The organism is Streptomyces sp. NPDC048417, assembly GCF_040651615.1.
In the GTDB taxonomy this organism is placed as follows: domain Bacteria; phylum Actinomycetota; class Actinomycetes; order Streptomycetales; family Streptomycetaceae; genus Streptomyces.
Genome location: NZ_JBEZKI010000035.1, coordinates 1 through 112,738 on the forward strand (window position 1 = coordinate 1; position 112,738 = coordinate 112,738).

At 71.6% G+C, this 112,738-nt stretch carries 91 protein-coding genes and 6 pseudogenes; 63 read left to right on the forward strand and 34 right to left on the reverse strand.

All coding sequences use genetic code 11. The features are described from left to right. The first annotated feature begins 349 nt into the window (after positions 1-349). The 8 genes and pseudogenes from kdpF (at position 350) to AB0D59_RS41170 (ending at position 7,619) form a co-directional block, all read left to right on the forward strand. Positions 350-439: a K(+)-transporting ATPase subunit F gene (gene kdpF / locus AB0D59_RS41135; protein ID WP_016434100.1), complete on the forward strand. Its 90-nt coding sequence runs from the start codon at positions 350-352 to the stop codon at positions 437-439. A 7-nt stretch (positions 440-446) separates the two neighbouring features. Beyond that, positions 447-2,126, forward strand: a complete 1,680-nt coding sequence (gene kdpA / locus AB0D59_RS41140) for a potassium-transporting ATPase subunit KdpA (protein WP_362576399.1) — start codon at positions 447-449, stop codon at positions 2,124-2,126. A gap of 29 nt (positions 2,127-2,155) precedes the next feature. Next, positions 2,156-4,246, forward strand: a complete 2,091-nt coding sequence (gene kdpB, locus AB0D59_RS41145) for a potassium-transporting ATPase subunit KdpB (RefSeq protein ID WP_362576475.1) — start codon at positions 2,156-2,158, stop codon at positions 4,244-4,246. Positions 4,247-4,270: 24 nt separating this feature from the next. Beyond that, on the forward strand, positions 4,271-4,939 hold the full coding sequence (locus AB0D59_RS41150; RefSeq protein WP_362576400.1) for a potassium-transporting ATPase subunit C: 669 nt from the start codon (positions 4,271-4,273) through the stop codon (positions 4,937-4,939). Further along, positions 4,939-5,622, forward strand: coding sequence for a response regulator transcription factor (locus AB0D59_RS41155; protein ID WP_362576401.1), 684 nt, complete (start codon positions 4,939-4,941; stop codon positions 5,620-5,622). The genes AB0D59_RS41150 and AB0D59_RS41155 overlap by 1 nt, the downstream gene beginning before the upstream one ends. Before the next feature lie 64 nt (positions 5,623-5,686). Beyond that, positions 5,687-6,195 (forward strand): annotated as a pseudogene (locus AB0D59_RS41160) (histidine kinase); the annotation flags it as partial. A 45-nt stretch (positions 6,196-6,240) separates the two neighbouring features. Beyond that, the gene (locus AB0D59_RS41165; RefSeq protein ID WP_362576476.1) at positions 6,241-6,771 is read left to right on the forward strand and encodes a universal stress protein; all 531 of its coding nucleotides are present in this window, start codon (positions 6,241-6,243) and stop codon (positions 6,769-6,771) included. Further along, on the forward strand, positions 6,750-7,619 hold the full coding sequence (locus AB0D59_RS41170; protein ID WP_362576402.1) for an ATP-binding protein: 870 nt from the start codon (positions 6,750-6,752) through the stop codon (positions 7,617-7,619). Before AB0D59_RS41165 ends, AB0D59_RS41170 begins: the two co-directional genes overlap by 22 nt. A 4-nt stretch (positions 7,620-7,623) precedes the next feature. On the opposite strand, the gene AB0D59_RS41175 is transcribed toward AB0D59_RS41170, so the two are convergent. Next, a complete protein-coding gene (locus AB0D59_RS41175; protein WP_362576403.1) occupies positions 7,624-8,163 on the reverse strand; it encodes a universal stress protein in 540 nt (179 codons plus the stop codon). Positions 8,164-8,422: 259 nt separating this feature from the next. Between AB0D59_RS41175 and AB0D59_RS41180 the strand changes: the two are divergent. The 9 genes and pseudogenes from AB0D59_RS41180 to AB0D59_RS41220 form a co-directional block, all read left to right on the forward strand. After that, positions 8,423-9,135 (forward strand): annotated as a pseudogene (locus AB0D59_RS41180) (diaminopimelate decarboxylase); the annotation flags it as partial. An 82-nt stretch (positions 9,136-9,217) separates the two neighbouring features. Further along, positions 9,218-10,294, forward strand: coding sequence for a potassium-transporting ATPase subunit KdpA (locus tag AB0D59_RS41185; protein WP_362576404.1), 1,077 nt, complete (start codon positions 9,218-9,220; stop codon positions 10,292-10,294). Continuing rightward, positions 10,270-10,338 (forward strand): annotated as a pseudogene (locus AB0D59_RS41190) (hypothetical protein); the annotation flags it as partial. The gene AB0D59_RS41185 and the pseudogene AB0D59_RS41190, both read left to right, overlap by 25 nt. A gap of 70 nt (positions 10,339-10,408) precedes the next feature. Next, complete coding sequence (locus AB0D59_RS41195; protein ID WP_362576477.1) at positions 10,409-12,814, forward strand: amino acid permease; 2,406 nt, start codon at positions 10,409-10,411, stop codon at positions 12,812-12,814. Between the two features lie 102 nt (positions 12,815-12,916). Then, complete coding sequence (locus AB0D59_RS41200) at positions 12,917-14,431, forward strand: glycoside hydrolase family 43 protein (RefSeq protein ID WP_362576405.1); 1,515 nt, start codon at positions 12,917-12,919, stop codon at positions 14,429-14,431. A 175-nt stretch (positions 14,432-14,606) separates the two neighbouring features. Further along, positions 14,607-15,902, forward strand: a complete 1,296-nt coding sequence (locus AB0D59_RS41205; RefSeq protein ID WP_362576406.1) for an extracellular solute-binding protein — start codon at positions 14,607-14,609, stop codon at positions 15,900-15,902. Positions 15,903-15,910: 8 nt separating this feature from the next. After that, positions 15,911-16,906, forward strand: coding sequence for a sugar ABC transporter permease (locus tag AB0D59_RS41210; RefSeq protein ID WP_362576407.1), 996 nt, complete (start codon positions 15,911-15,913; stop codon positions 16,904-16,906). Then, positions 16,903-17,736, forward strand: a complete 834-nt coding sequence (locus tag AB0D59_RS41215) for a carbohydrate ABC transporter permease (protein WP_362576408.1) — start codon at positions 16,903-16,905, stop codon at positions 17,734-17,736. The genes AB0D59_RS41210 and AB0D59_RS41215 overlap by 4 nt, the downstream gene beginning before the upstream one ends. 31 nt (positions 17,737-17,767) lie before the next feature. Further along, on the forward strand, positions 17,768-18,820 hold the full coding sequence (locus AB0D59_RS41220) for an endo-1,4-beta-xylanase (protein ID WP_362576409.1): 1,053 nt from the start codon (positions 17,768-17,770) through the stop codon (positions 18,818-18,820). A gap of 108 nt (positions 18,821-18,928) precedes the next feature. On the opposite strand, the gene AB0D59_RS41225 is transcribed toward AB0D59_RS41220, so the two are convergent. The 3 genes from AB0D59_RS41225 to AB0D59_RS41235 all read right to left on the reverse strand — a co-directional run bounded on the left by AB0D59_RS41225 (position 18,929) and on the right by AB0D59_RS41235 (position 20,777). Continuing rightward, complete coding sequence (locus AB0D59_RS41225) at positions 18,929-19,135, reverse strand: DUF5999 family protein (protein WP_046727224.1); 207 nt, start codon at positions 19,133-19,135, stop codon at positions 18,929-18,931. A 245-nt stretch (positions 19,136-19,380) separates the two neighbouring features. Further along, positions 19,381-20,156, reverse strand: a protein-coding gene (locus AB0D59_RS41230; protein ID WP_362576410.1) for an IS5 family transposase whose coding sequence is annotated in 2 segments (ribosomal slippage) — positions 19,381-19,832 and positions 19,832-20,156 — 777 coding nt in all. Because the reading frame shifts where the segments join, the coding sequence is not laid out codon by codon here. 36 nt (positions 20,157-20,192) lie between these two features. Further along, positions 20,193-20,777, reverse strand: a complete 585-nt coding sequence (locus AB0D59_RS41235; protein WP_362576411.1) for a hypothetical protein — start codon at positions 20,775-20,777, stop codon at positions 20,193-20,195. A gap of 558 nt (positions 20,778-21,335) precedes the next feature. On the opposite strand from AB0D59_RS41235, the gene AB0D59_RS41240 reads away from it, so the two are divergent. Together AB0D59_RS41240 and AB0D59_RS41245 are read left to right on the forward strand one after the other, a co-directional pair. After that, on the forward strand, positions 21,336-22,856 hold the full coding sequence (locus AB0D59_RS41240; protein ID WP_362576412.1) for a glutamate--cysteine ligase: 1,521 nt from the start codon (positions 21,336-21,338) through the stop codon (positions 22,854-22,856). A 714-nt stretch (positions 22,857-23,570) separates the two neighbouring features. Next, positions 23,571-24,371 carry a type II CAAX endopeptidase family protein gene (locus AB0D59_RS41245; protein WP_362576413.1) on the forward strand — a complete coding sequence of 267 codons (801 nt, stop codon included), beginning with the start codon at positions 23,571-23,573 and terminating at the stop codon, positions 24,369-24,371. On the opposite strand, the gene AB0D59_RS41250 is transcribed toward AB0D59_RS41245, so the two are convergent. From AB0D59_RS41250 to AB0D59_RS41260, 3 genes are all read right to left on the reverse strand, one after another. Then, a complete protein-coding gene (locus tag AB0D59_RS41250) occupies positions 24,361-25,173 on the reverse strand; it encodes a PhzF family phenazine biosynthesis isomerase (RefSeq protein ID WP_362576414.1) in 813 nt (270 codons plus the stop codon). The genes AB0D59_RS41245 and AB0D59_RS41250 overlap by 11 nt on opposite strands. Positions 25,174-25,678: 505 nt before the next feature. Beyond that, positions 25,679-27,127: an argininosuccinate synthase gene (argG, locus tag AB0D59_RS41255; RefSeq protein ID WP_362576415.1), complete on the reverse strand. Its 1,449-nt coding sequence runs from the start codon at positions 27,125-27,127 to the stop codon at positions 25,679-25,681. 304 nt (positions 27,128-27,431) lie between these two features. Further along, the gene (locus AB0D59_RS41260; RefSeq protein WP_362576416.1) at positions 27,432-28,328 is read right to left on the reverse strand and encodes an aminoglycoside phosphotransferase family protein; all 897 of its coding nucleotides are present in this window, start codon (positions 28,326-28,328) and stop codon (positions 27,432-27,434) included. 617 nt (positions 28,329-28,945) lie between these two features. On the opposite strand from AB0D59_RS41260, the gene AB0D59_RS41265 reads away from it, so the two are divergent. Next, positions 28,946-29,542: a PadR family transcriptional regulator gene (locus AB0D59_RS41265; RefSeq protein WP_360493184.1), complete on the forward strand. Its 597-nt coding sequence runs from the start codon at positions 28,946-28,948 to the stop codon at positions 29,540-29,542. Positions 29,543-29,617: 75 nt separating this feature from the next. Here AB0D59_RS41265 and AB0D59_RS41270 read toward each other — a convergent pair whose 3' ends face one another. Together AB0D59_RS41270 and AB0D59_RS41275 are read right to left on the reverse strand one after the other, a co-directional pair. After that, positions 29,618-30,046, reverse strand: a complete 429-nt coding sequence (locus AB0D59_RS41270; protein ID WP_362576417.1) for an SRPBCC family protein — start codon at positions 30,044-30,046, stop codon at positions 29,618-29,620. 115 nt (positions 30,047-30,161) lie between these two features. Beyond that, a complete protein-coding gene (locus AB0D59_RS41275) occupies positions 30,162-30,356 on the reverse strand; it encodes a hypothetical protein (RefSeq protein WP_362576418.1) in 195 nt (64 codons plus the stop codon). Positions 30,357-30,556: 200 nt separating this feature from the next. Between AB0D59_RS41275 and AB0D59_RS41280 the strand changes: the two genes are divergently transcribed. Together AB0D59_RS41280 and AB0D59_RS41285 are read left to right on the forward strand one after the other, a co-directional pair. Then, on the forward strand, positions 30,557-31,132 hold the full coding sequence (locus AB0D59_RS41280; protein ID WP_362576419.1) for a Clp protease N-terminal domain-containing protein: 576 nt from the start codon (positions 30,557-30,559) through the stop codon (positions 31,130-31,132). A gap of 46 nt (positions 31,133-31,178) precedes the next feature. Continuing rightward, positions 31,179-32,156 carry an EamA family transporter gene (locus AB0D59_RS41285; protein ID WP_362576420.1) on the forward strand — a complete coding sequence of 326 codons (978 nt, stop codon included), beginning with the start codon at positions 31,179-31,181 and terminating at the stop codon, positions 32,154-32,156. A gap of 105 nt (positions 32,157-32,261) precedes the next feature. On the opposite strand, the gene AB0D59_RS41290 is transcribed toward AB0D59_RS41285, so the two are convergent. After that, a complete protein-coding gene (locus AB0D59_RS41290; protein WP_362576478.1) occupies positions 32,262-32,939 on the reverse strand; it encodes a pyridoxamine 5'-phosphate oxidase family protein in 678 nt (225 codons plus the stop codon). Between the two features lie 57 nt (positions 32,940-32,996). Here AB0D59_RS41290 and AB0D59_RS41295 point away from each other — a divergent pair, with 57 nt between their 5' ends. Both AB0D59_RS41295 and AB0D59_RS41300 read left to right on the forward strand, forming a co-directional pair. Beyond that, entirely contained in the window at positions 32,997-34,331 is a 1,335-nt protein-coding gene (locus AB0D59_RS41295) for an aminotransferase class I/II-fold pyridoxal phosphate-dependent enzyme (protein WP_362576421.1), read from the forward strand. 105 nt (positions 34,332-34,436) lie between these two features. Next, positions 34,437-35,339: a LysR family transcriptional regulator gene (locus AB0D59_RS41300; RefSeq protein ID WP_362576422.1), complete on the forward strand. Its 903-nt coding sequence runs from the start codon at positions 34,437-34,439 to the stop codon at positions 35,337-35,339. Between the two features lie 51 nt (positions 35,340-35,390). Here the strand turns inward: AB0D59_RS41300 and AB0D59_RS41305 are convergent, their stop codons facing one another. After that, positions 35,391-36,476 carry a helix-turn-helix domain-containing protein gene (locus tag AB0D59_RS41305; RefSeq protein ID WP_362576423.1) on the reverse strand — a complete coding sequence of 362 codons (1,086 nt, stop codon included), beginning with the start codon at positions 36,474-36,476 and terminating at the stop codon, positions 35,391-35,393. A gap of 99 nt (positions 36,477-36,575) precedes the next feature. On the opposite strand from AB0D59_RS41305, the gene AB0D59_RS41310 reads away from it, so the two are divergent. After that, on the forward strand, positions 36,576-37,778 hold the full coding sequence (locus AB0D59_RS41310; RefSeq protein WP_362576424.1) for an MFS transporter: 1,203 nt from the start codon (positions 36,576-36,578) through the stop codon (positions 37,776-37,778). A gap of 12 nt (positions 37,779-37,790) precedes the next feature. Here the strand turns inward: AB0D59_RS41310 and AB0D59_RS41315 are convergent, their stop codons facing one another. After that, entirely contained in the window at positions 37,791-38,255 is a 465-nt protein-coding gene (locus AB0D59_RS41315) for a pyridoxamine 5'-phosphate oxidase family protein (protein ID WP_362576425.1), read from the reverse strand. 78 nt (positions 38,256-38,333) lie between these two features. On the opposite strand from AB0D59_RS41315, the gene AB0D59_RS41320 reads away from it, so the two are divergent. Next, positions 38,334-38,978: a cysteine hydrolase gene (locus AB0D59_RS41320; protein WP_362576426.1), complete on the forward strand. Its 645-nt coding sequence runs from the start codon at positions 38,334-38,336 to the stop codon at positions 38,976-38,978. An 8-nt stretch (positions 38,979-38,986) separates the two neighbouring features. Here AB0D59_RS41320 and AB0D59_RS41325 read toward each other — a convergent pair whose 3' ends face one another. Then, complete coding sequence (locus AB0D59_RS41325) at positions 38,987-39,490, reverse strand: Rieske (2Fe-2S) protein (RefSeq protein WP_362576427.1); 504 nt, start codon at positions 39,488-39,490, stop codon at positions 38,987-38,989. Positions 39,491-39,956: 466 nt separating this feature from the next. On the opposite strand from AB0D59_RS41325, the gene AB0D59_RS41330 reads away from it, so the two are divergent. Continuing rightward, complete coding sequence (locus AB0D59_RS41330) at positions 39,957-41,498, forward strand: amidohydrolase (RefSeq protein WP_362576428.1); 1,542 nt, start codon at positions 39,957-39,959, stop codon at positions 41,496-41,498. 120 nt (positions 41,499-41,618) lie between these two features. Here AB0D59_RS41330 and AB0D59_RS41335 read toward each other — a convergent pair. After that, a pseudogene (locus tag AB0D59_RS41335) lies at positions 41,619-41,945 on the reverse strand (L-lysine 6-monooxygenase); the annotation flags it as partial. A gap of 114 nt (positions 41,946-42,059) precedes the next feature. Here AB0D59_RS41335 and AB0D59_RS41340 point away from each other — a divergent pair. Beyond that, positions 42,060-42,965, forward strand: a complete 906-nt coding sequence (locus AB0D59_RS41340; protein ID WP_362576479.1) for an MbtH family NRPS accessory protein — start codon at positions 42,060-42,062, stop codon at positions 42,963-42,965. Here the strand turns inward: AB0D59_RS41340 and AB0D59_RS41345 are convergent. The 4 genes and pseudogenes from AB0D59_RS41345 to AB0D59_RS41360 form a co-directional block, all read right to left on the reverse strand. After that, a pseudogene (locus AB0D59_RS41345) lies at positions 42,881-43,180 on the reverse strand (iron-siderophore ABC transporter substrate-binding protein); the annotation flags it as partial. The gene AB0D59_RS41340 and the pseudogene AB0D59_RS41345 sit on opposite strands and share 85 nt — an antisense overlap. A 76-nt stretch (positions 43,181-43,256) precedes the next feature. Next, positions 43,257-44,270 (reverse strand): methyltransferase, encoded by a 1,014-nt coding sequence (locus AB0D59_RS41350; protein WP_362576429.1) that lies wholly within the window; start codon positions 44,268-44,270, stop codon positions 43,257-43,259. 44 nt (positions 44,271-44,314) lie between these two features. Then, positions 44,315-45,529, reverse strand: coding sequence for an MFS transporter (locus tag AB0D59_RS41355; RefSeq protein WP_362576430.1), 1,215 nt, complete (start codon positions 45,527-45,529; stop codon positions 44,315-44,317). 44 nt (positions 45,530-45,573) lie between these two features. After that, positions 45,574-46,488, reverse strand: a complete 915-nt coding sequence (locus tag AB0D59_RS41360; protein WP_362576431.1) for a dipeptide epimerase — start codon at positions 46,486-46,488, stop codon at positions 45,574-45,576. 539 nt (positions 46,489-47,027) lie between these two features. Here AB0D59_RS41360 and AB0D59_RS41365 point away from each other — a divergent pair. From AB0D59_RS41365 to AB0D59_RS41400, 8 genes are all read left to right on the forward strand, one after another. Continuing rightward, entirely contained in the window at positions 47,028-50,981 is a 3,954-nt protein-coding gene (locus tag AB0D59_RS41365) for an amino acid adenylation domain-containing protein (protein ID WP_362576432.1), read from the forward strand. Between the two features lie 137 nt (positions 50,982-51,118). Further along, a complete protein-coding gene (locus tag AB0D59_RS41370; protein WP_362576433.1) occupies positions 51,119-51,979 on the forward strand; it encodes a fatty acid desaturase in 861 nt (286 codons plus the stop codon). Positions 51,980-51,996: 17 nt separating this feature from the next. Next, positions 51,997-52,644, forward strand: coding sequence for a GNAT family N-acetyltransferase (locus AB0D59_RS41375; RefSeq protein WP_362576434.1), 648 nt, complete (start codon positions 51,997-51,999; stop codon positions 52,642-52,644). Between the two features lie 3 nt (positions 52,645-52,647). Next, the gene (locus AB0D59_RS41380) at positions 52,648-54,351 is read left to right on the forward strand and encodes an aminotransferase class III-fold pyridoxal phosphate-dependent enzyme (RefSeq protein WP_362576435.1); all 1,704 of its coding nucleotides are present in this window, start codon (positions 52,648-52,650) and stop codon (positions 54,349-54,351) included. Next, on the forward strand, positions 54,348-55,856 hold the full coding sequence (locus AB0D59_RS41385; protein WP_362576436.1) for an AMP-binding protein: 1,509 nt from the start codon (positions 54,348-54,350) through the stop codon (positions 55,854-55,856). The genes AB0D59_RS41380 and AB0D59_RS41385 overlap by 4 nt, the downstream gene beginning before the upstream one ends. Next, positions 55,853-56,839 carry an amidohydrolase family protein gene (locus tag AB0D59_RS41390; RefSeq protein WP_362576437.1) on the forward strand — a complete coding sequence of 329 codons (987 nt, stop codon included), beginning with the start codon at positions 55,853-55,855 and terminating at the stop codon, positions 56,837-56,839. Before AB0D59_RS41385 ends, AB0D59_RS41390 begins: the two co-directional genes overlap by 4 nt. Next, positions 56,829-57,089, forward strand: coding sequence for an acyl carrier protein (locus AB0D59_RS41395; RefSeq protein WP_351734061.1), 261 nt, complete (start codon positions 56,829-56,831; stop codon positions 57,087-57,089). The genes AB0D59_RS41390 and AB0D59_RS41395 overlap by 11 nt, the downstream gene beginning before the upstream one ends. Positions 57,090-57,095: 6 nt before the next feature. Then, positions 57,096-58,052, forward strand: coding sequence for an amidohydrolase family protein (locus AB0D59_RS41400; RefSeq protein ID WP_362576438.1), 957 nt, complete (start codon positions 57,096-57,098; stop codon positions 58,050-58,052). 5 nt (positions 58,053-58,057) lie between these two features. Here AB0D59_RS41400 and AB0D59_RS41405 read toward each other — a convergent pair whose 3' ends face one another. After that, complete coding sequence (locus tag AB0D59_RS41405; protein WP_362576439.1) at positions 58,058-58,873, reverse strand: phenylalanine 4-monooxygenase; 816 nt, start codon at positions 58,871-58,873, stop codon at positions 58,058-58,060. Between the two features lie 181 nt (positions 58,874-59,054). Here AB0D59_RS41405 and AB0D59_RS41410 point away from each other — a divergent pair, with 181 nt between their 5' ends. Together AB0D59_RS41410 and AB0D59_RS41415 are read left to right on the forward strand one after the other, a co-directional pair. After that, complete coding sequence (locus AB0D59_RS41410) at positions 59,055-60,326, forward strand: cytochrome P450 (RefSeq protein WP_362576440.1); 1,272 nt, start codon at positions 59,055-59,057, stop codon at positions 60,324-60,326. Next, entirely contained in the window at positions 60,326-61,057 is a 732-nt protein-coding gene (locus AB0D59_RS41415) for a serine/threonine protein kinase (RefSeq protein ID WP_362576441.1), read from the forward strand. The genes AB0D59_RS41410 and AB0D59_RS41415 overlap by 1 nt, the downstream gene beginning before the upstream one ends. Before the next feature lie 70 nt (positions 61,058-61,127). Here the strand turns inward: AB0D59_RS41415 and AB0D59_RS41420 are convergent, their stop codons facing one another. Beyond that, a complete protein-coding gene (locus tag AB0D59_RS41420; protein WP_362576442.1) occupies positions 61,128-62,105 on the reverse strand; it encodes an aldo/keto reductase in 978 nt (325 codons plus the stop codon). Between the two features lie 572 nt (positions 62,106-62,677). Here AB0D59_RS41420 and AB0D59_RS41425 point away from each other — a divergent pair. The 7 genes from AB0D59_RS41425 to AB0D59_RS41455 all read left to right on the forward strand — a co-directional run bounded on the left by AB0D59_RS41425 (position 62,678) and on the right by AB0D59_RS41455 (position 69,075). Continuing rightward, complete coding sequence (locus AB0D59_RS41425) at positions 62,678-63,454, forward strand: HipA family kinase (RefSeq protein ID WP_362576443.1); 777 nt, start codon at positions 62,678-62,680, stop codon at positions 63,452-63,454. A 29-nt stretch (positions 63,455-63,483) separates the two neighbouring features. After that, positions 63,484-63,900 (forward strand): DUF3037 domain-containing protein, encoded by a 417-nt coding sequence (locus tag AB0D59_RS41430; protein WP_362576480.1) that lies wholly within the window; start codon positions 63,484-63,486, stop codon positions 63,898-63,900. A 151-nt stretch (positions 63,901-64,051) separates the two neighbouring features. Continuing rightward, entirely contained in the window at positions 64,052-64,813 is a 762-nt protein-coding gene (gene fabG, locus AB0D59_RS41435) for a 3-oxoacyl-ACP reductase FabG (protein WP_351706229.1), read from the forward strand. Positions 64,814-64,855: 42 nt separating this feature from the next. Next, a complete protein-coding gene (locus AB0D59_RS41440; protein ID WP_362576444.1) occupies positions 64,856-65,617 on the forward strand; it encodes an SDR family oxidoreductase in 762 nt (253 codons plus the stop codon). 232 nt (positions 65,618-65,849) lie between these two features. Beyond that, positions 65,850-67,427, forward strand: a complete 1,578-nt coding sequence (locus AB0D59_RS41445) for an ABC transporter substrate-binding protein (protein ID WP_362576445.1) — start codon at positions 65,850-65,852, stop codon at positions 67,425-67,427. Between the two features lie 92 nt (positions 67,428-67,519). Beyond that, the gene (gene ung, locus AB0D59_RS41450) at positions 67,520-68,206 is read left to right on the forward strand and encodes a uracil-DNA glycosylase (protein ID WP_362576481.1); all 687 of its coding nucleotides are present in this window, start codon (positions 67,520-67,522) and stop codon (positions 68,204-68,206) included. 365 nt (positions 68,207-68,571) lie between these two features. Next, the gene (locus tag AB0D59_RS41455) at positions 68,572-69,075 is read left to right on the forward strand and encodes a hypothetical protein (protein ID WP_362576446.1); all 504 of its coding nucleotides are present in this window, start codon (positions 68,572-68,574) and stop codon (positions 69,073-69,075) included. Between the two features lie 239 nt (positions 69,076-69,314). On the opposite strand, the gene AB0D59_RS41460 is transcribed toward AB0D59_RS41455, so the two are convergent. Both AB0D59_RS41460 and AB0D59_RS41465 read right to left on the reverse strand, forming a co-directional pair. Next, complete coding sequence (locus AB0D59_RS41460) at positions 69,315-69,788, reverse strand: hypothetical protein (protein WP_362576447.1); 474 nt, start codon at positions 69,786-69,788, stop codon at positions 69,315-69,317. 112 nt (positions 69,789-69,900) lie between these two features. After that, positions 69,901-70,413 (reverse strand): DinB family protein, encoded by a 513-nt coding sequence (locus tag AB0D59_RS41465; protein ID WP_362576448.1) that lies wholly within the window; start codon positions 70,411-70,413, stop codon positions 69,901-69,903. A gap of 95 nt (positions 70,414-70,508) precedes the next feature. On the opposite strand from AB0D59_RS41465, the gene AB0D59_RS41470 reads away from it, so the two are divergent. Continuing rightward, complete coding sequence (locus AB0D59_RS41470; RefSeq protein ID WP_362576449.1) at positions 70,509-71,420, forward strand: Gfo/Idh/MocA family oxidoreductase; 912 nt, start codon at positions 70,509-70,511, stop codon at positions 71,418-71,420. Here the strand turns inward: AB0D59_RS41470 and lnt are convergent. The 3 genes from lnt to AB0D59_RS41485 form a co-directional block, all read right to left on the reverse strand. Further along, a complete protein-coding gene (lnt, locus tag AB0D59_RS41475) occupies positions 71,338-72,912 on the reverse strand; it encodes an apolipoprotein N-acyltransferase (RefSeq protein WP_362576450.1) in 1,575 nt (524 codons plus the stop codon). The two genes, AB0D59_RS41470 and lnt, sit on opposite strands and share 83 nt — an antisense overlap. 76 nt (positions 72,913-72,988) lie before the next feature. Further along, positions 72,989-73,474 carry a nuclear transport factor 2 family protein gene (locus AB0D59_RS41480; RefSeq protein ID WP_362576451.1) on the reverse strand — a complete coding sequence of 162 codons (486 nt, stop codon included), beginning with the start codon at positions 73,472-73,474 and terminating at the stop codon, positions 72,989-72,991. A gap of 285 nt (positions 73,475-73,759) precedes the next feature. After that, complete coding sequence (locus AB0D59_RS41485; RefSeq protein WP_362576452.1) at positions 73,760-74,740, reverse strand: pyridoxal-phosphate dependent enzyme; 981 nt, start codon at positions 74,738-74,740, stop codon at positions 73,760-73,762. Positions 74,741-74,920: 180 nt separating this feature from the next. Here AB0D59_RS41485 and AB0D59_RS41490 point away from each other — a divergent pair, with 180 nt between their 5' ends. Continuing rightward, positions 74,921-75,661 carry an SDR family oxidoreductase gene (locus tag AB0D59_RS41490; RefSeq protein WP_362576453.1) on the forward strand — a complete coding sequence of 247 codons (741 nt, stop codon included), beginning with the start codon at positions 74,921-74,923 and terminating at the stop codon, positions 75,659-75,661. A 14-nt stretch (positions 75,662-75,675) separates the two neighbouring features. Here AB0D59_RS41490 and AB0D59_RS41495 read toward each other — a convergent pair whose 3' ends face one another. Next, on the reverse strand, positions 75,676-75,855 hold the full coding sequence (locus AB0D59_RS41495; RefSeq protein WP_046727191.1) for a hypothetical protein: 180 nt from the start codon (positions 75,853-75,855) through the stop codon (positions 75,676-75,678). A 485-nt stretch (positions 75,856-76,340) separates the two neighbouring features. Further along, positions 76,341-77,168, reverse strand: coding sequence for a helix-turn-helix transcriptional regulator (locus tag AB0D59_RS41500; protein WP_362576454.1), 828 nt, complete (start codon positions 77,166-77,168; stop codon positions 76,341-76,343). A 134-nt stretch (positions 77,169-77,302) separates the two neighbouring features. Here AB0D59_RS41500 and AB0D59_RS41505 point away from each other — a divergent pair, with 134 nt between their 5' ends. Further along, the gene (locus AB0D59_RS41505; protein WP_362576455.1) at positions 77,303-78,010 is read left to right on the forward strand and encodes an alpha/beta hydrolase; all 708 of its coding nucleotides are present in this window, start codon (positions 77,303-77,305) and stop codon (positions 78,008-78,010) included. A gap of 54 nt (positions 78,011-78,064) precedes the next feature. Beyond that, positions 78,065-78,430: a DUF4440 domain-containing protein gene (locus AB0D59_RS41510; RefSeq protein WP_362576456.1), complete on the forward strand. Its 366-nt coding sequence runs from the start codon at positions 78,065-78,067 to the stop codon at positions 78,428-78,430. Between the two features lie 52 nt (positions 78,431-78,482). Here the strand turns inward: AB0D59_RS41510 and AB0D59_RS41515 are convergent, their stop codons facing one another. Continuing rightward, the gene (locus AB0D59_RS41515) at positions 78,483-79,358 is read right to left on the reverse strand and encodes an undecaprenyl-diphosphate phosphatase (protein ID WP_362576457.1); all 876 of its coding nucleotides are present in this window, start codon (positions 79,356-79,358) and stop codon (positions 78,483-78,485) included. Between the two features lie 283 nt (positions 79,359-79,641). On the opposite strand from AB0D59_RS41515, the gene AB0D59_RS41520 reads away from it, so the two are divergent. The 4 genes and pseudogenes from AB0D59_RS41520 to AB0D59_RS41535 all read left to right on the forward strand — a co-directional run bounded on the left by AB0D59_RS41520 (position 79,642) and on the right by AB0D59_RS41535 (position 83,678). Continuing rightward, a complete protein-coding gene (locus AB0D59_RS41520) occupies positions 79,642-80,808 on the forward strand; it encodes a Gfo/Idh/MocA family oxidoreductase (RefSeq protein ID WP_362576458.1) in 1,167 nt (388 codons plus the stop codon). Beyond that, positions 80,805-81,734, forward strand: a complete 930-nt coding sequence (locus tag AB0D59_RS41525) for a PmoA family protein (RefSeq protein ID WP_362576459.1) — start codon at positions 80,805-80,807, stop codon at positions 81,732-81,734. The genes AB0D59_RS41520 and AB0D59_RS41525 overlap by 4 nt, the downstream gene beginning before the upstream one ends. An 86-nt stretch (positions 81,735-81,820) precedes the next feature. Further along, positions 81,821-82,478: pseudogene (locus tag AB0D59_RS41530) on the forward strand (cupin). Positions 82,479-82,505: 27 nt separating this feature from the next. Next, positions 82,506-83,678, forward strand: a complete 1,173-nt coding sequence (locus AB0D59_RS41535) for a thiolase family protein (RefSeq protein WP_362576460.1) — start codon at positions 82,506-82,508, stop codon at positions 83,676-83,678. A 109-nt stretch (positions 83,679-83,787) separates the two neighbouring features. On the opposite strand, the gene AB0D59_RS41540 is transcribed toward AB0D59_RS41535, so the two are convergent. Then, positions 83,788-84,549, reverse strand: a complete 762-nt coding sequence (locus tag AB0D59_RS41540; protein ID WP_362576461.1) for a VTT domain-containing protein — start codon at positions 84,547-84,549, stop codon at positions 83,788-83,790. A gap of 333 nt (positions 84,550-84,882) precedes the next feature. On the opposite strand from AB0D59_RS41540, the gene tuf reads away from it, so the two are divergent. Both tuf and AB0D59_RS41550 read left to right on the forward strand, forming a co-directional pair. Further along, entirely contained in the window at positions 84,883-86,061 is a 1,179-nt protein-coding gene (gene tuf / locus AB0D59_RS41545; RefSeq protein WP_362576462.1) for an elongation factor Tu, read from the forward strand. A 116-nt stretch (positions 86,062-86,177) separates the two neighbouring features. After that, a complete protein-coding gene (locus AB0D59_RS41550) occupies positions 86,178-87,023 on the forward strand; it encodes a fused MFS/spermidine synthase (RefSeq protein WP_362576463.1) in 846 nt (281 codons plus the stop codon). On the opposite strand, the gene AB0D59_RS41555 is transcribed toward AB0D59_RS41550, so the two are convergent. After that, positions 86,985-88,295 carry an MFS transporter gene (locus AB0D59_RS41555; RefSeq protein WP_362576464.1) on the reverse strand — a complete coding sequence of 437 codons (1,311 nt, stop codon included), beginning with the start codon at positions 88,293-88,295 and terminating at the stop codon, positions 86,985-86,987. The genes AB0D59_RS41550 and AB0D59_RS41555 overlap by 39 nt on opposite strands. 70 nt (positions 88,296-88,365) lie before the next feature. Continuing rightward, the gene (locus AB0D59_RS41560) at positions 88,366-89,370 is read right to left on the reverse strand and encodes a hypothetical protein (RefSeq protein ID WP_362576465.1); all 1,005 of its coding nucleotides are present in this window, start codon (positions 89,368-89,370) and stop codon (positions 88,366-88,368) included. A 156-nt stretch (positions 89,371-89,526) separates the two neighbouring features. On the opposite strand from AB0D59_RS41560, the gene AB0D59_RS41565 reads away from it, so the two are divergent. Further along, positions 89,527-89,964, forward strand: a complete 438-nt coding sequence (locus AB0D59_RS41565) for a DUF4442 domain-containing protein (protein ID WP_362576482.1) — start codon at positions 89,527-89,529, stop codon at positions 89,962-89,964. 1 nt (position 89,965) lies between these two features. Here AB0D59_RS41565 and AB0D59_RS41570 read toward each other — a convergent pair whose 3' ends face one another. From AB0D59_RS41570 to galU, 3 genes are all read right to left on the reverse strand, one after another. Continuing rightward, positions 89,966-90,796: an alpha/beta hydrolase gene (locus AB0D59_RS41570; protein ID WP_362576466.1), complete on the reverse strand. Its 831-nt coding sequence runs from the start codon at positions 90,794-90,796 to the stop codon at positions 89,966-89,968. A 134-nt stretch (positions 90,797-90,930) separates the two neighbouring features. Then, positions 90,931-91,779 (reverse strand): alpha/beta hydrolase, encoded by an 849-nt coding sequence (locus AB0D59_RS41575; protein ID WP_362576467.1) that lies wholly within the window; start codon positions 91,777-91,779, stop codon positions 90,931-90,933. A 523-nt stretch (positions 91,780-92,302) separates the two neighbouring features. Beyond that, positions 92,303-93,253 carry a UTP--glucose-1-phosphate uridylyltransferase GalU gene (gene galU / locus AB0D59_RS41580; RefSeq protein ID WP_362576468.1) on the reverse strand — a complete coding sequence of 317 codons (951 nt, stop codon included), beginning with the start codon at positions 93,251-93,253 and terminating at the stop codon, positions 92,303-92,305. 414 nt (positions 93,254-93,667) lie between these two features. Between galU and AB0D59_RS41585 the strand changes: the two genes are divergently transcribed. The 7 genes from AB0D59_RS41585 (at position 93,668) to AB0D59_RS41615 (ending at position 112,681) form a co-directional block, all read left to right on the forward strand. Further along, positions 93,668-95,485 carry an RICIN domain-containing protein gene (locus AB0D59_RS41585; RefSeq protein ID WP_362576469.1) on the forward strand — a complete coding sequence of 606 codons (1,818 nt, stop codon included), beginning with the start codon at positions 93,668-93,670 and terminating at the stop codon, positions 95,483-95,485. Positions 95,486-95,782: 297 nt separating this feature from the next. After that, on the forward strand, positions 95,783-98,257 hold the full coding sequence (locus AB0D59_RS41590; RefSeq protein WP_362576470.1) for a glycoside hydrolase family 3 N-terminal domain-containing protein: 2,475 nt from the start codon (positions 95,783-95,785) through the stop codon (positions 98,255-98,257). A gap of 547 nt (positions 98,258-98,804) precedes the next feature. Further along, positions 98,805-105,761, forward strand: a complete 6,957-nt coding sequence (locus AB0D59_RS41595) for an SDR family NAD(P)-dependent oxidoreductase (protein ID WP_362576471.1) — start codon at positions 98,805-98,807, stop codon at positions 105,759-105,761. A gap of 1 nt (position 105,762) precedes the next feature. Further along, entirely contained in the window at positions 105,763-110,352 is a 4,590-nt protein-coding gene (locus tag AB0D59_RS41600; RefSeq protein ID WP_362576472.1) for a beta-ketoacyl synthase N-terminal-like domain-containing protein, read from the forward strand. Continuing rightward, positions 110,349-110,666, forward strand: coding sequence for an acyl carrier protein (locus AB0D59_RS41605; RefSeq protein WP_351706099.1), 318 nt, complete (start codon positions 110,349-110,351; stop codon positions 110,664-110,666). The genes AB0D59_RS41600 and AB0D59_RS41605 overlap by 4 nt, the downstream gene beginning before the upstream one ends. 3 nt (positions 110,667-110,669) lie before the next feature. Continuing rightward, positions 110,670-111,485, forward strand: coding sequence for an alpha/beta fold hydrolase (locus tag AB0D59_RS41610; protein WP_362576473.1), 816 nt, complete (start codon positions 110,670-110,672; stop codon positions 111,483-111,485). Next, positions 111,482-112,681, forward strand: a complete 1,200-nt coding sequence (locus tag AB0D59_RS41615) for a glycosyltransferase (protein WP_362576474.1) — start codon at positions 111,482-111,484, stop codon at positions 112,679-112,681. The genes AB0D59_RS41610 and AB0D59_RS41615 overlap by 4 nt, the downstream gene beginning before the upstream one ends. Positions 112,682-112,738: the final 57 nt, after the last annotated feature.

Here is a 112,738-nt window from a genome sequence, read left to right on the forward strand (position 1 = left end):
ACACCACCCCCCAGGTCATCCGTTCGACAGGGGGACACAGTCATGCCGGGCCCGGAGGCCAGCGGCCCTCTTGCAGGACCGCGGAAAACATAACGGGGGCAGCGGCCGAACGGCGCTGTCCGGTCGCGGGTTGGTCGAGGCTGCGTAAGAGTCCCGTCAAAGGCGTGAACACCGCCGTAAGGGACCCGTCAACGGCGGCTGAATCCGGCCAGAAAGACGCTTTCCTCTAACCGTCCGAGTCCTTTCCGAACCCCATCCAGGAGTTCACGATGGCCGATCTGGCCTTCGTCGTCACCGTGCTCGCGGGTTTCGCGCTGGTGGCCCTCGTCGCCAAGGGGGTGACCAAGCTGTGACCGCCGAGAACATCGTCGGCCTCGTCGTGGCCGTCGCCCTGCTGGGCTATCTCGTCCTCGCCCTGATCTTCCCGGAGAGGTTCTGAGACAGTCATGGGTCCCGTAACCGCGGCCGTGCTCCAGCTCGCCGCGCTCATAGGCGCGCTGGCGCTCTGCTACATCCCCTTCGGCAACTACATGGCCAAGGTCTACTCCTCCGACAAGCACTGGCGCGTCGAGAAGTGGGTCTACAAGGGCATCGGTGCCAACCCCGACACCGAGATGCGCTGGCCCGCCTATCTGCGCGGTGTCCTCGCCTTCTCCCTGGTCGGCGTCCTCTTCCTCTACCTGCTGCAGCGGCTCCAGGGCATCCTGCCCGGCTCGCTCGGCTTCTCCTCGGTCAACCCGGCCCAGTCGTTCAACACGGCCGTCTCCTTCGTGACCAACACGAACTGGCAGTCGTACTACGGCGAGCAGACCATGGGTCACGTCGTGCAGACCGCCGGTCTGGCCGTGCAGAACTTCGTCTCCGCGGCCGTCGGCATCGCGGTGGCGGTGGCTCTGGTGCGCGGTTTCGCCCGGTCGCGTACTGGGGAGATCGGCAACTTCTGGTCCGACCTGGTGCGGGGTGTCATCCGCATCCTCGTGCCGTTCTCCGTGCTCGCCGCGATCATCCTGGTCGCCTGCGGTGCCATCCAGAACTTCTCCGGCATCCACGAGGTCGGCCAGTTTTTGAATGGGCACAGCATGGGCGGCTCGCAGCAGTGGAACGGTGGCGCGGTCGCCTCCCAGGAGGCCATCAAGGAGCTGGGCACGAACGGCGGCGGTTACTTCAACGCCAACTCCGCCCACCCGTTCGAGAACCCGACGCCCTTCACCAACCTCTTCGAGATCTTCCTGATCCTGCTGATCCCGTTCTCCCTGACCCGCACCTTCGGCGTCATGGTCGGCTCGGTGAAGCAGGGCTACGCGATCCTCGCGACGATGTTCACCATCTGGCTGGGCTTCGTGGCCCTGATGATGTGGACCGAGTTCGCCCACCACGGCCCGGCGCTCCAGATCGCGGGCGGCGCCTACGAGGGCAAGGAGGTCCGCTTCGGCGTCGGCTCCTCGTCGATCTTCGCGGTGTCGACCACCCTGACCTCGACCGGCGCGGTGGACTCCTTCCACTCCTCGTTCACCGGCCTGGGCGGCGGTATCACCCTGCTCAGCATGATGCTGGGCGAGATCGCTCCCGGTGGTACCGGCTCCGGCCTCTACGGCATCCTGATCATGGCGATCATCGCGGTGTTCATCGCCGGTCTGATGGTCGGCCGCACACCCGAGTACCTGGGCAAGAAGATCGGCCCCCGCGAGATCAAGCTGTCGGCGATCTACATCCTGATCACCCCGGCGCTGGCGCTCGTGTTCGCCGCGATCTCCATGGCCCTGCCGACCCCGCCGCACTCCATGCTCAACCCGGGCGCGCACGGCTTCTCCGAAGTGCTGTACGCCTTCACCTCGGCGGCCAACAACAACGGCTCGGCCTTCGCCGGCCTGAACGCGAACACCGACTGGTTCAACACCATGACCGGACTCGCGATGCTGTTCGGCCGCTTCCTGCCGATGGTGTTCGTGCTGGCGCTGGCCGGCTCGCTCGCCGAGCAGCGGCCCGTCCCGGCCACGGCCGGCACCCTGCGGACCGAGAAGCCGCTCTTCACCGGCCTGCTCGTCGGCGCGATCCTGATCATCACCGGTCTGACCTACTTCCCGGCCCTGGCGCTGGGCCCGCTGGCCGAGGGGCTGGCGTCGTGAAAACGCGAACGGAAGCCCACGAGGACACCATGTCCACACCCACCCTTGCGCCCCACCAGGACGCGCCGACCGGGCACAAGGCCGCCGAAGGCCGCGTCGGCGCGGGCCTGTTCGACCCCAAGCAGCTGATCAGGTCCCTCCCCGAGGCCTGCCGCAAGCTCGACCCGCGGGTCATGATCAAGTCCCCCGTGATGTTCGTGGTGTGGGTCGGCTCGATCCTGACCACGGTCTTCTCCTTCAAGGACCCGGGCGACTGGTTCGGCTGGACCATCAGCGCCTGGCTGTGGCTGACCGTGATCTTCGCCAACCTCGCGGAGGCGGTCGCCGAGGGCCGGGGCAAGGCCCAGGCGGACACCCTGCGCAAGGCGAAGACCGACACCATCGCCCGCCGACTGGTCGGAGACACCGAGGAGCAGGTGCCCGGCACCGAGCTGAAGATCGGTGACCTGGTGGTCTGCGAGGCCGGCGACATCATCCCCGGTGACGGTGACGTCATCGAGGGTGTCGCGTCGGTCGACGAGTCGGCGATCACCGGTGAGTCGGCTCCGGTCATCCGCGAGTCCGGCGGTGACCGGTCCGCCGTCACGGGCGGTACCAAGGTGCTGTCCGACCGGATCGTCATCAAGATCACGACGAAGCCGGGCGAGACCTTCATCGACCGGATGATCAGCCTCGTCGAGGGCGCGGCCCGGCAGAAGACGCCGAACGAGATCGCGCTGAACATCCTGCTCGCCTCGCTGACGATCGTCTTCCTGCTGGCCGTCGCCACCCTCCCGCCCTTCGCGGACTACGCGGGCACCCATCTGACGATGGTCGTGCTGGTCGCCCTCCTTGTCTGCCTCATCCCGACCACCATCGGCGCGCTGCTCTCCGCGATCGGCATCGCCGGCATGGACCGGCTGGTGCAGCGCAACGTGCTCGCCATGTCGGGCCGTGCGGTCGAGGCCGCCGGTGACGTCTCCACCCTGCTGCTGGACAAGACCGGCACCATCACCCTCGGCAACCGCCAGGCCTCCGAGTTCCTGCCGGTACGCGGGGCCACCGAAGCCGAGGTCGCCGACGCCGCCCAGCTGTCGTCGCTGTCCGACGAGACCCCTGAGGGCCGCTCCATCGTCGTCCTGGCGAAGGAGAAGTACGGGCTGCGCGAGCGGCACCAGGGCGAGTTGGCGCACGCCGAGTGGATCGCCTTCACCGCCCAGACCCGGATGTCGGGTGTGGACGTCGACGGCAGGAAGATCCGCAAGGGCGCGGCCGGTTCGGTCATCGCCTGGGTCCGCGAGCAGGGCGGCACCGTCGCCGAGGACGCCGACACCCTCGCAGACCGCATCTCCGAGGCCGGTGGCACTCCGCTCCTGGTCGCGGTCGAGGACGCCGAGGGCGCCCGGATCCTGGGTGTCATCCACCTCAAGGACGTCGTCAAGGACGGCATGCGCGAGCGGTTCGAGGAACTGCGCCGCATGGGCATCAAGACCGTCATGATCACGGGTGACAATCCGCTGACCGCCAAGGCGATCGCCGAGGAGGCGGGCGTCGACGACTTCCTCGCCGAGGCCACCCCCGAGGACAAGATGGCCCTCATCAAGCGGGAGCAGGCGGGCGGCAAGCTGGTCGCGATGACCGGTGACGGCACCAACGACGCCCCGGCGCTGGCCCAGGCGGACGTCGGCGTGGCGATGAACACGGGTACGTCGGCCGCCAAGGAGGCCGGCAACATGGTCGACCTCGACTCCAACCCGACCAAGCTCATCGAGATCGTCGAGATCGGCAAGCAGTTGCTGATCACGCGCGGTGCGCTGACCACGTTCTCCATCGCCAACGACGTCGCGAAGTACTTCGCGATCATCCCGGCCATGTTCGCCGTGGTCTACCCGGGCCTGGACAAGCTCAACATCATGCACCTGTCCTCGCCCAGCTCCGCGATCCTGTCCGCGGTCATCTTCAACGCGCTGATCATCATCGCGCTGGTGCCGCTCTCGCTGCGGGGCGTCCAGTACAAGCCGGTCAGCGCCGACAAGATGCTCCGCCGCAACCTCGGGATCTACGGCCTCGGCGGTCTGATCGCGCCCTTCGTCGGTATCAAGATCATCGACCTGATCATCTCCCTCATCCCCGGGCTGTAATTTCTTGAAAGCGTGCTGAAGGCCATGAACAACTCCGTAAGCAACACCGCCCGGTTGCTCTGGGCGGCCCTGCGCGCCCTGCTCGTGCTGACCTTGGTGACGGGCGTCGTCTACCCGCTCGTCGTCACCGGCATCGCCCAGGCCGCGTTCAGCGACAAGGCGAACGGCTCCGAGGTCAAGGCGGACGGCAAGGTCGTCGGCTCGTCCCTGATCGGGCAGTCGTACAACCTGCCGCTGAAGAAGGGCCAGGAGACCCCGGACGCGGCCCTGCAGTGGTTCCAGGGGCGCCCGGCCAACGGGCTCGGCAGCAACAGCGTCAACACCCGGTACAAGCTGCTTCTTTCGGGTGCGACCAACCTCGCCGCCGACAACAAGGTCCTGATCCAGCAGGTGAAGGACGCCAAGGCCGCGGTCGTCAAGGACAACTCGGTGCCCGGCCACACGGTCACGCCCTCCCAGGTGCCGGCCGACGCCGTCACCTCCTCGGGCTCCGGCCTGGACCCGGACATCTCCCCGGTCTACGCCGAGCTCCAGGTCCACCGGGTCGCGGCGAAGAACCACCTCTCCGTCGCGCAGGTGGAGAAGCTGGTGAAGGACCACACCGACGGCCGCACCCTCGGCTTCATCGGTGAGCCCCGGGTGAACGTCCTCGGACTCAACATCGCGCTGAAGGAACTGATCAAGGGCAGCTGATGACCCGAGTGCTGGTCGTGGAAGACGACCCACGGCTCGTACGGGCACTCGTGATCAACATGCAGGCACGCCAGTACGGAGTGGACGCGGCGCCCGACGGCGCCACGGCCCTCCGGCTGGCGGCCGCGCGTCAGCCGGACGTGGTGATGCTCGACCTCGGACTGCCCGACATGGACGGGGTCGACGTCATCAAGGCGCTGCGCGGCTGGACCCGTGTACCGATCCTGGTGCTGTCGGCGCGACAGGCCTCCGACGAGAAGGTCGCCGCGCTGGACGCGGGCGCCGACGACTACATCACCAAGCCGTTCAGCATGGACGAACTGCTCGCCCGGCTGCGGGCGGCCGTCCGCCGTACCGAGGAGGTCCCGCTCGCCCCCGAGACCACCCTGGTGGAGACGCCCGACTTCACCATCGACCTGCTCGCCAAGAAAGCCGTACGGGCCGGCCACGACGTACGGCTCACCCCCACCGAGTGGCATCTGCTGGAGATCCTGGTCACCAACCCCGGCCGGCTCGTCACGCAGAAGCACCTGCTGCAGGAGGTGTGGGGTGTCTCGCAGAGCAACAAGACCAACTATCTGCGGGTGTACATGGCGCAGCTCCGCCGCAAACTGGAGGCGGACCCCGCGCACCCCCGGTACCTGATCACCGAGCCCGGCATGGGCTACCGCTTCGAAGGATGACATGGCACGCGGCAGGCTTCGGATCTCCCTCGGTGCGGCACCCGGCGTGGGCAAGACCTACGCCATGCTCTCCGAGGCCCACCGCAGGATCGAACGGGGCACCGACTGTGTCGTCGCGTTCGTCGAGCACCACGACCGGCCGCGCACCGAGGTGATGCTGCACGGCCTGGAGGTGATCCCGCGCAGGGAACTGGAGTACCGGGGCGCGGTGTTCACGGAGATGGACGTGGACGCCGTCCTCGCGCGCCGCCCCCGGGTCGCCCTGGTCGACGAACTCCCGCACACCAACATCCCGGGCTCCCGCAACGCCAAGCGCTGAAGGACGTGGAGGAGCTGCTGGCCGCCGGGATCGACGTGGTCTCGACGGTCAACATCCAGCACCTGGAGTCGCTGGGCGACGTCGTCGAGGCCATCACCGGGGTACGGCAGCAGGAGACCGTCCCCGACGAAGTCGTGCGCCGCGCCGATCAGATCGAGCTGGTCGACATGTCCCCGCAGGCGCTGCGCCGCCGGATGGCGCACGGCAACATCTACCAGCCGGACAAGGTCGACGCGGCGCTGTCGAACTACTTCCGGCCCGGCAACCTCACCGCCCTGCGCGAACTCGCCCTGCTCTGGGTGGCGGACCGGGTCGACGAGTACCTGAACGAGTACCGCAGCGAGCACCGGGTCTCCACCATCTGGGGCTCGCGGGAGCGCATCGTCGTCGGCCTCACCGGCGGGCCCGAGGGGCGCACCCTCATCCGGCGGGCCGCACGGCTGGCCGAGAAGGGCGCCGGCGGCGAGGTGCTGGCCGTCTACATATCGCGCAGCGACGGCCTCACCTCCGCTTCCCCGAAGGAACTCGCCGTCCAGCGCACTCTCGTCGAGGACCTCGGAGGCACCTTCCACCACGTCGTCGGCGTAGACGTCCCGGTCGCCCTGCTCGACTTCGCGCGCGGGGTCAACGCCACCCAGATCGTCCTCGGCGTCTCCCGGCGCCGCAGCTGGCAGTACGTCCTCGGGCCGGGTATCGGCGCCACGGTCGCCCGGGAGTCGGGGCCCGATCTCGACGTCCACCTCATCACGCACGACGAGGCCGGCAAGGGGCGGCTGCCGCTGGCGCGCCGGAGAACGCCGACGTCGACATGCCGGTCGGCGACCACATGACGCTCGCCCTGTCCGGACGGGTGCTGCCGGCCATCGACCGGCGCGTGCTGGCCGCGTTCGCGGCCCAGGCGGCCGTCGTGCTCGACCGGCAGCGGCTCCAGCAGGAGGCCGACCAGGCGAAGGAGCTGGCGGAGGGCAACCGGATCCGTACCGCGCTGCTGGCCGCCGTCAGCCACGATCTGCGCACCCCGCTGGCCGGCATCAAGGCCTCGGTGTCGTCGCTGCGTTCGGACGACGTGGAGTGGTCCGAGCAGGACCGGGCGGAGCTCCTGGAGGCGATAGAGGCGGGTGCCGACCGGCTGGATCTCCTGGTGGGCAACCTGCTCGACATGTCCCGCCTGCAGACCGGCACCGTCACGCCCATCGTCCGCGAGGCCGACCTGGACGAGGTGGTGCCGATGGCACTCGGCGGGGTCCCCGAGGACAGCGTCGAGCTGGACATCCCGGAGACGCTGCCCATGGTCCACGTCGACAAGGGGCTGCTGGAGCGGGTCGTCGCCAACGTGGTCGAGAACGCGGTGAAGTACAGCCCGGCGGACACCCCCGTCCTGGTGAAGGCCAGTTCCATCGCCGACCGGGTGGAGGTCCGGGTGGTGGACCGCGGGCTCGGCGTCCCGGACGAGGCCAAGGAGCGCATCTTCGAGCCGTTCCAGCGCTACGGCGACTCTCCGCGCGGCGCCGGTGTCGGTCTGGGCCTGGCCGTGGCCCGGGGCTTCACCGAGGCGATGGGCGGCACGCTCGCGGCCGAGGACACGCCGGGCGGGGGGCTCACGATGGTGCTGAGCCTGCCGTTGGCGCCGGGGCGCAGACCGGAGCGGCCGGATCTCTCGGCCGCGGTGACGTCGTAACGCCTCACGAGGACAACTGCCGTATGTTCAGCGGCAGATGCCAGGTGTTGCGGCGGTGTGCGGACGTCAGTGCGTCCTCCAGCGGGGACGGCGGCACCGCGAGGACCGGGCAGTGCGCGTGGGTCAGGCAGTAGCGGGTGACGCGGCCCGCGAAGGGCCGGTGCCAGCCGCGCCGGCCCGCCCCGACGACCAGGATGTCGTCGTCCCGGTCGGCCGTCTCCACCAGGGCCAGGCCGGGGGTGGCGCGGACGACGAGACCGTGCAGCGGGACGCCGGCCGGCGTCACCTCGCCGAAGACCTCACCGAGCACGACGAGCAGCCGCTCCCGGGCCAGCCGCTGCCACTCCTCGACCAGCGCCGGCGGGGTGGGGGAGCGATGCGCCGCCAGCTCACCGCCCGGCGGCTCCCAGGCCAGCACCGGCCACAGCTCGGCTTCCCGCCGTCGGGCTTCCGCCGCCGCGCGGCGCAGGGCCGTGACGCTGCCCAGCGAACCGCTCACACCGACGACGACCCGACCGGATGTGCAGGTGTCGTAACCGGACATGTATCCACCGTACTTCCGCAGCGCCCCCGGGCGTGTCCCGGGAACGGACCGCCTCCGTGACACTCCCCGACGCCGCGCGCGAGCCAGCCCCGCAGCCGCTTCTTGGCACGCCTCTGACGCCCGCGACCAGCGTCGACGGCCCCTCCGTCAGCGTCCCGTCAACGTCACCGCGATCACCGTCAGCGTCCCGTCATGAGGCATCGGAGGACCGCCGGGGACGGGCATAGCTTCTTGGGTGAGCCCCGCTCAGCCTCTCGGCGCGGTCACCACCGGGTTCCCGTCGGAGCGGATCGTGCTGCACGGCAACGCCAAGTCCCCGCGCGATCTGGAGTCCGCGCTGCGGCTGGGCGTGGGGCGGATCGTGATCGACAGCCCCTCGGAGATCGCCCGGCTCGCCGCCGCCGTCGGACCCGGCGGGCATCAGAAGGTCATGGTCCGGGTGGTGCCCGGGATCAGCGCGGGCGGCCACGAGAAGATCCGCACCGGCACGGACGACCAGAAGTTCGGGCTGTCCTCCCCCACTCTCGGCTTCGCTCGAGCGGGAGGTGCCCCCAGCGACGGCTACGCCCAGCACGCCATCGCCCGGATACTGGACCAGCCGCAGCTCGAACTCACCGGACTCCACTGCCACCTGGGCTCCCAGATCACCAGCGTCAAGCCGTATCTCGCCGCCGTTCCCCGGGTGGTCGGCCTCATGGCCCGCCTGCACGAGCAGCACAACTGGTGCTGCCCGAGCTGGACCTCGGCGGCGGCCACGGCATCGCCTACCGGCCCGGCGAGGAGGCCCTCGACCTCACCGCCCTGGCCCGCAAGGTACGCGCCGAGCTGACGGACGCGTGCGCCGCGGCCGGGCTGCCGGTACCGCGCCTGATCATCGAGCCGGGCCGGGCGATCGTGGGTCCGGCCGGAATCGCCGTGTACCGGGTCCTCGCCGTCAAGAAGACCGGTGACCACACGTTCGTCGCCGTCGACGTCCTCGGCGAACCCGCCGTGAACGTCGTCCAGTTGAACGCGGCCCTCGACCGCACGCATCCCGAGAGGGGGGCCTGATCCCGTGTACGGCTGGCTCCAGGCCACCCTGATCCTCGCCGTCGTCGTGGGCGTGCACGTCCCGCTCGGCGACTACCTGGCCCGCGCCCTCGACGGCGGCCGGCACCACCGCGCCGAACGGGCCCTCTACAAGGTCTGCGGCGTCGACCCGGACCGCGAACAGGACTGGCGGCACTACCTGTTCGCCCTCCTCGCCTTCAGCCTGATGAGCATCGCCGCGCTGTTCGCCCTGTTCACCCTCCAGGGCGGGCTGCCCTGGTCCACCGGGCACCCGGGCATGCCCTGGCGGCTCGCCCCGCACACCGCGGTCAGCTTCACCACCAACACCGGCTGGCAGAACTACGCGGGCGAGTCCACCACCGGCCACCTCGCGGTCATGGCGGGCCTGGGCGTGCAGGCGTTCGCCTCGGCGGCCGTCGGCATCTGCGCCGCGCTGGCCCTGATCCGCGGCCTGGTCCGCCGGGACACCGACCGGCTGGGCAACTTCTGGGTGGACCTGATCCGTACGATCTTCCGGGTCGTGCTGCCCCTGTCGATCGTCTCCGGGATCATCCTGATCGCGCTCGGTCTCCCGCAGAACCTCCTGAGCCCGCACACCGTCACCACCGTCGCGGGCGGCCAGCAGACCGTCCTCGGCGGTCCGGTCGGCTCCTGGGAGCCGCTCAAGCTGATGTCGGGCGACGGCGGCGGCATCTTCAACGCCAACAGCGCGCACCCCTTCGAGAACCCGTCCGCGCTCACCAACGCGATCGAGATCGTGCTCATGCTGCTGATCCCGACCGCCTTCATCCGCGCCTACGGCCGCATGATCGGCTCCCTGCGGCAGAGCTGGACGCTGCTCACGGTCGTCGGCATCCTCCTCGGCCTGCTGCTGGCGGCCGGCAGCCTCGCCCAGAGCGCCCACACCGGCACGGTGACCGAGGCCGTCGGCGGACCGTACGAGGGCACCGAGACCCGCTTCGGAGTCCCCGGCTCGACCCTCTTCGGTATCGCCGCGCCACCGGCTCCGCCGACGGCGCGGCGAACGCGTCGTACGACAGCTTCTCCAGCCTCGGCGGCGGGGCGCTGCTGTCGGCCATGATGCTGGGCGAGATCGCGCCCGGCGGCACCGGCAGCGGACTGTACGGCCTGATCATGGCGGTGCTGATCGCCGTCTTCGTCGGCGGGCTGATGGTCGGCCGGACCCCCCGAGTACCTGCGCAAGCGGATCGGGTTCCCGGAGATGCGGCACGTCGTGCTGTACGCGCTGGTCGCCCCGACCGCCGTCCTCGGCCGCGCCGCCCTCGCGGTCGCGCTCGGCGGCGGGCAGTCGTCCATGGGCAACCCGGGGCCGCACGGCCTGACGGAACTGGTGTACGCCTACACCTCCAACGTCAACAGCAACGGCAGCGCGATGGCCGGCTTCAACGGCGCCACCGACTTCCACAACCTGCTCATGACGGCGGCGATGCTCGTCGGCCGCTATGTGCCCATGGTGTTCCTGCTGGCCCTGGCCGGCCGGCTGGCCCGCCAGCGGCCCGGCGTGGTCACCGTCGGCACTCTCCAGGCCCGCGGCGTCAACTTCGTCGCCCTGGCCACCGGGGCCGCGCTCATCCTGGCGTTGCTCGACTTCCTGCCCGCGCTCTCCCTCGGCCCGCTGGCGGAGGGGCTCCTCTGGAGACCCCCGGGCGGGCCGGCCATCCTCACTCACGCCGGCCGGCCCGTCCGGGCCCTTCACGGGGCGGGCCGGCCGGGCACAGAGGACACTGTTGCCGACCGTCCCACCGGCCGTGATGGGGTCCCGATGGCGTATGGCCTGGCACGTCGTGAACTGAGACCGAGGGTTCCGCTGCGCCCGGGCGAGGGCGGCAAACACGGTCTGACCAGTCTGCAGGGGCTGGCCGCGCTCTCCCTGGACGCACTCAGCTCGGTGGCGTACGGCCCCGAGGCGATCGTGCTGGCCCTGGTGGTCGCCGGTACCGGGGCGCTCACCGCCACCCTGCCCATCACCCTCGCGATCACCTTTCTGCTCGCCACGCTCGTCGTCTCCTACGGCCAGGTCATCGCCGTTCACCCGGACGGCGGTGGCGCCTACGCCGTCGCCAAGGCGGACCTCGGCGGCACCGCGAGCCTGCTCGCCGCCGCCAGCCTGGTCGTCGACTACGTCCTCACCGTCGCCGTCAGCCTCGCCGCCGGCGCCGACGCGCTCGCCTCGGCCTTCCCGTCCCTGGGCCACGACAAGCTGCTCGTCTGCCTGATCGGCCTGGCCCTGCTGACGGCCGTGAACCTGCGGGGCATCGCCGAGAGCGCCCGGGTGCTGATGCTGCCGACGCTGCTGTTCATCGTGGCGATCCTCGGGGTGATCCTGCTCGGCCTGCTGCGCTCGCACCCGGTCGCCGTCGTCGGCACCGACCAGCCCGTGCACGCGACCGAGGCGCTGGGCGCGCTGGTGATCCTCAAGGCGTTCTCGTCCGGTTGCTCGGCCCTGACCGGGGTGGAGGCCATCGCCAACGCCGTACCGACCTTCCGGCCCCCCAGCGTCAAGCGGGCCCAGCGCACCGAGCTGATGCTCGGCGGACTGCTCGGGATCATGCTGATCGGCCTGGCGATCCTCATCCACCGCGACCATGTGGCCCCGCGCGGCGGGGTGACCGTCCTCGCCCAGCTCACCGCGGGCGCCTACGGGACCGGCTGGCCCTACTACGTCACCAACCTCGTCGTCACCCTGGTCCTGGGCCTGGCCGCCAACACCAGCTTCGGCGGGCTGCCGGTGCTGATGAGCCTGCTCGCCCGCGACCACCGGCTGCCCCACCTCTTCGGCCTGCGCGCCGAACGCCCGGTCTACCGCTACGGCGTGGTGGCCCTCGCCCTGCTGGCCGCGCTGCTGCTGATCGCCGCCGACGCCGACACCCATCGGCTGCTGCCGCTCTTCGCCATCGGCGTCTTCATCGGCTTCACCCTCAGCCAGCTCGGCCTGGTCCGGCACTGGGCGACCCGGCGGCCGCCCGGCTGGAAACGCCGGGCGCTGATCAACGGCACCGGCGCCCTGCTCACCACCGTCGCCGGGGTCATCCTGTTGCTCACCAAGTTCCTCGGCGGCGCCTGGGTGGTCGTGCTCGCCGTGCCGCTGCTGATGCTGCTGTTCGCCCACATCCAGCGCTACTACACCGCCGTGGGCCAGGAACTGGGCCTCGGCCGCACCCCGCAGCCCCCACCCCGGCACACCGGCAGCCTGGTGATCGTGCCGATCGGCGAGGTCAGCAAACTCGCCCGGCACGCTCTCGGCGCCGCCCTCGCCCTCGGCGACGAGGTGGTCGCCGTCGCGGTGCACGCCGACCCGGTCAGGTCCCGTGCCCTGGAGGAGGCCTGGGAGCGGTGGAACCCCGGAGTGCGTCTCGACATCGTCAACAGTCCGCACCACTCGCTGGTGCAGCCGATCGTCGACTACGTGCAGCGGGCGGCGGAGGGCGGCCGTCAGGTCGCCGTCCTCATCCCCGAGGTGGAGCCGAAACACCGCCGCTACGAGATCCTCCAGAACCAGCGCGGCCTGCTCCTCGCCACCGTCCTGCGGGCCCGCACCGATGTCGTGGTCTGCCTGCTCCCGTACCGCCTGAAGCTGTAGCACATCCGCCTTGTCGGGCCCGGGACAGCCCCTTACAGTGCGCCTCGTAATGTTCGCCGAGCTCGCCGAAACTTTCGGCGTCGGCTGCGGAAGGGCACGCACATGCGAACGTACGGCAACCCGGTCATCCCCGGCTTCCACCCCGACCCGAGCGTGTGCCGGCTGGGGGAGGACTACTACCTGGTCTGTTCCAGCTTCGAGTACTTCCCCGGCGTCCCGCTCTTCCACAGCCGGGACCTGGTGCACTGGCGGCAGCTCGGCAACGTGCTGGACCGGCCGGGCCAGTTGACACTGCCGGACGAAACGCCGGCCTCCGGCGGCGTGTACGCCCCGACGATCCGGCACCACGACGGCCTCTTCCACGTCGTCACCACCAACGTCAGTGCGGGCGGCAACCTCCTGGTCACCGCCGAGCACCCCGAGGGGCCCTGGTCCGACCCGGTGTGGATCGACGTCCCCGGCATCGACCCCGACCTCGCCTGGGACGAGAACGGCGACTGCTGGTGCGCGGTGGCGGGGGTGACGGTGGCCCGGATCGACACCCGGACCGGGAAGGTGCTGGAGGGGCCGCTGCCGATGTGGTCCGGGACCGGGCTGCGCGATCCCGAGGCGCCGCACCTGTACCGGGTAGGAGAGTGGTGGTACCTGCTGGTCGCCGAGGGCGGCACCGCGCTCGGGCACGGGGTGTCCGTGGCCCGCGCCCGCTCACCGCGCGGGCCCTGGGAGCCCGCGCCGGGCAATCCGCTGGTCTCCCACCGGGGCACCCGGGAGCCGGTCCAGTGCACCGGCCACGCCGACCTGGTCCAGGCCGCCGACGGCAGTTGGTGGGCGGTGCTGCTCGGCACCCGCCCGCGCGGCTGGTTCCCGGAGTTCCACGTCCTCGGCCGCGAGACCTTCCTGGCGCCGGTGGAGTGGGCGGACGGCTGGCCGCGCATGGGGCGGGTGCGGGAGCGGGAGCAGTCTCCGGCGGTCTGGCGTCCTCTCGAACAGCCGTCCGTGCGGGACGACTTCACGGCCACCGCCCTCGCGCCGCACTGGATCTCCCCGCGCAGCCGGCCGGACGCCTGCTGGTCGCTGGCCGAACGGCCCGGGTGGCTGACGCTCACGGCCACCGGGGACAGCCTCGACCGGGCCGGGCACACCTTCGTCGGCCGCCGCCAGCAGCATCCGGACTGCCGTGCCGCCGCGCTGCTCGACCCGGGCACGGCACGCGCGGGTCTCTCGGTCCGCATCGACGAGGCCCACCACTACGACCTGGAGGTGAGCGGGGGAGCGGTGCGCGTGGTCGCCCGGATCGGGCCGCTGCGGCAGACGATCTCCGAACAGCCCGTGCCACCGGGCCCGGTGACCCTCGTCGTCGAGACCGGCACGACCCGGGTGCCGCCGCCCACCGCCACCGTGCCCGGGCGGAACGGGACGACCGGGGTCCGTCCCGCCGGGCCCGATGCGGTGACCCTTTCGATCGAAACATCCGGCGGTGTCGTTCGGCTGGCCGAACTCGACGGGCGGTATCTCTCCACGCAGGTGGCGGGCGGGTTCACCGGCCGGGTCATCGGTATGTACGTCACCGAGGGCCGGGCCGCCTTCGACTGGTTCGAGTACGCGCCCATCAGCTGATGCGCGACACCTTGACGCTCCTGATCCGCCTTTCTAGAGTCGCGGTTCGGAACGTTCGGGGAAATTGTCGAATGTTTCGAACTCTTCAGACGCTGAGCCCCTCGAAAGCTTCGAAGCCCCGAAGAACCATCGAACCAGGACGGCGTCGGTCGTCCCGTACCCCAAGGAGCGCATCATGGGCGACCCGGCACTGTCCCGACGCGGTTTCCTGGCGGCCACCGCGGCCGCCGGACTGGGCATGACCGCCCTCAGCGGCTGCGGCGGCGACTCGGACGGAGGCTCGTCGGGGGGGACCACCACCATCGAGTGGTGGAACATCTCCACGACCAACCCGACCAAGGGCGTGTGGGCCGCCCTCGCCAAGAAGTTCGAGGCGCAGAACCCCAAGGTCAAGATAAAGATCGTGCAGTTGGAGAACGACGCCTACAAGTCGAAGATGACGGCCCTGATCGCCTCCGGGAAGCTCCCGGACATTTTCCACACCTGGGGCGGCGGAGTCCTCCAGCAGCAGGTCGACGCCGGGCTCGTCAAGGACCTCACCGACCCCACCAAGGCCTGGGCCGAAGGGCTGCTCCCGGTCGCCAAGGAGCCGTACCTCCTGGGCGGCAAGACGTACGGCATCCCCTTCGACATCGGCATGGTCGGCTTCTGGTACAACAAGGCGCTCTTCAAGGAGGCCGGGGTCAGTACACCCCCCACCACCTGGAGCGCCTTCCTCGACGTCGTGAAGAAGCTGAAGGCCGCCGGTGTCACCCCGCTCGCGCTGGCCGGCAAGGAGAGCTGGACCGGCATGTACTACTGGGCGTACCTGGCGATGCGCACCGCCGGGATCGCGGCCCTCAAGAAGGCCGACGACGACAAGGACTTCACCGGCGACGGGTTCGTGCAGGCCGGACAGCATCTGAAGGACCTGGTCGCCCTGGAGCCGTTCCAGAAGGGCTTCCTGGGCGCCGCCTACTCCAGCCCGACCGGGCAGGCCGCCACCGTCGGCAACGGCAAGGCCGCGATGGAGCTGATGGGCCAGTGGGCCCCGGTCGTCGAGGCCGACGCCGGCAAGGGAGTCGGCGCGAACCTGGGCTTCTTCCCGTTCCCGGCCGTGGAGGGCGGCAAGGGCACCATCACCGAGGTGTTCGGAGGCGGCGGCGGACACGCGCTACGCGCCGACGCCCCGCAGGCGGCCGTCGACTTCCTGAAGTTCTTCGCCTCCGAGACCACGGACGCCGAACTGGTGAAGAAGACCGGCGTGCTGCCCGTAGTCCCCGCCGCCGAGAGCGCGCTGACCGACGCCAACCTGAAACTCGTACAGGCCCAGTTGAAGGCCGCCACCGGCTTCCAGCTCTACCTCGACCAGGCCTACGCGCCCGCCGTCGGCCAGCAGGTCAACGACAGCGTCGCCGGTCTGATCGCCGGGTCCAAGTCGCCCGCGGACGTCACCCAGGCGATCACCAAGACCGCGAAGGAAGAGCAGTAGGCCGGCCGATGACCTCGACCTACCTGTCCGACATGCGGTCCGGACCGGACGCCCCGCCCCAGCCGCCCCCGCCCTCCGGCCGGACCCGCTCCCGGCGCCGGCTGCTGCACTGGCTCACCGCGATGGGCTTCCAACTGCCCGCCCTGGTCCTGTTCGGCGTGCTCGTCCTGCTGCCGATCCTGTTCGCGATCTACGCCTCGTTCTTCCGCTGGGGCGGCTTCGGCATGCCGTCCGACTACACCGGCACCGACAACTTCACCCGGCTCTTCCAGGACGACGTCTTCCTCGGCGACCTGTGGCGCTGTCTGTTCCTGGTGCTGCTCTCGCTGGCGCTGCAACTGCCGTTCGCGCTGGCCATGGCGGTCCTGCTCAACCAGAGGATCCGCGGCCGGGCCGTCTACCGGATGCTGTTCTTCGCGCCGTACGTGCTGTCCGAGGCGATCACCGGTGTGCTGTTCGGCATGATCTTCGCGCCCGGCCAGGGGCTCGCCGACCATGTGCTCGGCGCCATCGGGCTCGACGGCCTCGGCGGGGAGTGGTTCTCCGACCCCTCCACCGTGATGGCCACCCTCTTCCTGGTCATGACCTGGAAGTACTTCGGCTTCCACATGATGCTCTACCTGGCCGGACTCCAGTCCATCCCGGCCGAGTTGACCGAGGCGGCGACCGTCGACGGCGCGAACCCCTGGCAGCGCTTCCGCCACGTCACCCTGCCACTGCTCGCCCCGACCCTGCGCATCAGCGTCTTCCTGTCGGTCATCGGCTCCATCCAGCTCTTCGACCTGGTCTGGGTGATCACCGCGGGCGGCCCCGACCACCACTCCGAGACCATGGCCGTGACCATGTTCCAGTACGGCTTCAAGCGCTACCAGGTCGGCTACGCCAGCGCGATCAGCGTGGTCATGTTCGCCATCAGCCTCGTCTTCGCCCTCGCCTACCAGCGGTTCGTGCTCCGCCGCGACCTGGCGGGCGCCACCACGAACATGAGGGGAGACGGCGCATGAGCGGCCGTAGCACGACCGGACGGAACCTGCCCCTGCACCTGGTCCTCGTCGTGGTCGGCGCGATGATGGTCGTACCCCTGCTGTACGCCGTGCTGTCCGGGTTCAAGTCGACCGACGAGCTGTCCCGCAACCCGGTCGGGCTGCCCGGCTCCTGGATCGTCTCCAACTACACCGACATCCTCGGCTCCGGCGCGTTCTGGCGGCTCGTCGGCAACAGCACGCTGATCGCGGTGGGCACGACCGTGCTGGTGGTCGCGGTGTCGGCGCTCGCGGCCTTCTCCTTCGCGCGGTTCGCCTTCCGGGGCCGTGAGGTGCTGTTCACGGTGTTCACGATGGGGCTGATGTTCCCGTTCGCGGTGGCGGCGCTGCCGCTGTTCCTGCTGCTGCGCTCGATGCACCTGCTGGACAACCCGCTGGGCGTGATCCTCCCGCAGGCCGCGTTCGGGCTGCCGATGACCATCATCATCCTGCGCGGCTTCTTCCGGGGGATCCCCGGCGAGCTGGAGGAGGCGGCCACCCTGGACGGCTGCGGGCCCTTCGCCTTCTTCTGGCGGATCCTGCTGCCCATGGCCCGGCCCGCGCTCGGCACGGTCTCCGTGCTCGCGGTGGTCACCAGCTGGAACAACTTCCTGCTGCCGCTGCTGGTCTTCACCGACTCCACGTGGTGGACCATCCCCATCGGCGTGCAGCAGTTCCAGGGCCAGTACTCCGCGGACACCGCCCGGGTCTTCGCCTATCTGGTCCTCGCCATGGTCCCGGCCCTGGCCTTCTACTCGGTCGCCGAGCGGCAACTCGTCGGCGGCCTCACCGCAGGCGCCACCAAGGGCTGAATCCGCACTCCCCAACGATCGGAGTCGCACGATGTCCCGCACACGTCTCAGACTCGCCGGTGCCCTCGCGGCCGTGCTCGTGGCGGCGGGGGTGGCCACCGGCCCCGCCGCCCAGGCCCACGGCCGGCCGCCCACCCTCGCCGAACTGGCCCAGCGCCACGGCCGCTACTTCGGCAGCGCCACCGACAACCCCGAACTCACCGACACCGCCTACACCAAGCTGCTCGGCAGCGAGTTCGACATGATCACACCCGGCAACGGCATGAAGTGGTACGCCACCGAGCCGCAACAGGGCGTCTTCGACTGGACGAACGGCGACCAGATCGTCGACCTGGCCCGCAGGAACCACCAGCGCATCCGCGCCCACACCCTGGTCTGGCACAGCCAGCTGCCCGACTGGCTCACCTCCCGCGAGTGGACGGCCACCGAACTGCGGGCGGTACTGAAGAAGCACATCCAGACCGAGGTACGGCACTACCGGGGCAAGGTCTACTCCTGGGACGTTGTCAACGAGGCCTTCAACGAGGACGGCAGCTACCGCGAGACCCTCTGGTACAAGACGCTCGGCCCCGGCTACATCGCCGACGCGCTGCGCTGGGCCCACCAGGCCGACCCGCACGCCAGGCTCTACCTCAACGACTACAACATCGAGGCCACCGGCCCGAAGAGCGACGCCTACTACGCGCTCGCCCAGGAGCTGAAGGCGGCGCACGTGCCGCTGAACGGCATCGGCTTCCAGGCCCACCTCGCCCTCCAGTACGGCTATCCGGCGACCCTGGAGGAGAACCTCCGCCGCTTCTCCCGGCTGGGCCTGGACACCGCGCTCACCGAGGTGGACGTCCGGATGCAACTGCCCGCCACCGAGGGGAAGCTGGCCGAGCAGGCGACCTGGTACGCGGACCTGACCAAGGCGTGCCTCGCGGTACGGCGGTGCGTGGGCGTGACGATCTGGGACTACACGGACAAGTACTCGTGGATCCCGGCGTTCTTCCCGGGCGAAGGCGCGGCCCTGCCCTGGGACGAGCAACTCGCTCCCAAACCGGCCTACTTCGCACTGCGCCAAGCGCTCGGCTACAGGGGGTAGTCACCCCTGGACGCACGTCGGGGCCGGTGCGCACCATGTGTGTGCGTCCGGCCCCTGTTGGTCACCGGGCGGAGCGGCGGGGCCGCCCGGGGGTGGTGCGGTGTTCTGTCAGGCGGCGGTCATCACGCTGCCGGCACCGAGCGGGCGGTGCGGTGCGATGATCTGGCCGTCGGGCAGAAGCTCACCGGTGTCCTCGAAGAGCAGGACGCCGTTGCACAGCAGGCTCCATCCCTGCTCCGGGTGGTGCGCCGTCAGGCGGGCGGACTCCCGGTCGGCGGATTCTGCTGTCGGGCACGGTGGCTGGTGCTGGCACATGAGTGGGGTCTCTCGCTCTGTGGTGGTCATCTCGGTCCCCCGTGGTGTTGAGTCGGTCGGAAACCAGTGTTGCCCTCCGGGCGATGTTCCGCAGGGATTTAGCCGCACCGCTTCTCACAGGTTGGAGACGCGTCACTCGCGCGGACGGTTCATCTCGACCGGGAGGCCAATTCGGATGGTTTCGCATGGCCGGATGGGGCTAGTCAGGTCGACGGAGAAGCGTTGCCGGGCTCTTAGAGGTCGTCTCATCTGGTGTGTCCGCCGTAGCAGATGAGGCTGCAGGCGATGGCGGTGAAGGCCAGGAAGTGCTCGGCCTTCCGTTCGTAGCGGCGGTGCACACGGCGGCAGCCGCCCAGCCAGGACATCGTGCGCTCGATCGTCCAGCGATGCCGGCCCAGCCGGGTGGAGGACTCGATGCCCTTGCGGGCGATGCGGTGCCGGATGCCTCGCTTGGGTAGCCATCGGCGCAGGTGGTCGTAGTCGTAGCCCTTGTCCGCGTGGAGCTTGGCGGGCCGTCGCCTGCGCGGGCCGCGACGGGAGCGGATGGGCGGGATGCCGCGCACGAGCGGCTCGAGCGCCTGGCTGTCATGCAGATTCGCGCCGGAGATCCCGATCGAGAGGGATAGACCGGTCCGCTCGGTGATCAAGTGGATCTTCGAGCCCTTCTTGCCCCGGTCTACCGGATTCGGACCTGTCAGGTCCCCCCTTTCAGGGCCCGCATGTTCGCCGAGTCGATGGCGCACCGCGACCAGTCCAACTCACCGCGCGCACCCAACTCGTCGACGATGAGGCGGTGCAGCTTCGCCCAGACCCGGGCGGCGGTCCACTCGGTGAAGCGCCGGTGCGCGGTCGGCCCCGACGGGCCGAGGACCGGCGGCAACTGCCGCCAGGTGCAGCCCGTCGTGGCCAGGAAGATGATCGCGGCCAGCACCTCGCGATCCCCGTACCGGCGCCGACCGCCGCCCTGCGGCCGCGATGGAGCAGGTGGGACCACCCGCTGAAACAGCTCCCACCCCGTCACTCGTTCAAGGGTGACGGGGTACGGCGCGTGACGGTCTCAGGCGGGTGTGATGAGCAGGGGTGCCGGTGTGATCCGGCGGGTCAGCAGGGGCAGCAACTCGGCCACCGGGTGCGGCCGGTGCGCCGCGATGCCGGGCGGGGCCGGGGCGAGCGGGATGAGCAGGTCGGTGGCGGCGGGGTGACCCTCGGCGCCGTCCGCGGTGCGGTCGCCGTGCAGCCACAGGGTGAGCATGTAGAGGCCGGGCAGGGACAACAGGCGCGGCTGGTACGACTGTTGCAGGGCCTCGGCCTGGTGCAGGGCCCGCTCCGTGGAGGAGATGTAGGGCCCCTCGAAGAAGTGCGAGAAGGCCCAGCCGTCCGGGGTGAGCATCGTCTCGGCCGCGGCCACCGCGCGGTCGCCGCAGCGGATCAGGAAGCGCCAGCCGGCCAGCCGGGTTGCGGACATGCCCTCCGGGGCGATCCGGTCCAGGACGTGCACGGGCAGGGGGAGTTCGGGGGTCGCGGGTCCCTGGGCGGTGCGCAGGGAGGGGGTACGGGCCTCGCGGACCGCGGTGGGAGAACCGAGGGCGGTGAGGACGGAACGCAGGGCGGGCGCGGGCGCAGGAGGGAATTGCAGCGGCATGGTGGGTCGCCTCTCGTTCGACAGGCGCGGCGGCGCGAGGGCAGGGGCGGACGGCACTGTCAGCTCACAGGGGGGTCAGAGAGGCGGGGGCCCGGCTCGGTGAAGAGAGGTGCGGGCGTTGTCTGCCGCACGTCATTCAGAGGGCAGGAACCAGACCGTGGGCGCCAGCCTTCTGCCTTGTTCGCGGAGTTTATACGACGCCTGTTCAGACGGTGTTTCACCGGGTCGTTTCACAGAAGTGAACAAGGCGCAATTCAGCCGTTGATACGTGCGGAATCCTCCCGATTTCCGGCCCACCGCGCCCGCGCTGACCTCGGAATACGGGGTTCTCGCGGTCGGCCGAATGTCGTCGGCGTTTTTCACGAGGACATCGGGGAACCCGAAGTTGCATGATGCCCCATGCCCCGTGAATGTGCCGCAGGACACATTCCAACAGACTAGCGGCTACCGGTGCCGCGCGCGACGTTATCGATCGCTTCCGGTGGGCATCATCCCACCTGGACCCGGGACCACCGGCGGCCGGAACCCCGGTCCGCCCATTCGAGGAGGGACGCTTCGATGGGGGAGAAGGTCGTGGCGGGCCGGTTCGACCTGTCCGATCGCCAGCGCTACCGTGAAAAGCTCCGCGACTGTCTGTCGGGGCTGGAGCGACTGCTGGTGGAGAAGCGGTTCGACCGCCCCAAGAACCTCATGGGCGTCGAGATCGAATTGAATCTCGCCGGTGCGGACGGCATGCCGAGAATGTTGAACGGACAGGTTCTTGAACGTATCGCGAGCCGAGATTTCCAAACAGAACTCGCCATGTTCAATCTGGAAGTGAACATAGCTCCACACCGCCTCGGCGGCCGGGTATTCGACCGGCTCGACGAAGAACTCCGGACGTCGCTGGCGTACGCCGACCGCAAGGCGGGCGAGGTGGACGCCGGGATCGTGATGGTCGGCATTCTGCCCACGCTGGAGCGGGACGACCTGGTCTCCGCGAACCTCTCCGAGGTCGACCGGTACACCCTGCTCAACGACCAGATCGTGGCCGCCCGGGGTGAGGACTTCGTGCTCGACATCGAGGGCGTCGAGCACCTCAGGTGCACGTCGAAGTCGATCGCCCCGGAGGCCGCCTGTACCTCCGTCCAGCTGCACCTCCAGGTCACCCCGGCCCGTTTCGCCGACGTGTGGAACGCGGCGCAGGCGGCCTGCGCCGCGCAGATCGCCGTGGGCGCGAACTCCCCCTTCCTCTTCGGCCGCGAACTGTGGCGGGAGTCCCGGCCCCCGCTGTTCCTCCAGGCCACGGACACCCGGCCGCCGGAGCTCCAGGCACAGGGCGTACGGCCGCGCATCTGGTTCGGCGAGCGCTGGATCAGCTCCGCCTACGAGCTCTTCGACGAGAACCTGCGCTACTTCCCGGCGCTGCTGCCGATCTGCGACGAGGAGGACCCGCTGGCCGTGCTGGACGCGGGCGGGGTGCCGAAGCTCGCGGAACTCGTCCTGCACAACGGGACGGTGTACCGCTGGAACCGGCCGGTGTACGGCGTCGCCGACGGTGTCCCGCACCTGCGCGTCGAGAACCGTGTCCTGCCGGCCGGGCCGACCATCACCGACGTCATCGCCAACGCGGCGTTCTACTACGGCCTCGTCCGCGCACTCGCGGAGGAGTCACGACCGGTGTGGACGCGGCTGCCGTTCGCCGCGGCCGAGGCGAACTTCGACGCGGCGTGCCGTCATGGCATAGACGCGCGGCTGGTGTGGCCGAGGAGGGGCCGGTACGGCGGCGGTACGACCGAGGTGGACGCGGTCATCCTGGTCCGCGACGAGCTGCTGCCGCTGGCGGCGGCGGGACTGGACGCGTGGGGGGTGGAAGCCGCCGACCGGGACTTCTATCTGGGCGTGATCGAGGAACGCTGCCGGCGGCGGGTGAACGGGGCGTCCTGGCAGGCGGCGACGTTCCACCGGGCGCTGGAGCGGGGACTGCCGCGGGACGAGGCGCTGGCCGCGATGACGCGGCGCTATGCGGAGCTCATGAACGAAGGGGAGCCGGTGCACACGTGGCCGGTGGGGTTATTGGAGCCGGTGCTGATGGGGTGAGCGGCGAGCGGGAGCGCCGTGGGGTGTTGCCGTGCGTGGTGTGGTGGGGTGTTGCCGTGCGTGGTGCGGCGGGCGTCGCCGTGCGTGGTGCGGCGGGGTGTCGCGGTGCGTGGTGCGGTGGGGTGTTGCCGTGCGTGGTGCGGCGGGCGTCGCCGTGCGTGGTGCGGCGGAGTGTCGCGGTGCGTGGTGCGGCGGAGTGTCGCGGTGCGTGGTGCGGCGGAGTGTCGCGGTGCGTGGTGCGGCGGAGTGTCGCGGTGCGTGGTGCGGCGGGGTGCTGGGCGCGGCGCCGTCGGGGCTGGTCGCGCGGTTCCCCGCGCTCCTGACCACGTTGGCGCGAACTCTCTTCCGCCGCGACGGTACGGCGGTGCCGTGGTAGCCGGCGGGGTCGGTCCGTATCGGTTGCTGCTGCCGCTCCTGCCGTTCCCGCCGCTCCTGCCGTTCCCGCCGCCCCTGCTGCTCCCGCCGCCACGATCGCCTGCGGGATGACCGTGCGGACCGGGCCGTCGCCAGGGCGATCGTGCGGCGGTGGGCCCGGGGACGGGGGTCGGCCGCGCTCGCCCGGTGTTGATCGGGCAAGCTGTGACGTCCCATGACAGTGGTGCTCTTCCTGTCCTCCCGACAGCCCGGCGCGCACGGTCTTCCTTCGTGACTGCTTTCCAGGCAGTGGCGGGGTGAGGATGGGCATGGGGCGGGATTGCTCAACTGGAGGCAGGAGTGCAGGTGGAGGCGGAGCAGGTGGCCGATTCATACCCACTGGAGCGGCCCTCGCGGCGCATGCTCAGGGACGAGACGCTGCTCGTTCTGGGGCTTTCGCTCGGTGCGAGTGGAGTATCCGCCCTGATCAGCTTCATCGGATCGGTCACCAAACCGGGCGGGCTGAAGGACCAGGCGGCGACCCTCAACGCGTCCGCCGCGCCGGGCCGCCCATGGCTGGATCTCGCCTGGCAGCTGTTCGGCATCGCGAGCGCGCTCGTCCCCGTTCTCCTGGTCGCCCATCTCCTGCTGCGCGAGGGCGCGAGCCTGCGCACGCTCGGCTTCGACCGCACCCGCCCCTGGCCCGACCTCGGGCGCGGGGCGGGGATCGCGGCGGTGATCGGCAGCACCGGAATCGCCTTCTACCTGGCCGCACGCGGCCTCGGCTTCAACCTCACGGTGGTGCCCGAGGCGCTGCCGGACGTGTGGTGGAAGTACCCCGTGCTGATCCTCTCCGCGGTGCAGAACGCGATCCTCGAAGAGGTCATCGTCGTCGGCTACCTGCTGCGCCGGCTGGACCAGTTGGGGTGGAGCGCGGGCACGGCTCTGGTGGCCAGTTCCGTACTGCGCGGGTCGTACCACCTCTACCAGGGGATCGGCGGCTTCGTCGGCAACATGGTGATGGGCGTGGTCTTCGTCTACCTGTACCGGCGGTGGGGCCGGGTCGGCCCCCTGGTGGTGGCGCATTCCCTGCTCGACATCGGCGCCTTCGTCGGCTACGCGCTGCTGGCGGGCAAGGTGGGCTGGCTGCCTACGGCGTGAGCAGCTCCCCGTCGATCACGGTGACGGCCCGTCCGGTGAGCAGGGTGCGGTCGCCGCGCAGCGAGGTGCGGACGAAGCCGGTACGGCGGGAGGCCTGGAGCCCGGTCAGATCGGGCCTGCCGAGCCGGGCGGACCAGTGCGGCGCGAGGGCGGTGTGCGCACTGCCGGTCACCGGGTCCTCGTCGATGCCGACGTTCGGGAAGAAGCAGCGGGAGACGTAGTCGTAGCCCCGGGCGGGGTCCGCGGCGCGGGCGGTGGCGATGATTCCGCGCGCGGAGTAGGCGCCGAGGGCCCTGAGGTCGGGGGAGAGGCCGAGCACGGTCTTCTCGTCGGCGAGTTCGACAAGCAGGTCGCCCACGTTCGGCCCGGTGTCGAAGGCGGCGACGGGTTCGGCGCCGAGCGCGTCGGTGACACCGGCGGGGGTGTCGACGCGGGTGAGCGGGGCGGTGGGGAAGTCGAGGGTGATCGCCCCGTCCGTGCCGGGCGTCGCGGTCAGCACTCCGCTGCGGGTGGCGAACCGCACGGGACCCGCCTGCACCCCTGTCGTCACGATCACGTGGGCGGTGGCGAGCGTGGCATGCCCGCACATCGCGACCTCCGTGACCGGGGTGAACCACCGCAACGCCCAGTCGGCGTCAGCGCCCTCGGGCAGGGGGTGCGCGAACGCGGTCTCGGCGTGGTTCACCTCCATGGCGACGTTCTGCATCCACCCGTCATCGGGAAAGCCGTCCAGCAGCACGACCCCGGCCGGGTTCCCGGCGAAAGCCCGCTCGGCAAAGGCATCGACGATTCGAATCCGCATGGACCAGACGTTAGGGCTTCCACGAGACGACCGCCCAAGGCCAATCCGGCCCCGCTGGACCGTTTTCCCTCCACTGGCCCCCACACCACCGACGACCATGCACACCCCGCAAGGGCCACGGGCAACTGAGCTGGTGACAGCGACGGCGCGCCGCTCAGGGGCGCGGGGAACTGCGCGAGCAACGGCGACGGCGCCGCACCGGTTGTCCGAACGCGAGCCACGACGGCGCGCTCGTCAGGGGCGCGGGGCAACTGCGCGGGTGACAGCGACGGCGCGCCGCTCAGGGGCGCGGGGAACTGCGCGAGCGACGGCGACGGCGCCGCACCGATTGTCCGAACGCGAGCCACGACGGCGCGCTCCTCAGGGGCGCGGGGAACTGCGCGAAACCGTGCAACGGCGCCGCACCGGCCACGCGGCCCTCCGGTTCCACGGCGCCCGTGCCCGCCGTCGCCCCCGCCGGAAAAGGGGCCGACCCGCGACGAGTCGGCCCCCCTGAGCGGAACGCTCAGTCCGTGCCCAGTTCCATCGCCGCCCGGTCCAGCAGTTCGTCGGCGTCCGGCGCGGCCTCCCCGCGGGACGCGATCGCCTCGGCGCCACCCTCCGGCATGCTGCCGATCAGGCCCGTCGCCGCGGCCTGCGCCGCACCGATCGCCGGGTTGGCGGAGCCGATCAGGCCGAGGCCCGCGTACTGCTCCAGCTTCGCGCGGGAGTCGGCGATGTCGAGGTTGCGCATGGTCAGCTGGCCGATCCGGTCCACCGGACCGAACGCCGCGTCCTCGGTCCGCTCCATCGACAGCTTGTCGGGGTGGTAGCTGAACGCCGGACCCGTCGTGTCGAGGATCGAGTAGTCCTCGCCGCGCCGCAGCCGCAGCGTCACCTCACCGGTGACGGCCGCGCCGACCCACCGCTGGAGCGACTCGCGGATCATCAGCGCCTGCGGGTCCAGCCACCGGCCCTCGTACATCAGCCGGCCCAGCCGCCGACCCTCGTTGTGGTACTGCGCGACCGTGTCCTCGTTGTGGATCGCGTTGACCAGCCGCTCGTACGCGGCGTGCAGCAGCGCCATGCCCGGCGCCTCGTAGATCCCGCGGCTCTTTGCCTCGATGATCCGGTTCTCGATCTGGTCGGACATGCCGAGGCCGTGCCGGCCGCCGATCGCGTTGGCCTCCATGACCAGCTCGACGGCGGTCTCGAACTCCTTGCCGTTGATCGTCACGGGACGGCCCTGGTCGAAGCCGACGGTCACGTCCTCGGGGAGGATCTCGACCTCGGGGTCCCAGAATCGCACGCCCATGATCGGGTCGACGGTCTCGATGCCGTTGTCCAGGTGCTCCAGGGTCTTCGCCTCGTGCGTGGCGCCCCAGATGTTGGCGTCGGTGGAGTACGCCTTCTCGGTGCTGTCCCGGTACGGCAGCCCGTGCGCGAGCAGCCACTCGGACATCTCCTTGCGGCCGCCGAGCTCGGTGACGAAGTCCGCGTCCAGCCAGGGCTTGTAGATCCGCAGGTGCGGGTTGGCGAGCAGGCCGTACCGGTAGAACCGCTCGATGTCGTTGCCCTTGAAGGTCGAGCCGTCGCCCCAGATCTGGACGTCGTCCTCCAGCATGGCCCGCACCAGCAGCGTGCCGGTGACGGCGCGGCCCAGCGGGGTGGTGTTGAAGTACGCCCGCCCGCCCGAGCGGATGTGGAACGCACCGCAGGTCAGTGCGGCCAGGCCCTCCTCGACCAGCGCCGCCCGGCAGTCGACCAGGCGCGCGATCTCGGCACCGTAGGTCTGGGCGCGGCCGGGCACCGAGGCGATGTCGGGCTCGTCGTACTGGCCGATGTCGGCGGTGTACGTGCACGGGACGGCGCCCTTGTCGCGCATCCACGCGACCGCGACCGAGGTGTCGAGCCCGCCGGAGAAGGCGATGCCGACGCGCTCGCCGGCGGGAAGGGAGGTGAGGACCTTGGACATAGGAAGAGTATGCATCACAACGCATGGTCATGCAAAGCCCCAGTTCGCGGCCCAGGTGTCCTCTCTCAACGAAGTCCGTCGCCCGTACTCGGCTGACCTGCGTGGACTGGATGCGGTGAGACACGTGGACTGGGTTCGTCGAGACGGACTCACCGGGTGGGGACTGGTCGCGTGTGTCAAATTGTCCCGTGTCAGGTGATCCGGCCTGATTCGCTCGTCGTCTCAGGCGATCTGTTCCGGTTGGTGACGCTGTCGGTGGGGCGGCGAGCGATCGTCTCTGTCGCGGCCTGTGACCGGGGTGACATCACTCCATCGACTCCAGAATGCGGTCGAGTGTCCGGCGCCCCATTCTGCTCATCGTCGGATTGGTCTCGACGTAGTACCAGACAAGACCCATCGCCTGTTCGAACGCCCATGCCTTGCCGCGCTCCCACTCCAGATCGTCACAGCCCAGTGTCCGCCGGAGCACTTCCCGCGGGCCTGGCTGCAAAAGGTGCCAGGCACTGACCAGATCCAGCGCGGGGTCGGCCGGGCCGAAGCCGCCGGTGTCGAGTACGCCGCTGAGCCGGTCTCCCGCGACCAGTACATTGCCGGGGATCAAGTCACTATGGCTCATCACGTCGGCACCCGTGCGCGGCAACTCCCGAAGGTGGCTCCACGCCTGGCGCAGCCGGGGCACGTCGAGCAGCTCCTTACTCTCCTCGAAGCACGTCGCCATCCAATCGTCGTGGTGAGCGAGAACGCCGCCGCGACCCTCGCCGCTGAAGAGCCGCCCCCGCGTCGCGGCCTCCCGGAGTGCCGCGATGAAGGCCGCAAGGTCCTCGGCAAAAGCGTCCGACCCACTCGGGTCGGCGTCCGAGGCGACCGTTCCCGGCAGCCATGTCTGGACCGACCACGGCATGGGGTAACCCGCTCCAGGCTTTCCCAGGGCGACGGGTTCCGGGGCGGGGAACCGAGACACCTGCGCCAACTCCGCGCTCGCCTGGGCTTCCTGATGCAGAAACGTCAGCGTCTCGGCGGCATCGGCCAGACGCAGTGGGAAACGCGCCGAGAGGTCGTTCCCGATGCGGAAGATGGCGTTGACCGTCCCGGTCGACGGCAGGAGTCGGATCGCCTTGCCGCTCCACTGAGGGAACTGTTCCTGGACCAAAGCCGCAACGGTTTCGGTGGTCACGTCCACTTGGTCATCGTGCATGGTCATCTCTCGCGCGCTCTTCCACTAGTCCGACTCGAAACGCCGGAAGCAGGCCGGATCAACTGAGGCGACAGCCAGTATTCATGCGCCAGGGTTCGGATCAACTGAGATTTCCGGCTCCGACGAAAGGGCCGGTTGCGGGCGACGACGGTGTCGCGGCGGGTGCAGGGCGCGCCATGGACGGCGTGCCGGCGGCCGCCCTGGAGCGCAGGGGCTGGAAGCGGATGCCGCATCGCGTGTCGATCAGCGCTCGTTGCAGGTCGGCAGTTGCAGGTCGGCAAGGGGGCGTCCCGCCGCCCAGTGTCAGCCCGGGAAGTGCCGCTCACTCCGCGACCAGCGGAACGTACGTACCGGAGCGACCTCCTCGAACCGACTGGTCACACGTCCCGCAACGGACGCCGACGACGCCCGTGCACTGCAGCCATGTACGACAACTCGATGCACGGCCCCGCCCGATCGACCCCAGCCGGTACAGCCATCCAGCACCCCCAGAAAACGACTCATGGGGTGACACGGGACCAAGGGGATGACCGGAAGAGGGTTGCCATGCGAACACTCCCGATATATCGTTGAGGCATCGCGAACGATACGCGACAGATCAACGATGGAATGGAGTGATTGCCATGCGTTCCCACGGACACGAGCGTGGACATGGACAGCGACAGGGACGCCGTGCGGCGTTCGGGCCCTTCGGTCCGGGCGGCCCCGGCTTCGGCCCCGGCGGGCCCGGTTTCGGACCGGGGCACTGGGGGCCGCGAGGGCGCGGCGGTCCCAGGGGGAGGGCGCGGCGCGGTGACGTGCGGGCCTCGATCCTGGCCCTGCTGAAGGACCGCCCGATGCACGGCTACGAGATGATCCAGGAGATCGCCGAGCGCAGCGGCGGTGCGTGGAAGCCCAGCCCCGGCTCGGTCTACCCCACCCTCCAGCTGCTGGAGGACGAGGGTCTGATCACCAGCGAGAGCGAGGGCGGCAAGAAGCTGTTCTCCCTCACCGACAGCGGCCGTACGGCCGCCGACGAGGGCCCGGACGCCCCTTGGGAAGAGGCTTCCCGCGGGGTCGACTTCGAAGCGCTCGGCGAGATCCGGCAGGCCGGCTTCGGCCTGATGGAGGCCTTCGGGCAGGTCTGGAAGACCGGCACCAAGGAGCAGCGCGAGAAGGCGCTGGCCGTCATCAACGAGACCCGCAAGAAGCTGTACCTCATCCTCGCCGATGAGGACTGACCCTCGTGGTCACGGCGAACAGGGCGCCCCGTGGAGTGATCCGCGGGGCGCCCTTCCGGCTGCCCGGGGCTGGGCTCAGGCCACCAGCCCGGCCAGCTTGCGCAGCGACTCGTTCAGCGCGGCCGTCGCCGAGTCCTTGAGCTTGCCCGCCATCAGTGACACGGCCGCGCCCGTGAACTCGCCGTCGATCCGCACCCCCGTCGCGTCCCCGTCCGGGGTCAGCGTGTAGCGGGTCGCGACGGTCACCGCCATCGGGCCCTTGCCGCGGATCGCCAGCACCCGCGCCGGCTCCAGCTCCTCGATGGTCCACTCGACCTCCGCCGGGAAGCCCATCAGCTTCATGTTCTCCTGGAAGGTCCCGCCCACCGTCAGGTTCTCCGGGCCGCCCTTGGGGAAACTGGTGTGGGTCGCGTTCCACTGCCCGTACGCCGACCAGTCGGTGAGCTGTGCCCACACCTTCTCGGCCGGTGCCTGGATGCGTGACTCCGCGCTGACTTCGGCCATGCGACCACCCCTTCGTATCGGGCTACGGTGTCGCGGAACGTAGCCGCAGGGCCTCGAACATTCAATACTGATGAACCGTCAGGAAATGTGCGGATCCCCGGTCGCGCCCGGAGCCTCAGACCACCCGCCGTATCTCCGCCGCGTCGAACAGGTCCCAGGCCCGCGGGAAGGCGCTTTCGTCGTGGCAGTGCCACGCGTCCCAGAACAGGTCCGCGAGCAGCGCGTCCTCCGGCGCGTACACCCGGTACACGTACTGCCTGCCGTCGACCGCAGGCAGCGCGACCAGCCAGCAACCGCACCCGCTCTCCATAACGACGAGAGACGTACGACCGGTGCGCGGCGGTTGCGCATGGGGCGCACGGCAAGACGGCGCGCGCCCCGTGCGGGGGAATCGGCCTGATCTCATCCGTAAGGAGGAGATTCCGGCCGTCGCCGTCCACTCTGCGTGGGACGCGAAGATGCTTCCCCTCGGCGATGACTCAAGCGCTTGCGGTTGATGAGGTAGGGGATGTGCAACCCCGTATTCCCCGCCAGTCCGTCCAGGACCAGGGCGGCATCCACACGGACGACGATGCCGGGCTCGGCGCCGAGCTGGCAGCGGTGGTCGCCGGTGCCCGCCGGAGGGCGGTGCGGGACGGGGACCGCCAGGTCGACACCGCCCATCTGCTGCACTCGCTGATCGAGCACGACCCCGAGGTCCGCGCCGTCATCGGCGACGCCCCGCAACTCGCCCGGCTGCTCGGCTATCTCGTGCAGCGCAGCATCGGCTACGGGCTGCGCTGGCAGAGCGGGGTCGAGGACTCCGGCGCGCTGCCGGCCGTTGCGCAGGCCGGGGCGAAGGGGGACGGGGCCTGGTCGCCGGTGGCCGCGGCCGCCCTGGAGTACGCCCGTAGCCGCGCCCGGCGCCGCACCGCCGACCGGGCCGAGGGCACCGATCTGCTGGCGGGCCTCGTCGTGGATCCGGAGTCCCGGGCCGTGGAGGTGCTGGAGCGGGCCGGAGTGGCCGCCCGTGCCCTGGCCGTGCGGGTCGACGGGGATGGCGGAGTGTGGGACGCCGAGACGGAAAGCCGCACGTCCAGCCGTTGAGACAGGGGTCAAAGGGCGTGACGCTCATGTCGTCCCCTGGCATCATGTGCCGGTGCGTATCACTGACAGCAGCCATGGCAGGGGCCTCGGGCTCTCCCTCGCCCTCGGATCGGCACTCGCCTTCGGCGGCTCCGGCGTCGCGGCCAAGCCGCTGATCGAGGCCGGGCTCGACCCGCTGCACGTGGTGTGGCTGCGGGTGGCGGGCGCCGCCCTGGTGATGCTGCCGCTCGCCGTCCGCCACCGTGACCTGCCGCGCCGCCGGCCCGCGCTGCTCGCCGGGTTCGGCCTGCTCGCCGTCGCCGGTGTCCAGGCCTGCTACTTCGCCGCGATCTCCCGCATACCCGTGGGGGTGGCGCTGCTCGTGGAGTACCTCGCCCCCGCGCTGGTGCTCGGCTGGGTCCGATTCGTACAGCGCCGGCCGGTCACCCGCGCTGCCGCGCTCGGCGTCGCCCTCGCGGCCGGCGGTCTCGCGTGCGTCGTCGAGGTGTGGGCGGGGCTGAGCTTCGACGCGCTGGGGCTGACGCTGGCACTGGCGGCGGCGTGCTGTCAGGTGGGGTACTTCGTGCTCGCCGATCACGGTGGCGGAGACGGCGTGGATCCCCTGGGGGTCATCGCGTACGGGCTGCTGGTGGGGGCCGCTGTGCTGACGGTCGTGGCGCGGCCGTGGGCGATGGACTGGTCGGTGCTGGCCGGCTCCGCGCGGATGAACGGGACGACGGTGCCGGCGTTCGCCCTGCTGGCGTGGATCGTGCTGGTCGCGACGGTCATCGCCTACGTCACCGGTGTGCTGTCGGTGCGGCGGCTGTCTCCGCAGGTCGCGGGGGTGGTGGCCTGTCTCGAGGCGGTCGTGGCGACCGTGCTGGCCTGGGTACTGCTGGGGGAGCGGCTGGCGGCGCCGCAGGTACTGGGCGGGGCCGTTGTGCTGCTGGGCGCGTTCATCGCGCAGTCCTCGACGCCGGCGAAGGAGTCGGTGGTGGACCGGAGCGTGGTGGAGGGGCGGGTCGCCTCGACGTCCGCGGGATGACCGTCCGCCGGCGGGTGCGGGTGCGGGGGCTCCGTGGGCGGTGTCGCCTCGCCACGGCCCCGCGCACCCACCGAAGGGGCGCGCAGGCCCTTGCCGGAACGTGCGTCAGGCGTGCTTGAGGTACGACGGAACCGGTACGTCCGCCGCCAGGTCGCCGTTGGCGATCGGCGTGCCGTACCCCTTTCGCAGCGGCACCACGCCCGCCCAGTACGGCAGGTCCAGGTCCTCGGGCTCGTCGTTGGCGGCACCCGTGCGGGTCTTGGCCGAGACCTCGTCCAGGTCCAGGCGGATCACCGCCGTCGCGGCCAGTTCCTTCCGGTCGGCCGGGCGGGAGTCGGCGGAGCGGCCCGGCACCACGTGGTCGACCAGGGCGTCCAGCGCGAGACGCTTCTCCTCGGGGTCGGTGACCTGGTGGGCGACGCCGTGCACCACGACCGAGCGGTAGTTGATCGAGTGGTGGAAGGCGGAGCGGGCCAGCACCAGGCCGTCCACATGGGTGACCGTCACGCACACCGGGAGCCCGGGGTCGGCCTGTCCGGTCATCCGCAGCGGGCGCGAGCCCGTCGAGCCGTGCACGTACAGCACCTCGCCGACCCGGGCGAACAGCGTCGGCAGCACCACCGGCGCGCCGTCGCGCACGAAGCCGAGGTGGCAGACATAGCCCTCGTCGAGGATCGAGTGCACCACTTCCCTGTCGTACGACGCCCGCTCGGCGGAGCGTGTCGGGACGGTGCGGTCGGACGGGGTGTAGGCGGCGGGCTGCGTCGGTACGGTCCCCTGCACGGCGGGCTCAGCGGTCTCCATTGCGCATCTCCATTGCACTAGTGCATAATCTACTTTGTGCTAGGAGAATATCGGATCGAAGGCCGGGGCGCAGCGGAGATTGCGGCCAGCGTCGAGCGCGCGGTGGGTACGGGAGAGCTGGAGCCGGGCCAACTGCTGCCGCCGATGCGGGAGTTGGCGGGACGGCTCGGGGTGAACCCCAATACGGTCGCGGCCGCGTACCGCACCCTGCGCGAGCGCGGGGTCATCGAGACCGCCGGCCGGCGGGGCAGCCGTATCCGCTCCAAGCCGGCCACCACCGGACGGGACCGGATCCGGGTCGACGTCCCGCCCGGCGTGCGCGACCTGTCCTCCGGCAACCCCGACCCCGCGCTGCTCCCCGCCCTCGCCCCGGCCCTGACGGCCCTGGCCGCCGACGAGGGCGAGCGTGACCCGGTCCTCTACGGCGCCGACCCCGTCGAGCAGGAGCTGGAGCGGATCTCGCGCGCCGAACTCACCGCCGACGGCGTGCCCGACGGGCCGTTCACCGTCACCTCCGGCTCCCTCGACGCCGTCGAGCGGGTCCTGCTGGCCCACCTCAAGCCGGGCGACCCGGTCGCCGTCGAGGACCCCGGATGGGGCCGCACCCTCGATCTCGTCCCCGCACTGGGGCTGCGCACCGTCCCGGTGGCCGTCGACGACGACGGACCGAGCGCCGACAGCCTGCGCCGGGCGCTGGAGTCCGGGGCGCGCGCCCTGATCGTCACCGCCAGGGCGCACAACCCCACCGGTGCCGCGGTGAGCGCCGCACGCGCGCGTGCGCTGCGTGCCGTGCTGCGCGACCACCCGCACACCGTGCTGATCGAGGACGACCATGGCCACGGCATCGTCGACCTGCCCCTGCACCCCCTGGTGGGCACCACCCGGCACTGGGCCTTCGTGCGCTCGGCCGCCAAGGCCTACGGCCCGGACCTGCGGCTGGCCGTCATGACCGGCGACGAGCTCACCATCGACCGGGTGCGGGGCCGGCAGCGGCTGGGGCCGGGCTGGGTGAGCCGCCTGCTCCAGCGCACGGTGGTCCGGATGCGGACGGACGGGGCGGTGCACGGCCCGCAGGTGGCGGCGGCCTACCGGGCCCGCCGTGAGCTGCTGATCGACGCGCTCGCGGACCACGGCATCGAGGCGCACGGCCGCAGCGGCATGAACGTCTGGGTCCCGGTCCCGGACGAGACGGGCGCGGTGTCCCGTCTGCTGCGCGAGGGGTGGGCGGTGTCCCCCGGGGCGCGGTACCGCCTGGCCTCACCGTCCGGCATCCGGATCACGGTCTCGACATTGACCCCCGAGGAGACCGGCCCGCTGGCGGCGGCCGTCGCGGCGGCGGTCGCACCGGCGAAGGGCGGCATCCAGGCCTAGGCGGGACCGGGCCCCCACCGCGGCTGAGGTCGTGTCGCGGATACTGGCACCTGACGTCGTAGCACAAGGGAGATTTCCCGGTGAGTACCTCTTAGGATCACTTACATGTTGAATCTGGAGCGCCTGCGCACCCTCGATGCCCTCGCCCGGCACGGCTCGGTGAGCGGGGCCGCCGAGGCCCTGCACGTCACCACGTCGGCGGTGTCGCAGCAGATGGGCAAGCTGGAACGGGAGGTGGACCAGCGGCTCCTCGCCAAGAACGGCCGGGGGGTGCGGCTCACCGACGCCGGCCGGCTGCTCGCCGAGCACGCGGCCCGGATCCTCTCCCAGGTGGAGCTGGCCCAGTCCGACCTGGAGGCGCACCGGGGGCAGGTCGTCGGCGAGCTCGCAGTGGCGGCGTTCCCGACGGCCGCCCGCGGCCTGTTCCCGATCGCGCTGGCCGCCCTGCGCGCCCAGCACCCGGCGCTGCGCGTGCGCTCCACCGAACTGGAACCGGAGAACGGCGTCGCCGGGGTGGTACGCGGCGACCTCGACCTCGCCGTCGTCCTGGACTGGTACAACAAGCCGATGCCACTGCCCGACGGGCTGGTCAAGGCGCCGCTGCTGGACGACCCCGCCGATGTGGCCCTGCCGGTCGCGCACCGGCTGGCCGGGCGCGACGAGGTGGACCTGGGGGAGTTCGCCGACGACGAGTGGATCACCTGGGGCGAGGGCGAGTTCTGCCACGAGTGGCTGATGTTCACGCTGCGATCCCGCGGCATCGAACCGCTCATCGGCCACCGCGCGGCCGAGACCCACACCCAACTCAACCTGGTGGCCGCCGGGCTGGGGGTCTGCATCGCCCCGCTGCTGGGCCGCCATCCGGTGCCGGAGGGCGTCCTCATGGTGCCGCTGAAGCAGCGGGCGCGCCGCCATGTGTACGCCGTCTGGCGGGCCGATGCCGACCGCCGCCCCTCGATCCGCGCGGCGGTACGGGCCCTGCGGGGCGCGGCCGAGGCGATCTCCTGAACCGCCCCGCGCCGAACCCCGACCGACCGTGAGGGGGCGGAGCGCGGCCGTTCAGCGCAGTACGGCCGCCAGCAGGTCGGTGCCCAGCGCCGTCAGGTCGGGCAGGCTGAGGGTGTAGCGGACGTAACGGCCGTGGCGCCGGGCGGTGAGCAGGCCCGCGCGGCGCAGGACGGCGAGGTGGCGGGAGACTTCGGGCGGCGAGAGTTCCCAGGCGTGGGCCAGCTCTCGGGTGGTGTGCGGGCCACGGGCCAGCGTGCGCAGCAGCCGCAGCCGTACCGGATGCGCGAGTGCCTCCAGCCGTAGCGTGACCGTCTCCAGCGGCACCGGCTCCGACGGGCCGGGCTCGGCCACGGGGTACTGCACCACCGGCTGCCACCCCGGTGTGTGGACCGCCACCAGGTGGGGGTGGCCGAAGACGGTCGGGATGAAGGTGACTCCGGTGCCGTGGGCGGCGGTCGACTTGTCCTGCAGCTTGTCCACGATGATGCGGTCGCCGTCCGGTGCCAGGGTGACCGCGCCGGAGACCGAGGCGAGGGCCGCGCCGAGACCCTGGTGCTTCAACACGTCGTTCTTCAGCCGCAGATCGGCGGCGAGCCGCACCGCGATAGCCGTCCAGGCGGCGTCGAAGAACGCCTCGGCACATTGTGCGAGGGTGTCGCGCAACCGGGCCCGCACCGCGGCCGGATCCGCGAGCAGCCGTTCCGCGAAGGCCTCCTGGGACGCGCCGCGGGCCTGCGCCAGATCCAGGGCCCGCTGCCGCGCGGCCGGGTCGGCGAGCGGCGACCGGGCGGCGAAGTGCACCCGGCTGCTGCCGCACGTGGTGACGAGCGCGGCGGTCACATACCGTTCGTCGTCGATCCGGTCCACGTCGTCCAACTCCTCGGCGAGGGTGGGCCGGGGCCGGGCGGGGATCAGGAAGTCCGCCTGCGAGGACCGCCAGAGGAAGTCCGCCTCCCGGAGCCGCTCGGCCAGCTCCGGCCGCAGCCCGGCCCAGACGTCCGCGGCCCAGCCGGCCAGCTGCGGATGATGCCCGGGTTCGGCCAGCACATGCAGCATCGCGGTCAGCTCGGCCAGCGGCGAGGCGGCGAACCGCAGCCGCTCGGCCGGCGGCCCGCTGATGTCGATGCGAAGCGTCATCCGGTCATCATCCCCGGCCGGACGGTGGACGACGACGCCGGTTGACGGTATCCGTCAACCGGCGTGCCGCGCACGGCGGGCGAACGCAGCTTGGGCCCCATGACCACCACCACCGGCATCCGGCCCCGCACCCTCGTCCGGGCCTCCGGAGGCCCCCGCTATGCCTTTGCCCTCGCCGTGGACGCGCTCGGCACCGGCCTGTTGCGGCCCTTTCTGCTGCTCTACGGGATGACGGTGCTGCGGCTGTCCGCGCCCGTCACCGGCGCCGCCATGACCGTCGGCATCGTCGCGGGCCTGGTGTGCGTGCCCGCGGTGGGCCGCTGGCTGGACCGGGGCGCCCGGAGCACGGCCGTGGCGGCGTCGATGCTGGTGCGGGTGGCGGGCGTGGTCCTGCTGCTGGCGGCCCCGGCGGGACACGTCTCCTCGTTCGTGGCGGCGGCGCTCTTCCTCGGCATCGGCAACCAGGCCTGGCCCGCCGCCCACGCCGCCCTCGTGGCCACGGTCGCCCACGGCCGGGAACGCGACGCGGCCCTGGCAGCCGGCCGTGCCCTGCGCAACGCCGGTATGGGCGTCGGCGCACTCGTCGCCACCGCCTGCCTGGCGGGCGGCAGCAGCGCGTTCCGGGCACTGGCGGCCGGCACCGGGCTCGCCTACTGCGCCGCCGCGGCCCTGGCCTGGTCGGTCCGCATCCACGCGCACCCGGCCGCCACCCCGACGGAGGACGGGGCCGGCCGGCCCGCACCCCGGATGCGCGCACTTCTGATCGCCAACGTGGTCTACGTCTTCTGCCTCAACGTCCCCGAAGTCGCGCTCCCGCTGGTCCTGGTGACGCAGCTGCACGCGTCCCCGGTGTGGTCGGCCGTGATCTTCGTGGCCAACACGGTGCTGGTGGTCGTCCTCCAGGTACCGGTCACCGTGCTGATGTCCCGGTTCTCCCGGCGGACCGCGCTCGCCCTGGCCGGCCTGCTGCTCACCGCGTCCTACCTCGGCTTCCTCGCGGTCACCGGGGCGGGACCCGGCTGGGGCGCCCCGGCCCTCGCCGCGGTGTCCGTGGTCTGCACCCTCGGCGAGATCGGCTACGCCGGCAGCGCCACCGCCCTCGTGACCCATCTCGCCCCGGCCCAGGTCCTGGGCCGGTCCCTGGCCCGCTTCCAGCTCTCCACGGGGTTCGGCCTCGCGGTCTCCCCGGCGGTCATCACCACGCTCGCGGCGCGTGGCCCGGCCGCCCTCTGGGGCACCCTGGCCGCGGCCACCCTGGCCGCGGCCACCCTGCTGTCCGCCGCGGCCGTCGCCACCGAGTAGGTGCGATCCTCCTCAGCTCCCCAGCTTGCGGAAGTCCCAGGAGGCGGTCTTCGTCGGGGTCAGCCGGGCCCAGGCGTGCCTGCCGTCGTGCGGCATCTCGTCCAGGCCGAAGTTCTTGCGGGCGAACAGGGTCTCGACGTAGTCGAGTTCGGCGACCAGCTCACCGGTGCGCGGCACCTCGCCCACGAACTCGACGGTCCCTCTCAGCTCCACGCCGCGCAACTGGTCGTACTCCTCACCGGAGTCGACCACGACCGCCACCCGCGGATCGCGGCTCAGGTCCTTCCAGCGCTGGCTGCGCACCACCGAGTACAGCCACAGCGACTTGCCGTCCCAGGCGAACCACAGGGCGCTGACATGCGGGGCGCCGGACGCCGACACGGTCGCGACCCGGCAGGTGCGCTGTGTGGTGAGGAACTCGTCCAGCTCACCGGGCGTCATCATGATCTTCCGGCCCCGGCGCTGCGTGTCGGTCATGCGGCCCCCTCTTCTTCCGTTCCCGCGCAATGCTGGTTAGTCTCGCCCGCCCCGCACCAAGGCGGAAGGGGGCGTCACATGCCGTCGTACGAACGGCTCGCGGAGCTCATCGATCCCGTGAGCACCGTCCTGCTCACCGTGGAGTGCCAGCAGGGCGTGGTCGGCCCGCACAGCGCGCTGCCCGAACTCGCCCAAGAGGCCCGGGCGTCGGGCGCCCTTGCCAATATCGCCCGGCTGGTCGCCGCCGCGCACGACACCGGCGTCCAGGTGATCCACGCGCTCGCCGAACGCCGCCCCGACGGCCGGGGGGCGAACCGCAACGCCCGCCTGTTCCGTGCCGCCGAACGGCTGCCCGTCCAGCAGCTCTCCGGTACCGCGGCGGTCCGCGTCGCACCCCCCATCGAGGTCTCGGAGGAGGACCTGGTGGTACGGCGGCTGCACGGCCTGTCGCCGATCCAGGGGACCGACGTCGACCCGCTGCTGCGCAACCTCGGCTGCCGCACCCTGATCGTCACCGGGGTCTCGGCCAACGTGGCCGTCCCCAACGCCGTGTTCGACGCGGTGAACCGGGGCTACACGGCCGTCGTCCCGGTCGACGCCATCGCGGGAGTGCCCTCCGAGTACACCCCCGCGATGGTCCGCAACACCCTCGCGTTGGTCGCTACGGTCGCGACCACGGACGAGGTGCTCGGCTGCCTCAAGAACCCGCGCGGGCGGGCCTGAGCCGAGGGTCAGGCCAGTGTGATCTGGTCACCGGAGACGGTGATGTTCGCGGCCGTCAGACCCGTCGTCGCCGGGCCCTTCTTCACGCTGCCGTCGGCGATGGCGAACTCACTGCCGTGGCAGGGACAGACGATCGCGCCGTTGGCGATGCTCGACACCGCGCAGCCCGCGTGCGGGCACTTCGTCGAGAACGCCTTGTAGGTGCCCGACGCCGGCTGGGTGACGACCACGGCCTGGTCCTTGTAGATCGTGCCGCCGCCCTCGGGTATGTCCGAGGTCTTGGCGAGCGCGGAGCCACCGGCCGCCGCCGTGGAGGTGTCGGTCGAGCCGCCGCCCGAGCCGTTGCTGTCCTGGGTGGTGGAGCCACCGCCCGTGTTGTTCGTGGTCGAGCTCGAGTTGTCGTCGGACGACCCGCAGGCGGTCAGCGCGGCGGCGAGCCCCGCCGCTCCGGCAGCCGCCATGATCGTGCGGCGGGCCGGTTTGGCAGAGGGGTTGAGCGATGCGCTGGTCATGTGAGGGATTCCCTTCCGCGGAGCTTCTCGTTGATCCGTCCAGGGGTACGGTCTTCGGGCACCACCTGTTCAGACGGCATCCCGATAGTGACCACCTCGACATGAGCCCCCGGTAAAACGTCGCTGTCGGTTCCCTGTCGGCGTCCGCGGCCGACGGTCGATTCGGGACGAGACGGGCCGTGTCGCCCCCAGGGAGAGCGGTAGATGCCGAGATGCCGGCGGGCCGCGGCCCGCCGGGTGATGAGAGGGCGGTCCGATTCCGGGAAGTCTGTCCGTCGCTCGGCGAAGACCGGATGCGATCAAATGGATAAGGTAACCCTAAGTTTGTATGGCTGTCGCTGTTGAGTGGCGGCGTCGCGTGCCTTCGCCGGGGGATCATGCCCTGATGGCCCACCGCCGGTCCCGGCGGGCGGCCACGTCCGCGGCGTCACGGCTGAAGCCGGCCGCCGCCGCAGAGGGAGGCTCGATGACGGACTTCGCAGGCGCATCGCGCGGGCCGGTGGCGGAGACACCGTCCCGGGGAACGACGGTGACACTCGCCCGGGTTCGGCTGGGGGCGGGCGGACCGCTCGTCCGCGTGCGGGTGGCGGACGGCAGGGTCACCCATGTGGTCGCGGAGCAGGAGAGGCCGGAGTCCGCCGGACTCGTCGCGGGTGACCGGGTCCTCGACCTGGACGGGCGGGTACTCCTGCCCGGACTGTGGGACGCCCACGTCCATCTCGCCGAGTGGGCCAGCGCGCGCCGCAGGCTCGATCTGTCCGGCACCGCCTCCGCGCCGGAGGTGGCCGACCGGGTCCGCGACCACGGCCGTGCGGCCCCCGGCGGATCGGTGCTGTTCGGGTACGGCTTCCGGGACGGGCTCTGGAGCGACGCCCCGCACAAGGAACTGCTCGACGCGGCCCTGCCGGATCGTCCGGTCGCCCTGGTCAGTGCCGATCTGCACGCCGTGTGGCTGAACTCCGCCTGCCTGGCCCTGGCCGGCCGGGGCGACCACCCGACCGGGCTGGTCCGGGAGCACGAGGGACACGTGGTCCTCTCGGCCCTTCCCGAGGCACCGGCCGAGACGGTGGACGGCTGGGTCGCCGACGCCTGCCGGGCCGCCGCCGCACGCGGGATCACCGGTGTCATCGACTTCCAGTTCGGCGACACGGTGGGCGCCTGGGAGCGGCGCTCGGCGCAGTCCCCGCCGGCCGTACGGGTGGCCGCGGCCGTCTACCCGAGCCACCTGGACGCGGCCCTGGCGCGCGGACTGCGTACCGGGTCCCGGATCGGCGCGCACGGGGACCTGGTGCGCATCGGCCCGCTCAAGCTCTTCACGGACGGCTCGCTCAACACCCGCACCGCGCTGTGCCGCGACCCCTACCCCGGCCTCGAGGGCACGGACGGCGCCCACGGCATCGAGCAGACGCCACCGGACGAGTTGGTGCGGTTGATGCGCCGGGCCGCCGCCCACGGCATCGAACCCGCGGTGCACGCCATCGGCGACCGCGCCAACACCGTGGCCCTGGACGCCTTCGAGGCCGTGCGCTGCCGTGGCCGGATCGAACACGCCCAGCTGTTGAGCCCCGAAGACCTGCCGCGCTTCGCGGAGTTGGACGTCGTCGCGGGGGTGCAGCCCCGGCATGCCACGGACGACCGGGACGTGGCCGACCGGTACTGGGCCGGCCGCACCGAACGCGCCTTCGCCTACGCCGACCTGCTGGCCGCCGGGGCGCGGCTGGAGTTCGGCTCGGACGCCCCCGTCTCACCGCTCGACCCCTGGCTCGCCGTCGCGTCGGCCGTCAGCCGCACCGACGACGGCCGCCCCGCCTGGCACCCGGAACAGCGCCTGCCGATACGGGACGCGCTGGCCGCGGCGGCGCGCGGGCGCCGGCTCATCAGGGTCGGGGACCCCGCCGACCTGGTGGTCGTCGACGCGGATCCGCTGACGGCGGATCCGGACACGCTGCGCGCGATGCCGGTGCACGCCACGATGACGGACGGCCGCTGGACCCACGGGCCGTACTGAGTCCGCTCTGTGTCGCCGACGCCGCTCTGTGTTGCCGACCGCGTTCGACGACCGGTCACGGGAAGCCCCGTGGCCCGGACGGGACCGTACCGTCCGGGCCACGGGAGTGCGGGGGCGAGGTCAGGCCGCCGTCAGCCGGTCGGCCAGCACGGACCGGTGGATCTCCTCCGCCCGGACCGCGACGGTCGACAGCAGTGTGCTGGTGAGCCCGTGGGTGTGCTCGGTGCCGCCCTGGAGGTAGATGCCCGCGGTGACGTCCGGCACCGTCTCGACGCGGTGGTCCCGGCCCACTCTAATCTCGTCCCCGTCGTCCTTGAGGCGCAGTTTGGCCGCGTCGCCGAGGAGCGCCGCCAGGTCCCGGGGCCGGTAGCCGGTGGCGAGCACCAGCACGTCGGCGGGCAGCACCCGCCGCTCGCCGGTGGGCAGGAACTCGACGGCGACGCCGAGTCCGCCGTCGGCGACTGGCGGGCCCGTACCCTGGGCGCGGAGCGCGCAGGCGGCCCGGTCCTGGTCGACCTGGAGGGCCACGGCCGGGAGGAGGAAATCGCGGGCGACGCCGACCTGTCCCGTACGGTCGGCTGGTTCACCAGCGTGGTCCCGGTACGGCTCGACCCGGGCGAGGCCGGCCCGGACGCCCTCGCGGGCGGGGCCGCGCTGGACGGGGCGGTGGCCCGGATCCGGGAGCACCTCACCGACCTCCCCACGGCCGGTATCGGGCACGGCCTGCTGCGTCACCTCAACCCGGTGACCGGTCCGCTCCTCGCTGAACTCGGCGACCCGCAGATCGAGTTCAACTACATGGGCCGCTTCGACCGGCCGGCCGCCGCTGACTGGTCCTACGCCGCAGAGGAGTCCGCCGCCGACCTCGACGCCGACCCGGGCATGCCGATGTCCCGCGCGCTCACTCTCAACGCCCTCGCCGAGGACCGCCCCGAGGGGCCGGAACTCAGCGCCCACTGGGCGTACGCGGCCGAACTCCTCACCGAGGACGCGGTACGGGCGCTGGCCGAGACCTGGTTCCGCGCGCTGGAGGCGCTGGTAGTCCGCGCGGACGAACCGAACGGACCGACCGAACCCACCGAACAGACCGAAAGGCAGGGACCCGCTGACATGAGCAACCCGTTCGAGAACCCAGACGGCCTCTACTCCGTCCTCGTCAACGACGAGGGCCGGCACAGCCTGTGGCCCGACTTCGTGGACGTCCCGGCGGGCTCGACGGTCGTCCACGGCCCGGCGGGCCGCCAGGAGTGCCTGGACCCCATCGAGACCCGCTGGACGGACCTGCGGCCGAGGAGCCTCGTCGACGGATCCCGACAGACTGCGAGAAAGACGGAAAGGGGGGTGGGGGCCGGTCCCGGCCCCACCCCCCTTTCCGTTGCGCGCTACGACGCCGGGTTCTCGACCTTCGTGGCGGCCTTGCCGTCCACGGCCGCGGCCAGCTGCGGCACCAGGCGGTCCAGGACGTAGGGGATGCTCAGCGCGGTCGACAGGGACACCGCGTTGCCGTAGTCGCTGCTCTCCTTGATGTAGACCTCACGGCCCTGCTTCACCACGTTCAGATCGCCGTGGATCGGGTCACTGTGCGGCTTGGTGACCGACGTGGTGGTGTCCGGCGCGATCCGTACGGCCACGTCCTGGTCGAGCAGGTGGTAGCGCTCCTTGCTGATCTGGGCGCCGAACTGCTGGGCGTCGGTCTTCGGCGCGGCAGCCGCCCGCGTCACCCGGTTCAGGACGGCCGCGCCGTGCGATCCGCACCGGTCATTTGCGGGTCGCCTCGATGACGTTCATTCCGGGCGGTCCCTCGACGACCCCGTCGAGCACCCAGTCGGCCCGTTCCAGGAGTTCTCGATAGTCGGTGAGGGTGCGTTCGCGGGCGCCAGGGTAGAGGGCCATCATCACCAGGTCGGACCAGCTCTGCGCCGGCCGCGGCAGGCCGTCCTCCGGCAGCAGGTCCTCAAAGATCCGCAGGCGGGTCCCTGCGGGGGCCGTCCGTCTGATCGCGCCGAGTATCCCGGCCACGGCGTCGTCGTCCCAGTCGTGCAGCACTCGGGAGAGCAGATACATGTCGGCCGGCGGCGGCGTGTCGAACAGGTTCCCGCTCTGCACCGTGCACCGGGCGAGGACGCCCTGTTCCTCCAGGAACGCCTCGGCGTGCTCGCGCACCAGCGGCTGGTCCACCAGGATCCCGCGTGCTCCCGGCTCCTCCTGGAGCACGGCCGCGATCAGCGCGCCGAACCCGCCCCCGATGTCGGCGACAGTTTCGCCGACAGGCCAGTCCAGCAGGGGCACACACGGCAGGGACAGCAGCCGGGCCTGCTCCGCCATGGCCTCGCCGAACACCTGCTGCTCTCGCGGGCGGGTCGTCAGATGGTCCCAGAACCCGGTGCCGAGCACGGACTCGGTGGCCGGCCTGCCTGTCCTGATCGTCTCGGTCAGACCGTGCGCGACGTCCAGTATTCCGAACGTCGCGAAGGTCGCCCGCAACGACATCGGATGCCGGCCGCACAGCAGTCGGCCGCGCCGTGTCAGCCCCACTTCGTCGTTCTCGGGCGTGTAGGTGAACAGCGCGTGCCCGGCCAGTAGCCGTACCACCCGCCGCAGCGCGTCCTCGTCGGCGCCGACCTCGGCCGCGAGGGGCCCGACACGGCGTGGCGAGTCCGCCAACAGGTCGGGGACTCCGAGGCGGGCGACGGCACAGACGCAGTGGACGGCGATCCCCTGCTGGTAGAGGTCAAAAAGCGCAGCGACCTCGGACACTGACTCGTCCGTCATCTCTTCGGCTCCCGCCGCTCGTCCGTCGTCGAATCGGCTCCTGGCTAACCACTGAGCATGTCCGTCGTCGGCTGCCCAGGGCTGCTGGGTGACTCCGTCGCGCTCTTCTCGGGCAGCAGCCGTTCGCTCATCAGCACGACGAAGGCCGCCAGGTTCAGCAGTCCGCCGAGCAGGAAGAGGCCGCCGGGCCCGAGGGTCGGCAGGACCAGTCCGCCGACGAAGGCGCCGACGGCGATTCCGACGTTGTACGCGGCCGAGTTCATGGCCAGGCCGATCTCGGTCCTGCCGGGGGCGACGATCAGGATGCGGCTCTGGGTGGCCGTGAAGACCGGAGCGGCGGAGAGGCCGAACAGGGCCATCATGGCGACGACCACCGCCTGTGTGGAACTGAACTGGTACATCGCGGTCAGTGCGACCGCCTGGAGCGCCACCGGCAGTGCCACGCCGACCGCGGGCATCCGGTCGACGAGGGCGCCGAGCCCCAGGACGCCGGCGACGCCCGCCGCTCCGAACACCATCAGCAGCACGCTGACCGTGTCAGTGCTGAAACCGGCGTCCTTGGTGAGGAACTCGGTGACGTAGGTGAAGGCGGCGAAGGCGCCCGTGACAGACAGCGCGGTGGTCCCCAGCACCAGGGCGAACCGGCGGCCGTCGGGCTGGGAGGCGTACGCCGAGTGTCCCTCTTCAGGGCGTGAGGTGGGCAGCAGCAGGGCGATGGTGACCAGCGACAGCAGGCCGAGACCGCTGAGCACCAGGAACGGCGTCTGCCAGTCGGTCTGCTGGCCCAGCCAGGTGCCCGTCGGTACCCCGAGCACCGTGGCGAGCGACCCGCCGACGGCCGTGACGACGACGACCCGGCCCCGTACCCGTTGCGGGAACAGACCCACCGCGACCGGCATCATCACCGCCCAGAACACGGCCTGGGCGAGGGCGATGCACACCCTCGAGGCCAGCAGGATCCAGTACGACGACGTGGCCACCGAGGCCCAGGTCGCGAGCACGAACACGGCGAGGACGACGGAGAGCAGCTGGCGCCGCGGGGTTCGGCGGGTCAGCTGGGCGAGCGGCACCGACATGAGCGCCACCGCCAGCCCGTAGCCGGTGACCAGGTATCCCACCGACGACACCGACACGTCGAAGTCGGACGCGACGAGCCCGAGCAGTCCGATCGGCAGGCTTTCGGTCGTGTTGAACACGAAGGCGGCCAACGACAGGGCGGCGACGACAGCGGCTCGCCGCCGCATGTCGAACTGAACCATACAGATGTCCCATCTCGATCCGCGGAAGAGCGGAAGGTGTGCGTTCAGCCCCAGAGTTCCGGTGCGGGCGGGCTCAGCCAGCCGTTCACACAGGGAATCGAGGGCTCGGTGTCCTCGGTCAGGATGAGATGGCCCGCGATGTCCCGGAACTCGGCGAAACCGGCCACCTGGAATGCCGCGGCCGTCGCCAGCGAACTCGCGGCGAAGCAGCCCACCATGAGGCGCAGACCGCGCTCGCGTGCCTGCTCGACGATCCGCAGCGCCGCTGTGAGGCCGCCGCACTTGTCGAGCTTGATGTTGATGCCGTCGTAGAGCTCGGCGATGCGGGGCAGGTCCTCCTCGCCGTAGAACGACTCGTCGGCGATGATCGGCACCGCGTGGGTCAGCCCGCGCAGTCCCTCCTCGTTGTCCGCGTGGACCGGCTGCTCCACCATGCGCACGTCGTGGCGGGCCAGCACTGGAAGCATCTCCTCGAGCCGACCCACGGTCCAAGCGCAGTTGACGTCGACCACCAACTGGGCGTCCGGTCGCAGCCGGCGGGTGACCTCCAGCCGTTCGATGTCGTTGTCCGACCCCAGCTTCAGTTTCAGGACACGACAGTCGGTGCTGTCCCGCAGTTCCTGCTCGAACTGCGGCGCGTCCGCCAGCGAGATGGTGACCATGTCCTCCAGCGGAACGGGCTCGGACAGACCGAGCAGGCGCCAGACGCCGGTGCCGCTCCGCTTGGCCTCGAGGTCCCACAGGGCGGCGTCGACCGCGTTCCTGGCCGGGCCGGCCGGCAGCAGCTTGAGCAGGTCCTCGCGGGTGACGCCCGCCTCGATCACCGACCGCACGGACTCCAGTTGTTCGGCCGTCGCCGCCTTCGGGTCGGCATGCGGGCTCTCGAAGAGCGTGGCCTCGCCCCGGCCCGAAAAGGAACCGTCCGACAGAGCCACCCGGATCAGAGGTGCAGAGACCACGTGATGCGCCCGCGCAAAGCTGTACGGCAGATTGAAGGGAATTTCAAGAAAAGTAACGTCCAGTTTCACGACCGCCCCAATTGTCCGGAGAATTGGAGATAGCTTTACCGGATCGCGCTGTCCGTGAACAGTCGTCCTCGAGTGGCGACCAACAGAAAGTGGACGCTACACGATCTCCCCGGGCGTCTGGAACCCGACTGATCAAGCATGGCCGAAAAGCGGCGAGGTCAGAATTCAGCCAAGGTGGCCGGTCAGTGCCCCCTTCGTCGTCCTGGCGCCAGAAAAATGCGCTCTTGACTCTGCGCTCGGAGTGCAGCAAAAATGCTGAAGTGCATCCAGGTCCGTGTGTGGCACAAGTTTGCCTGGGCAGGATCCTGAAGATGCTTTCGATCTCCGCCCACCGGCCGGATTGATCACTCCGATCCGTAAAGCGCATCCGCTCCTTTCATTCAAGATCACCCTCTGTTTTTCAGGGGGAGGTTCGGCGCACGAATTTATTTGTGCCGTCATGCCGGAAGAGCATCTCGGAAGGACGAGTGTTGTCTGTTCACAGCAGGGAAATTTGGCCGTTGCTCGGCGCGCAGCAGGGCATTTGGTTCGCTCAGTCGGCCGATCCTGCCTCCACCGCCTACAGCATCAGCGACTGCCTCGACATCCACGGCCCGGTGGATCCGGACCTCGTGCGGGCGGCGCACAGTCGGGTCGAGCAGGAGGCCCAGGCCCTGCGACTGCGGTTCGCCGCCGGTGACGAGGGTCCTGTCCAGTATCTCGACGAGTCGGCGAGCTCTGCGCTGCACTACCTGGACGTCAGCGCAGAGCAGGATCCGGTCGCCGCCGCCGAGACCTGGATGGCCGCGGACGGCACCAGGCCGGTGCGGCTGCCGGACGATCCCCTGTGCACGACCGCCCTGTTCCGCACCGCCCCCGACCACCACATCCTCTACCGCCGGGTCCACCACCTCCTGCTCGACGGCTGGAGCCTGGCGCTGCTCCACAACCGGACCGCGGCCGTCTACACCGCGCTCGCCCGGAACCGGCCGGTGGACGACACGCCTTTCCTGCCGTGGCGCACCCTGCTGGAGGACGAGACGGAGTACCGCTCCTTGCCACGCCTCGGCAGGGACCGTACGTACTGGGTGGAACGGCTTCGCGGCCACCAGGACCCCGTCCGGCTGACGCACGCGCCGGCCGCGGCCTCCCGGCCGGCCCACCGCCGCCGGGCGGCCGTCGCGCCGCGGACGCTGGGCCGCCTGCGGGAAGTGGCGGAAACCCTGGGCGTCGCCCGCCAGGATCTGCTGCTGGCGGTCACCGCGGCCTACACGGTCCGGATGACCGCCGCGCGCGAGATCGTCCTCGGGGTGCCTCTGACCGCGCGCCTGGGCAGGAACCAGCGCGACGTCCCCGGTATGACCACCAACGGCCTGCCGATCCCGCTCGCCGTGGACCCGGACGGGTCCCTCGCCGAGCTCGCCCACCGCACCCAGGCGGCCGTCCGGGAGGCCGGTCTGCACAGCCGGTACCGCAGCGAGGACCTGATCCGCGAGCTCGGTCTGATCGGCACCCGGCGCTCCCTGTGGGGGCCGGTGGTCAACATCATGGACTTCCCCTACGACCTGGGGTTCGACGGACATCCCGCGACGGTGCGCAACGTCTCCCGCACCGCGGTGGACGACCTCTCCGTGACGTTCTTCCGGACCTCGTCTCAGGACCGGATGGAGCTGCTCGTGGACGCCCATCCGGACCGTTACGGCCCCGCGGAGGTCGAAGCTCACCTGGAGCGCCTGCTGTTCCTGCTCGACTCGGCCGCCCGCGCGGACTGGCACGGCACACCCCTGTCCGAGCTGCCCCTGACGAGCCCCGCGGAGAGAGAACGGGTGCTGGCCTGGGCCCGTGGGCCGGAGTGCCCCATCGCGGACGTCTCCGTGCACGGCATGGTCGAGAAGTGGGCGGCGCGCACCCCGCAGGCCCCCGCCCTGGAATTCGAGGACAGGGTTCTGAGCTTCGCCGAGGTCAACGGACGGGCCAACCGGCTGGCCCGCAGGCTGGCCGCCGCGGGGGTGGGCGCCGGGCACCGGGTGGCGTTCGCGCTCACCCGGTCGGCGGACCTGCACGTGGCGGCCCTGGGCGTGCTCAAGACCGGCGCGGCCTTCGTACCACTGGACCCGTCCTATCCGCTGCCCCGCCTGGCCTTCATGGTGGACGACGCCAAACCGACCCTGGTGCTGCTGCACTCGGCGACGGCCCACCTCGGTCCCGCGCTCGGCACCGAGTACCTCAGGCTGGACGACCCCGAGGTGGTCCGAGAGCTGCGGGAGCTGCCGGACCACGACCTCACCGAGGACGAGACCGGCGGCTTCCGCCCCGACCAGCCGGCCTACGTCATCTACACGTCCGGTTCGACCGGTGTGCCCAAGGGCGTGGTGGTCCCCCACCGGGGAGTCGTCAACCTGACCGCGGCCTACGTCGACCGGCTGGATGCGGGACCGGGGACACGGACGCTCCAGTTCGTCTCGTCCAGCTTCGACGCGTTCGTCGGGGAGATGACCCAGTCGCTGTTCAACGGGGGCACGCTGGTGGGCGCCCCCGCGGAGCGGCTGGTGCCGGGCCCCGAACTGACCGCGCTGATCGGCGAGAAGCACATCAACGACCTCGTCCTGCCGCCCTCGGCGCTGGAGGTGATGGCGCCCGAGGACATGCCGCCCGGGGTCATCGTGTCGGTGGTCGGAGAGGCGTGCAAGCCCACCGTCGTGGAGCGCTGGGCCCCCGTCTGCCGGCTGTTCAACGGTTACGGCCCGACGGAGACGACTGTCGCCACCGCGATGAGCGAGCAGTTGGAGCCGGCACCGCCGGCCGGAATCCCGCCGATCGGCCGCCCGCTGCGCAACGTGCGCACCTACGTCCTCGACGCCCGGCTGGAGCCGGTGCCGACCGGGGCGGTGGGCCAGCTCTACGTGGCGGGGGCCGGGGTCACCGCCGGTTATCTGGGCCGCGACGACCTGACCGCCGAGCGGTTCCTGGAGGACGCTTTCGGCCCGCCGGGAGCGCGCATGTACCGCACCGGCGACCTGGCGCGGTGGACCGCCGACGGGGAGCTGGTCTTCGTCGGCCGGGACGACGATCAGGTCAAGGTGCGGGGTTTCCGGATCGAACTGGGCGAGGTCGAGACGGCCCTCGCCCGCTGTCCCGGGGTGGCCCAGGCCGCCGCCGCGGTGCACGACGGGGAGCAGGGCGACCGCCGGCTGGTCGGATACGTCGTCGCCGAACCCGGCGCCCGCCCGGACCCGGCGGGTCTGCGGCAGCGGCTGGCCGACGAGCTGCCCGCCCACCTGACACCGCATCTGGTGACCGTGGTCGACGCCCTGCCCCGCACGCTGAGCGGAAAGCTGGACCGCAAGGCCCTGCCCGCCCCCGTCGTCCCGTCGGCGGCGGCGGCGCGCCGCCGGATGCCGCGGACCGCCACGGAGGAGATCCTGGCCGGGCTGTTCGCCGAGACGCTGGGACTGCCCCAGGTCGGGATCGACGACAGCTTCTTCGACCTGGGCGGCCACTCCCTGTCGGCGACACGGCTGCGGGGCCGGGTGCGGCGGAGGCTGGGTGCGCAGGTGTCCGTTCGCGACCTGTTCGAGGCGCCGTCGGTGGCCGGCCTCGCCCGCCGCCTGCAGAAACGCTCCAAACCGGACGACGAGGTACTGGTGCCGCTGCGCCCGGCCGGGGACGAGCCGCCGCTCTTCTGTGTCCACCCGGCCAGCGGCCAGTGCTGGGGTTATCTGCGGCTCGCGGGATACCTCCCGCCGGACCTGCCCCTGTACGGACTCCAGGCACGGGCGGCCGAGCATCCGGCGCACCGAGCAGCACGGGTCGAGGAGATGGCCGCCGAGTACGTCGCAGCCGTCCGCACGGTCCAGCCGCACGGCCCGTACCGGTTGCTGGGCTGGTCCTTCGGTGGCCTGGTCGCGCACGCCATGGCGACGCTGCTCCAGTCACGGGGCGAGGAGGTCGAGTTGCTCGCGCTGCTCGACTGCTATCCCCGAACGGACACCCACATGAACGAGCCGCTGACGGAGGACGGGGCGCTGCGGGCGCTGCTCCGCTACTTCGACGTCACGGCGCTCGCCCCGCCGGACGGTCGGCTGACACCCAGGCTGGTCACCGAGGCTCTCCAGACGCACGGGGGACAGCTGCAGCACTTCGAGGAGAGCGACACGGCGTCGATGATGCGCATGTTCCAGCACACCAGCGAGCTCGCCTGCGATTTCACCCCCGGAACGTTCGACGGCGACGCGCTGTTCTTCGCCGCGGCACTCGACCGGCCCGCCGGCGCCCCCGTGCCGGACGCGTGGCGGTCCCATGTGAGCGGGCGGCTGGTGGCCCATGCCCTCGAGTCCCGGCACGACGACCTGCTCCACCCGGCCCCGCTGGAGCGGATCGCCACCGTGATCGACAACGCGCTCCGGCCGGACGACGCGCCCCGGCACCAGTCCCTGGAGGAATGATGAGGTCCGGCAACTTCCAACCCCCGGCCACGGGTACGGCGGCCGGGGCCCAGACGCCGGTGCCAGAGCCGGCGACACCATCGGCCGGGGACGGCAGGGAGGATCTGCGGGCCTCGCTGAAACGCTTACGCGTCGAGGTGAACGGCAGGCTGTTCTCCCTCAAACTCGCTCTGTGCGCCGTACTGACGGCGGCCGGGATCACGGCGGCGCTGCAACAGCCGTTGTGGCTGCGGTGCGCGGGCATCGTGCTCACCGGGTGCATGTTCGCCCACGCCGCCGAACTCCAGCACCAGACGCTGCACGGCCTGGGGTTCCGCGGACACCGGGCCAACACGGTCGCGGGGATGGCGCTGGGCGTGCCGATGCTCATCTCGTTCGCCGCGTACCGGGTCACGCATCTGCGCCACCACCGGTATCTCGGCACCCCGCTGAACCGGGAGTTCTTCGACTACGGCGACCAGTACGGCGCCGAGGAGGACCGCAACCGGCTGCGTACCGCGCTCAACTGGCTCGTGCGGTTCTCGATGCTGCACCACTACGCGCTGTTCCTGCGCAACCTGTTCAAGTCGTTGCGCGGCCGGGACTTCGAGGGCGAGACCGCCACCACCTCGCGCCGTATCCGCCGTGACCATCTCGTCGCCCTGGCCGCGCTCGTGGCGATGACCGTGCTGTCGTTCGCGCTGGACCGGCCGGTCGTCGTCCTGGTGTGGGCTCTGCCGCTCGTCCTCGTCGCGGCACCGGTGCACGCCGCGATCGAACTGCCCGAGCACTACGGGTGCGAGACGCTCGACGAGGATGCCTTCGCGAACACCAGGACCATCCGGTCGAACCGGTTCATGTACTGGTTCACCAACGGCAACAACTTCCACGTCGAGCACCATCTGCTGCCCAACCTGCCGATCGAGCGGCTTCCGGAGGCTCACGTCCTGGTGCGCGACCGGCTGCGGTACTTCCACTCCGGCTACGGCCACTTCTTCTACCGACTGCTGCGCAAGTGACCCGGAAGGCATCGGCAATGGGATCCCTCTCCCTCAGGCACGTACGGTCGGCCGCCGACCGGACGGCGGTACTGCGGCTGCGCGACTCCGTCTATGTCCACGACCAGGGACGTCTCGTCGACGCCGCGGACACCGCCGAGACGTTCGACCGGTTCGACGACCGGGCGGAATACATCCTCGGCTGCCTGGACGCGGAGCCGGTCGGCACCATCAAGGTGGTCCCGGACACGGCCGCCGGGCTGCCCTGCGACGACGTCGTGGACCTGGCCGAGATCCGTCCGGGGCACCGGCTGGTGGAGTTCGGGCACCTCATGACCCTGCCCGAGGTGCGCCACCACCGCATCGGCATGGCGCTCATGCGTGAGGCGCTGGTCCACAGCGTGCGCGAGCACCGGGTGACACGTGTCCTCGGGGACTTCTTCGCGGACGACTCCGGCGGCCTGCGGTCGTTCTACACGCAGCTCGGGTTCGTGCCGGTGGGCAGGCCCTACCCGGACACCCGCTTCCGGGGGGCTCCGCTGAGCGTGGTCGGCATGCTCGACATCGACCACGCGGTGCGGCTGGCCAGAACCCCCGAGGGACGCGCCGTGCAAGGGCTGCAGTACTTCTTCGGGGACTACGACACCTACGCAGGCGGCCTTCCGGCCCCCGCGGCAGGGAGGTGAGCCGTGCGGACACGGCGTCAGGAACTGGCGGAGGCGAAGGCCGCCCACAACCATCCGGCCTATTCGAAGATGTCGTTCGTCATGGGCTGCGGCATTCAGGGGCCCGGCCGCGGCAGCCATGTGACGGACGAACGGGGACGGTCCTTCCTCGCGCTCTTCGACCAGTACGGCAACCAGTCGTTCGGCTATGCGCACGAGCGGATCGTCGCGGCCGTCCGCGAGCAGCTGGACAGCTCGGTGCTGAACAGCACCAAGATCATGTTCGAGGAGGTGTCGATCCGCCTCGCCGAGCGCCTCTCCGAGCTCACGGACGGCGCCCTGCCCTACGCCTACTTCGCCAACGGGGGCGGCGAGAGCATCGACAACGCCCTGAAGCTGGCCCGGGCCGCCACCGGCAGGGCGAACATCGTCAGCGCCCACGGCTGCTTCCACGGCAAGACCTTCGCGACCCTCGCCGCGTCCGGCCGTCCCGAGCACCGCGCGGTGTTCGGCCCGTTTCCCGAGGCGTTCACACAGGTGCCCTTCGGTGACATCGAGGCGCTGGCAGGCGCTGTCGACGGCGGCACGGCCGCCGTACTGCTGGAGCCGGTCCAGGCGGAGGCCGGAGTGATCGTGCCGCCGCCGGACTACCTGGTGCGGGTGCGCGAGGTGTGTGACCGGGCCGGCGCCCTGCTGATCTTCGACGAGATGCAGACCGCCTTCGGCCGGTGCGGCACCTTCTTCGCCCATCAGCGGTTCGGGGTGACACCGGACCTGCTGTGCATCGGGAAGGCGTTCGGCGGGGGGATCCTGGCGCTGTCCGCCGTACTCGGCACCGCGGCGGTGTGGGAGGTCCTGAAGACCCTGCCGTCGTCCTTCGGCTCCAGCCTGGGCGGTAACCCCCTGGCGTGCCGGGTGGGGCTGGAATCCATCGCCGTCGCCTCGGCGCCCGAGTTCCTCACCGGGGTCGAGGACGCCGGGCGGGTGATCGGCGAGACGCTCGCCGCCGCGGCGGCGAACCACCCCGACCTGATCGTGGAGCACCGGGGCATCGGGATGATGCACGGCCTGGAGCTGCGGGACGAATCCCTGGTCGGACTGGTCCTCGGCCGGCTTCTCGCCGAGGGCGTGACCTCGACGTACTCGCTCTACAACACCAGGGTGCTGCGGGTGCAGCCACCGATGGTGATCTCGCCGGACGAACTCCGTCATGGTCTCGACGTCCTGCTGGGCGTGCTCGCCGAGGTGAGCGACCACCGGGGCGCGACCGGGCCGGCGGCCACGGCGGCCGGATCGCCACTGGTGCGCGAGGTCCAACTGCCCGGAGTGCGCCCCAAGGAGGCGCTGGAGGCGCTGTGGGCCGCCCCCCGGCTGCTGGACCCGTTCGCCGCGCACCCCGACGCGAAGGCCGCGGCGGCGTCCGGCCGGCACACCGACCCGGACTTCGCAGGGATGCTCGGCGAGGACCGCGTCGTCTGGGCGGACGAGACCGAGATCCGTCCCGACGGGGTGCTGCTGCGGGCCGAGCCCTGCTGGCTGTGGGACCGGCTCCAGCGCTCGGCAGTGGTACGGCCGCTCGCGGACGAGACGGGGTCGGTCGTGGAGATACGCGTCGACTGGGACACCGGCAGCGGCGCCTACGAGGACATGGTCGCCGGCCGGATCGGCTTTCTCGCCGCCCGGCGGCTTTCGGAACTCATCGCGCATGCGGAGGAACAGTGGGCATGAACCTCGCCGGACTCGCCGAACGGTACAGCGGCAACACGTCCGCCGTGGTGGTCGAGATCGACACCGCGGGCCGACGTCGTACGCTCACCCACGCCGAGCTGTACGAACTGGCCGTCACCCGGGCCGATCAGCTGCGCGCCGCCGGTGTGCTGCCCGGCCATGTGGTCGGGATCCGGGCGCACAACAGTCTGGACTGGGCCGCCTGGGATCTCGCGGTCCTCCTGTGCGGCGCCGTCCTGGAGGCGTTCCCCGACGACACCGCGCTCGACGACGTCGAGGAGTTCACGGCACGTCACGGACTGGCCCTGCTGATCACGGACGACGACGCGGCCGGTAGCCGGCCGTATGTGATCGGGCCGTCCGACGCGCCGGACGAGAAGGCGGTGCCGGTCACCGCCCGGCACGAGGAGGCCGAGGACCTGCACAGCCTCGTCTACTCCTCCGGGACCTCGGGACGGCTCAAGGGCCTGCGGATCAGCCGCAAGGGCACCGAGTACGTCATCGGCCGTTTCGTGGACGCCTTCTCCGTCACGGCCGAGGACCGGCACCTGATCTTCCTGCCGCTGTCGAACTACCAGCAGCGGCTGTCGCTGTACTGCTGCCTGTGGACCGGGGCCGACCTCGTACTGACGCCCTTCCAGCGGGTGTTCGCCGCGATCGCCGCCGAGCGGCCGACGTTCCTGATCGGCCCGCCGGTGTTCTACGACACGGCCCTGGGGCTGTACCGCAAGTCCGGCGGCGGCGCGTCGCTCGGGGACTTCCTGGGCGGGCGGATCCGCTTCCTGATCACCGGCATGGCCCCGATCCGGCGCGAGACGCTGGAGGCGTTCCGGGACGGCGGCGTGCGGCTGCTGGAGGCGTACGGCATGACCGAGTCCGGCATGATCGCCTGGAACACGGAGCATGCCCACCGGATCGGCAGCGTCGGCAGGCTCATCGACCCGGATGCCGTGACCCTGCTGTCCGACGGGGAGCTGATCATCCGTCGGCCGGCCCCGCTGAGCACGGGATACTTCGATACCGGCGGCGAGGCCGCCGACCAGACCTTCCGCTCCGACGGCTCCATCGTGACGGGTGACTACGGGAGGCTGGACGAGGACGGTTTCCTGACGCTCCTCGGCCGCAAGAAGGACGTCATCGCGCTGGGCAGCGGGCGCAAGGTGCACCCCGCGGAGATCGAGGCGTTCTTCGCCGGCGTGGAGGGGATCGCGGAGCTGCTCGTCGTCCCCACTGCGCAGTCCCAGCGGCTGGGGGCCATCGTCACCCCGTCGCCGGACGGACCGGAGACCCAGGAGGCCGTCCGCCGGCGGATCCACGAGGTCAATCAGACGCTGGAGCCCTACCAGCGGGTGATGTCGGTCGTGTTCAGCGCCCAGCCGCTGCGTTCGGACCCACGGTTCATGACCGGCAACATGAAGGTCAGCCGGCAGCGCGCCGCGGACTTCTTCACCGAGGCGCTGGCCGGGCAGAGCCCGCCGAGGGCGGCCGGCGGGCGCCCGGCATGACGGCGGCGAGCGCGGCTGGCGGGCCGCGGCACCTGTTCCTGGACGCGCAGGTGCAGTTGGGCAGTGAGCTGGCGATCCCCCGCGCCTTCATCGAGTACCAGGCGGACAACGCCCATCACCGCATGGCCGCCCATGGCCACGCGGTACGGCGTGACCGCGTCCGCGAGCGGGTGTTCGCCCTCTACCAGGACGACGACGCGGACCGGCTGGTCGCGGAGATGGACGAGGCGGGGATCGCCCTCGCCTTCATGGTGGCCCCCGACTTCTCGCACGTGGCGGACTGCGCGCTGTCCCCTCCGGAGCTCGCCCAACTGCATCACCGGGTGAGCCGGCGGCACCCGGGCCGGTTCAGGGTGTTCTGGGGGGTGGATCCGCGGGCGGGGCAGGACGGCCTCGACCTCTTCGAGCGGTGCGTCACGGAGTACGGCTTCGCGGGCCTCAAGCTCTATCCGCTGTGCGGGTACTCGCCCAGCGACCGGCGGCTGTACCCGTACTTCGAGATCTGCGCCCGCTACCGGCTGCCGGTGATCAGCCACACCGGGCCGGGCTGGGGTCCGCTCGACTTCACGTTCGGCCGGCCCCTGCTGATCGACGAGGCCGCCCGGGACTTCCCGTCGGTGGACTTCGTCCTCGGGCACGGCGGCGTCACGCACGTCGACGAGGCGTCGTACCTGTGCGCGCACCGGCCCAACGTGCACATGGACATCAGCCAGTTCCACTCCGTGCTCAGCGCGGACGGCTGGCAGCGGCACCTGAACCGGCTGTTCCGGCAGGGACTCGAACACAAGATCCTCTTCGGCACGTGCTGGCCCTCCTATCGGATGTCGGACTCGCTGGGCGGTCTCGTCAAGGAGTTCGCGGAGGGCACCGCCGTCTTCGACGGCGTGCGGCGGACGAGCAGAGAACTGATCACGAGCGGCAACGGCCTGCGCCTGCTGGCGAAGGCCTCGGGAGACGGACCGGGAGACGGACATGGACGCTGAAGCCAAGCCCCTCGACAAGAACCTGGAGCAGGACCTGATCGAGTGGGTCGTGAACTGGAACGAGGGAGAGCTGGACGGGGACGTCGACGCGGACACCGACCTGAGCTCGACGGGCCTGCTGGACTCGATGGCCCTGGTCGGACTCGTGGCGTACCTGGAGGACCGCACGGGCGCCACGTTCGACTTCGCCTCCTTCGACCCGGTCGAGGGCACGTCGATCCGCCGCCTGGTGCGGCACTGCGTGGGCTGAGGATCAGTGCTCTACGACGGCCACTGCCATGTGGCGTCCACACGGTTCATCCCCCGGCGGTTCCTGGAGGACGTCGCTCGCAACGTCCACCGCAGGCTGGAGGCGAGGGGCGAGGCTCCCTCCTTGGCGCGGATCGTCGAGGGGTACGTCACGCAGCATCAGGACCACCTGGCCGACGGGCTGGTGGCCGAGATGGACATGGCGGGTGTGGACCGGGCCGTCCTCCTGGTCCCCGACTTCGGCCTACGGATGGAGACGCCGCTGACCTGGGAGGAGATGGCCCGGGAGCACCACGCGATCCGACTGCGCCATCCCGGCCGGTTCCGGGTCTTCATGGGGGCGGACCCGCGCCGGGGCCCCGAGGGGGTACGGGGCTTCGCGCGCGTCATCGACGAGTACGGCTTCGAGGGGCTCAAGCTGTACCCGCCCTGCGGTTACTCGCCCTCGGACGAGCGCCTGTACCCGTACTACGAGATCTGCGCCGAGCGGCGGCTGCCGGTGCTCGTGCACACCGGACCCACCGCGGGCAGTCTCGACTTCGCCCCCGCTCACCCGCTGCTGATCGACCGGGCGGCCCGGCTCTTCCCCGGAGTGGACTTCATCCTGGGGCACGCGGGTCTCACGCACGTTGACGTGGCCGGCGCCCTGGCCGCGCACCGTCCGAACGTGTACCTCGACATCGGCGGCTTCGCGAGCACCCCGACGATCGACGACTGGCCGGGTCATCTGAACCGGCTGTTCCGGCTGGGCGTCAACCACAAGATCGTCTTTGGTACCGACTGGCCGCTCGGCCGGATGGCGGGCGGGCTGAAGCGTCTGGTGGCCGAGGTCCTGGAGGGCGAGAGAGTGTTCGCGGGGGTGCCCGCGCGCGAGCGCGAGCTGATCCTCCACGGCAATCTGCGGCGGCTGCTGCCGCCCGAAAGCCGGCCCCGACCGGCCCCGCCCGGGGACGGCCGAGGGTGACCCGCTCAGGTGGACGGCACCGCTTCCCGATCCTCCACGGTGGTCAGGAAATCTCCGAGGAAGTCTTCCAGGTGCGCGAAGGAGTCCGCGCAGAAGAGAACCGGCTGGAATTTCTCGACCTGGTATTCCTGCCCGATCATGGCCGGCAGGTCCAGTGGCTTGATCTCGGCATTGTGGAAGTGTTCCATCTCGCCGGGCGAGGACAAGAGACTGGCGCCGCAGCCCCTGATCTTCCCGTCCTCCCGCACAAGGCCGTATTCCACCGTGAACCAGAAAACCCGCGACACCTCCTTCACCGCCGCCTGGCCGGTGAGCCGCCGCACCGCCCGTCCAAAGAGCTCGTACATCTCGGCCCAGCGCCGGTCGCACAGGTGGGTACCATGGCCGACTATCTCGTGGATCATGTCCGGTTCCGGCGAAAAGCGCGGAAAGGAGGAATGCCGGATGTACTGCGTGGCCAGAAATAGACGGCTCGCCAGGGACCCGTAGAACTCCCTGATCCCGACCAGCCCCGCGGCCGGCGCGAACACGAATCCGGTCTCCCGCCTGAGCACCTCGGACACCTCGCCGAGCTGGGGAATCCGCTCGCTGGGCAGGGCCAGCCGGTCGGCCGCCGCCAGATACTCCCGGCACGCGTAACGCTCGTGCCGGATGGCGAGATCGGCATTGATCAGCCGCCAGATGCCCTGCTCCTCCTCGGTGTATCCGACCACCGGAACCGGTTGCCCGAGGCGGTAGGACAGCGCCTGCTTCGCTATTCGGGCACGGTGTTCCCGGTATTTTTGGTCATGATACCCGGGATGATCCGGAGAGAACTCCACCCATACTTTTCCTTGCTCCTCCCTGACCAACGGAGAATACAGAGTCGCCCGGTCAGCCATCGCCCCTACCGCCCCTCCACGGACCAGATAATTCTGTCTTCGAGAGATGATACGCATTCAACGAGTCCATGCCATCCTCGAAAAATTCAGGTCGGGTACGACGACATATTCAGGAGACACCGTGACAGAGTCCGTGACACATCCCGCTCAGGTGGGGGACATCGGCCGCAGTCCCGTGTGGGAGGTGAGCCGCGCACCCGACGACCTGGCCGATCCGCACTTCTACACCGACGGCCGCCATCTGGAGATCTGGCGCGCGGCACGCCGTGTCCATCCCGTCGCCTGGACCGAATCGGGCCAGGGTGGTGTCTGGTCGGTGACCACCCACGGGGAGGGACTGCGGGTGCTGAAACAGCCCGCGGTGTTCAGGTCCGGCCTGGGCATGCGTCTGGGCAGTGACCCCGCCGCGGTCCGGGCGGCCTCGGACCGGATGCTCGTGGTGTCGGACGGAGAACGCCACCGGGCCCTGCGCTCCGCGCACTCCTCCTGGTTCACGCCCAGGGCGGTCGCCGCGCTCAGGCCCATGCTGCAACGGCGTCTGGACGCCGCCCTGCGGGAGCTCCTGGCCCGCGGCACCCCCTTCGACGCGGTCGCCGAACTGGCCGTACGGATCCCCACCTGGGTGCTTTTCGACATGATGGGCGTCGCGGGCGAGGACTGGGAGGAACTGGCCCGGATGACGGACCGGGCGTTCGACGACAGCGACGGCGATCCGGCCGCGAGGGCCGCCCGCACCGAGGCGCACACCGAGATCTTCGGCTACTTCGCGGACCTGCTCGACCAGCGCCGCGAGTGCCCCGGCCAGGACATCGTGACCTCGCTGATACAGGCACGTCCCGGAGGCAGGCCCCTGAGCGACGAGGACGTCATCCTCAACTGCGACGGGCTGATGAACGGCGGGCTGGAGACCACCCCCCACGCCGTCTCGGGAGCCCTGCTGGCCCTCGCGCAGCATCCACGGGCCTGGGAGAGGCTCAAGGAACGACCGGATCTCGTCGACAGCGCGGCCGAGGAAATCCTCCGCTGGACCTCGCCCCCCACCCACGCCATGCGGATCGCCACCGAGGACACCGACCTGGGCCCCGCTCGGATCCGCCGCGGCGACAGGGTCGTGATCTGGTTCCCGTCCTGCAACCGGGACGAGAGCGTCTTCGACGACCCGGACACGTTCCTGATCGACAGGAGCCCCAATCCGCACATCAGCTTCGGGGCCGGCCCCCATCACTGCATCGGCTCGGCACTCGCCCGGCTGGAGGTGCGCTGTGTGCTGGAGGCACTGCTGCGCCGGGTCCGCACCATCGAGGTGGCCGGCGAACCCGTCCGGCGGGCGTCGAACTTCCTGCACGGGCTGGCGCATCTGGAGGTGCGTCTGACACCGGAGGACCGGGCGTAGTGGCGGGCCTCCTCGTCGAGTTGGCCGATCCGGCCGGCGGCACGTCCTGCACGGTCGACGTGGAGAGCGGTCAGGAGGTCACCTTCGGCAGCGGTTCCGTCGGTGAACCGGTGGACATCCTGCTCGACGACTCCGCCACCGAGCCGCTCGCCGGGCGCATCCGGGCCACCGCGGACTACTGGCTCGTCACCAACCTGAGCCAGGTGTTCAGTTACGTGGTGCAAAACGACGACGACCAGGGAGAATACGTACGCGTGCCGCCTCGTCGGCTGAACATGCCGATCCCCTTCACCCGGGCGAGGCTCGCACTGCCCTCGGCCGGGGGGCTGTCCTCACTGACGGTCACCGCCCAGCCGCCCGCCTACGTCGGCGAGCCGGCCGACCCGGACGACCAGAAGCCGGCCGCGTTCTCGCTGGACGAGCGGGCCAAGTACTTTCTTGTCCTGGTCGCCCTGTGCGAACCGCGACTGCGCGGCGCGTCGACGCCCACGATCCCCAGCACCCCCGAGATCGTGAGGCGGTTGCGGAAGCAGCGGACGTGGAGGGGCATCACGGGGTCCGCCGTCAACTTCCACATCGACTACCTTGCCCGGCGCAAGCTGCGGGTCCGGGACGAGGAGATCCCGGGGACAGGCGTACGGGTGAACTGGCAACGTGAGGCGGTGGTGTCGACGGCACTCAGATTCGGACTGGTGACGAAGGAGCATCTGGCGCTGCTGGGGCCACGCTGACCCACCCGCGCCCCGGTATCGAGAAGCGCCACCGGTGCCCGGCGACCTGATCCGGACGGCAGGCCCGGATTCACCAGGCGTAGGCTTCCGGGGCAGCGCCGCCGGGGCCCGGGAACAGGGCGTCGAGTTCCGCCAGTTGCTCGCCGGTCAGCTTCAGCCGCGTGGCCGACAACGACTGCTCGAGCTGGGCGAGGGTCCGCGGACCGGTGATCGGAGCCGTCACAGCGGGCTGGTGCAGCAGCCAGGCCAGGGCTACTCGCGAGGGGTCCTGGCCCAGGTCGGCGCACCACTTCTTGTACGCCGCCAGCTTGTCCCGGTGCCGCTCCAGCGACCTGCGGGTCTTCGGCTCCGCGGCGCGGCCGACGGCCTTGCCCTCGTGTCCGTGGCTGACGGCGAGGAGTCCGCCTTGCAGCGGGCTGTAAGGAAGAAAGCCGATCCCGTGCGCCTCGCAGGCGGGTAGCACCTCCAACTCGACCGTGCGCTCCAGGAGGCTGTAGGGCGACTGCTCGCTGACCAGCCCCAGGAGGTTGCGGCTCCGGGCCTCCTGCTGGGCGGTCACCAGGTGCCAGGCGGCGTGGTTGGACGAGCCGACGTACAGCACCTTGCCCTGTGCGACGAGGATCTCCAGGGCCTGCCAGATCTCCTCCCAGGAGGTGCTCCGATCGACGTGGTGCAGTTGGAGCAGGTCGATACGGTCGGTGCGCAGCCGCCGCAACGACTCCTCGCAGGCCTGCCGAATGTGCAGCGCGGACAGCCGGTTGGTGTTGGGCCCGCGGCCCATCGGGCCGTACATCTTCGTGGCCAGCACGACCTTGTCCCGCCGGGAGGGATCCTGCTCGAACCACCGGCCGATGATCTGCTCGGTGATCCCCTCCCCGAGCTTCCATCCGTAGATGTCGGCCGTGTCGAACAGGGTGACGCCCGCCTCCAGTGCCCGGTCCATGATCTGGTAGGCGTCCGCTTCCGGAGTCACCGGGCCGAAGTTCATCGTCCCCAGTCCCAGTCGGCTCACCATCAGGCCCGCGCGTCCGAGGTTCGTGTACTTCACTGGCACTCCCGCTTCTCACTACTCCACCGCGACGATGCGCCGGTCGGCGTGCACAACACTGTCTGCTGGTCAAGGGAGCGATGAACAAACGGCCATCAGGCTATCCAGGCGTCCCATCCAGCACCAGAGTGGATATTCAGCCGACATGCGGCCGTCCGCCGCCCCCCTCGGGCACGTCGCTCTGAAGGCTCGGAAGAGCGGCGTCATCCCCCCGCGCCGAGCGGGCGAACACCCTGGCAAAGGGAGGCGGCCCCCAAGGACGGCTTCCACGGGCTGCGGCACACCCGTGCCTCGATCACGTTGGAGGCCGGGGAGTCCGTCATGACGTCGGCGCGGTGGCTCGGGCACTCCTCGCCTGCGATCACCCTCGGTTACTATGCTCACTTCATGCCGGAGGCCGGAAGCAAGGGGCGCACCGCCATCGACGGACTGCCTGGGGAGCGGAGAGATCGGGACGCCGGTCGAAACTCCCCGGATTCTTCCCAGGCCCGTTGACGGTTGATTTCCGCTGCTGCCTTCCTCCCGGCTCGACCGTGGGACTGCAAGGCTGAAGAGATGGGTGGCCTGGGGAAATGCTGCAAGAGGTCACCGTGACCCGCTACATCACGCCCCTGCGTGAGGGTGGCTCGCTGCCGGGGCTCGTCGAGGCCGACGACTTCGGGACGTACGTCATGAAGTTCACCGGCGCGGGGCAGGGCCGAAAGACGCTGGTCGCCGAGGTCGTCTGCGGTGAACTCGCCCGCCGGCTCGGGTTCCGGATGCCCCGTCTGGTCACCGTCGAACTGGACCCGGTGCTGGGGCTCGGCGAACCCGAGCAGCAGGTGCAGGACCTGCTGCGGGGCAGCGGCGGCACCAACCTCGGCATGGACTTCCTCTCCGGCGCCCTCGGCTTCGACCCGCTCGCCTTCACGGTGAGCCCCGAGGAGGCCGGGCGGATCGTCTGGTTCGACGCGCTGATCAACAACGTCGACCGCTCCTGGCGCAACCCCAACCTGCTGACGTACCGCGGCGACCTGTGGCTCATCGACCACGGCGCCACCATGATCTGGCAGCACAACTGGCCCGCCGCCGAGGCCTCCGCCGCCCGCCCCTACGACGCCGCCGACCACGCGCTGAGCGGATTCGCCCCCGATGTCCGGGCGGCCGCAGCCGAGTTGGCGCCCCGGGTCACCGAGGACCTGCTCGCCGAGGTCACCGCCGAGATCCCCGACGTCTGGCTCGCCGACGAGCCCGGCTTCGACACCCCCGACGACCTGCGGCGGACCTACGCCCGGCCGCTGCTCGCCCGGGCCGCCGTCATCCATGAGCGCATCACCGGCGTCGAGCCCCGCACCCAGGGAGCCAAGTGAGCCAGACCCATATCCAGGTGGCCGGACATGTGACCGAGCGCCACATCACCCGGGACGGCCAGGGCGGCGACCGGGACGTCTTCGAGTACGCCCTGCTGCGTGTCGTACCCCGCGTGGAGCGCGGCGAGTGCATCAACGCGGGCGTGATCGTCTACTGCCGGGCCAAGGCCTACGTCGGCGCCCGCACCCATCTCGACGAGGCCCGGCTGCTGGCCCTTGACCCGGACGCGGACGTGGCCGGGGTGCGGGCCGCGCTCGGGGCGGTCGAGGGCGTCTGCGCGGGCGGGGAGGCGGCGGGGCAGGCGGCCGGCGACGACCCGGGGCGGCGCTTCCGCTGGCTCGTGGCGCCCCGCTCGACGGTCGTGCAGCCCGGCCCCGTGCACACCGGTCTCACCCTCGATCCGGCGGCCGAGACCGAGCGGTTGCTGGACCTCCTGGTGAGGTAATGGATCACACCCGCGTGGTGTGACGTTGACACCGCGTGCCAGGGCTTCTAGCGTCACGTCTACTGAAGGTACTAAGCGGTCGCTCACCGCAGGGCGGGCTCCGTGAGCGGGCTCACTCGATCAGTTCTCTCAAGGGCGAGGAGACACAGGAATGTCCACCACAGAGCAGCGGGTCGCGGTCGTCACCGGTGCCGCACGCGGGATCGGCGCCGCCACCGCCGTACGGCTGGCCGCCGAGGGCCGCGCGGTCGCCGTGATCGACCTCGACGAGGCCGCCTGCAAGGACACCGTGGAGAAGATCACCGCGGCCGGCGGCAAGGCGATCGCGGTCGGCGCCGACGTCTCCGACGAGGCCCAGGTCGCCGCCGCGATCACGCGGGTCGTCGAGGAGCTGGGCGCCCCGACCATCCTGGTCAACAACGCCGGCGTGCTCCGCGACAACCTGCTGTTCAAGATGTCCGCGTCCGACTGGGACACGGTCCTGAACGTGCACCTGCGCGGCTCCTTCCTGATGACCAAGGCCGTCCAGCAGCACATGGTCGAGGCCGGCTGGGGCCGAGTCGTCAACCTGTCCTCCTCCTCGGCGCTCGGCAACCGCGGCCAGGCCAACTACTCCGCCGCCAAGGCCGGTCTGCAGGGCTTCACCAAGACCCTCGCCATCGAGCTCGGCAAGTTCGGCATCACCGCCAACGCCGTCGCCCCCGGCTTCATCGCCACCGAGATGACCAAGGCCACCGCCGAGCGCGTGAAGATGGGCTTCGAGGAGTTCAAGGCCGCCGCCGCCACCCAGATCCCGGTGCAGCGTGTCGGTGAGCCCGAGGACATCGCCAACGCCATCGCCTTCTTCACGAACGAGGCGGCCGGCTTCGTCTCCGGCCAGGTGCTGTACGTGGCCGGCGGACCGCTGGACTAGCGGGCACCAAGGACTTACCAGGGACTATCGAGGATCATCGACATGACTGAACTGCCCGAGCTGTCCGGCAAGGTCGCCATCATCACCGGCGCCAGCCGCGGCATCGGCTACGGCGTCGCCGAGGCGCTGATCGCCCGCGGCGACCGGGTCGCCATCACCGGCCGCAACGAGGACGCCCTCAAGGAGGCCGTCGAGAGCCTCGGCTCCGAGCGGGTCATCGGCATCGCCGGCAAGGCCCACGACCTGGCCCACCAGAGCGAGGTCGTCGAGCGCACCATGGAGGTCTTCGGCCGCGTCGACTTCCTGGTCAACAACGCTGGCACCAACCCGGTCTTCGGCCCGATCGCCGACGTCGACCTGGACGTGGCCCGCAAGGTGTTCGAGACCAACGTGGTCTCGGCCCTCGGCTTCGCCCAGAAGACCTGGCACGCCTGGCAGAAGGACAACGGCGGCGCCATCGTCAACATCGCCTCCGTCGCCGGTCTGTCGGCCTCGCCGTTCATCGGTGCGTACGGCATCAGCAAGGCCGCGATGATCAACCTGACCCAGCAGCTGGCGCACGAGTTCGCGCCGGGCGTCCGGGTCAACGCGATCGCCCCCGCGGTCGTCAAGACCAAGTTCGCCGAGGCCCTGTACGAGGGCCGGGAGGCGGAGGCCGCCGCGGGCTACCCGCTCAAGCGGCTCGGCGTGCCCTCCGACATCGGCGGCGCGGCCGCGTTCCTGACCTCGGAGCAGTCCGACTGGGTCACCGGCCAGACCCTCGTGGTCGACGGCGGCATCTTCCTCAACGCCGGCGTGGCCTGACGGCACCACAGATCGTCCGGACCGCCTATGGGCGTCGTTTTCGTCACAGACATTTCGTCCCAGGAACGACGGAAACGACGCCCGGACGGCCGTACAAGATCCGCACAGCTGAATGACAACGTCGTCATAGCACATTCGATCAACGCCCGTGTTTCCGGGGCGGTTCAAGGAGGACAACGCTGCGGTATGGTCTGCCGCCGACCCCTGGTATGGCGGATCGAGGAGCGAGCGCGTGTTCAACCGGAACCGAGGTCTTCGAAGAGTGGCCGCTGTCGCGTCCGTATCCCTGGTGGCCGGCTGCGGTGTGTTCGGCGGCAGCGGTACGGATGACAGCGGGCCGATCGTCGTCGGGACCACCAGCGCCCCCAGCACCCTCGATCCCGCGGGGTCCTGGGACGGCTCCTGGGAGCTGTTCCGGAACATCTACCAGACCCTGCTCGCCTACCCCAACGGCGCCACCACCCCGCAGCCCGACGCCGCCGAGAACTGCGCCTTCACGGACTCCGGCAACCGCACCTACCGCTGCGAACTGCGCTCCGGCCTGAAGTTCGCCGACGGCGACCCGCTCGACGCGGAGGCCGTCAAGTACTCCATCGACCGGATCCGGACCATCAACGCGCCCAGCGGACCCGCCGGACTGCTCGGCAGCCTCGACCGGGTGCAGGCGCTCGGCGACCGCGAGGTGGTCTTCCACCTCAACAAGACCGACGCCACCTTCCCGTTCGTGCTCGCCACCCCGGCCATGTCGATCGTCGACCCCGACGACTATCCCGCGAGGTCGCTGCGCAAGGACGACTCGGTGTACGGCTCCGGGCCGTACACCCTCAAGTCCTACGACGACGACAAGCGGGCCGAACTCGTCCGCAACGACCGCTACCAGGGCTTCGCCGACCGGCAGAACGACGCGGTGACCATCCGCTACTTCCAGGACTCGGCCACCATGGTCAAGGCCCTGCGGTCCGGGGACATCGACGTCACCTACCGTGGCCTCGCCGCCTCCGACATCGTCGCCCTTCAGGCGCACACCGACACCGACCTGCAACTGGTCGACGGCACCGGCACCGACATCAGCTACCTGGTGTTCAACCCCGCCGACCCGTGGGCCAAGCAGCCCGCCGTGCGCAAGGCGGTGGCCCAGATCGTCGACCGCTCCGCGATCGCCCACAAGGTCTACAAGGGCACCGTCGACCCGCTCTACTCCATGGTCCCGGCGGGACTCACCGGCCACACCACCGGCTTCTTCGACGACTACGGCGACCCCAGCACCTCCAAGGCCCGCAAGATCCTCGCCGACGCCGGCGTCACCCAGAAGGTCCCGCTCACCCTCTGGTACACCACGGACCGGTACGGTTCCGAGACCGCCCGGATGTTCCAGGAACTCAAGCAACAGCTGGACGACTCCGGGCTCTTCACCATCACCTTGAGAAGCCGGCCCTGGAAGACCTATGTCGTCGGTTACCAGAAGGGCGAGTACCCGGTGTTCGGGCGCGGCTGGTTCCCGGACTTCCCCGACGCGGACAACTTCATCGCCCCGTTCGTCGGCGAGCAGAACGCGCTCGGGACGCCGTACCCGTCCCCCGTGATCACCGGCAAGCTGCTGCCCCAGTCGCGCACCGAGAGCGACCGCGGCGAGGTCGTCAAGCAGTTCGAGGAGGCCCAGCAGATCCTCGTCAACGACGCCCGGCTGGTCCCGCTGTGGCAGGGGCGGCAGTACGTCGCGGCCAGCGACGACATCTCCGGCGGCGAGCAGGCGCTCGACCCGTCGACGATCATGATGATGTGGGAGCTGCACCGCAAGACCAGCTGGTGACCCGGTGTGCGAGGGCGATTGTCAGTGGCCGCCTGTAGGTTCTTGGGCATCAGCAGGAACTGCAAGTGACCGTACATCGTGAGGACGTTGACGTGACCGACATCGCCATGCTGCCCGAGTCCTGGCGTGGGGTTCTGGGCGACGAACTGCAGCAGCCCTACTTCAAGGAGCTGACCGAGTTCGTCGAGGAGGAGCGGGCGAACGGCCCTGTCTACCCGCCGCGCGAGGAGGTCTTCGCCGCGCTGGACGCCACGCCGTACGACCAGGTCAAGGTGCTGGTCCTCGGCCAGGACCCGTACCACGGCGAGGGCCAGGGCCACGGTCTGTGCTTCTCCGTCCGCCCCGGCGTGAAGACCCCGCCGTCCCTGCGGAACATCTACAAGGAGATGAAGGAGGAGCTGGGCTGGGAGGAGACGCCGGACAACGGCTACCTGATGCCGTGGGCCCAGCAGGGCGTGCTGCTGCTCAACGCGGTGCTCACGGTCCGTGCCGGTGAGGCCAACTCCCACAAGAACAAGGGCTGGGAGAAGTTCACGGACGCGGTGATCCGCGCGGTCGCCGAGCGGCCCGACCCGGCGGTCTTCGTCCTCTGGGGCGGGTATGCGCAGAAGAAGGTCCGGCTGATCGACGAGACCCGGCACGTGGTGGTCCAGGGCGCCCACCCGTCCCCCCTGTCCGCGAAGAAGTTCTTCGGCTCCCGCCCGTTCACCCAGATCAACGAGGCGGTCGCGGAGCAGGGCCACCAGCCGATCGACTGGCGCATCCCGAACCTGGGCTGAGCGCGCGGGGCGGGGCTGCCGGGCCCACGGGGGGTGTCGGCTGACGGGGGCATCGGATCGATGGGGCATCGCATCGGATCGACGGGGGGCGGGGCGGCCGGGGCGGTCCCACGCGGTGCGGGTGGTGGGTGGGGGTGGTCGCCCGTGGGGCGGGCTGGTGGGCGCGGCGGTCTTGCGCGCTGAGTGAACGGCGGTCCGGTCCGGCGCGGGACGCCGGGGGGCGGTGGTCCCGTGTGGTGTGGGTCGCTCGGGCGGGGAGCCGGCGGTGCCTGGGAACACGCTGGTTTCGGGGTGGGTCGGATGGCGCTGAGGGGCCCCGGGGGCGGTTAGCGTCGTCGGAGACAGCGGAGAGCTCGGAGGACGTGGTGGCGGAGCGACAGGAACGCACGGCACCCGATGCCGTGCTCACACGGATCGGGCAGGTCGTGATGCTGCACCACGCCGGGGACCGTGAGGAGGCCCGTCGCCGGCTGCTCGACCTGTGGGCGGAGCTCGGCGAACACGGCGAGCCGTTGCACCGCTGCACCCTGGCCCACTATCTGGCCGACACCCAGGACGACCCGTCCGACGAACTCGCCTGGGATCTGAGGGCGTTGTCGGCGGCGGACGAGGCGGAGGGAGCCGAGGGGCTGCGCGGTTTCTACCCCTCGCTGCATCTGAACCTCGCCGCCGACTACGTCAAGCTCGGCCGCACCGAGGCCGCCCGCACCCATCTGCGCCGGGCCCGCGGCGCGGCCGCCGCCGCCCTCGGCGACGACGGGTACGGCGACGGAGTGCGGGCCGCGATCAGTCGCCTGGAGCTGCGGCTGGGGGAGGACGACACGCCGGACGGCGACTCCTGGGGCCCACCACGGCAGCGGCCGAACTAGCGCCGCGACAGGCATCGGTCGCCCCGTCGCGACGCCCGACAGGCCCTCTCGCCGCACCGGCCGAAAGCTCGAGTACATCCCGTACGAGGGCTTCCGTCCGGCACTCCCCCAGCCTCCGGCCGGGGGGGGACCCCCAGAGAACGCGCCGGACGCCGCTCCTGCACGGGCAGACGTCGCCTGCCGCGGCACTGGCGACGGTCCGGTCGGTCACCGTGCACCGCACCCTGGCCGGCGCCTCCTCAACGCCCGTACGTCTGCTCGCAGATCCGCGCCTGCGGGCTGTCCGTGCGCCAGCCGCCGTACTGCCTGCCGAGGGCGCACACGTCCGGGGCCTTCGGCGCGGGCCCGGGGAGCTCGGGGATGTCGGTCCCCGGGCCGCGGGTCCGCTGCGGGTGCGGGTGGGGATGCGGGGCGGCCCCGCGCGGGGCGGGGGTCCGGTGGTGGGCCGGGGGAGGGGGCGCCGGGGCGTGGGCGGCGGTCGGCGTGGCCCGGTGGGCCGGGCGGGACGGGCCGACCATCTCCAAGGCCTCCTTGACCGGCGCCTGCACCACCCGGGGCTCGGCGGTCCCGTCCGGGCGGGGCACCGACGGCTGCGAGGGCGCCGTACCGGGCGGCGGGCCGGGCGCCGCCGGACGCTGGACCGTCACGCAGCCGGAGAGGGCCGAGACGGTCACGGAGACCAGAAGCGCTGCGGTGGTGGTCGTTCGATGCACCCGGGCAACTCTGCTGGGTCCGCACGGAGGTTGACACCGCCGACGGGAGTTTGGTGCCCCGCACGGGTGATCTCGTGCCCCGTACGGGGGACCGGCGGGTGCGAGGCTGACGTCAGTCGCCGGTCGCGCCGTCGATACGCTCCCGGATCAGGTCGGCGTGGCCGTTGTGCCGGGCGTACTCCTCGATCATGTGGCTGTGGATCCAGCGCAGGCTGATCTGCTTCCCGGTGCGGCGGTGGCGGCCCTTGGAGAGGTCGTCCAGGCTGAAGTCGGCCGCGTTGCGCCGGGCGGCCTGGATCTCGGCCTGCCAGCTCGCGTACGCCTCCTGCCAGGTGTCCGCCTCGCCGAAGTGGAACTCGCCGTCCGGTTCCTCCTCGCTCCAGTAGAGCGGGGGCGCCGCCTCGTCGGCGAGAATCCTGCGGTACCAGGACCGCTCCACGTCGGCCATGTGCCGCACCAGCCCCATGAGGGACAGCGGGGACGGCTCCACGGAGGCGATGGCGAGCTGGGCGTCGGTCAGGCCCGCGCACTTCATCGCGAGGGTCTGCCGGTGGAACTCCAACCAGCCCTCCAGCATGGCGCGTTCGCCGGCGTCGGAGGCGGGAATACGGCGTTCGGTCGTCATGCCCGGCATCCTCGCCCACGGAGCCCGATCCCACCACGGAATATCGGCCCGTATGCTTCCGGACAGGTACGTAGGCAACCGCGAGGGGAGCGTCAGTGAAGGTCGGCTGCATCGGACTCGGCGACATCGCGCGGAAGGCGTATCTGCCGGTGCTGGGCGCGCAGCCGGGCCTCGAACTCCATCTCCAGACCCGCACCCCGGCCACCCTCACCGACGTCGCCGACAGCCTCCGGCTGCCCGCCGACCGTCGGCACGCGACCCTCGACGACCTCCTCGCCCAGGATCTCGACGCCGCCTTCGTGCACGCGCCCACGGTCGCCCACCCCGAGATCGTCACCCGGCTCCTGGAGGCGGGCGTACCGACGTACGTCGACAAGCCCCTCGCCTACCGCTTCGCCGACTCCGAGCGCCTTGTGGCGCTCGCCGAGGCGCGGAACGTGTCGCTGTTCGTCGGCTTCAACCGGCGCCACGCCCCCGGTTACGTCCAGTGCGCCGACCACCCGCGCGAGCTGATCCTGATGCAGAAGAACCGCGTCGGGCTGCCCGAGGAACCCCGCGCGATGATCCTCGACGACTTCATCCATGTCGTCGACACCCTCCGCTTCCTCGCCCCCGGCCCGGTCGACGACATCACCGTCCGCGCCCGCGTCGCCGAGGGCCTGCTGCACCACGTGGTCCTGCAACTGTCCGGGGACGGCTTCACCGCGCTCGGCGTGATGAACCGGCTCAGCGGCTCGGCGGAGGAGATCCTGGAGGTCTCCGGGCAGGACACCAAGCGACAGGTCCTCAACCTCGCCGAGGTGATCGACCACAAGGGGCAGCCGACGGTCCGGCGGCGCGGCGACTGGGTGCCGGTCGCCCGGCAGCGCGGCATCGAACAGGCCGTGCTCGCCTTCCTCGACGCCGTCCGCGCCGGCAAGGTGCTCAGCGCCCGGGACGCACTGGCGACTCATGAGCTGTGCGAGCAGGTGGTACGAGAGGTTCGGCGGCACTCCGGCGCAGCCTGACCGCCCGCAGCCCCTCGCTCAGACAGAAGCCGGCCAGCACCAGCAGCGCGCCGTCCACCGTCCAGTCCCCGTACCGCACGAACGGTGTGACACCGCGGGCGATCGGCACCTCGTACACCTGTGCCCTGCTGGCGTCCGTGCCCAGCCACGGACCCAGCCGCTGCCCGTCCGGGCCGTACACCGCGGAGACGCCGGTCAGCGTGGCGTGGACCATGGTGCGGCCGGTCTCGGCGGCCCGCAGAGCGGCCAGCGAGGCGTGCTGTTCGGGGGCCCAGCTGTGCTGGAACGACGAGGTCGAGGTCTGGCCTATCAGCACCTCGGCGCCGTCCTGGGCGAGATGCCGGCTCATGTCGGGGAAGGCGGTCTCGAAGCAGACCATGGGGCCGATCCGCAGCCCGTGGCCGACGTTCATCACCACCTGCTCGGTGCCGCGGCGCCGGTCCTCGCCGGCCGCCTTGCCGACCGAGGTGGCCCAGCCGAGCAGGGAACGGGCCGGTATGTACTCGCCGAACGGGACCAGCCGCATCTTGTCGTACCGGTCCCCGGTCGGGCCGTCCGCGCCCACCAGGAGGGAACTCTTGTAGATGCCGGGTCGGTCGGAGCGCCGGGCGTCCACGTTGACCAGGATGTCCGCGCCGGTCTCCCGGGAGAGGGCGGCGATCCGCCGGGCGAGGTCGGGCCGGTCACCGAGGTCGTACCCGACGCTGCTCTCGCCCCATACGATCAGGTCGGGGCGCTGCCCGGCCAGTTGCCGGGTCAGCTGCTCCTCGCGGGCGAAGCGCCGGTCACCGCTGTCGGTGCCGTCGACGATACCGGGCTGTACGACGGCGATACGGACATGGCCGTCGACGTCCGGGCGCGGTGACCACGCCCAGGCGGCGGAGGTCGCGGCGGCCGTGGCCACCAGCGAGGCCACCGCGGGCACCCGCGCCTCGCGCACGCAGACGAGCACGGTCAGCGCCACATTGACGGCCACGACCAGGAAACTCAGCAGCCACACACCGCCCACGGAGGCCAGCCGCAGCGCGGGCGTCACCTGCCACTGGGTGGCGCCGAGCATGCCCCACGGCCCGCCCAGCCCCTGCCAGGACCGCACCAGTTCCACCATCAGCCAGCCCGACGGCAGCACCAGCACCGCGGTCGCGGCCCGCCCCGGCGACGGCGTCCCGCCCAGCAGTCGGCGCGTCAGCAGGCCCCAGGGCGCCCAGAGCACACTCAGCAGGCCGGCGATCAGGAAGATGAAGACGTGCAGGCTCGGCAGCAGCCAGTGGTGCACGGCGACCATGAACCCGAACCCGCCGCTCCAGCCGTCGTAAGCCGCCCGCCGCCCGGTCGGCGCCGAGCGCGCCAGGAGCAGCCAGGGGACCAGGGCGACGTAAGCGAACCACCACAGCGACGGTGCCGGAAAGGCCAGTACGGGCAGCGCGCCCGCGAACGCCGCCGCGCAGGAACGCCGCCACGGGGAGGTGAGCCAGCGCTCGACGGTCCTCATGCATCGCCTCCTGCCTGCGGGTCCTTCCAGTGTGCGGGACCGGCGGGGAGCTCCGACAGGGGGCAGGGGCGCGGGGTCAGTCCGGTACGGCCGTCGCGCGCTGGTCGCTCATCCTGCGCCACTTCTCCTCGACGACCACCTGGCGCAGCCGCCAGCCGTCCCGGGTGCGCAGGAACGCGAAGGCGTAGCGGCCGCCGCACACGAAGTCCGGGGCGGTGGAGGCGCCGTCGGCGCCGGCGAACCGCATGGGGTTGATGTAGTCGGCCTGGAGGTGGGCGGTGTCCCCGGCGTCGTGCTCCAGGATCCCGAACCGCACCTGACGGTTGACGATCAGGTGCTGCCGCATCGAGAACAGGGTCAGGCTCTCCGAGAGCCATCCGGCCACCTGTCCGGCATCCCCCTCGATCCCGCCGGCCGACCGGTAGTCGGCCCGCCCGTCCGCGGTGAACAGTCTCCGGTACGCCGTCCAGTCACCGTCGTCGACGGCCACCGCGTAGTCGGTGACCAGTCCGTCCACGGCCAGCCGGTCCATCACGGTCGCGAGCTCCACGCGCTGCGTCATCGGCTCAGTGTTGGGTACGGGGCGAGCACAGCCAAGAGGTGTGGGCGATATGCGGGTGATATTCGGTGATGTTCGAACCGAACCGGTCCCGATCTCGGTCACATGTGCGGCCGGTGGGCCCAACAAGAACGTGAGTTCGGCGAAATCCTCGGACGTCCTTGGGGAGGACACGAGGACGGCCTCACGTGGGAGATCGTCGGCCCGTATGCCGGGGCATTGAGGCCGGTGAGGTTGTGGCGCCCGGAAGCCTCGTCCGGCCGCGTCAGGTCTGCGATTCGGTCGTTGTCAAGACCTGCGGCCGGGAGTCGCGCCGACCCAGTGGTGATAGGCGTCCACGTCGACGTTGCTGCCGCACACGATGGTGACCACGTGTCGGCCGGCGAAGCGGTCGCGGTCTTCGAGGATCGCTGCGATGCCGAGCGCGGCCGACGGTTCGACGACGAGGCCGGCGTGGTCGAGGAGCATCCGCATACCGGCGGTGATGGACGCCTCCTGGACCAGGACGGCGTCGTCGGCGACCAGGAGGAGATCGTCCAGGACGGCCGGGACGGGACGCCGGCCGGCGACGCCGTCGGCGATGGTGTCGGCCGAGTCGGTGGTGACGACGCGCCGCCCCCGCCACGAGAGGGTCATCGCCGGTGCGCCCAGCGGCTGGACGCAGATCACCTCGACCTCGGGTGCCAGTGCCTTCACGACATGGCCCACGCCGGTGGCCAGCGCGCCGCCGCCGAGAGCGATCAGGACGGTGTCGAACGACGGCACGGTGTCCACCAGTTCCAGGCCGATGGTCGCCGCGCCCTCGCACGTCTCGATGTCCAGGCTGTCTTCGAGCAGCCGGATGCCGTCGTACCGCGCGATGGCCGCCGCCCGCTCGCGAGCCATCTCGTGGTCGCCGTCCACCAGTTCCAGCCTGGCGCCCAACGCGCGGATGCGGTCGAGCTTGGCCACAGTCGCACAGCGGGACGCCACGACAGTCACCCCGAGCCCCCGGCCGCGACCGGACCAGGCGAGGGCCAGGCCAAGATTGCCCGCACTGGCGCACACCACGTCTCGCGAGCCGTTCTCGGCGAGCAGGCTCGCGACCACTTCGGTACCGCGGGCCTTGAAACTGCGCACCGGGTTCGCCGTTTCGAGCTTGATGCTCACCGTGCACCCGAGGCCGGGCTCCAGCGCCTCGCAGCGGTACAGCGGGGTGTCGAGGAAAACCGGGTCGATCAGCCGGCGGGCCGCCCGGATCCGAGCAGTGTCGAGGCGCGTCTTCTGCACGACGCAGCAGCGTAGTGCGCGTGACAGTTCACGTCCTGTGAAGCAACGGGGCAGTTCGGCTGCCGGAGCTTGGGAACGTTCGATCTGTCGGGACGGGTTCGCGCGGGGGCCGCGGAGTGCCTGCCTGCCCCACCGGGTTCAGTCGTAAGATCATCGCTCGGTCGGTCTCAGGAGGCTCGTATGGCACGTCCCGTCACGGTCGTCACCGGTGGGAGCCGCGGTATCGGCGCGGCGACCTGCCTGCGGCTCGCGGCCGACGGGCATGATCTCGTGATCGGCTACGTCCGGGACGCGGGCGCCGCCGAGACGGTCGCGGAGGGGGTGCGTGCGGGCGGGGCGCGTTGTGTTGTCGTAGCGGTGGACACGGCGGTGGAGGCGGATGTCGAGCGGCTGTTCGACACGGCGGAACGGGAACTGGGTGCCGTCACCGGGCTGGTCAACAACGCCGCCGTGACCGGGCCGCTGGGACGGCTCACGGACGTGGACAGCGCCGATCTGCGGCGGGTCGTCGAGGTCAATCTGCTGGGTACGCTGCTGTGTTCACGGCGGGCCGCCCGGCTGATGGCGGAGCGCGGGAACGGCGCGATCGTGAACGTGTCCTCGGCGGCGGCCACGCTCGGCAGCCCTGGCGAGTACGTGCACTACGCCGCGACCAAGGCGGCCGTCGACGCCCTGACCGTGGGCCTCGCCAAGGAGCTCGGACCGGACGGGGTGCGGGTCAACGCGGTCGCGCCCGGAGCCGTCGACACCGACATGCACGCGGCGATGGGCGACCCAGGACGGGCCCAACGGATCGGCGCCGCAGTGCCGTTGGGGCGGGCCGGCCGGCCGGAGGAGATCGCCGCCGCCATCGCCTGGCTGCTGTCGCCGGAGGCCTCCTACACGACGGGCGCGGTGCTGCGGGTCTCCGGCGGGCGCTGAAACCCGGCGCCGGGTCAGGCCGCCTCGATGATCCGCCCGCGGATCGCCTCGGCCCACTCGACCACCAACAGCTCGTACTCCGACCGCTCCTGGGCCGACAGGGTTCCGCCCGCACGCAGCCACAGCGCCCGGATGTGCTCGTTGACCTCGGCAGCAGACCGCGCGGAACCAGGGGTTCGGGAATCGGGGGACATACCGAACAGCGTAGGGGCAAGAACTGACCGTGCGCTACCAGGCGGCTACGCAGACCGTATGGGGTTGGTCACGGGCGATACGGCGGGCGGGGCGCCGAGCCTTGGCATTTGCCGGGTGGGTGGTCGCGACACGGATACGGCGGTACGCCCCTGCCCTGGCCTTCGCCCTCACCGGAGCCGGTACGACGCCCCCAAAGCCCGGTAAGAATACGGGCGTTGGGGGTTGGCCGAGATAAGCCGCCCAACCGCGCCCGCACCAGGAACGACCGCCCCCGCGCTCACGCCGTAGTAATTCCCCAGCAGCGCTCACCCCGTCGCCCCATGCCGGAGGGACGTTCGGACCGTCGTCCTCTGTCCGGGGGAGGCGCACACCGTCGTCTTCCGCCCGGGGGGCTGCACCGCCATCTCCCGGGGCCCGGGGCGCTCACGCCCCCATCCCCAAAGGCCTGGGGCGCTCACACCTCCATCCCCGGGGCCCGGGGCGCTCACACCATGGTCGTCGCGGAAGCAAGCAACGCCAGCTTCTCGGCGCTGTCCGTGTCCGGGGCCGGGTGGTAGATGACGAGGGTCTGGCCGGTCGTGCCGGTGACGGTCAGGCGTTCGCGGTTCAGGCGCAGGCGGCCGACCTGGGGGTGGTCGATGTGTTTGGCCGCGCCCTCGCAGGCGGCCACGTCGTGGCGGGCCCAGAGTCGGCTGAAGTGGGGGCTCGCGAGGGAGAGTTCACCGATGAGGTCGATGACGCGCGGGTCGTCCGCCTCCGTCCCGACGGACCGGCGGAAACCGGCGATCATGCCGGCGCCCGCGTTCGCCCAGTCCGGGTGGAGGGCCTGCTCGGCGGGGTCGAGGAAGGTGTCCCGCAGCCGGTTGGCGCCGACCGTGAGACGCGGTGACAGCGCGGTCGCCAAGGCGTTCACGGCGAGCACGTCGAAGTAGCGGCCCTCGACGAGCGCGGGCAGCGGAAGGGCGGCGACCAGCTGGGCGATGCCGGGCGGGACCGTCTCCTTGCGTCGGCGCCGCCGCCGGCGGCGGCGGGGCTCTGCGGCGCCGAGGCTCAGCAGATAGGCCGTCGCGGCCTCGTCGAGGCGCAGCACCCGGGCGAGGGACTCCAGGACCTGTACGGAGGGGTTGCGGTCGCGGCCCTGTTCCAGGCGCAGGTAGTAGTCGGCGCTGATCCCGGCCAGCATCGCCACCTCCTCCCGGCGCAGGCCCGGCACCCGCCGTACCCCGAGCACGGGGATGCCGACCTGCTCGGGTGTGACGAGCTCGCGGCGGGCACGTACGTACGCGCCCAGCAGGTTCGGTTCGTCGGTCATCCCGCCACCGTAACGCGGGCCCTCGCGCCCCTGCCTGGTCCTGTCACCCCCAGGATCAGCGGGGCTCTGCCCCGGCCGGTGCCGGCGCGGAAGCATGATCGGCGACCGTCATGACCACAGTGAGGAGCGAGACAATGTCGACGTATCTGCTGGTGCACGGCGCCTGGCACAGCGGAGAGTGCTGGGAGCGGGTCGTCCCGCCCCTGACGGCGGCGGGGCACCGGGTGTTCGCGCCGTCGCTGACCGGACACGGCGAGAAAGCGCATCTGCTCGGCCCCGATGTCGGACTCGACACCCACGTCGACGACGTCGTGGGGCTGATCACGGACGAGGGCCTCACCGATGTCGTACTCGTCGGACACAGCTACGCGGGGCTGGTCGTCTCGTCCGTCGCCAACCAGGTCCCCGACCGTGTCGGGCACCTGGTGTATCTCGACGCGATGGTCCCGCGGGACGGCGAGAGCGCCGCCGACGTCCAGCCCGTGAGCCGGGTCCTGATCGAGCGCGCCCTGTCCTCCGACAGCGGCTGGCGGGTCCCGGCGCTGCCCGAACTGCCGCCGCCGCATGGCCTGTTCGGGGTGACCGAGCCGGCGGACCTGGCCTGGCTGCGCGGGATGCTGACCGACGAGTCGGTGCGTTGCCTCCAGCAGCCGGTGGGGCTGGACAACCCGGCCGTGCACACGATCCCCCGGACCCACATCCACTGCGTCGCCGACGTACCGGAAGGCATAGTCCGCCGCCCGGTCCCCGCGACGGAGCAGGTGTGGCGACTGCCCACCGGCCACGACTGCATGATCACCATGCCGGCGGAGCTCGCGGAACTCCTGCTCAAGCTCGGCTGATCCCGAGGGCGATATTCGCTGTGCCGGGGAGGTGCGAGGCCGTAGCCTGCCCGGATGACGGACCAGCACGAGCGCGCGGTACAGGCGGCCATCGACGGGGAGCTGCGGCTTCGCGACCCCGAGGTGCGCGCCTCCCCGGAGCTCGTCCTGGAGCTTCTCGACCCGGAGTTCACCGAGATCGGGGCGTCCGGCCGCCGCTGGGACGCGGTGTCGATCCTCACGGTGACCAGCGGAGGTTCGGTGTCCGCGGAGTCGCCGGTCCAGGTGAGCGAGATGTCCGGGACCCTGCTCGCACCCGGCGTCGTCCACCTGACGTACTTCGCGGACAACCAGGGGCGCCGGGTCCGGCGCAGTTCCCTGTGGCGGCTGACGGAGACCGGCTGGCGTTTGTACTTCCACCAGGGCACTCCGGCCGCCTGACGTACCGCCTGACGTATCGCCTGACGTACCGCCTGACGTACCGGCCGAGGGACTAGCCGGCCGACTCCGCCGCGTGCGGGCTCAGCACGTCCGCCGAGACCAGGGCGATGATCACGATGCCGAGGGCGATGCGGTACCAGACGAACGGCATGAAGCTCTTGTTGGAGATCCACTTCATGAACCAGGCGATGACCGCATAGCCGGACGCGAAGGCGATCACGGTCGCGAACAGGGTCGGGCCCCACGCCACGTGGCCCTCGCTCACCGAGTCCTTGACCTCGAAGGCGCCGGAGGCCAGTACTGCCGGGATGGCGAGCAGGAAGGAGTAGCGGGCCGCCGCCTCGCGCTTGTAGCCCATGAACAGGCCGCCGCTGATGGTGGCGCCGGAGCGGGAGACGCCCGGGATCAGGGCGCACGCCTGGCAGAGGCCGTAGATCAGGCCGTCCTTCACGCTCAGGTTCTCCAGCGTCTTGCGCTGCTGCGGCGCCCGGTGCCGGCCGCCCGTCTCGTCGCGGGCGGCCAGCCGGTCGGCGACGCCGATGACGATGCCGACGACGATGAGCATGGTCGCCGTGATGCGCAGATCGCGGAACGGACCCTCGATCTGGTCCTTGAGCGTCACACCCAGCAGGCCGATCGGGATCGAGCCGACGATCACCAGCCAGCCCATCTTGGCGTCGTGGTCGCGTCGCATCGCCTTGTCGAACAGCGACCGGAACCAGGCCGAGACGATCCGCCCGATGTCCTTGCGGAAGTAGATCAGCACCGCGGTCTCCGTGCCGATCTGGGTGATCGCCGTGAAGGCCGCGCCCGGGTCCTTCCAGCCGGAGAAGGCCGCGGTCAGCCGCAGATGCGCACTGGAGGAGACGGGCAGGAACTCGGTCAGCCCCTGGACGAGTCCGAGGATCAGCGATTCAAACCAAGACATGAAGGTACGGCGTCCCAGGGGTGAGAGAGGGGCTGGCGGGCGCGCGGGCGCGCGTGATCACGCGTGTGCAACGGCAGCGTAGCGGGCCGCGGTGACAGTGCGGACACAGGGGTTCGGCGGGTGGACAGGAGCGAGGAGGGTGTTGACCGGCCTGGGTACCGCCGCTTACGTTTCCCCAGGAGAAAGCGCTTGCTCCCGCACATCGGGGTGCGTGTGCGGCGCACGTCGGGCGACGGTTCGCGCCCATAGCCGATCCCCACCCCGAGGAGTGCTGATCACGTCCATGCCCCGCACGCCCCTGCCACCCCCTTCTGGCGCTCCCTTCACCGGCCGCCGCATCCGGGCCGCCGTCGTCGGCGCCGGCGCCATCGGGCGCGGTTCCCATCTGCCCGCGCTCGCCCGGCTGGCCGCGGAGGGCGAGACCGAGGTGGTCGCCGCCGTCGACATCGATGCCACCGCCGTCGAGGCGTTCCGCGCCGAGGCCGGCATCCCGCACGCCTACACCGACCTGGACCGGATGCTCGCCGAGCAACGCCCCGACCTGGTCACCATCGGCACCCCGCCGACCCTGCACCGGGACCAGACGGTGGCGGCGCTGCGGGCCGGCGCCTGGGTGTGGTGCGAGAAGCCGCCGGTGCCGTCCCTCGCCGACTTCGACGCGGTCGAGGCGGAGGAGGGCACCGACGGCGGGCCGTACGCCTCGATCGTCTTCCAGCACCGGTTCGGCTCCGCCTCCACCCATGTGCGTCGGCTGCTGGCCGAGGGGGCGCTGGGGCGTCCGCTGGTCGCCCACTGCCAGACCACCTGGTACCGGGACACCGCTTACTACGCCGTGCCCTGGCGCGGCCGCTGGGCCACCGAGGGCGGCGGCCCGGCGATGGGCCACGGCATCCACCAGATGGACCTCCTGCTCGACCTGCTCGGGCCGTGGAGCGAGGTGCGGGGCATGGCAGGCCGACTGGTGCACGACGTGGAGACCGAGGACGTCTCCACCGCTCTGGTCCGGTTCGCAGGCGGCGCCCTGGCGACCGTCGTCAACAGCGTGCTCAGCCCCGACGAGGTCAGCCGTATCCGCATCGACTGCGAGCGCGCGACCGTCGAACTGACCCACCTGTACGGCCACTCCAACGCGAACTGGCACATCACCCCGGCCCCGGGCGTCCCCGCCGACGAGGCGGCGGCCTGGCAGGACTTCGGCCCGGACGTGCCCAGCTCGCACCTGGCCCAGCTGCGCGAGCTGATCGCCAGCATGCGCGCGGGAGAGCGGCCGCGCAGCAGCGGCGCCGACGGGCGCACCAGCCTGGAGCTGATCACCGCGCTGTACAAGTCGGCGTTCACCGACACCACCGTACGTGCGGGCGAGATCGGTCCCGGTGATCCTTATTACACGGCCCTGCACGGAGGCGCCCCGGGCTGGGCGCCGGTCGAGCGCGAGGAGGTGTCCGCGTGAGCGGTGAGCTGCGGATCACGCACACCCACGGCGACCGGATCAGTGTGACCGAGCCGGTCACCGGGGTGCAGCTCTTCGCGTACGTCTACCGGCCCGAGGCGGCCTGGGAGGCACCCAAGCCCTATCTGCACCCGATCCGCACCCTCGCCGGGGACGTCGTCACCGACTACCGACCCAACGACCACCGCTGGCACAAGGGCCTTTCCCTGACCGCCTCGCATCTGTCCGGCGCGAACCTGTGGGGCGGCAACTCCTACGTCCACGGCGAGGGTTACCTCGTCCTTCCGGAGCGCGTCGGCTCGATGCGGCACGTCGGCTTCGACGAACTGTCGTCGGCGGACGGCCGGCTGGTCGTCGCGGAGCGGCTGACCTGGCATCCGTACGAGGGGACGCTGTGGGCGCGGGAGCGGCGGCGCATCGAGGTCCATGACGTCGACCCCGAATCCGGTGCCTGGGCGCTGACCTGGTCCAGTGCCGTCACCAACGTCCGTGACGAGCCGCTCCGGTTCGGCAGCCCGACCACCGCGGGACGCGAACAGGCGGGCTACACCGGCCTGTTCTGGCGTGGTCCGCGCGCCTTCCGGGACGGCCGGATCATCGGCCCCGAGGGCGAAGGCCCGGAGCTGATGGGCTCCCAGTCGTCCTGGCTGGCCCTGTCCGGCGAGCACGACGGCGCCGACGGCTACGCCACCGTCGTCTTCGAACACGCCCCGGAGAACGACCACTCGGGTACGAGCGGCACCCACCCGGCGCACTGGTTCGTGCGCAACGACCCGTTCGCCGGCATCGCCCCTTCCTGGGCCTTCCACGACGAACTCGAACTGGCCCCGGGCGACACCCTCCGGCGCCGCTACCGGGTCGTGATCGCGAACGGCGCCTGGGAGCGCGCGGACATCGCCAAGTACCTGGAGGCACATCCGTGGTGAGCGGTGGGGCGCCCGGGTTCGCGGGGCTGCCGGGTGGGGTCGCGGTCTCGCGCCTGCGCGTGCACGACTGACCCGCCGCCGACGGTGTGCGCGGCGGAACTCCCCATCCGTACCTGGTCTGTTCGGAGGGTTACGTCGTCACCGGCGGCCGGGGTGCGGTACCGACGCTCACCACCTCCCGGTACCAGGTCACGCCGCTCACGGCCGGCACGGTCGCGGGTTCACGCCGGGCACCGTCCACGCCTCGTCAACGAGGACGACCTGCGCATCACCGTCCTGATGCGGAACAGCGGCCTCCCGGGTGACGGGGGGCGGGGAGGACGCGGTGCTGACGCTGCCGCCGCGCTACCCGACCGACCCGGAGGCGTAGGCCTCGGTGACCGCCGTCCCGGCGGACGCGCCGGAGGCCGAGCGGGAGCGGGACGCCCGCACCCGCCGTGACCTCACCCCGGAGGGCTGTCGCGCCCTCCGCGAGGCCACCGGCCCGGAGCCGCCGCCCGCCTTCCACCGGGCCGCCGCCCTTGTGCGGCCCCGGCTCGCCGACTGGCGGGCCCGCTGCGAGCGCGGCGCGCGGGCGGCAACCGATGCCACCGTCCGGGCGGCCACCGATGCCACGGGGAGCGGCTGGACCGCCTCGAGCGGGGCGATGCGGGCCACCTCGCCGACGCCGTCGTACAGGTAGAGATGGTTGGATTTTCCTACTCACAGAGTTATGGTGAGTTCGGTTTTCCTACTCACCGGTAATCGAGACTGGCAATCGAGGTCCCCACGATGCGTGACGCAGTCATCGTCGAAGCCGTACGCACCCCCGTCGGGAAGGGCAAGCCGAACGGCGCCCTGGCGCACGTCCACCCCGTCGAACTCCTCGCCCACACCCTGCGCACCCTCGTCGAGCGCTCCGGCGTCGACCCGGCCCTCATCGACGACGTGATCGGCGGTACCGTCGACCAGGTCGGCGAGCAGGCCATGAACACCACCCGGTACGCGGTGCTCTCGGCGGGCTTTCCGGAGACCGTCCCCGCGACCACCGTGGACCGCCAGTGCGGCTCCTCCCAGCAGGCCGTGCACTTCGCGGCGCAGGGGGTCATGTCGGGTGCCTACGACATCGTCGTGGCCTGCGGCGTCGAGTCGATGAGCCGGGTGCCGATGTGGTCCAACGTGCCGCCCGGCAAGGACCCCTTCGGTCCCGGCGTCGCCGCCCGCTACCCGGAGGGCCTGGTCCCGCAGGGCATCAGCGCCGAGCTGATCGCGGCGAAGTGGTCGATCAGCCGGGCGGAGATGGACGCCTTCGCGGTCTCCTCGCACCAGAAGGCCGCGGCCGCATGGGAGGCGGGGCTGTTCGACGCCGAGGTGGCGGCCCTGGAGGGGGTCGGGCGGGACGAGTCCGTGCGACCCGGCACCACCGCCGAGATCCTCGCGGGGCTCAAGCCCGCCTACTACGACCCCGGGTTCGCCGAGCGCTTCCCGGGGATCGACTGGAGCGTCACGGCGGGCAACGCCAGCCCGGTCAACGACGGTGCCTCCGCCGTGCTGATCATGGCCGGCGAGACCGCCGAGCGGCTCGGGCTGCGGCCGCTGGCCCGCCTGCACGCGTTCGCCGTGACCGGCTCCGACCCGCTGCTGATGCTGACCGGTGTGATCCCGGCGACGGAGAAGGTGCTGCGCAGGGCCGGGCTGGACCTCGGCGACATCGACCTCTTCGAGGTGAACGAGGCGTTCTCCAGCGTGGTGCTGGCCTGGCGTCAGGAGACCGGGGCCGATCTGGCCAAGGTCAACGTGCACGGTGGGGCCATCGCGCTGGGGCATCCGCTGGGGGCGAGCGGGACCCGGCTGACCACGACACTGGTGCATGCCATGCGGGAACGCGGCGCTCGCTTCGGCCTGCAGACCATGTGCGAGGCGGGTGGGCTGGCGAACGCGATGATTCTGGAAGCGGTGCGGTAGGAACCGGGCGCCTTCCGGGGCGGGGTACTGCGCCGTCTCGCGGCTGCCGCCCCGCCGTGGCTTGTCGCGCACTTCCCCGCGCCCCTTCGGGGCGCGTTGCCGCCGGGGCCTATTTCGCCCGCAGGTGGTGGCGCTTGCGCCAGGCCAGCACCGCGCCCGCCACCGCCGGGACCACGATCGCCGCCACCGAGATCAGGAAGACCGGTGACGTCGGTGTCGAGGCCCGGGCGCCTGCCACGACGTACGCGGCGACGTTCGGGATCGAGCCCAGCCCCGTCGCCAGCAGGAACGGCGCGTAGCGCATACGGGAGACGGACGCCGCGTAGTTCGCGGCCCAGAACGGCACACCGGGGAACAGCCGTACCGCCAGCATCGAGCGGAAGCCGTGCTTGCTGAACTGGTTGTCCGCCGCCTTCAGCAGCCGGCCGCGCAGCAGCGGGCGCAGCGCGTCCTGGCCGAGCATCCGGCCGAGCGCGAAGGAGAGCCAGGCCCCGAGCAGGGTGCCCGCCATGGCCGCGCCCATGCCCAGCGCCGAGCCGAACAGCGCGCCGGCCGCGAGGTTCAGGAACGGCCGCGGCACGAACGCCACCGTGATCAGGCCGTACGCCACAGCGAAGATCACCACCGCGGTGGTGCCCTCGACCTGGGGCGGCCAGCCCTGCGTCATCAGCTTCTGCGGCTCGAAGAGCAGCACCGACAACGCGGCCGCCGCCAGCAGGGCGACGAGCAGGGACAGCCGGGACCACGGCGACAGCAGCAGTCTTGTGCAGCGCGCGGTGAAGCTCACCGGACCGGACACGACAATGGTCAGCTCCTCGGCGGCGGCCGGGGGTACGGCCGTGGCGGTGCCAGAGCGGTTGGCATCGAGCATTCGGTGACACTAGCCGAAGCAGATGTGTGATCGCCGTATGGTTCCTGTCCATTGGGCGAAACCGGCGCCACGGAAAACCGTTCGACGTGCGGCGACGGATCGGCAATGATCTGCGTCATGTTCCGGTACGCCTTCCTCCTCGCAGCATCCGCAGCCGCGGATGCGCCGAAGGCTGCCGTGCCCGTTCTCGTGGCCGCTGCCGACGGCGCCCGAAGCTGACCCTCCCCGGATCGTCCGGCGGACCCCGCAGGGGGAGGGTCGGCGGTTCTCCGGGGTCCCCGCGTCCCGCCCTGACGAGACGCTTCACCGCAGTTCAGGCTTCGAGGTAGAGCCATGCCCAAGACGGCATACGTCCGCACCAAACCGCATCTCAACATCGGCACGATGGGCCACGTCGACCACGGCAAGACCACCCTGACCGCCGCCATCACCAAGGTCCTCGCCGAGCGCGGCACCGGCAGCACCACCCAATACGTTTCGTTCGACCGCATCGACCGGGCCCCGGAGGAGGCCGCCCGCGGCATCACCATCAACATCGCGCACGTCGAGTACGAGACCGACACCCGGCATTACGCCCACGTGGACATGCCGGGCCATGCCGACTACGTCAAGAACATGGTCACCGGGGCCGCGCAGCTCGACGGCGCGATCCTCGTGGTCTCCGCGCTCGACGGGATCATGCCGCAGACCGCCGAACACGTGCTGCTCGCCCGGCAGGTGGGAGTCGACCACATCGTGGTCGCGCTCAACAAGGCCGACGCGGGTGACGAGGAACTCACCGACCTCGTGGAGCTGGAGGTCCGTGAACTGCTCACCGCGCAGGGGTACGGCGGCGACTCGGTGCCCGTCGTCCGGGTCTCCGGGCTCAAGGCACTGGAGGGGGACCCGCGGTGGACGGCGTCCATCGAGGCGCTGCTCGACGCGGTGGACACGTACGTGCCGATGCCGGAGCGGTATCTGGACGCGCCGTTCCTGCTGCCGGTGGAGAACGTGCTCACCATCACCGGGCGCGGGACCGTGGTGACCGGTGCCGTGGAGCGGGGGACCGTGCGGGTCGGCGACCGGATCGAGGTGCTCGGCGCGGACCTCGAGACCGTCGTCACCGGCCTGGAGACCTTCGGGAAGCCGATGGACGAGGCGCAGGCCGGGGACAACGTGGCGCTGCTGTTGCGGGGAGTGCCCCGGGACGCGGTGCGGCGCGGGCATGTGGTGGCGGCGCCGGGGAGTGTGGTGCCGGCGCGGCGGTTCGCGGCGCGGGTGTATGTGCTGTCGGGGCGCGAAGGGGGTCGTACGACCCCTGTCTCGACGGGATACCGCCCGCAGTTCTACATCCGTACGGCGGATGTGGTCGGGGACGTCGACCTCGGTGAGGCGGCGGTCGCCCGGCCCGGGGACACGGTGGAGATGACCGTGGAGCTGGGGCGGGAGGTGCCGCTGGAGGCGGGCCTCGGGTTCGCCATCCGGGAGGGTGGCCGGACGGTGGGGGCGGGGACCGTGACCTCGGTGGAGTGAGGTCGCGGTGCGTGGGGGACCGCGGGCCGGTGGGGGCCGGTCGCGCCCACGCGGCGGAGCCGCGTACCGGCAAGGCCCCGCGCCGCGGGTAGGCATGGGCATCGCACAATGGAGAGGTGAACGAAGCCATACCCGTCGTCCGGGTCACCGATCACGGCACCGCCAAGCTCATGCCCGACGTCGACCGGGACCGGGCCTGGCTGCTGACCGTCGACGGGGCGCCCCAGTCGTACGTCGATCTCGACGCGCCGACGCATCTGGAGTTCGAGTACGCCCGGCGGCTGGGGTACGTGCTGGACGCGGTGGCGGAGACCGGGGCGCCCCTGGACGTGCTGCATCTCGGCGGGGGCGCCCTCACGCTGCCCCGGTACGTGGCGGCGACCCGGCCGGGGTCCCGGCAGGACGTCGTGGACGCCGACCGGGGGCTGCTGGACCTGGTCACCGAGCATCTGCCGCTGCCGGACCACACCGGGATCGCCCTGCACGCCGCCGACGCCCGGGGCTGGCTGGAGGGTGCTCCCGGAGACTCGGCCGACGTGTTGATCGCCGATGTCTTCGGGGGGTCCCGGATCCCCGCGCATCTGACCTCGCTGGGCTATGCCCGGGAGACCGAGCGGGTGCTGCGGGACGACGGGGTCTACCTGGCCAATCTCGCGGACTCCGCCCCCTTCGACTTCCTGCGCTCCCAACTCGCCACGTTCGCCGCCGTGTTCGAGGAGCTGACGGTCATCGCCGAGCCGGGGGTGCTGCGCGGTCGGCGGTTCGGGAACGCGGTGCTCATCGCCTCGCACCGGCCTGTCGACACCGCCGTGCTGGCCCGGCGCACGGCCGCCGACGTCTTTCCGGCGCGAGTCGAACACGGGCCCGCGCTGCGGCGGTTCGTCGGCGGGGCCGGGCCGGTCGGGGACGCGGACGCGGTGCCGTCACCCGAGCCCCCCGGCGGAACGTTCGGCATCGGGTGACGCCGGCGTCGGCTGTGCGGTGACCGGGACCGTGCGGCGGGTGAGGTGGCGGACGTCCGGCACCAGGAGGACCGCCGCCGTGACGGCGACGACCAGGCCCGCGCAGCCCCACAGCGCCGGACTCCGGCCGAAAGCGTCCTCCGCCGGGCCCGCCAGCGCGGTCGCCAGCGGCAGCAGGGAGACGGAGCCGAACCAGTCGTACGCCGAGACCCGGGAGAGCTTGTCCTCGGGTATCTCCTGGTGCAGCACGGTCATCCAGGAGACGCCGAAGACCTCGACCATCGTCCCGGACACGAACATCACCATGTAGAGGATCCCCACCGGGACGGGCACCGCCAGCGCCGCCGAGGGCAGGGCCAGCGGGAAGATGCAGAGGGTGCCGACGAACAGCGGCCGGCGGGGTTTCCAGCGGGTCATCAGCAGGGCGCCGGCCACCGTGCCCGCGCCGAAGGCGCCCAGCGCCAGGCCCCATGGGCCCGGTCCGCCCAGGCTGTCGCGGGCGACGAGCGGGCCGTAGACCGCGTCGGCGGCGCCCACCACCGCGTTCGCGATCGAGAACTGGACGACGATGCCCCACAGCCAGGGGCGCCCTTTGACCTCCTGCCAGCCCTCCCGGAGGTCGGCCAGCAGCCCCTCGCCAGGGGCGCGCGGCGGGATATGGCTGACGTCGAGGAACGAGCGCAGCAGGCCGGCGACGGCGAACGCGGCCGCGTCCACCGCCAGCACCCAGCCGGGGCCCACCGCCGCCACCAGCGCGCCGCCGAGCGCCGCGCCGCCCAGGGCCGCGCCCTGCATCGCGATCCGGAACACGGCGAAGGCGCGGCCCGCCTGCTCCCCGCTGACCGAGGACATCAGCATGCCCTCGGCCGCCGGGCTGAAGAACGCCTGGCCGGTGCCGCCCAGCGCGGTGAGCAGCATCATCTGCCACAGCCGGGGGTCACCCGCGAGCACCAGGACGGCGAAGGTGCCCTGGGAGAGGAAGTTGAGGCAGTTGGCCGCGACCATCACCCGGTGGCGGGGGAACCGGTCCGCCACCGCGCCGCCGATGAGCAGGAACAGCACCAGCGGAAGGGTCCGGGCGGCGGCCACCAGGCCGACGTCCCCGCCGTCGCCACCCGCGTCCAGGACCGCGAACGCGGCGGCGATCAGCGAGCCGCCCGCGCCCAGGCTCGTCACGACCGCCGCCGCGGTCAGCAGACTGTAGTTGCGGCCCGCCCAGCCGGGTCTGCGCAGGCGGGTGGGGGTGTCGGGGGCGTCGGAGGTGGAGGTCACCGCCTGACTATCCCTGCCGTCGGTCCGGCTTGCCAAACCGTTCGGTGGGCTTCAGGCCCCCCTGATCACATCAGCCGGCGGTCGGGGTGCCGTGCAGCCGGACCGTGCTGAGGATCTTCATGATCGTCGCGGTGGGGATCTCGCCGTGGACGCCCTTGGCGCCGTAGAAGTCCCAGGACACCAGGTCGCCGGCCGAGTTCTCGAAGCCGAACGTGATCGCCTTGCCGTCGCTCGCGCACTTGCCCTTCTGCGGGGTGTTCGCCGAACGCGCCCAGGCGTAGGCGCCCTTGAGGCCGGACGCGGTGGTGTAGGCGGTGGCCTTCTTGTCGTAGCCGATGCTCTTCTTGTCCGGCTGCGTGTAGCCGCCGTACACCCACCAGGGGACCTCCCGGACGGCCGCGTCACCGCCGCTCTTCGCGCCGCTCTCGCCCTTGGTGCCGACCGCCGCGAGGGACGTGTCCTCGGTCCTGCCGTCCTTGTCGTCGTCGCTCGTGCACCACTTCGACTTGTACTGGGCGGCCCCCGACATGGTGACGATCGGCTTGGCGTCCTTGTCCTCGAAGCCGATGGACGTACCGGGGGTCAGCACCTCCCAGTCGGCCGGCACGTCGAAGGCCGTGCCCCACTTGGGGTTCACGACGGTCTTCCAGCCGGCGACCGTCGGCTTCTCGGTCTCGTCGCCGCGCGGGTTGTCGTCCGTCGAGGCGGACGCGGAGACGGTCGGCGAGGGTGTCGGCGACCGGGTCGCCCGCTGGTCCTTGCCGTTGTCCGCCTTGTCGTCCTTGTCGCCGCCGAGCACCAGGAACCCGGTCACCCCGGCCGCCACGACGACGGCCGTGGCCGCGAGGATCGCGACCAGTTTCGTCCGGTTGCCGCCGCCTCCGCCCTGCGGTGCCTGCGGCCCGCCGGCCGGTCCCGGCGGACCCCACTGCGGCTGCTGCCCGTACCCGCCCGGCTGCGGATACTGCTGGTATCCGGGCTGCTGGTACGGGTTCGGCTGCTGGTAACCCGGTTGCTGATACGGGTTGTTCTGCGGGTACTGCTCGCCCCCTGGCGGCTGCTGTTCTGGCCACATGGCTCGTAACCCTAGTGCCGCCCGGGACGCCGTACATCCCTGGCGCCGGCGAACGCCACGCCGCCGGCTGGCCGCCACGATGACGACGATCTGCGCACCGGCACTGTTCAGACTCGGCTACTCGTGAGTAACATGGCCGTCATGAGCACAGACCAGATGTCGATCGGCGAGATGCTCGCCGCCACGGTCCCGATGGTGCGGACCCTCAACCTGGAGTACCTGGAGACCACTCCGGAGCGGGCCGTGCTGTCCCTGCCGGACCAGGGCGACTTCCACAACCACATCGGCGGGCCGCACGCGGGCGCGATGTTCACCCTCGCCGAGTCGGCGAGCGGCGCGATCGTCCTCGCCGCCTTCGGCGACCAGCTCTCCCGGGCCGTGCCGCTCGCCGTGAGCGCCGAGATCGCCTACAAGAAGGTGGCTCTCGGACCGGTCAAGGCGACCGCGACCCTGGGCCGCCCGATCGCCGACGTCGTCGCCGAACTCGACGAGGGCAAGCGCCCCGAGTTCCCGGTCGCCGTCGCCATCCAGCGCGAGGACGGCGCGGTAACCGGCGAGATGACCGTGATCTGGACCCTGCGCCCCAACGGCTGAGCTACTCCTCGATGAAGGCGAGGAGGTCGGGGTTGAGGACGTCCGGGTGCGTCGACAACATGCCGTGCGGGTAGCCGTCGTAGCTCTTGAGCCGGCCGTTCTTGAGCAGCTCGGCGGACTTCGGGCCGGCGTCGGCGTACGGCACGACCTGGTCGCCCGTGCCGTGCATGACGAGCACCGGGACCTCGATCTTCTTGAGGTCCTCGGTGAAGTCGGTCTCGGAGAAGGCCTTGATGCACTCGTAGTGCGCGTTGGCGGCGCCTGTCATGCCCTGGAGCCACCAACGGTCGATCAGCGCCTGCGACTTCTCGACCCCGGGCTGGTCGAAGTTGTAGAACGGCCCCGACGGCACGTCGATGTAGAACTGGGCGCGGTTGGCGGCCAGCGCGGCGCGGAACCCGTCGAACACCTCGATGGGCAGGCCCTCGGGGTTGCTCTCCTTCTTGACCATGACCGGGGGGACGGCCGCGACGAGGACCGCCTTGGAGACCCGCCCCGGCTTGGCCCGCGCGACGTAGCGAGCGACCTCGCCGCCGCCGGTGGAGTGGCCGATGTGCACCGCGTCCTTCAGGTCGAGGGCGTCGGTCAGCGCGATGACGTCGGCCGCGTAGGTGTCCATGTCGTGGCCGGTGGCGGTCTGGCTCGAACGGCCGTGGCCGCGCCGGTCATGGGCGATGACGCGGTACCCCTTGGACAGGAAGTACAGCAACTGGTTGTCCCAGTCGTCGGAGCTCAGCGGCCATCCGTGGTGGAAGACAAGGGGCTTGCCGTCGCGGGGGCCCCAGTCCTTGTAGAAGATGATCGTGCCGTCGGATGTGGTGACCGTGCTCATTGCTCATCCTTACGTGTGGGCGGCGGGTCCGGCGGGTTCGGCAGATCCGGCGGGTCCGGCCGGTCCTGGCCAGGCGTGGACTCCGCGGTCGAGAGGCGTTCGCCGGTTTCGAGTCGCGTCGGTCGCCCGCCGCCTCATCGCAGGGACGAGGCGGCCGACTGGATCACCTTCGTCACGGCTGCCGGGTCCGACACGAGCGTGAGGTGCGAACCGCCGTTGTAGACGGTCACGTTGGACTTCGCGCGGCGCGCCATCATCTTCTCCGAGCTGGGGGTGATGATCTGGTCGCCGGTGCTGATGAAGTACCAGGAGGGGATCGTCTTCCACGCCTCGTACTTGGACGGGGTGTTGAAGGCCACCGTGGTCGCGGCACGCTGGGTGGCCCACAGGTTGACCGCCTGGTCATGGGGCACACTGTTCGCGAACTTCGTGACGAACACGTTCTCCTTGAGGTACAGCGCGGACGCCTTGGACGGTGCGTTCGCGTACGGCACGGCGTCGTACAGATCGGCCGGCGACCCCTTGGACAGGACCGAGGTCGGGCCGCTGAGCTGCGCCGTGGTCTCCCCGACCGCCGGTACGGCGGCGTCGACGTAGACGAGTGCCTTGACGTTGGCGACTCCCTGGGCGGCGTTGGTGATCACCGAGCCACCGTAGGAGTGCCCCACCAGGACGATCGGGCCCTTGATGCTCTTGAGGAAGTACTGGACCGTCTGCGCGTCGGTCGTCAGGTTCTCCAGCGGGTTGCCGATGGCGCGCACCGTGTACCCCGCGCGACGCAGGAGGGTGGCCTCGCCGTTCCAGCTCGACGTGTCCGCCCACGCGCCGTGCACGAGCACGATCGTGGGTTTCGTCTGCTTCTCGGCTGTGTGCCCGGCGCTCGCCGCACCGCCCGGCGGGGCCGCGGCGGTCATGCCGGTGACGGCGATCGTGACTGCCGTCAGAGTCGTCGAGAGATTCCGCCGCCGCGCGGTGGACGCCATCGGAAGCCTCCTTGTTCCAGCTTTTCCGGAGGGAACGCGTCCCGACAGGAAGGAAGGGCCGCCGGCATCCGGATCGGAGAAGAGGCCCGCTGCACCGGTGAACACGTCCCTGGCTCTCCACACGACGGTAGCGCCATGCCGCCGCATCAGCACCTGGGCCCGGAACGGCCAGGCCGGAGCGCCGGAGAGGTCCGGGACAGGGACGTGCGGCCCCCTCTCGTGAGCGGTCGCCCGGCCGTACGCCCGGTGCCCTCGGCCGGCCGGCACCGCGAGCGGGGTGGACACCCTCAGCCGTACCGGCGGCCCGCCCCCGCGCCACTGGTCGTGCTGCCTTCCACCGCGGCCCCTCGACCGTCGCCAAAACCGCTTTCAGCTGTTGGGCCACGGCCGACCGCTGACACCGCCGGCCTGCCCGGCCGCCCGGCGGCCGAGCGGCTTCGCGGTGGCCGAGCGGCTTCGCGGTGGCCGAGCGGCTTCGCGGTGGCCCGGCGGGTGTACGGCTTCCCCCTCTCGCGTGGCTCGCTCAGGCGGCCCGGTCGGAGCGTCGTGCGGTCGCGTCGGCTGTCAGACCCGCCACGAACTCCTTCAGCCACGCCGTGAACTCGGGCCCCAGATCCGGGCGTTCGCAGGCGAGCCGGACCACCGTGCGCAGATAGTCGGCCTTGTCGCCGGTGTCGTAGCGCAGTCCGTCGAAGACGACCCCGTGCACCGCGCCGCCCGCGGCCAGTTCCTGGAGTGCGTCGGTCAGCTGGATCTCGCCGCCCCGGCCGGGCGCGGTCCGCTCCAGGACGCCGAACACCTCGGGGTCGAGGACATAGCGGCCGATGACCGCGTAGTTGCTGGGCGCGTTCTCCGGTGACGGCTTCTCCACCAGACCGGTCACCCGGACCACGCCGTCCTCGCCGCTGTGCTCGACGGCGGCACAGCCGTAGAGGTGGACCTGTGACGGGTCGACCTCCATCAGTGCCACCACACTGCCCTCGAAGCGGTCGCGCACCTCCAGCATCCGGCTGAGCAGGGTCTCGCGCGCGTCGATCAGGTCGTCACCGAGGAGTACCGCGAACGGCTGGTCGCCCACATGGTGCTTGGCGCACAGCACCGCGTGGCCGAGGCCGAGCGGGTCGCCCTGGCGGATGTGGTGGATGTCGGCGAGCCGCGAGGGGTCGCGTACGGCGTCCAGGCGCACGGTGTCGCCCTTGGCGGCCAGCGCCTGCTCCAGCTCGAAGGCGTTGTCGAAGTGGTCCTCGATGGCCCGCTTGTGCCGGCCGGTGACCATGAGGATGTCGTCGAGCCCGGCCTGGGCGGCCTCCTCGACGACGTACTGGATGGCCGGCTTGTCGACGACCGGCAGCATCTCCTTCGGGGTCGCCTTGGTGGCGGGCAGGAACCGGGTGCCCAGTCCGGCGGCAGGGACGACGGCCTTGCGCACCGACCGGGGGGACGTGGGGGCGGGGGAGGTGTGGGGGGCGGTCATGCGGCACATGCTGGCCCACCGGGATGAGAGCGGGCCGAGAGAAACGTGGGAGACGGCTGTGGAAGGCCGCGTTCCGCCGCCGGGGACCGTGGCCGCCCGGAGTTGAAGGTTTCGTGTGCCATCGGGCCCGTGGCGCACACAAGTTGAACCTGTGAACCCGCTGAATCCAATCCGCTTGTGGATACCGACGGTAACTTATCTGAATTTCCAGAACTCTGAACCTGGGTCACCCCGACTTCTTGTTTCCTGTGAGGCCCGTGTGCGAAGGTGAGCCTCCCCGCGGGAGGGCCCAGAGACCGACATGCTCGTCGGTCCGGTCCTTATGGGCTCCACAAGGTATGCACCAATCAGGCACTGCATTCCGTCAGGACGCCATTTCGCATGCCGTCCTGCGGCTCGGAAGGAAATGGTTCAGTGCAATCCCCCCACCCCCCACGCCCGCCCTACCCGCCTCGTCCCGGTTCGAGCCCGGGGGAGTCCGACCGTGATCTCATCGCCCAGCTCACCGGAACCCCCGCGGCCAGGCACCATGCCGTCGCCCTGCTGCTCACCCGCCACTGGCGCGCCACCTGCGACTACGCGGTCGTCTGCCTCGCCTCCGCCACCCCCGTCGCGCAGCTGGTCGCCAGCGCCGCCTTCGAGCGGGTGCTCGGCCGGCCGGCCGGCGGCGCGGTCGGCGGCGCCCTGCGTCCGCAGCTCCTGGTCGCCGTACGGGAGACGGTCCGCGCCTGGGCGGCCGACGAAGCCATTTCCGTGGTCGTACCGGAACTGCGCAAAACCACCGGCGGCCGCGGACTCAGCGCGGCGAGACCCGGCACCCCGGAAAGACGGCAACTCGCAGAACGCGCTTTCCGGGCTCTTCCCTGGGCCTCGCAATGCCTCCTCTGGCACACCGAGGTCGAAGCTGAACCCATAAACATACCCGCCGGTCTGTTGGGTGTCGACGCCCCTACCGCGACAGCCGCCCTCGATCAGGCCCGTGAACAATTCCGGGTCGGCCTGGTACGCGCCCACCGGGAACTCGCGCCTTCGAAGGAATGCCGTTTCTACAACCGTCTCCTCGACGTCCCCATTCGCCGGGGCGGCGCTCTGCTCCCCGATGTGCAGAAGCACCTGACGGTGTGCCGGTTCTGCCGGCACGCCGCCGAACAGCTCAGCCATTTCGACGGCGGCCTGGAGGTGCTGCTCGCCGAGACCGTGCTCGGCTGGGGTGCCCGCCGCTATCTCGACTCGCGGCCCGGCCACGGCGCCGTCGAGGCCTGGCCGACCGGTACCGAACCCGAACCCGCGGCGGTACCCGGCGGCCGGCACCGCACGGTGTCCGAGGGCGGCAGACGCAAGGCCTTGCTGGCGGGCGCCGGCCTGGTCTCCCTCGCACTGCTCGCCACCGTGCTCGTGGCCAAGGGCTGGTCCGACGACAACGCTGTCCCGCACCCCGGCACCACCTCCTGGGGCGCCCCCGGCACCAGCACCACCCGGCCCGGCCCCGACCGGAAGGCGTCCGCCGGCACCTCACCGTCACCGGCCTTGGCGGGCGAGCCCGTCGAGATCGCCCACGGCAGGCTGCGCAGCCTCGATGCCGGGCTCTGCCTGGACGTGCGTGGCGGCCGGCCGCGGCTGGGCGCGGACCTGCGGCTCGGCACGTGTTCGGACACCGGGTCCCAGCAGTGGTCGTACCAGGACGACGGCCTGCTGCGCGGCGCGCTCGACCCCAGCCTCTGTCTCGCCGCCGACCCGGGCACGCACCGGGTCGTGCTCTCCGGCTGCCTGGTGCACGCGGGCGAGGTGTCGTACGACCTGACGGTCCGTGGTGAGCTCCTGCTGCGCTGGGACAAGGACCTCGCGCTGGCGGTGGACGGCACGAAGGTGGTGGTGGCCCGGCGCGACGGGTCGTTCCAGCAGCGCTGGGAGCTGGCGCCGGGCGGCGGGGGCGCGCCGGTGACCCCGGACGCCACGCACTCCGCACCGCCCGGGCCGAAGAAGGGCGAGCCGTCGGGAGTGCCCGCGCCCCCGGCCGTGCCGGACGATCCGCAGGACGACTCCGGGACGCCGCGGGAGCCGTACAGCACGCGGGTCGCGCAGGTCGGCTCCCATGACGACCCGGCCCCGGCCGAGCCGCAGATGCCGGCCGAACCCGTCGGATCGCTCGCCGGAACGGTCGGCGGCGTCCTGGAGGCCGTGCCGGCCACGGTGACGGGTGTCGTGAGCGGGGTGGGAAGCCTGCTCGGCTAGCCGGCCGGCGGAGGGCCGCGCGCCGAAGCGGTGGAGGGCCGGCGGGTGGATCGGTGGAGGGCCACGGTGTGAGTGGCCCTCCGTTTTCGGTTCTTGTCGGCGTCGGGCCGTTTCTTGTTCAGATCGTTGACACGAGTCACCACCGGATCTACGTTTCCGACGCGCCGGTGGTGCGGTTGACGGTCCGTCAAGGACGTGTGGCGGATGGTGCGTTCACATGCCGAACGCGGTCCGGGCACCCGGGCGCGCCTTCGCGGTCCACATCGTCGTGCCCGCACACCGAAGGAGTGACGGCTCATGTCCGAAACCGTCTCCCGACGATCCGCCCTGCGACTGACGGCCGGCGCCGTCGCGGTCGCCGCCGCGGCCACCGGCGGACTCGTCTCGCTCACGTCCGCCGCCGCGGCGGCGGGGCGACCCGAGGCCGGAGCCGGCCCCCGGGTCGAGCGGCTGATCGCCAGACTCACGCTGGACGAGAAGATCTCCCTGCTGCACGGGGCCACCGACCCCGACTCGCTCGGCCAGGCCGGCTACGTGCCCGGCGTCCCCCGGTTGGACATCCCGCCCCTCAGACTCGCCGACGGCCCGGCCGGGGTCCGTATCACCGAACACGCCACCGCCCTGCCCGCCCCCGTCCTGCTCGCCTCCGCCTTCGACCCCGGGCTGGCCCGCCGCTACGGCCGGGTGATCGGCCGCGAGGGCCGCGCCCTCGGCCAGGACGTCCTGCTCTCCCCGATGGTCAACCTCATCCGCACCCCCTACGCGGGCCGCAACTTCGAGACCTTCAGCGAGGACCCGCTGCTCGCCTCGGACCTGGTCGCCGCCGAGATCGGCGGCATCCAGGGCGAGGGCCTGATCGCGACCGTCAAGCACTTCGCGCTCAACAACCAGGAGAAGGACCGCAATTCGATCGACGTGCACGCCGGTGAACAGACCATGCACGAGATCGAGCTGCGCGGCTTCGAGGCGGCGGTGGCGGCCGGCACCGGCGCGGTCATGGGCGCCTACAACAAGGTGAACGGCACCTTCGCCTGCGAGAACAAGACCCTCCTCACCGACATCCTGCGCGATCAGTGGGGCTTCCGGGGCTGGGTGATGACCGACTGGTTCGCCGCGCACAGCACGGTCGCCGCGATCACCGCCGGCCTCGACATGGAGATGCCCGACGGGACGTACTTCGGTACGGCCCTCAAGTCCGCGGTACAGAACGGCAGCGTGGCCGAGAAGTACCTCGACCGGGCGGTACGGCGGATCCTCTCGGTGATGGACCGCTTCGGCCTCCTCGACGGCAGCGCCCCGCCGCGCCCCGGCCGCGACGCCGAGGCGGGCGCGGCCGTGGCCCTGGAGGTCGCCAAGGCCGGCGCGACCCTGCTGCGCAACGAGCGCCGCACCCTGCCCCTGGACGACGGCGGCATCGCGGTGATCGGACCGACCGGCGGCCTGCCCTTCGTCAGCGGCGGCGGCAGCGCCCACGTCATCCCCGACCACGCCGACAGCCCCCTCGACGCCATCAGGGCCCGGGCGCACGGCACGGTCACCTACGCACTCGGCGAGGACCTCTTCGGCAAGGCGGTGCCCGCGACCGCCCTCAGCCCCGCCTTCGACAGCGAGGGGCAGCAGGTCGCCGCCGGGAAGGCCTGGGAGTACGACGGCACGCTCACCGTGGGCGAGACCGACGAATGGACTCTGATCCTCCATTTCTCGTCCGCGGCCACCGCCCGGCCCACGGTCCTGCTGGACGGCGAGGACCTGTTCCCCCTCGCGCCCGGATACGGCGAGTACTTCTCCGGGGGGCTCGTCGCCGTCGCCCCCGACGGCCTCGGCGTCCGCCGTGCCACCCGCCAACTCGCGAAGGGCGCACACCAGTTGAAGATCACGGCGGCGGGCGGCGACTCCGGTCTGCTGTTCCGGCTGCGCCGGATCACGGGAGCCACCCGGGCCCAGGACGTCGCCGAGGCCGTGAGCGCGGCCCGCGCCGCACGCCACGCCGTGCTGTTCGCCTACGAGGACGCGACCGAGGGCCTCGACCGCACGACCCTCGCCCTGCCCGGCCACCAGGAGCAGCTGATCCGGGCCGTGACCGCGGCCAACCCGCGCACCACCGTCGTCCTCAACACCTCGTCGTCCACCTCGATGCCGTGGCTCGCGGACGCCGGGGCCGTGCTCCAGATGTACTACCCCGGCCAGGAGGGCGCGGCCGCCACCGCCGCCGTCCTCTTCGGCGACAGCGACCCCGGCGGGCGCCTCACCCAGTCCTTCCCGGTCGACGACGACCACCACCCGGTCGCCGGCGACCCGCTCCGCTACCCCGGCGTCGACGGCACCGAGGAGTACTCGGAGGGCATCCACGTCGGCTACCGCTGGTACGACGCGCACGGCGTGCGGCCCCTCTTCCCCTTCGGACACGGACTGTCGTACACCTCCTTCGCCTACTCCGACGCTCAGGCACGCTGGACGCGCGGCGGTCTGGAGGTGACGTTCGGCGTGCGCAACACCGGGCGCAGGACGGGGGTCGAGGTGCCGCAGGTGTACGTCGGACCCTCGCCCGACCTCCGACTCGACCAGGCGGTACGGGTGTTGGGCGGGTTCCGGCGGCTGGAGCTGCGGGCGGGGGAGCGACGGCGGGTCACCGTGCGGGTCGCCGCGCGCACCCTGTCGTCGTGGGACGCCCGGCGTCATCGCTGGACGCTCGGCACCGGAGCGCGCACCGTCTGGGTGGGCGCCTCGTCGGGCGACCTGAGGCTGCGCACCCGCGCACGGGTGAGCGACTGAGATACTGAATCCGCGTCAATGGGCGGTCGGCGGGCGAAGGCTCTCCGGCCGCTTTACTTCAAGGGTTTACGAGGATTTTCCCGATCGTGTGTTTCATGTGAAGTAATACACTTGCCGACAGGTTTTTGTCAGGCTTGGGTCAGGGTTGGTGCAGGCTTCGTACAGGGACGAGCGCCACCGTTTCCGGTGTGCCACGATCGAGCCAGCGGACCGAAGTCATCCGGAATTTACAGAGCTCGGCCCGGCCGCACGGGGTGTTGCGTCGGGGTGAGTGCCGGGTGAATGACCGGGGCGCTTTGACGGTCTTGTGACGGTGTGACGCCAGTGCTCCACCGGTTCGACCGCCGTTCCGGTGCAGAGGATTGCTCGGATTTTCGGCTCTTGCGGTGAATTCCCCCGACTGGCCGAATCAATACCCCCGGCCGTGATAGGGCCGTTCCGTTATTGACCCGCGAGTAACGAACTCGCTAGTTTCCGGGGGCCTCACCCCGAGCTCTCCGCCGCACACATCCCCCACCGTGCTGTCCTCCCGATTATTCGGAGCATCATGACGTCCCCTGTGCGTGCCGTCGACCTGATCATGTGCATCACCCCTTTCGGAGAACCCGATGCCCGGCTCGCCACAGCGGTCTGTGCCGCCGGCGGACTCGGTGTCCTGGACCTGGGGCGCGGTGACCGAAGAACCCGGGAGGCGCTGGCCCGGCTGAAACGGGCGGCGCCGGCACCGTACGGCGTGCGGGTCGCCCCCGGTTGCGCGCTCACCCCGCAGGACCTCGGCCCGGCGCCCGACACGGTGGTCCTGGCCGCCGGCGCACCCTGGGCCGTCGGCCAACTCGACCCGCGCAGTCGCGTGTTGGCCGAGGTGGCCGACCTCTCCGGGGCCCGCGAGGCGGTCGCCGCCGGAGCGCACGGGCTGATCGCCCGGGGCGCCGAGAGCGGCGGCCGGGTGGGCGGGCTGAGCACCTTCGTCCTGCTCCAACAGCTGCTCGACACACCCGAGTTGGACGTACCGGTGTGGGCCTGCGGAGGCATCGGTCCGCGTACCGCGGCGGCCGCGGTGGCCGGCGGTGCGGCCGGAGTCGTCCTGGACAGCCAGCTGGCCCTGCTCGCCGAGTCCCGGCTGCCCGAGGCGACGGCGGCCGTACTGCGCTCCCTGGACGGCGCCGAGACGACCGTCGTGGCGGGTCACCGGGTACTGCACCGGCGCGGCCCGGACGCCGTGCGCCCGCCCGCCGACGACCCGGCCGCGGTCGCCGCGCTGCTGGGTGCCGAGGACCTGCGCACCCAGTTGCTGCCGGTGGGACAGGACGGCTTCCTCGCCGCCCGGTTCGCCGAGCGGTGGAGCGATGTACGGCGGACCGTGCGGGAGTTGACGGCGGCGATCCGAGAAAGCGGCGGCGCCATCGCCCCGGACGCGTTACGGCCCGCCACCTCCGCCATGAGCCGCGCCCTCGGCACCAGGCTGCCCGTCGCCCAGGGCCCGATGACCCGGGTCAGCGACCGGGCCGCCTTCGCCGCGGCCGTCGCCGACGACGGGGCGCTGCCCTTCCTGGCGCTGGCCCTCGCCGACGGCGCCCGCACCCGGGAGATGCTCACCGAGGCCAAGGCCGCGCTGGACGGCCGGCCCTGGGGCGTCGGCGTGCTCGGCTTCGCCCCCGAGGAACTCAGGAACGCCCAGCTCGACGCCGTACGGGAACTGCGGCCCAGCCACGCGATCATCGCGGGCGGCCGCCCCGCCCAGGCGGAGGCGCTGGAGCGGGCCGGGATCAGCACCTTCCTCCATGTGCCCTCGCCCGGGCTGCTCCGGCAGTTCCTGGAGGCCGGGGCCCGCAAATTCGTGTTCGAGGGCTCCGAGTGCGGCGGCCACGTCGGACCGCGCGCGAGCTTCCCGCTCTGGGAGGCCCAGCTCGCCGTACTGGAGGACTTCCCGGAGGCCGAAGGCCTGGAGGTGTTCTTCGCGGGCGGCATCCACGACGAGCGCTCCGCGGCGATGGTCGCCGCGCTCGCCGCGCCGCTGACCGCCCGGGGCGCGGCCGTCGGCCTGCTCATGGGCACCGCCTACCTGTTCACCGAGGAGGCCGTGGACCGGGGGGCGATCCAGCCCCTCTTCCAGCGCCAGGTCAGGGCCGCCGCCTCGACCGCCCTCCTGGAGACCGCACCCGGCCACGCCACCCGCTGCGTGCCCAGCCCCTTCACCCTCGACTACCACCAGCGCGAGGCGGAACTGCGGGCGAACGGGGTACCGGACCGGCGGCTGTGGGAGGAACTGGAGCGGCTCAACGTCGGCCGGCTGCGCATCGCCAGCAAGGGCGTCGACCGTGCGGACGGCGGCGAGCTGACGCCCGCGGACGAGCAACGCCAGCTCAACGACGGGATGTTCATGGCCGGTGAGGTCGCCGTGCTGCGCTCGGCGACGACCACCGTGGCCGCCCTGCACCATGCCGTGACCGACGGTGCCGCCAACTTCCTGGCCCAGCGGCGGCCGGAACCCGAACAGCGCCCGGAGCCGCCCGCCCCCGCCCCGCTCGACGTCGCGATCGTCGGCATGGCCGGGATGTTCCCGCAAGCCCCCGACCTCGCGACCTTCTGGGCCAACGTGGTCGCAGGACACGACGCCGTCACCGAGGTCCCGTCCGAGCGCTGGGACCCGGCCGTCCACCACGCCGACGGCAACACCACCTCCAAGTGGGGCGGTTTCCTGCCCCCCATCCCCTTCGACCCGCTGAGCTACGGCATCCCGCCCGCCTCCCTCGGCCACATCGAACCGGTCCAGCTGCTCGCCCTGGAGGCCGCCCGGCGCGCCCTGGACGACGCCGGATACGGCGCCCGGGGACGGGAGTTCGACCGCTCCCGCACCTCCGTGGTCTTCGGCGCCGAGGCCGGCAGCGACCTCTCCAACGCGGCCACCCTGCGCGCCGTACTGCCCTCCTACTACGGCAAGGTCCCCGACGGCCTCGAAGAGCAGCTGCCCCGGCTCACCGAGGACTCCTTTCCGGGCATGCTCGCCAACGTCATCTCCGGGCGGATCGCCAACCGCCTCGACCTGGGCGGCGCCAACTACACCGTGGACGCCGCCTGCGCCTCCTCGCTGGCCGCCGTCGACGTCGCCTGCAAGGAACTCACCGCCGGCACCAGCGACGTCGTGCTGTGCGGCGGCGCCGACCTGCACAACGGCATCAACGACTACGTCCTCTTCTCCTCGGTGCACGCCCTGTCACCGACCGGCCGCTCCCGCGCCTTCGACGGCTCCGCCGACGGCATCGCGCTCGGCGAGGGCGTGGCCTGCGTCGTCCTCAAGCGGCTGGCCGACGCCGAACGCGACGGGGACCGCATCTACGGCGTGATCAAGGGGCTCGGCTCGTCGAGCGACGGCCGCTCCCTGGGCCTGACCGCCCCGCGCCCCGAGGGGCAACGGGCCGCCCTGCTACGCGCGTACCGCAACGCCGGCGTCTCCCCGGCACAGGTCGGCCTGGTGGAGGCGCACGGCACCGGGACCGTCGTCGGCGACCGCACCGAACTCACCATCCTCAGCGAGGTGTTCACGGAAGCGGGCGCGGAGAACGGCGGTTGTGCGCTCGGCTCGGTCAAGTCCCAGATCGGGCACACCAAGTGCGCCGCCGGACTCGCCGGGATGATCAAGACCACTCTCGCCCTGTACACCGGCGTCAAGCCGCCCACCCTGCACCTCGACCGGCCCAACGCGGCCTGGAAGGAAGAGGACAGCCCGTTCGCCTTCCACTCCGAGGCCCGGCCGTGGGCCGCTCCGGCCGCCGAACGGGTCGCGGGGGTCAGCGCGTTCGGCTTCGGCGGCACCAACTTCCATGTGGTGCTGGGCGCCTACGACAGTGTCGTACCGCCGGAGCAGGGGCTGGACCTCTGGCCCGCCGAGCTGTTCCTGTTCCGGGGACGGGACGAGAAGGCCGCCCACCGGGGCGTCGAGGAGATCCTGCGGGCCGCCGAGACGGGTTCCTGGCGGCTGCGTGACCTGGCGCTCGCCGCCGCCCGCCGCTCGGACGCCTCGCACGAGCCGGTGCGGGCCGCGGTCGTGGCGCGTGACCCGGACGAGCTGACCGGGCAGCTGCGGCGGGTCCTCGCGCAGGAGCACGACCCGGCCGCCGGCCTCCACCTGGCCGACCCGGCGGCCGACACCGACGCCAAGGTCGCGTTCCTCTTCCCCGGCCAGGGCAGCCAGCGCCCCGGCATGCTCGCCGACCTCCTCGTCGCCTTCCCCGAACTCCAGCACTACCTCCAGCTCGGCCGGGCCCACGCCGGCCCCCTCTACCCGCCGGCCGCCTTCGACGACACCACCCGTGAGCGCCACCGGGCCGCCCTCACCGACACCCGGGCCGCGCAGCCCGCCCTCGGCATCACGGGCCTCGCCGCCCACGCCCTGCTGACCGCGGCCGGGGTCCACCCCGACATGGCCGCCGGACACAGCTACGGCGAACTCGTCGCCCTCAGCGCGGCCGGCGCCCTCACCCCCGAGACCCTCCTGGAGCTCAGCGCCGAACGGGCCGCCGCGATCCTGGCCGCCGCGGGCGACGAACCGGGCACCATGGCCGCCGTGTCCGGCCCGGCCGAGGACGTCGAGCGCGCGCTGCGCACCGCCGGGGTCCCGGACTCGGTCGTGGTCGCCAACCACAACTCGCCCAAGCAGAGCGTGATCTCGGGGCCCACCGAAGAAGTGACCGAAGCCGTACGGCTGTTGCGTGCGGGCGGGCTCGGCGCCAAGCGGATCCCGGTGGCCTGCGCCTTCCACAGCCCGGTGGTCGCCGGCGCCGGGGACCGGTTCGCGGAGGTCCTCGCGGAGACGGCCGTACGACCGCCCGAGTTCCCGGTGTGGTCCAACCGCACGGCGACCCCCTACCCGCCGGATCCCGGTGCCGTACGCGCCGAACTCGCCGCCCAGATCGGCTCCCCCGTCGCCTTCGCCGCCCAGATCGAGGCGATGTACGAGGCCGGGGCGCGGGTCTTCGTCGAGGCCGGGCCCGGCACCGTCCTCACCCGGCTCGTCGGGCAGATCCTCGGCGACCGCCCGCACACCACGGTGGCCTGCGAACCCCGTGCCGGCAGCGGGCTGCGCGGCTGGCTCGACGCACTCGCCCGGCTGGCCGTGGCCGGGGCACCGGTACGCACCGCCTGGCTGCTGCGCGGCCGTGACGCCGTGGACGCGGTCCGCACCCCGGTGCCCAAGCGCCCTGGCTGGACGGTCGACGGACAGCTCGTGCGCACCGCCACCGGAGACCTCCTGCCCGGTGCCCTCGCACCGGCCCGACGAGTCGTGGAGACGACTGTGACGACGAACCAGCCGCACGGCGCCCCGGCCGACCGGGACGCGCTGATCTCCGAATTCCTGCGCACCAGCCGGGAGATGATCGCCGCGCAGCGCGATGTGCTGCTCACCTACTTCGGGGCCACACCGGGGACGGTACCCGCCGCGCCGGTCTCGCCGCAGCAGGCCGCGCCCGCGCTGGCACCCGCTCTCGCCCCCGCACTCGCGCCCGCCGACATCGTCGTACCCCAGCCGGAACCGGTGGCCGGGCCGGCCGCGCCCGCCGGGGCGGCGACCGCGGAGACCGACGTCGAGCGGGTCGTCCTGGAGATCATCAGCGAGCGCACCGGTTACCCCGTCGACATGATCGAGCCCGACCTCGACCTGGAGGCGGACCTGAGCATCGACTCGATCAAACGGGCCGAGATCGCCGGGGAGCTGGCGAAGCGGCTCGGTATCGCGGGCGGGGCGGAGACCCTGGACGACGCCGAGCTGGAGGAACTGGCCAAGGCGCGGACGGCCGCGGCCGTCACCGGATGGCTGAAGGCGCGGGTCGACAGCGGCGAACGGCAGGAGGAGACGGCCACGGCCGCCACCGGCGGCACCACCGACCGGACGGGCGCCGCGGCCGAGCCGCCGGCAGCGGCTGTCGCGGCCGGCACGTCGAAGCCCGCACCCGGTCCGCGCGTACCGGCTTCGGCACTCCGGCCCGCCACCGCCGAGGAGATCCCCCCGGGCGAGGCGCCGAAGCGGTTCGAGATGCGTCCCGTCGCGCTGGCGGAGCCGGACGCCGTCGCCGACCCGGCCGCCCTGCTGTCCGGCAGGCGGTTCGTGATCCTCGGGGACGGCGCCCAACTGGCGGACCAGCACTCCGCGTACGGCTCCCAGCTGGCGGAACGGCTCTCCGCGTACGGCGCCGAGTGCCTGACCGTCGGCCCGGACCACCGGCTCGGCGAGGCGGACGCAACCGTGGACGGGGTGTTGTACCTGGGCGCGCTGCCCGGCAGCGACACGCCCGTGCTGCCGGATGCGTTCCCCGTGCTGCGGGCGGCCCTGGCGCGCGGCCCGCGCTGGCTACTGGCCGCCCGGCCCGCCGAGGGCGAGGACGCGGCCCGCTCGGCCGGGCTGCACGGGCTGTTCCGTACCGTCGCCCGGGAGTACCCGGAGACGGCCGCCCGGGTCGTGACCCTCGCGGACACCGGACCGGCCGCCGTCGCCGAGGCACTCCTCGCCGAACTGCTCGCACCCGAACCGACCCCCGTCGTACTGCGCACCGCCGCCGGCCGGCAGGGCCTGGAGCTGACCGAGGTGCCGCTGGGCCCGCTCGGCAGCACCGGCGCCGGACCGGCCGGGGAGGGGGCCGCCGAGGCCGCCGCGCTCGGCCTGGACCGGGACTCCGTGGTGCTGCTGGTCGGCGGGGCCCGGGGCATCACCGCGAAGTTCGCGGCCGGCCTTGCCGCCGCCTGCCGCTGCCGTGTCGAACTGCTCGGCCGGACCCCCGCGCCCACCGGCCCCGAGGCCCCGGACACCGCCGCCGCGGGTACCCCCGCCGAACTCCGCGCGGCCCTCGCGGCCCGGGGCGGACTCAAGCCCGCCGAGGTCAACCGGGAGACCGAACTGATCCTTGCCCAGCGGGAGATCACCGCCACCCTCGACGAACTCGCCGCACTCGGCAGCGAGGCGCGCTACCGCGCCGTGGACTTCCGCGACCGGGACGCCGCACTCCAGGCCGTCAAGGAGATCCACGCCGACCACGGCCGCCTGGACGGGGTCGTCTTCGCGGCCGGCGTGATCGAGGACCGGCTGATCGCCGAGAAGACCCCGGAGTCCTTCCAACGGGTCTACGGCACGAAGACGGCCGGCGCGACCACCCTGCTCGCCGCCCTTGAGGAGCTGCCCAACGGGCCCGGTTTCGCGGTGCTGTTCGGCAGCATCTCCGCCGTCCTCGGCAACCGCGGCCAGGCCGACTACGCCGCCGCCAACGACGCCCTGGAGAGCCTCGGCGCCGAGTGGGCGGACCGCACCGGCAACCGGGCACTGACCGTGCACTGGGGGCCGTGGGCGCCCACCGGCGGCCACACCGGCATGGTCAGCCCGGAGCTGGGACGCGAGTACGCCCGGCGCGGGGTCAAGCTGATCGACCCCGACGAGGGCGCCGCCGCGCTGCTGCGCGAGCTGGCCTGGGGTGCGGAGTCCGTCCGGGCCGTCGTCTACACCGCGTCGGGCTGGTGACATGACCGACGACCGCCAGACACCGGTCGCGATCGTGGGCATGGCGGTGCTGCTGCCCGGCGCCGCAGGCCTCGACGCGTACTGGAGAAACCTGCGCGACGGCGTGGACGCGATCGGCGAGGTGCCCGAAGGGCGCTGGGACGCGGACTACTACCGGCCCGGCTCGGCGGCCGGGCCCGCCGTCCCCGACCAGGTGTACTGCCGGCGCGGCGGCTTCGTGGACGGCCTCGCCGAGGTGGAGGTCACCCGGTACGGCATCATGCCGAACTCCGTCGACGGCACCGAACCCGACCAGCTGATCGCCCTCGACGTGGCCGCCGCCGCGATCGCCGACGCCGGCGGCGCGGACCGGCTGCCCGACCGGCACCGGATCGGCGTGGTCCTGGGCCGGGGCGGCTATCTCACGCCCGGTCTGGTCCGGCTCGACCAGCGGGTCCGGACGGCAGGGCAACTCGTGCGCACGCTGGGCGAGTTGGTGCCCGACCTCACGCCCGGCCAACTGGCCCGGGTGCGGGAGGCGTTCACCGAGCGGCTCGGGCCCGCCAGCCCCGAGTCCGCGATCGGCCTGGTCCCCAACCTCGCCGCCTCCCGGATCGCCAACCGTCTCGACCTGCGCGGCCCCGCCTACACCGTGGACGCGGCCTGCGCCTCCTCGCTGGTCGCCGTCGACCAGGCGGTCACCGAACTCACCGCCGGGCGCTGCGACCTGATGCTCGCCGGGGGAGTGCACCACTGCCACGACATCACCCTCTGGAGCGTCTTCTCCCAGCTGCGCGCGCTCTCCCCGAGCCAGCGCATCCGCCCCTTCCACCGCGACGCCGACGGCATCCTCATCGGCGAGGGTACCGGGGTCGTCGTCCTCAAGCGGCTCGCCGACGCCGAACGCGACGGCGACCGCGTCTACGCCGTGATCCGCGGCACCGGCGTGGCCAGCGACGGCCGTACCGCCGGACTCGTCAACCCCGACCCCGGCGGCCAGACCCACGCCGTACGCCAGGCCTGGCGGGCCGCCGGTCTCGACCCCGCCGCAGCGCACTCCGTCGGGCTCCTGGAGGCGCACGGCACCGCGACCCCGGCCGGCGACGGGGCCGAACTCACCACCCTCGCCGAGGTGTTCGGGCCGAGCGGCGGCAGCGACGAGCGGGCCGTGCTGGGCTCCGTGAAGTCGATGATCGGCCACACCATGCCGGCCGCCGGAGTCGCGGGGCTGGTCAAGGCCGCCCTCGCCCTGCACCACGCCACCCTGCTGCCCACCCTGCACTGCGACGACCCGCACCCGGCCCTCGCGGACACCCGCTTCCGCACCCTGGACCGGGCCGAGCCCTGGGAGACCACCCCCGAACAGCCGGTGCGCCGGGCCGGGGTGAACGCCTTCGGGTTCGGCGGGATCAACGCACACGTGGTGCTGGAGGAGGCGCCCGGCGGGCGTGCCGCCGCCGTGGCGCCCGTCACGACGGTCACCGAGCCCGAGCGCGTCCTCCTCCTCGCCGCCCGCACCCCCGAACAGCTCGCCGCCGCCCTCGCCGCCGACGACTCCGCCGTCCTCGTCGCCGGTCTCGCCCCCGACCGTGCCCACCCGGAGGCCGGCCCGGCCCGCCTGGGCATCGTCGACCCCACCGCCAAACGGCTCGCCCTCGCCCGCCGCGCGGTCGGCAAGGGCCGGGCCTGGCAGGGCCGCAACGACGTGTGGTTCCGGCCCGCGCCGCTCCTCGACACCGGCAAGCTGGCCTTCGTCTTCCCCGGTCTGGAAGGCGAGTTCACTCCCCGCGTCGACGACATCGCCACGCATCTCGGCCTCCCCACCGTCACCGGCCCCGCCCCTCAGGACGTACGGGTCGGTGACGTAGGCCGTCATGGGTTCGGTGTCGTCGGCGTGGGGCGGCTCCTGGACACCGCGCTGCGCCGGATGGGCGTGGTCCCGGACGCGGTCGCCGGGCACAGCGTCGGCGAGTGGACGGCGATGGTGGCCGCCGGTCTCTACTCCGGCGACCAGGTGGACGCGTTCATGGCCGAGTTCGACCCCGACGCGGTCACCGTCCCGGGCCTCGTCTTCGCCGCCGTCGGCGCCCCCGCCGGGCGGGTCCTGGCCGCCCTGGACGAGGACTGGGCGGACGCCGGGATCGTCCTCTCCCACGACAACGCGCCCGGCCAGTCGATGGTCTGCGGTCCGGACCGGGCCGTGGCGGACTTCGTCCGCGCCTTCCGCGCCGACGGCGTGCTGTGCCAGGTGCTGCCGTTCCGGTCCGGTTTCCACACGCCGATGCTGGAGCCGTACCTGACGCCCATCAAGGAGGCCGCCGAGCGCTTCCGGCTGCACCGGCCGACGGTCCCGGTCTGGTCCGGCACCACCGCGGCCCCCTTCCCGCAGGCCGAGGCGGAGGTACGTGAGCTGTTCGTCCGGCACCTGCTGGAGCCGGTCCGGTTCCGGCAGCTGGTCGAGGCCCTGTACGCCGCCGGGCACCGCGCCTTCGTCCAGACCGGCCCCGGCCAGCTCGCCTCCCTCATCGCCGACACCCTCGGCGACCGCGATCACCTGGCCGTCGCCGCCAACTCCCCGCACCGCTCCGGCCTCGCCCAACTCCGGCGCGTGGCGACGGCGTTGTGGACGGCGGGCGCGTCGGTGGCACCGGCCGTCGTAGCGGTCGTCCCCCGCGCGAGCGGCACGGGAACGCCGGTACGACACCGCCCGCCCGTCCGCCTCGACCTGGACGGCGCCCTGGTGTCCCTGGACGGCCCGGTCCTGCACCGGCTCCGCGCGGAGCTGGGGCGTACGCAGGCCCCCACCGGCCCGTCCCCGCTCGACGAGCTGGCCGTCCGCGTCCCGGCCGCCGCCGAACTCAGCGCGCTGCTGCGCGACACCGCGGACACGGCGGTCGCCGTCCTCACCGCACGCCGGACACCGGCCCTGCCGATGCCCGCGGCCCCGTCGGCTCCCGCGGCCCCGCCCCTTGCGCCGGCCCCGCCCCTTGAGCCGGCCCCGCCGGTTCCACCGGTTCCGTCGGCCCCGCCTGCCCCGCCTGCCCCGCCTGCCCCCGCGACCCGCACCACCACCGTCCGGGTCTCCCCGGACACCATGCCCCACCTGCTCGACCACTGCTTCTACCCGCAACGCGCCGACTGGCCGGACATCGAGGACCGGTGGCCGGTGGTCCCGGCCACCACCATCGTCCAGCACCTGATGGACGCGGCCGAGGAGGCCACCGGACTGCGGGCGGTGGCCGTGCACGGCGCCCGTTTTGACCGCTGGCTCACCGCCACGCCACCCGTCGACGTCCCGGTCACCGTCACCCCCGAGGGCCCCGGCCGTGTCTCGGTCGCCTTCGGGCCCACCGCCCGCGCGGTCGTCGAACTCGCCCCCGGCCACGCGCCCCCGCCCGCCGCCCCCACCCCACCGCCGGCCCCCGAACGCACCCCCGACCACACCGCCGCCCAGCTCTACTCCGAGCGCTGGATGTTCCACGGCCCGGCGTTCCAGGGCGTCACCGAACTCACCGCGATCGGCGACCGGCACGTCCGCGGCGTGATCACCACGCCCGCAGCCCCCGGCGCCCTCCTGGACAACGTCGGCCAGATCCTCGGCTACTGGATCATGGCCACCCGCACCGAGCGGACCGTCGTCTTCCCGGTGGGGATGCGCGAGACCCGCTTCCACGGCCCGCACCCCGCACCCGGCACCGAGGTCGGCTGCCTGGTGCGGATCACCTCGCTCACCGACACCGTCCTGGAGGCGGACGTGGAGCTGACCGTCGAGGGCCGGGTGTGGGCCCGGATCGAGGGCTGGCAGGACCGGCGCTTCGACAACGACCCGCAGACCCGCCCCGTCGAGCGCTTCCCCGACCGCAACACCCTCTCCGAGGCACGGCCGGGCGGCTACGCACTGGTCCACGAACGCTGGCCGGACCTCGCCTCCCGTGAACTGATCATGCGCAACTCCCTCGGCGGAGTCGAGCGTTCGCAGTACGCCGAGCACGCGCCGCGCGGCCGCAGACAGTGGCTGCTCGGCCGGATCGCCGCCAAGGACGCGGTCCGGCAGTGGCTCTGGCAGCACGGCGAGGGCCCCGTCTTTCCCGCCGAACTCAGGGTCCACAACGACGAGTTGGGCCGCCCCTACGTGACCGGCGTGCACGGCCGCACGCTGCCCGCGCTGGACGTCTCGCTCGCCCACCGGGCCGAGGCGGCCGTGGCGATCGTACGACCGCACCGGCCCGGACCCGGCCCGGGCATCGACATCGAAGAGGTCACCGAACGCGACCCGGCCGCCCTGGCGGCCGCTCTCGGCGCGGACGAACTGCGCCTGCTGCACGGACTTTCCGGACCCGGCTCCACAGCGCTGTGGTTCACCCGGTTCTGGGCCGCAAAAGAGGCCGTCGCCAAGGCGGAGGGCACCGGATTCGACGGCCGCCCGAGGGACTTCGCCGTCCTGGAGGCGGCCCCGGACGGCAGCCGGCTGCTGGTCTCGGGCCGGCTGGAACGCGCCTACCCGGTGCACTGCGCGCCGGTCCGCAATCCCCCCGCACTGCCGGACCGCGACTACGTCGTGGCCTGGACCACCGGACCGGCAGCCGCAGACCCAGAGGAGGACCCGCGATGAATCCGACCCAGCCCGAAGTCCGCGCCGACGAGGAGGCGGTGCTCGCCGACCTCACCCGGATGCTCCGCGTCCTCCTGGAGGAGTACGGCGACGACGACGCCGAGATCGGCATGAGCACCACCTTCAACCGTGATCTGGAGCTGGAGAGCATCGACCTGGTCACCCTCGCCGGCCTTCTGGAGGAGCGGTACGGGAAGCGGGTCAACTTCGCCGAGTTCCTGGCCGGGATGGAGTTCGACGAGATCATCGGGCTGACCGTCGGCCGCCTGGTGGAGTACGTCGTGTGGAGCCTGAAGGCCACGGAGGCGGGCTGAGAGATGGCGATCGTCGACACCGGAGACATCCGGCTGCATGTGCAGAGAATGGGCCCGGGACAGGGCCGTACCCCGGTCGCCACCGTGGTCCTGGTCCACGGGCTGCTCACCGACAGCCTCGCCAGCTACTACTTCACCGTGGCGCCCGCCTTCGCCGTCTCCGGCCTGGACGTGGTCATGTACGACCTGCGCGGCCACGGCCGCAGCGGCCGGCCGGCCGGCGGCTACACCCTCGACCACAACATCGACGACCTGGAGGCCCTGCTCGACCAGCTGTCGATCACCGGCCCGGTCCACCTCGTCGGCAACTCCTACGGCGGCACCATCGCCTTCGGCTACGCGGCCCGCCACCCCGAACGCGCCGCCAGCCTCACCCTGATCGAGTCCGAGCCCGCCACCGCCGCCTGGGCGGACAAGCTCGGCTCCATCCTGACCCGGGTCGTCACCGAACTCGCCCACAACGAGTCGGACGCGATCGCCTGGATCACCTCGAACCGCGGCCACAACACCGCCCGCCTGGCCAAGGGCGCGGCCCGGCTGGCCCGCGAGACCTCCCTCGGCCGGGACATCCCGGCCAGCCGGGTCCTGACCGAGGACCAGATCAGCGCCGTACGCTGCCCGGTCCTCGGGGTGTACGGCGGTGACTCGGATCTGGTGGCGGTGGTCCCGCTGAAGGAGGCCCTGCTGGCGGACTTCCGGTCGGTGGTGCTGCCCGGACACGAGCACTCCGTGCTGGTCGAGGCGGCCGGCACGGTCGGCGGGCACATCATGGAGCTGATCCACTCGGTCAGCGGGGCGCGGGCGGCCGGCGTCCGGTGAGCGGCTTCCTCTTCGTCGTACCGCCCCTGGTCGGGCACATCAACCCGGCCGTCGGCGTCGCGGCCCAACTCGTCGTGCGCGGGCACCGGGTGGCCTGGGTCTGCCCCGACGCCGCGCTGCTGCGCCGGCTGGCGGGATCCGAGGCGCGGGTGTACCCGTGCGCCGGCACGGTCGAGGGCGAACGGCCCGCCGACCTGCGCGGCGCGGAGGCGCTGAAGTTCCTGTGGGAGTGGTTCCTGGTGCCGCTCGCCGAGGCGATGGCGCCCGGCGTCCGGGGGGCCGTCGACGACTTCCGCCCCGATGTCGTGGTCGCCGACCAACAGGCCTTCGCCGGCGCCCTGGTGGCCGAGCGGCTCGGCCTGCCCTGGGCGACCTCCGCGACCACCTCCGCCGAGTTCGGCGGCGCCTACGACGGCATCCCCAAGGTCGCCGAGTGGCTCCGGGCCCGGCTCGCGGAGCTCCGGGACCGCATCGGCGACCCGACGGGCACCGCCGACCCGCGCTTCTCGCCGTATCTGACGCTCGCCTTCACCACCCCGGAACTGGCGGGCTCCACCGATCAGATGACGGTACGTCACGTCGGCCCCTCGATCTCGGAGCGGCCGGTGGCCGACGGCTTCCCCTGGGAGTGGCTGGACCCGAGCCGGGAGCGGGTCCTCGTCTCGCTCGGCACCGCCAACGCGGACGTCGGCGGGCGGTTCCTGGCCGAGTGCGTGGCCGCCGTACGCGAACGCGCTCACCGGGTGCAGGCGTTGGTCGCCGACCCCGGAGGCACCCTGCCCCCCGCGACCGACGACAAGGACATCCTGATCCTGCCCTCGCTGCCCCAGCTGCCGCTCCTGGAGAGGGTCGACGCGGTCGTCTGCCACGCCGGGCACAACACCGTGTGCGAGGCCCTGTGGCACGGCGTCCCGCTGGTCGTCGCCCCCATCCGGGACGACCAGCCAGTGATCGCCGGGCAGGTCGTCGAGGCCGGCGCGGGCATCCGGGTCAGATTCGGCCGGGTCACCGCCCAGCGGCTGGGCGAGGCCCTCGACACCGTTCTGTACGAGCCCGGCCCGCGCACCGCGGCGGCCCGGATCCGCACCGCGTTCCGTGCCGCGGGCGGTGCACCGGTGGCCGCAACCCACCTGGAAGACCTGGCAGTCGACTCGCGATTCAGGAGTCTCAATGACGAAGTCAAGCCGCCTGCGTGACCGGTGGGGCGGAGGTGAAGACCCGTCCGTCACGCAGCAGCGCCCACAGCACGCTGG

Coding starts and splice junctions, on each gene's coding strand:
- lnt (WP_362576450.1), bottom strand. CDS start 72,912: ATGAGGACCGTCGAGCGCTGGCTCACCTCCCCGTGGCGGCGTTCCTGC.
- AB0D59_RS41225 (WP_046727224.1), bottom strand. CDS start 19,135: ATGTGCCAGCACCAGCCACCGTGCCCGACAGCAGAATCCGCCGACCGG.
- tuf (WP_362576462.1), top strand. CDS start 84,883: ATGCCCAAGACGGCATACGTCCGCACCAAACCGCATCTCAACATCGGC.
- AB0D59_RS41565 (WP_362576482.1), top strand. CDS start 89,527: ATGTCGATCGGCGAGATGCTCGCCGCCACGGTCCCGATGGTGCGGACC.
- AB0D59_RS41305 (WP_362576423.1), bottom strand. CDS start 36,476: ATGACGCTTCGCATCGACATCAGCGGGCCGCCGGCCGAGCGGCTGCGG.
- AB0D59_RS41505 (WP_362576455.1), top strand. CDS start 77,303: ATGTCGACGTATCTGCTGGTGCACGGCGCCTGGCACAGCGGAGAGTGC.
- AB0D59_RS41610 (WP_362576473.1), top strand. CDS start 110,670: ATGGCGATCGTCGACACCGGAGACATCCGGCTGCATGTGCAGAGAATG.
- AB0D59_RS41355 (WP_362576430.1), bottom strand. CDS start 45,529: ATGGTTCAGTTCGACATGCGGCGGCGAGCCGCTGTCGTCGCCGCCCTG.
- AB0D59_RS41325 (WP_362576427.1), bottom strand. CDS start 39,490: ATGACCAGCGCATCGCTCAACCCCTCTGCCAAACCGGCCCGCCGCACG.
- AB0D59_RS41425 (WP_362576443.1), top strand. CDS start 62,678: ATGCTGCAAGAGGTCACCGTGACCCGCTACATCACGCCCCTGCGTGAG.
- AB0D59_RS41235 (WP_362576411.1), bottom strand. CDS start 20,777: ATGCCGCTGCAATTCCCTCCTGCGCCCGCGCCCGCCCTGCGTTCCGTC.
- AB0D59_RS41310 (WP_362576424.1), top strand. CDS start 36,576: ATGACCACCACCACCGGCATCCGGCCCCGCACCCTCGTCCGGGCCTCC.
- AB0D59_RS41560 (WP_362576465.1), bottom strand. CDS start 89,370: ATGTGGCCAGAACAGCAGCCGCCAGGGGGCGAGCAGTACCCGCAGAAC.
- AB0D59_RS41500 (WP_362576454.1), bottom strand. CDS start 77,168: ATGACCGACGAACCGAACCTGCTGGGCGCGTACGTACGTGCCCGCCGC.
- AB0D59_RS41480 (WP_362576451.1), bottom strand. CDS start 73,474: ATGACGCAGCGCGTGGAGCTCGCGACCGTGATGGACCGGCTGGCCGTG.
- AB0D59_RS41250 (WP_362576414.1), bottom strand. CDS start 25,173: ATGCGGATTCGAATCGTCGATGCCTTTGCCGAGCGGGCTTTCGCCGGG.
- fabG (WP_351706229.1), top strand. CDS start 64,052: ATGTCCACCACAGAGCAGCGGGTCGCGGTCGTCACCGGTGCCGCACGC.
- AB0D59_RS41595 (WP_362576471.1), top strand. CDS start 98,805: ATGACGTCCCCTGTGCGTGCCGTCGACCTGATCATGTGCATCACCCCT.
- AB0D59_RS41215 (WP_362576408.1), top strand. CDS start 16,903: ATGAGCGGCCGTAGCACGACCGGACGGAACCTGCCCCTGCACCTGGTC.
- AB0D59_RS41265 (WP_360493184.1), top strand. CDS start 28,946: ATGCGTTCCCACGGACACGAGCGTGGACATGGACAGCGACAGGGACGC.
- AB0D59_RS41205 (WP_362576406.1), top strand. CDS start 14,607: ATGGGCGACCCGGCACTGTCCCGACGCGGTTTCCTGGCGGCCACCGCG.
- AB0D59_RS41440 (WP_362576444.1), top strand. CDS start 64,856: ATGACTGAACTGCCCGAGCTGTCCGGCAAGGTCGCCATCATCACCGGC.
- AB0D59_RS41375 (WP_362576434.1), top strand. CDS start 51,997: ATGGGATCCCTCTCCCTCAGGCACGTACGGTCGGCCGCCGACCGGACG.
- AB0D59_RS41175 (WP_362576403.1), bottom strand. CDS start 8,163: ATGTCCGGTTACGACACCTGCACATCCGGTCGGGTCGTCGTCGGTGTG.
- AB0D59_RS41395 (WP_351734061.1), top strand. CDS start 56,829: ATGGACGCTGAAGCCAAGCCCCTCGACAAGAACCTGGAGCAGGACCTG.
- AB0D59_RS41320 (WP_362576426.1), top strand. CDS start 38,334: ATGCCGTCGTACGAACGGCTCGCGGAGCTCATCGATCCCGTGAGCACC.
- AB0D59_RS41520 (WP_362576458.1), top strand. CDS start 79,642: ATGCCCCGCACGCCCCTGCCACCCCCTTCTGGCGCTCCCTTCACCGGC.
- AB0D59_RS41605 (WP_351706099.1), top strand. CDS start 110,349: ATGAATCCGACCCAGCCCGAAGTCCGCGCCGACGAGGAGGCGGTGCTC.
- galU (WP_362576468.1), bottom strand. CDS start 93,253: ATGACCGCCCCCCACACCTCCCCCGCCCCCACGTCCCCCCGGTCGGTG.
- AB0D59_RS41315 (WP_362576425.1), bottom strand. CDS start 38,255: ATGACCGACACGCAGCGCCGGGGCCGGAAGATCATGATGACGCCCGGT.
- AB0D59_RS41535 (WP_362576460.1), top strand. CDS start 82,506: ATGCGTGACGCAGTCATCGTCGAAGCCGTACGCACCCCCGTCGGGAAG.
- AB0D59_RS41570 (WP_362576466.1), bottom strand. CDS start 90,796: ATGAGCACGGTCACCACATCCGACGGCACGATCATCTTCTACAAGGAC.
- AB0D59_RS41220 (WP_362576409.1), top strand. CDS start 17,768: ATGTCCCGCACACGTCTCAGACTCGCCGGTGCCCTCGCGGCCGTGCTC.
- kdpA (WP_362576399.1), top strand. CDS start 447: ATGGGTCCCGTAACCGCGGCCGTGCTCCAGCTCGCCGCGCTCATAGGC.
- AB0D59_RS41540 (WP_362576461.1), bottom strand. CDS start 84,549: ATGCTCGATGCCAACCGCTCTGGCACCGCCACGGCCGTACCCCCGGCC.
- AB0D59_RS41390 (WP_362576437.1), top strand. CDS start 55,853: ATGACGGCGGCGAGCGCGGCTGGCGGGCCGCGGCACCTGTTCCTGGAC.
- AB0D59_RS41515 (WP_362576457.1), bottom strand. CDS start 79,358: ATGTCTTGGTTTGAATCGCTGATCCTCGGACTCGTCCAGGGGCTGACC.
- AB0D59_RS41155 (WP_362576401.1), top strand. CDS start 4,939: ATGACCCGAGTGCTGGTCGTGGAAGACGACCCACGGCTCGTACGGGCA.
- AB0D59_RS41300 (WP_362576422.1), top strand. CDS start 34,437: ATGTTGAATCTGGAGCGCCTGCGCACCCTCGATGCCCTCGCCCGGCAC.
- AB0D59_RS41275 (WP_362576418.1), bottom strand. CDS start 30,356: ATGGAGAGCGGGTGCGGTTGCTGGCTGGTCGCGCTGCCTGCGGTCGAC.
- AB0D59_RS41150 (WP_362576400.1), top strand. CDS start 4,271: ATGAACAACTCCGTAAGCAACACCGCCCGGTTGCTCTGGGCGGCCCTG.
- argG (WP_362576415.1), bottom strand. CDS start 27,127: ATGTCCAAGGTCCTCACCTCCCTTCCCGCCGGCGAGCGCGTCGGCATC.
- AB0D59_RS41330 (WP_362576428.1), top strand. CDS start 39,957: ATGACGGACTTCGCAGGCGCATCGCGCGGGCCGGTGGCGGAGACACCG.
- AB0D59_RS41200 (WP_362576405.1), top strand. CDS start 12,917: ATGCGAACGTACGGCAACCCGGTCATCCCCGGCTTCCACCCCGACCCG.
- AB0D59_RS41350 (WP_362576429.1), bottom strand. CDS start 44,270: ATGACGGACGAGTCAGTGTCCGAGGTCGCTGCGCTTTTTGACCTCTAC.
- AB0D59_RS41170 (WP_362576402.1), top strand. CDS start 6,750: ATGCCGGTCGGCGACCACATGACGCTCGCCCTGTCCGGACGGGTGCTG.
- AB0D59_RS41465 (WP_362576448.1), bottom strand. CDS start 70,413: ATGACGACCGAACGCCGTATTCCCGCCTCCGACGCCGGCGAACGCGCC.
- AB0D59_RS41270 (WP_362576417.1), bottom strand. CDS start 30,046: ATGGCCGAAGTCAGCGCGGAGTCACGCATCCAGGCACCGGCCGAGAAG.
- AB0D59_RS41385 (WP_362576436.1), top strand. CDS start 54,348: ATGAACCTCGCCGGACTCGCCGAACGGTACAGCGGCAACACGTCCGCC.
- AB0D59_RS41260 (WP_362576416.1), bottom strand. CDS start 28,328: ATGACCATGCACGATGACCAAGTGGACGTGACCACCGAAACCGTTGCG.
- AB0D59_RS41575 (WP_362576467.1), bottom strand. CDS start 91,779: ATGGCGTCCACCGCGCGGCGGCGGAATCTCTCGACGACTCTGACGGCA.
- AB0D59_RS41490 (WP_362576453.1), top strand. CDS start 74,921: ATGGCACGTCCCGTCACGGTCGTCACCGGTGGGAGCCGCGGTATCGGC.
- AB0D59_RS41210 (WP_362576407.1), top strand. CDS start 15,911: ATGACCTCGACCTACCTGTCCGACATGCGGTCCGGACCGGACGCCCCG.
- kdpB (WP_362576475.1), top strand. CDS start 2,156: ATGTCCACACCCACCCTTGCGCCCCACCAGGACGCGCCGACCGGGCAC.
- AB0D59_RS41240 (WP_362576412.1), top strand. CDS start 21,336: ATGGGGGAGAAGGTCGTGGCGGGCCGGTTCGACCTGTCCGATCGCCAG.
- AB0D59_RS41600 (WP_362576472.1), top strand. CDS start 105,763: ATGACCGACGACCGCCAGACACCGGTCGCGATCGTGGGCATGGCGGTG.
- AB0D59_RS41590 (WP_362576470.1), top strand. CDS start 95,783: ATGTCCGAAACCGTCTCCCGACGATCCGCCCTGCGACTGACGGCCGGC.
- AB0D59_RS41510 (WP_362576456.1), top strand. CDS start 78,065: ATGACGGACCAGCACGAGCGCGCGGTACAGGCGGCCATCGACGGGGAG.
- AB0D59_RS41495 (WP_046727191.1), bottom strand. CDS start 75,855: ATGTCCCCCGATTCCCGAACCCCTGGTTCCGCGCGGTCTGCTGCCGAG.